The 92,259-nt window shown below is 39.6% G+C and carries 83 protein-coding genes, 17 tRNA genes and 1 rRNA gene; 65 read left to right on the top strand and 36 right to left on the bottom strand.

The window, feature by feature from the left end:
* Window positions 1-101: 101 nt before the first annotated feature.
* The 18 genes from rrf to H0184_RS24110 all read left to right on the top strand — a co-directional run bounded on the left by rrf (window position 102) and on the right by H0184_RS24110 (window position 2,118).
* Window positions 102-217 (top strand): 5S ribosomal RNA (gene rrf / locus H0184_RS24195).
* Between the two features lie 41 nt (window positions 218-258).
* A tRNA-Glu gene (locus tag H0184_RS24190) sits at window positions 259-333 on the top strand.
* A 67-nt stretch (window positions 334-400) separates the two neighbouring features.
* Window positions 401-476, top strand: a tRNA-Val gene (locus tag H0184_RS24185).
* 66 nt (window positions 477-542) lie between these two features.
* A tRNA-Thr gene (locus H0184_RS24180) sits at window positions 543-618 on the top strand.
* 38 nt (window positions 619-656) lie between these two features.
* Window positions 657-732: transfer RNA gene (locus H0184_RS24175), tRNA-Lys, on the top strand.
* A gap of 58 nt (window positions 733-790) precedes the next feature.
* Window positions 791-872 (top strand) — tRNA-Leu (locus tag H0184_RS24170).
* Between the two features lie 47 nt (window positions 873-919).
* A tRNA-Gly gene (locus tag H0184_RS24165) sits at window positions 920-994 on the top strand.
* 7 nt (window positions 995-1,001) lie between these two features.
* Window positions 1,002-1,078, top strand: a tRNA-Arg gene (locus H0184_RS24160).
* 8 nt (window positions 1,079-1,086) lie between these two features.
* Window positions 1,087-1,163: transfer RNA gene (locus tag H0184_RS24155), tRNA-Pro, on the top strand.
* 18 nt (window positions 1,164-1,181) lie between these two features.
* Window positions 1,182-1,254: transfer RNA gene (locus tag H0184_RS24150), tRNA-Ala, on the top strand.
* A 7-nt stretch (window positions 1,255-1,261) separates the two neighbouring features.
* A tRNA-Ser gene (locus H0184_RS24145) sits at window positions 1,262-1,354 on the top strand.
* A 39-nt stretch (window positions 1,355-1,393) separates the two neighbouring features.
* A tRNA-Asp gene (locus H0184_RS24140) sits at window positions 1,394-1,470 on the top strand.
* A gap of 52 nt (window positions 1,471-1,522) precedes the next feature.
* A tRNA-Phe gene (locus H0184_RS24135) sits at window positions 1,523-1,595 on the top strand.
* Between the two features lie 25 nt (window positions 1,596-1,620).
* A tRNA-Tyr gene (locus tag H0184_RS24130) sits at window positions 1,621-1,705 on the top strand.
* 58 nt (window positions 1,706-1,763) lie between these two features.
* Window positions 1,764-1,839 (top strand) — tRNA-His (locus H0184_RS24125).
* A 39-nt stretch (window positions 1,840-1,878) separates the two neighbouring features.
* Window positions 1,879-1,952, top strand: a tRNA-Cys gene (locus tag H0184_RS24120).
* Window positions 1,953-1,962: 10 nt separating this feature from the next.
* Window positions 1,963-2,036, top strand: a tRNA-Gly gene (locus tag H0184_RS24115).
* 7 nt (window positions 2,037-2,043) lie between these two features.
* Window positions 2,044-2,118 (top strand) — tRNA-Asn (locus H0184_RS24110).
* Window positions 2,119-2,247: 129 nt separating this feature from the next.
* On the opposite strand, the gene H0184_RS24105 is transcribed toward H0184_RS24110, so the two are convergent.
* The 5 genes from H0184_RS24105 to H0184_RS24085 all read right to left on the bottom strand — a co-directional run bounded on the left by H0184_RS24105 (window position 2,248) and on the right by H0184_RS24085 (window position 8,012).
* Window positions 2,248-3,774, bottom strand: coding sequence for a glycine betaine uptake BCCT transporter (locus H0184_RS24105; RefSeq protein ID WP_221829283.1), 1,527 nt, complete (start codon window positions 3,772-3,774; stop codon window positions 2,248-2,250).
* A 62-nt stretch (window positions 3,775-3,836) separates the two neighbouring features.
* Complete coding sequence (locus H0184_RS24100; RefSeq protein WP_221829281.1) at window positions 3,837-4,502, bottom strand: hypothetical protein; 666 nt, start codon at window positions 4,500-4,502, stop codon at window positions 3,837-3,839.
* Window positions 4,503-4,812: 310 nt separating this feature from the next.
* Window positions 4,813-6,342 (bottom strand): alkyl hydroperoxide reductase subunit F, encoded by a 1,530-nt coding sequence (gene ahpF, locus H0184_RS24095; protein WP_221829280.1) that lies wholly within the window; start codon window positions 6,340-6,342, stop codon window positions 4,813-4,815.
* 14 nt (window positions 6,343-6,356) lie between these two features.
* Window positions 6,357-6,920: an alkyl hydroperoxide reductase subunit C gene (gene ahpC, locus H0184_RS24090; protein ID WP_221829278.1), complete on the bottom strand. Its 564-nt coding sequence runs from the start codon at window positions 6,918-6,920 to the stop codon at window positions 6,357-6,359.
* Window positions 6,921-7,181: 261 nt separating this feature from the next.
* Window positions 7,182-8,012 (bottom strand): 3D domain-containing protein, encoded by an 831-nt coding sequence (locus H0184_RS24085; protein ID WP_221829276.1) that lies wholly within the window; start codon window positions 8,010-8,012, stop codon window positions 7,182-7,184.
* A 172-nt stretch (window positions 8,013-8,184) separates the two neighbouring features.
* Here H0184_RS24085 and H0184_RS24080 point away from each other — a divergent pair, with 172 nt between their 5' ends.
* Together H0184_RS24080 and H0184_RS24075 are read left to right on the top strand one after the other, a co-directional pair.
* Complete coding sequence (locus tag H0184_RS24080; RefSeq protein WP_221829274.1) at window positions 8,185-8,538, top strand: hypothetical protein; 354 nt, start codon at window positions 8,185-8,187, stop codon at window positions 8,536-8,538.
* Window positions 8,539-8,587: 49 nt separating this feature from the next.
* Window positions 8,588-9,190 (top strand): GNAT family N-acetyltransferase, encoded by a 603-nt coding sequence (locus H0184_RS24075; RefSeq protein ID WP_221829272.1) that lies wholly within the window; start codon window positions 8,588-8,590, stop codon window positions 9,188-9,190.
* A 67-nt stretch (window positions 9,191-9,257) separates the two neighbouring features.
* Here H0184_RS24075 and H0184_RS24070 read toward each other — a convergent pair whose 3' ends face one another.
* Together H0184_RS24070 and H0184_RS24065 are read right to left on the bottom strand one after the other, a co-directional pair.
* Window positions 9,258-10,694: a PH domain-containing protein gene (locus H0184_RS24070; protein ID WP_221829271.1), complete on the bottom strand. Its 1,437-nt coding sequence runs from the start codon at window positions 10,692-10,694 to the stop codon at window positions 9,258-9,260.
* Window positions 10,695-10,696: 2 nt separating this feature from the next.
* Window positions 10,697-11,209, bottom strand: a complete 513-nt coding sequence (locus tag H0184_RS24065) for a PH domain-containing protein (RefSeq protein ID WP_221829268.1) — start codon at window positions 11,207-11,209, stop codon at window positions 10,697-10,699.
* A gap of 549 nt (window positions 11,210-11,758) precedes the next feature.
* Between H0184_RS24065 and H0184_RS24060 the strand changes: the two genes are divergently transcribed.
* Window positions 11,759-12,553, top strand: coding sequence for a hypothetical protein (locus H0184_RS24060; RefSeq protein ID WP_221829266.1), 795 nt, complete (start codon window positions 11,759-11,761; stop codon window positions 12,551-12,553).
* Window positions 12,554-12,614: 61 nt separating this feature from the next.
* Here the strand turns inward: H0184_RS24060 and H0184_RS24055 are convergent, their stop codons facing one another.
* From H0184_RS24055 to H0184_RS24045, 3 genes are all read right to left on the bottom strand, one after another.
* Complete coding sequence (locus tag H0184_RS24055) at window positions 12,615-12,887, bottom strand: DUF2535 family protein (RefSeq protein WP_313771823.1); 273 nt, start codon at window positions 12,885-12,887, stop codon at window positions 12,615-12,617.
* A 109-nt stretch (window positions 12,888-12,996) separates the two neighbouring features.
* Window positions 12,997-14,124 (bottom strand): carboxynorspermidine decarboxylase, encoded by a 1,128-nt coding sequence (gene nspC / locus H0184_RS24050; RefSeq protein ID WP_221829293.1) that lies wholly within the window; start codon window positions 14,122-14,124, stop codon window positions 12,997-12,999.
* Between the two features lies 1 nt (window position 14,125).
* Window positions 14,126-15,364: a saccharopine dehydrogenase family protein gene (locus H0184_RS24045; protein WP_221829265.1), complete on the bottom strand. Its 1,239-nt coding sequence runs from the start codon at window positions 15,362-15,364 to the stop codon at window positions 14,126-14,128.
* Between the two features lie 561 nt (window positions 15,365-15,925).
* Between H0184_RS24045 and H0184_RS24040 the strand changes: the two genes are divergently transcribed.
* Entirely contained in the window at window positions 15,926-17,113 is a 1,188-nt protein-coding gene (locus H0184_RS24040) for an amidohydrolase (RefSeq protein ID WP_221829291.1), read from the top strand.
* 69 nt (window positions 17,114-17,182) lie between these two features.
* Here the strand turns inward: H0184_RS24040 and H0184_RS24035 are convergent, their stop codons facing one another.
* The 3 genes from H0184_RS24035 to H0184_RS24025 form a co-directional block, all read right to left on the bottom strand.
* Window positions 17,183-18,127, bottom strand: coding sequence for an aldo/keto reductase family protein (locus tag H0184_RS24035; protein WP_221829263.1), 945 nt, complete (start codon window positions 18,125-18,127; stop codon window positions 17,183-17,185).
* Between the two features lie 366 nt (window positions 18,128-18,493).
* Window positions 18,494-19,651 (bottom strand): pyridoxal-phosphate-dependent aminotransferase family protein, encoded by a 1,158-nt coding sequence (locus H0184_RS24030; protein WP_221829260.1) that lies wholly within the window; start codon window positions 19,649-19,651, stop codon window positions 18,494-18,496.
* A gap of 185 nt (window positions 19,652-19,836) precedes the next feature.
* Window positions 19,837-21,531: a DUF2207 domain-containing protein gene (locus H0184_RS24025; RefSeq protein ID WP_221829258.1), complete on the bottom strand. Its 1,695-nt coding sequence runs from the start codon at window positions 21,529-21,531 to the stop codon at window positions 19,837-19,839.
* 251 nt (window positions 21,532-21,782) lie between these two features.
* On the opposite strand from H0184_RS24025, the gene H0184_RS24020 reads away from it, so the two are divergent.
* Window positions 21,783-22,172, top strand: coding sequence for a hypothetical protein (locus tag H0184_RS24020; RefSeq protein ID WP_221829256.1), 390 nt, complete (start codon window positions 21,783-21,785; stop codon window positions 22,170-22,172).
* A gap of 156 nt (window positions 22,173-22,328) precedes the next feature.
* Window positions 22,329-22,895: an LOG family protein gene (locus H0184_RS24015; protein WP_221829255.1), complete on the top strand. Its 567-nt coding sequence runs from the start codon at window positions 22,329-22,331 to the stop codon at window positions 22,893-22,895.
* Between the two features lie 48 nt (window positions 22,896-22,943).
* On the opposite strand, the gene H0184_RS24010 is transcribed toward H0184_RS24015, so the two are convergent.
* Window positions 22,944-23,210: a hypothetical protein gene (locus tag H0184_RS24010; protein ID WP_221829253.1), complete on the bottom strand. Its 267-nt coding sequence runs from the start codon at window positions 23,208-23,210 to the stop codon at window positions 22,944-22,946.
* A 208-nt stretch (window positions 23,211-23,418) separates the two neighbouring features.
* Between H0184_RS24010 and H0184_RS24005 the strand changes: the two genes are divergently transcribed.
* Complete coding sequence (locus H0184_RS24005) at window positions 23,419-23,703, top strand: DMP19 family protein (protein WP_221829251.1); 285 nt, start codon at window positions 23,419-23,421, stop codon at window positions 23,701-23,703.
* A 252-nt stretch (window positions 23,704-23,955) separates the two neighbouring features.
* On the opposite strand, the gene hxlB is transcribed toward H0184_RS24005, so the two are convergent.
* The 6 genes from hxlB to H0184_RS23975 form a co-directional block, all read right to left on the bottom strand.
* Window positions 23,956-24,504, bottom strand: coding sequence for a 6-phospho-3-hexuloisomerase (hxlB, locus tag H0184_RS24000; RefSeq protein WP_221829249.1), 549 nt, complete (start codon window positions 24,502-24,504; stop codon window positions 23,956-23,958).
* 3 nt (window positions 24,505-24,507) lie between these two features.
* Window positions 24,508-25,134 (bottom strand): 3-hexulose-6-phosphate synthase, encoded by a 627-nt coding sequence (gene hxlA, locus H0184_RS23995; RefSeq protein ID WP_221829247.1) that lies wholly within the window; start codon window positions 25,132-25,134, stop codon window positions 24,508-24,510.
* Window positions 25,135-25,305: 171 nt separating this feature from the next.
* Window positions 25,306-26,283 carry a LacI family DNA-binding transcriptional regulator gene (locus H0184_RS23990; RefSeq protein WP_221829245.1) on the bottom strand — a complete coding sequence of 326 codons (978 nt, stop codon included), beginning with the start codon at window positions 26,281-26,283 and terminating at the stop codon, window positions 25,306-25,308.
* A gap of 147 nt (window positions 26,284-26,430) precedes the next feature.
* Window positions 26,431-27,714: an MFS transporter gene (locus H0184_RS23985; RefSeq protein ID WP_221829243.1), complete on the bottom strand. Its 1,284-nt coding sequence runs from the start codon at window positions 27,712-27,714 to the stop codon at window positions 26,431-26,433.
* Window position 27,715: 1 nt separating this feature from the next.
* Window positions 27,716-28,675, bottom strand: coding sequence for a sugar kinase (locus tag H0184_RS23980; protein ID WP_221829240.1), 960 nt, complete (start codon window positions 28,673-28,675; stop codon window positions 27,716-27,718).
* The gene (locus H0184_RS23975; RefSeq protein ID WP_221829238.1) at window positions 28,672-29,430 is read right to left on the bottom strand and encodes a sugar phosphate isomerase/epimerase family protein; all 759 of its coding nucleotides are present in this window, start codon (window positions 29,428-29,430) and stop codon (window positions 28,672-28,674) included. Before H0184_RS23975 ends, H0184_RS23980 begins: the two co-directional genes overlap by 4 nt.
* Window positions 29,431-29,658: 228 nt before the next feature.
* Here H0184_RS23975 and H0184_RS23970 point away from each other — a divergent pair, with 228 nt between their 5' ends.
* Complete coding sequence (locus H0184_RS23970) at window positions 29,659-30,294, top strand: ThuA domain-containing protein (protein WP_221829236.1); 636 nt, start codon at window positions 29,659-29,661, stop codon at window positions 30,292-30,294.
* A gap of 576 nt (window positions 30,295-30,870) precedes the next feature.
* Here the strand turns inward: H0184_RS23970 and H0184_RS23965 are convergent.
* The 3 genes from H0184_RS23965 to H0184_RS23955 all read right to left on the bottom strand — a co-directional run bounded on the left by H0184_RS23965 (window position 30,871) and on the right by H0184_RS23955 (window position 31,543).
* Complete coding sequence (locus H0184_RS23965) at window positions 30,871-31,008, bottom strand: YvrJ family protein (RefSeq protein WP_221829235.1); 138 nt, start codon at window positions 31,006-31,008, stop codon at window positions 30,871-30,873.
* A 64-nt stretch (window positions 31,009-31,072) separates the two neighbouring features.
* Entirely contained in the window at window positions 31,073-31,291 is a 219-nt protein-coding gene (locus H0184_RS23960; protein ID WP_221829233.1) for a DUF2922 domain-containing protein, read from the bottom strand.
* A 33-nt stretch (window positions 31,292-31,324) separates the two neighbouring features.
* Window positions 31,325-31,543: a DUF1659 domain-containing protein gene (locus H0184_RS23955; protein ID WP_221829231.1), complete on the bottom strand. Its 219-nt coding sequence runs from the start codon at window positions 31,541-31,543 to the stop codon at window positions 31,325-31,327.
* A gap of 318 nt (window positions 31,544-31,861) precedes the next feature.
* Between H0184_RS23955 and H0184_RS23950 the strand changes: the two genes are divergently transcribed.
* Together H0184_RS23950 and H0184_RS23945 are read left to right on the top strand one after the other, a co-directional pair.
* Window positions 31,862-33,829 carry an NAD(P)/FAD-dependent oxidoreductase gene (locus H0184_RS23950; RefSeq protein ID WP_221829229.1) on the top strand — a complete coding sequence of 656 codons (1,968 nt, stop codon included), beginning with the start codon at window positions 31,862-31,864 and terminating at the stop codon, window positions 33,827-33,829.
* 237 nt (window positions 33,830-34,066) lie between these two features.
* The gene (locus tag H0184_RS23945; RefSeq protein ID WP_221829227.1) at window positions 34,067-34,582 is read left to right on the top strand and encodes a DoxX family protein; all 516 of its coding nucleotides are present in this window, start codon (window positions 34,067-34,069) and stop codon (window positions 34,580-34,582) included.
* 89 nt (window positions 34,583-34,671) lie between these two features.
* Here the strand turns inward: H0184_RS23945 and H0184_RS23940 are convergent, their stop codons facing one another.
* Window positions 34,672-35,229, bottom strand: coding sequence for a hypothetical protein (locus tag H0184_RS23940; RefSeq protein WP_221829225.1), 558 nt, complete (start codon window positions 35,227-35,229; stop codon window positions 34,672-34,674).
* Between the two features lie 371 nt (window positions 35,230-35,600).
* Here H0184_RS23940 and H0184_RS23935 point away from each other — a divergent pair, with 371 nt between their 5' ends.
* From H0184_RS23935 to H0184_RS23925, 3 genes are all read left to right on the top strand, one after another.
* Entirely contained in the window at window positions 35,601-36,257 is a 657-nt protein-coding gene (locus H0184_RS23935) for a GGDEF domain-containing protein (protein WP_221829223.1), read from the top strand.
* 199 nt (window positions 36,258-36,456) lie between these two features.
* On the top strand, window positions 36,457-36,960 hold the full coding sequence (locus tag H0184_RS23930) for a DoxX family protein (RefSeq protein ID WP_221829221.1): 504 nt from the start codon (window positions 36,457-36,459) through the stop codon (window positions 36,958-36,960).
* Window positions 36,961-37,444: 484 nt separating this feature from the next.
* On the top strand, window positions 37,445-37,948 hold the full coding sequence (locus H0184_RS23925) for a DoxX family membrane protein (RefSeq protein WP_221829219.1): 504 nt from the start codon (window positions 37,445-37,447) through the stop codon (window positions 37,946-37,948).
* A 52-nt stretch (window positions 37,949-38,000) separates the two neighbouring features.
* Here the strand turns inward: H0184_RS23925 and H0184_RS23920 are convergent, their stop codons facing one another.
* The gene (locus tag H0184_RS23920) at window positions 38,001-39,212 is read right to left on the bottom strand and encodes a CynX/NimT family MFS transporter (RefSeq protein ID WP_396953621.1); all 1,212 of its coding nucleotides are present in this window, start codon (window positions 39,210-39,212) and stop codon (window positions 38,001-38,003) included.
* 248 nt (window positions 39,213-39,460) lie between these two features.
* Here H0184_RS23920 and H0184_RS23915 point away from each other — a divergent pair, with 248 nt between their 5' ends.
* Window positions 39,461-39,958 carry a DoxX family protein gene (locus tag H0184_RS23915; protein WP_221829215.1) on the top strand — a complete coding sequence of 166 codons (498 nt, stop codon included), beginning with the start codon at window positions 39,461-39,463 and terminating at the stop codon, window positions 39,956-39,958.
* 55 nt (window positions 39,959-40,013) lie between these two features.
* Here the strand turns inward: H0184_RS23915 and H0184_RS23910 are convergent, their stop codons facing one another.
* The 3 genes from H0184_RS23910 to H0184_RS23900 all read right to left on the bottom strand — a co-directional run bounded on the left by H0184_RS23910 (window position 40,014) and on the right by H0184_RS23900 (window position 43,964).
* A complete protein-coding gene (locus H0184_RS23910) occupies window positions 40,014-41,336 on the bottom strand; it encodes a (Fe-S)-binding protein (RefSeq protein WP_221829212.1) in 1,323 nt (440 codons plus the stop codon).
* On the bottom strand, window positions 41,333-42,745 hold the full coding sequence (glcD, locus tag H0184_RS23905; protein WP_221829210.1) for a glycolate oxidase subunit GlcD: 1,413 nt from the start codon (window positions 42,743-42,745) through the stop codon (window positions 41,333-41,335). Before glcD ends, H0184_RS23910 begins: the two co-directional genes overlap by 4 nt.
* 115 nt (window positions 42,746-42,860) lie before the next feature.
* The gene (locus tag H0184_RS23900; RefSeq protein WP_221829208.1) at window positions 42,861-43,964 is read right to left on the bottom strand and encodes a CdaR family transcriptional regulator; all 1,104 of its coding nucleotides are present in this window, start codon (window positions 43,962-43,964) and stop codon (window positions 42,861-42,863) included.
* Window positions 43,965-44,084: 120 nt separating this feature from the next.
* Here H0184_RS23900 and H0184_RS23895 point away from each other — a divergent pair, with 120 nt between their 5' ends.
* The 5 genes from H0184_RS23895 (at window position 44,085) to H0184_RS23875 (ending at window position 49,311) form a co-directional block, all read left to right on the top strand.
* On the top strand, window positions 44,085-44,948 hold the full coding sequence (locus H0184_RS23895; protein ID WP_221829207.1) for a Cof-type HAD-IIB family hydrolase: 864 nt from the start codon (window positions 44,085-44,087) through the stop codon (window positions 44,946-44,948).
* A gap of 117 nt (window positions 44,949-45,065) precedes the next feature.
* Complete coding sequence (murQ, locus tag H0184_RS23890) at window positions 45,066-45,968, top strand: N-acetylmuramic acid 6-phosphate etherase (RefSeq protein ID WP_221829205.1); 903 nt, start codon at window positions 45,066-45,068, stop codon at window positions 45,966-45,968.
* Between the two features lie 23 nt (window positions 45,969-45,991).
* Window positions 45,992-46,846 (top strand): MurR/RpiR family transcriptional regulator, encoded by an 855-nt coding sequence (locus tag H0184_RS23885; RefSeq protein WP_221829203.1) that lies wholly within the window; start codon window positions 45,992-45,994, stop codon window positions 46,844-46,846.
* 99 nt (window positions 46,847-46,945) lie between these two features.
* Complete coding sequence (locus tag H0184_RS23880; protein WP_221829201.1) at window positions 46,946-48,307, top strand: PTS transporter subunit EIIC; 1,362 nt, start codon at window positions 46,946-46,948, stop codon at window positions 48,305-48,307.
* Entirely contained in the window at window positions 48,304-49,311 is a 1,008-nt protein-coding gene (locus tag H0184_RS23875) for a MupG family TIM beta-alpha barrel fold protein (protein WP_221829199.1), read from the top strand. Before H0184_RS23880 ends, H0184_RS23875 begins: the two co-directional genes overlap by 4 nt.
* Before the next feature lie 288 nt (window positions 49,312-49,599).
* Here the strand turns inward: H0184_RS23875 and H0184_RS23870 are convergent, their stop codons facing one another.
* Window positions 49,600-50,478: a winged helix-turn-helix domain-containing protein gene (locus H0184_RS23870; RefSeq protein WP_221829197.1), complete on the bottom strand. Its 879-nt coding sequence runs from the start codon at window positions 50,476-50,478 to the stop codon at window positions 49,600-49,602.
* A gap of 98 nt (window positions 50,479-50,576) precedes the next feature.
* On the opposite strand from H0184_RS23870, the gene H0184_RS23865 reads away from it, so the two are divergent.
* From H0184_RS23865 to H0184_RS23850, 4 genes are all read left to right on the top strand, one after another.
* Window positions 50,577-51,455 (top strand): alpha/beta hydrolase, encoded by an 879-nt coding sequence (locus H0184_RS23865; protein WP_221829195.1) that lies wholly within the window; start codon window positions 50,577-50,579, stop codon window positions 51,453-51,455.
* 351 nt (window positions 51,456-51,806) lie between these two features.
* Window positions 51,807-52,436, top strand: a complete 630-nt coding sequence (locus tag H0184_RS23860) for an AmiS/UreI family transporter (protein WP_221829193.1) — start codon at window positions 51,807-51,809, stop codon at window positions 52,434-52,436.
* Between the two features lie 72 nt (window positions 52,437-52,508).
* Window positions 52,509-53,000: a hypothetical protein gene (locus H0184_RS23855; protein WP_221829192.1), complete on the top strand. Its 492-nt coding sequence runs from the start codon at window positions 52,509-52,511 to the stop codon at window positions 52,998-53,000.
* Window positions 53,001-53,138: 138 nt separating this feature from the next.
* The gene (locus tag H0184_RS23850) at window positions 53,139-53,294 is read left to right on the top strand and encodes a hypothetical protein (protein ID WP_221829297.1); all 156 of its coding nucleotides are present in this window, start codon (window positions 53,139-53,141) and stop codon (window positions 53,292-53,294) included.
* A 69-nt stretch (window positions 53,295-53,363) separates the two neighbouring features.
* On the opposite strand, the gene H0184_RS23845 is transcribed toward H0184_RS23850, so the two are convergent.
* Window positions 53,364-54,281, bottom strand: a complete 918-nt coding sequence (locus tag H0184_RS23845) for an aldo/keto reductase (RefSeq protein ID WP_221829190.1) — start codon at window positions 54,279-54,281, stop codon at window positions 53,364-53,366.
* Between the two features lie 200 nt (window positions 54,282-54,481).
* On the opposite strand from H0184_RS23845, the gene H0184_RS23840 reads away from it, so the two are divergent.
* Genes H0184_RS23840 through H0184_RS23830 form a run of 3 tightly spaced genes read left to right on the top strand, consistent with a single transcriptional unit; the run spans window position 54,482 to window position 59,166 of the window.
* A complete protein-coding gene (locus H0184_RS23840) occupies window positions 54,482-56,278 on the top strand; it encodes a cache domain-containing sensor histidine kinase (RefSeq protein ID WP_221829188.1) in 1,797 nt (598 codons plus the stop codon).
* Window positions 56,256-57,836: a response regulator transcription factor gene (locus H0184_RS23835; RefSeq protein ID WP_221829187.1), complete on the top strand. Its 1,581-nt coding sequence runs from the start codon at window positions 56,256-56,258 to the stop codon at window positions 57,834-57,836. The genes H0184_RS23840 and H0184_RS23835 overlap by 23 nt, the downstream gene beginning before the upstream one ends.
* 28 nt (window positions 57,837-57,864) lie before the next feature.
* On the top strand, window positions 57,865-59,166 hold the full coding sequence (locus H0184_RS23830; protein WP_221829185.1) for an ABC transporter substrate-binding protein: 1,302 nt from the start codon (window positions 57,865-57,867) through the stop codon (window positions 59,164-59,166).
* Between the two features lie 509 nt (window positions 59,167-59,675).
* On the opposite strand, the gene H0184_RS23825 is transcribed toward H0184_RS23830, so the two are convergent.
* The gene (locus H0184_RS23825) at window positions 59,676-60,581 is read right to left on the bottom strand and encodes a nuclease-related domain-containing protein (RefSeq protein ID WP_221829183.1); all 906 of its coding nucleotides are present in this window, start codon (window positions 60,579-60,581) and stop codon (window positions 59,676-59,678) included.
* A 211-nt stretch (window positions 60,582-60,792) separates the two neighbouring features.
* Between H0184_RS23825 and H0184_RS23820 the strand changes: the two genes are divergently transcribed.
* From H0184_RS23820 to H0184_RS23780, 9 genes are all read left to right on the top strand, one after another.
* A complete protein-coding gene (locus H0184_RS23820; protein ID WP_221829289.1) occupies window positions 60,793-61,731 on the top strand; it encodes an ABC transporter permease in 939 nt (312 codons plus the stop codon).
* 16 nt (window positions 61,732-61,747) lie between these two features.
* The gene (locus H0184_RS23815; RefSeq protein WP_221829181.1) at window positions 61,748-62,635 is read left to right on the top strand and encodes a carbohydrate ABC transporter permease; all 888 of its coding nucleotides are present in this window, start codon (window positions 61,748-61,750) and stop codon (window positions 62,633-62,635) included.
* Window positions 62,636-62,657: 22 nt separating this feature from the next.
* Entirely contained in the window at window positions 62,658-64,277 is a 1,620-nt protein-coding gene (locus H0184_RS23810) for an ABC transporter substrate-binding protein (RefSeq protein WP_221829179.1), read from the top strand.
* Window positions 64,278-64,355: 78 nt separating this feature from the next.
* A complete protein-coding gene (locus tag H0184_RS23805) occupies window positions 64,356-65,825 on the top strand; it encodes a glycoside hydrolase family 32 protein (protein WP_221829172.1) in 1,470 nt (489 codons plus the stop codon).
* Between the two features lie 55 nt (window positions 65,826-65,880).
* Window positions 65,881-66,843: a carbohydrate kinase family protein gene (locus tag H0184_RS23800; protein ID WP_221829287.1), complete on the top strand. Its 963-nt coding sequence runs from the start codon at window positions 65,881-65,883 to the stop codon at window positions 66,841-66,843.
* 302 nt (window positions 66,844-67,145) lie between these two features.
* Entirely contained in the window at window positions 67,146-69,305 is a 2,160-nt protein-coding gene (locus tag H0184_RS23795) for a bifunctional diguanylate cyclase/phosphodiesterase (RefSeq protein WP_221829166.1), read from the top strand.
* A 192-nt stretch (window positions 69,306-69,497) separates the two neighbouring features.
* On the top strand, window positions 69,498-70,001 hold the full coding sequence (locus tag H0184_RS23790; RefSeq protein ID WP_221829165.1) for a DoxX family protein: 504 nt from the start codon (window positions 69,498-69,500) through the stop codon (window positions 69,999-70,001).
* Window positions 70,002-70,128: 127 nt separating this feature from the next.
* Window positions 70,129-71,022 carry an aminoglycoside phosphotransferase family protein gene (locus H0184_RS23785; RefSeq protein WP_221829164.1) on the top strand — a complete coding sequence of 298 codons (894 nt, stop codon included), beginning with the start codon at window positions 70,129-70,131 and terminating at the stop codon, window positions 71,020-71,022.
* A 123-nt stretch (window positions 71,023-71,145) separates the two neighbouring features.
* Entirely contained in the window at window positions 71,146-72,933 is a 1,788-nt protein-coding gene (locus H0184_RS23780) for a S9 family peptidase (protein ID WP_221829163.1), read from the top strand.
* A 95-nt stretch (window positions 72,934-73,028) separates the two neighbouring features.
* Here H0184_RS23780 and alr read toward each other — a convergent pair whose 3' ends face one another.
* From alr to H0184_RS23765, 3 genes are all read right to left on the bottom strand, one after another.
* Window positions 73,029-74,207, bottom strand: a complete 1,179-nt coding sequence (gene alr, locus H0184_RS23775; RefSeq protein WP_221829162.1) for an alanine racemase — start codon at window positions 74,205-74,207, stop codon at window positions 73,029-73,031.
* 63 nt (window positions 74,208-74,270) lie between these two features.
* On the bottom strand, window positions 74,271-75,404 hold the full coding sequence (gene ald, locus H0184_RS23770) for an alanine dehydrogenase (protein WP_221829161.1): 1,134 nt from the start codon (window positions 75,402-75,404) through the stop codon (window positions 74,271-74,273).
* A 303-nt stretch (window positions 75,405-75,707) separates the two neighbouring features.
* The gene (locus H0184_RS23765; protein WP_221829158.1) at window positions 75,708-76,931 is read right to left on the bottom strand and encodes a PucR family transcriptional regulator; all 1,224 of its coding nucleotides are present in this window, start codon (window positions 76,929-76,931) and stop codon (window positions 75,708-75,710) included.
* Window positions 76,932-77,226: 295 nt separating this feature from the next.
* Here H0184_RS23765 and H0184_RS23760 point away from each other — a divergent pair, with 295 nt between their 5' ends.
* The 9 genes from H0184_RS23760 (at window position 77,227) to H0184_RS23720 (ending at window position 87,793) form a co-directional block, all read left to right on the top strand.
* Window positions 77,227-78,621, top strand: a complete 1,395-nt coding sequence (locus H0184_RS23760; protein ID WP_221829156.1) for an amino acid permease — start codon at window positions 77,227-77,229, stop codon at window positions 78,619-78,621.
* A 252-nt stretch (window positions 78,622-78,873) separates the two neighbouring features.
* Window positions 78,874-80,157, top strand: a complete 1,284-nt coding sequence (locus H0184_RS23755; protein ID WP_221829154.1) for an extracellular solute-binding protein — start codon at window positions 78,874-78,876, stop codon at window positions 80,155-80,157.
* Between the two features lie 60 nt (window positions 80,158-80,217).
* Window positions 80,218-81,093 carry a carbohydrate ABC transporter permease gene (locus H0184_RS23750; protein WP_221829152.1) on the top strand — a complete coding sequence of 292 codons (876 nt, stop codon included), beginning with the start codon at window positions 80,218-80,220 and terminating at the stop codon, window positions 81,091-81,093.
* A gap of 78 nt (window positions 81,094-81,171) precedes the next feature.
* Complete coding sequence (locus H0184_RS23745; RefSeq protein ID WP_373459933.1) at window positions 81,172-81,990, top strand: carbohydrate ABC transporter permease; 819 nt, start codon at window positions 81,172-81,174, stop codon at window positions 81,988-81,990.
* 33 nt (window positions 81,991-82,023) lie between these two features.
* The gene (locus H0184_RS23740) at window positions 82,024-83,787 is read left to right on the top strand and encodes a sensor histidine kinase (RefSeq protein ID WP_221829149.1); all 1,764 of its coding nucleotides are present in this window, start codon (window positions 82,024-82,026) and stop codon (window positions 83,785-83,787) included.
* Window position 83,788: 1 nt separating this feature from the next.
* On the top strand, window positions 83,789-85,003 hold the full coding sequence (locus H0184_RS23735) for a response regulator transcription factor (protein WP_221829147.1): 1,215 nt from the start codon (window positions 83,789-83,791) through the stop codon (window positions 85,001-85,003).
* A 30-nt stretch (window positions 85,004-85,033) separates the two neighbouring features.
* On the top strand, window positions 85,034-86,470 hold the full coding sequence (locus H0184_RS23730; RefSeq protein ID WP_221829145.1) for a glycoside hydrolase family 1 protein: 1,437 nt from the start codon (window positions 85,034-85,036) through the stop codon (window positions 86,468-86,470).
* 28 nt (window positions 86,471-86,498) lie between these two features.
* Window positions 86,499-87,386 (top strand): ROK family protein, encoded by an 888-nt coding sequence (locus H0184_RS23725; RefSeq protein WP_221829142.1) that lies wholly within the window; start codon window positions 86,499-86,501, stop codon window positions 87,384-87,386.
* A gap of 146 nt (window positions 87,387-87,532) precedes the next feature.
* Complete coding sequence (locus tag H0184_RS23720; RefSeq protein ID WP_221829140.1) at window positions 87,533-87,793, top strand: hypothetical protein; 261 nt, start codon at window positions 87,533-87,535, stop codon at window positions 87,791-87,793.
* Window positions 87,794-87,824: 31 nt separating this feature from the next.
* Here H0184_RS23720 and H0184_RS23715 read toward each other — a convergent pair whose 3' ends face one another.
* Window positions 87,825-88,946 (bottom strand): ABC transporter permease, encoded by a 1,122-nt coding sequence (locus tag H0184_RS23715; protein WP_260631765.1) that lies wholly within the window; start codon window positions 88,944-88,946, stop codon window positions 87,825-87,827.
* 1 nt (window position 88,947) lies between these two features.
* Window positions 88,948-89,877 carry an ABC transporter ATP-binding protein gene (locus H0184_RS23710; protein ID WP_221829138.1) on the bottom strand — a complete coding sequence of 310 codons (930 nt, stop codon included), beginning with the start codon at window positions 89,875-89,877 and terminating at the stop codon, window positions 88,948-88,950.
* Between the two features lie 235 nt (window positions 89,878-90,112).
* Here H0184_RS23710 and H0184_RS23705 point away from each other — a divergent pair, with 235 nt between their 5' ends.
* From H0184_RS23705 to H0184_RS23695, 3 genes are all read left to right on the top strand, one after another.
* Window positions 90,113-90,616: a DoxX family protein gene (locus tag H0184_RS23705; RefSeq protein WP_221829136.1), complete on the top strand. Its 504-nt coding sequence runs from the start codon at window positions 90,113-90,115 to the stop codon at window positions 90,614-90,616.
* Window positions 90,617-90,829: 213 nt separating this feature from the next.
* The gene (locus H0184_RS23700; protein ID WP_221829134.1) at window positions 90,830-91,123 is read left to right on the top strand and encodes a transposase; all 294 of its coding nucleotides are present in this window, start codon (window positions 90,830-90,832) and stop codon (window positions 91,121-91,123) included.
* Window positions 91,124-91,134: 11 nt separating this feature from the next.
* Window positions 91,135-92,010 carry an IS3 family transposase gene (locus tag H0184_RS23695; RefSeq protein ID WP_313771824.1) on the top strand — a complete coding sequence of 292 codons (876 nt, stop codon included), beginning with the start codon at window positions 91,135-91,137 and terminating at the stop codon, window positions 92,008-92,010.
* Window positions 92,011-92,259 lie beyond the last annotated feature (249 nt).

Raw genomic sequence — 92,259 nt, 5'->3', positions numbered from 1 at the left:
TACTAATCGTTCGAGGACTTAACCAATTTTTATGCGAACTCGTTTTACACACTTCTTCTGAAATTATCTAGTTTTGAGGGAACGAAACCTCAACAAAATAGTCTGGCAATAATGGCGAGAAGGTCACACCCGTTCCCATACCGAACACGGAAGTTAAGCTTCTCAGCGCCGATGGTAGTTGGGACTTTGTCCCTGTGAGAGTAGGACGTTGCCAGGCATAACCCCTTTGGGGTTTTTATTTTCCGGATTTTTAGTAATGGCCCCTTGGTCAAGTGGTTAAGACACCTCCCTTTCACGGAGGTAACACGGGTTCGAATCCCGTAGGGGTCACCAAAGTTTTTTCGGCCCTAGCGAAAATAACTTTCCATCGCGATAGTGAACAATGAAATTCAATTACTATGGAGGATTAGCTCAGCTGGGAGAGCATCTGCCTTACAAGCAGAGGGTCGGCGGTTCGATCCCGTCATCCTCCACCAAATTTTATTCACGATAGTGAAAATAACAATTAATATTATATGAATTGAAGTTAATCTTCGATATATGCCGGGGTAGCTCAATTGGTAGAGCAACTGACTTGTAATCAGTAGGTTGGGGGTTCAAGTCCTCTCGCCGGCACCAAATTTTTTTCGCGATAGCGAAAATAAATTTCCTTGTATGAGCCATTAGCTCAGTTGGTAGAGCATCTGACTTTTAATCAGAGGGTCGAAGGTTCGAGTCCTTCATGGCTCACCAAAGTTTTTTCGCGTTAGCGAAAGTAACTTTCATTTTGCTCAAGCAAAATAATCCATATGCGGGTGTGGCGGAATTGGCAGACGCACCAGACTTAGGATCTGGCGCCGCAAGGCGTGGGGGTTCGACTCCCTTCACCCGCACTTAATTTATTTTCTATAATATAATTTTTTTACAAAAGAGTAGCAATGCGGAAGTAGTTCAGTGGTAGAACACCACCTTGCCAAGGTGGGGGTCGCGGGTTCGAATCCCGTCTTCCGCTCCATTTTAATGCGCCCGTAGCTCAATTGGATAGAGTGTCTGACTACGGATCAGAAGGTTATGGGTTCGACTCCTTTCGGGCGCGCCATATTTATACGGGAAGTAGCTCAGCTTGGTAGAGCACTTGGTTTGGGACCAAGGGGTCGCAGGTTCGAATCCTGTCTTCCCGACCATTTTCATTAAACGCATTTGGGGCCTTAGCTCAGCTGGGAGAGCGCCTGCTTTGCACGCAGGAGGTCAGCGGTTCGATCCCGCTAGGCTCCACTTATTCGGAGGAATACCCAAGTTTGGCTGAAGGGATCGGTCTTGAAAACCGACAGGCGGGTCATACCGCGCGGGGGTTCGAATCCCTCTTCCTCCTCCATTAATATAAATTAGTTTTAGAAGAACACTTAAATAAGTTGGTCCGGTAGTTCAGTTGGTTAGAATGCCTGCCTGTCACGCAGGAGGTCGCGGGTTCGAGTCCCGTCCGGACCGCCATTTTTATATCAGTAGGTTAACTCTACTGTTGATATAGATATAGGTTATGTATGGCTCAGTAGCTCAGTCGGTAGAGCAAAGGACTGAAAATCCTTGTGTCGGCGGTTCGATTCCGTCCTGAGCCATCATTTTTTTTGAATTTTTATATACGGAGGGGTAGCGAAGTGGCTAAACGCGGCGGACTGTAAATCCGCTCCCTCAGGGTTCGGCGGTTCGAATCCGTCCCCCTCCACCAAGTTATTTCACATTAGTGAAATAACCAAAGTTCTTTGCAAAGCAAAATAAACATCATGGCGGTTGTGGCGAAGTGGTTAACGCACCTGATTGTGGTTCAGGCATTCGTGGGTTCGATTCCCATCAGCCGCCCCATTTATTTTTATTAACTTGAGTTAGTTCTTTTAACAGTTGGGCAGCATAGCCAAGTGGTAAGGCAGAGGTCTGCAAAACCTTTATCCCCGGTTCAAATCCGGGTGTTGCCTCCAATATTAATATGCGGGTGTAGTTTAGTGGTAAAACCTCAGCCTTCCAAGCTGATGTTGTGAGTTCGATTCTCATCACCCGCTCCATTATTATTCCGCAGTAGCTCAGTGGTAGAGCTATCGGCTGTTAACCGATCGGTCGTAGGTTCGAGTCCTACCTGCGGAGCCATTCCTTTGAAATTAAGGGCAGTAAGTCTGTTCCTTTTTATAATCGATATATTTAGAAAAACCACCTTTAAGAAAATAATTATTTTCTTAAAGGTGGTTTTTCTTTTTCTAAATTAGTTTCAATATGGTTTTAGGAATGGTACGCACTTCTTTTATTCCCTTTCTGGACTTCGATTTCACTTCGTAACCCTTTCACTAATGAGAAGCACATGATAATCATGATAATCGCAAACGGCAGGGCTGCTGCAATTGAGGCCGTTTGCAAAACATTCAACCCGCCAGCTAACAGCAATACTGCAGCCAAAGCGGATTGAATGACACCCCAGGTCATTTTTATTTTATTAGAAGGATTTAATGTACCGCCTTCGCTTAGCATTCCTAGTACAAAGGTGGCAGTATCGGCAACGGTTATATAATAAATGGCTACCACTGCAAATCCTAAAATACTTAACACAGAACTTAATGGTAGATAATCAAAGAAGGTAAAAATAGCTAAAGAAACGTTTTCGGTTATATTTTTCGCCAGATCATGGCTGCCTGTATTCTGAACAATCTCAAGTGCAGAGCCGCCAAATATGGACATCCAAAGACATGTTCCTAAGGTAGGAACAATTAGGACACCAATAACAAACTCCCTGACCGTTCTTCCTTTCGAAACCCTTGCAATAAACATACCCACAAATGGTGCCCAAGCAATCCACCATGCCCAGTAAAAAAGCGTCCAGGAGGCAATCCATTCTCCTTCCCCAAAGGGCCTCAGCCTTAAACTCATATGTATAAAGTCACTAATATAGAGTCCTGTTGTATTAAAGAAAACTTTAATAATCGTCATAGTGGGTCCGACGATTAAAATCATCACCATAATCGCAAAGGATAGAATCATGGCCGCATTCGATAAGTATTGAATACCTTTTTCCAAGCCTGTATTAATGGAAATGATAAAAAGGACTGTAGCGACTGCAATGACAATCAGCTGTACGAATAATTCATTGGGAACTCCGAATATTTCATGCATTCCGGCTGTTACCTGCATGGCACCTAGACCTAATGAGGTTGCGATACCAAAAACAGTTGCAAAGATAGACAGGATATCAATGGTTTTTCCAATCGGTCCGTAAATTCGATCACCCAAGAGCGGGTGGAAGGCCGAACTTATGGCTGCCGGAAGCCTTTTGTTATATTGAAAAAAGGCAAGAGCTAGACCAATTATCGTGTAAATGGCCCATGGATCTAGACCCCAGTGGAAAAAAGTATATTTCATGGCTGTATTGGCTGCGTCAACAGTGTATCCTTCCCCATATGGAGGAGTTGTATAGTGCGTTACTGGTTCAGCAACACTCCAGTACACGATTCCGATTCCCATACCAGCACCGAATAGCATAGCAAGCCAAGATGCTGTGTTAAAATCAGGTCGATCTGTTTTCTTTCCCAAACGGATATCACCATATTTAGAAAACAATAAATAGATGGAAAAGATAACAAAGAATAGGGTAGCACCAAGATATACCCATCCGAGGTAATCGATTGAACCATTATAGATAATATCGGTAACTTTGGTGAGATTATCAGTAAAAAAAACTCCCCAAACAATAAAAATGAGCGTAAGTAATAAGGAAATGATGAAAACACTGTTTCCCGCATTCTTTTTGCTGTCCATAGAAACCTCCTAGTAGTGCTTGGTGTCGGGTAAATGATTGTTAGAATTTGATAGGTAGTACATCACCTATCAAGGAGATTATAGAGAAATTCCCACGTTTTACTGTTCATCAACTCATCTTGGGGAACTTCTAATCCGCCCCCAAGGTAAACGGTTTGGTCTTTGATTGCGACCACCATTGCTTCGACGATTGAGTCATTGCCTGTCCTTTTATAAATGTCTCCTAACGATGGTAATGGCCCGCTGGTGGTCTGCCCTAGGGTTCCGGAGTCGTTTACGCTCTCGTCATCATCATTTGCCATGTCTTTTCTATCGATGGAATTACTGTCAGGAGCTCGGCCAGGTACCATTAATAAATATTCATTATGTTTGACTCCGTGTGAATTACTTGTGATAACACCTTTGTTATCTGCACTTTCAACCAAGTCAATCTCATTTAATGAATAGGTATCTAAGGAATCTTGCATGGGGTTGTTTATTAATATATAATCTCCTGCTTCTGCTTTTCGATCCTTTCTGAGCGTGTATGCTTTATGATTAAAAATAAAGCTGTCATATTCCTTCGGCTTGTATTTTTCGACACTTGCAGCATTGGTGATATGCTGTGTTAAATCCCTCATTTTAATAAGATGGACAGACAATTTATACATGGGTTTTACCCCATATACCTTATGCAGCTCATTGTTGTAATAAACAAATTGCCCTTTTCTAACTTGATACAGTTTCACGGATCAATCTCCCTTCCACAACCATTTATAGTAAGTTGGATAATCACACGAAGAAAATTTGATTCTATTATTGTTAGGTTGTCTTATAAAGGAAAATACTATTCTGTTTAGAATAGGAAGACAAGGGAAGAAGAAAAGGGATAAACCTGTCTCATTGGAGTTATTATTCGGACAAGAGATGGTGTAAGAGACGAGAGCCTGTCTATTTATAAATAGAAAAAAGCCGCTGTACTATCAGCATAGATAGTACGGCGACTTTTTTAGTTAGGGTTGAGTTACCACGGTAAAACTGCTTAAAAACGTAATTTCATTAATTCCGAATAAGATAATCGAACGCACCTAAGGCTGCAGTAGCACCAGATCCCATAGAGATAATAATCTGCTTATAAGCGCTATCTGTACAGTCACCTGCAGCAAATACGCCAGGGATGCTTGTTGCACCATGCTTATCGACAACGATTTCGCCCATGCGAGTACGTTCAATACCTTCGCCTAACCAGTCTGTGTTTGGGACAAGACCGATTTGAACGAAAATACCTTCTAATTCGATATGCTTAACTTCTTCCGTTTCACGGTCCAGATAAGTAATACCATTTACTTTGTCAGTACCCATAATTTCTTTTGTTTGAGCATTCTTGATAACTGTTACATTTGGCAGGCTGTTAAGACGCTCCTGCAGAACGGCATCAGCTTTCAGTTCAGCTGCAAACTCTAGAACAGTTACGTGCTTAACGATTCCAGCAAGGTCGATGGCTGCCTCGATACCAGAATTACCGCCGCCAATAACAGCAACACGCTTTCCAGCAAACAATGGACCATCACAGTGTGGACAATACGCTACACCTTTGTTCTTGAACTCTGCTTCACCTGGGACACCAACATTGCGCCAGCGGGCACCAGTTGAAAGGATGACGGTTTTACTTTTTAGAACCGCACCGTTTTCAAGCTCAATTTCCACAAATTCATTTTTCTCCAAAGATTTAGCACGCTGAAGATTCATTACATCAATGTCGTATTCCTTGACGTGCTCTTCAAGACTTGCTGCCACTTTAGGACCTTCTGTATATTTCGTACCGATAAAGTTCTCGATACCCATTGTATCCATAACCTGACCGCCAAAGCGTTCAGCGACGATTCCTGTACGAATCCCTTTACGAGCGGCATAGATTGCTGCACTCGCACCAGCAGGACCGCCGCCAACAACAAGCACATCAAATGGTTCTTTATCAGAAAGCTCGGAAGCATCTGTACCAGAACCCATTTTCGCAAGGATTTCCTCAATACTCATACGGCCGCCGCCAAAGTTTTCTCCGTTTAGGAAAACCGTTGGAACTGCCATGATGTTCTTGCTCTCAACTTCAGCTTTATAGGCTGCACCATCAATCATAGTATGTGAAATACCAGGGTTGAGGATGCTCATGATGTTCAGGGCTTGTACCACATCAGGACAGTTGTGGCAAGTTAAGCTGATGTATGATTCAAAGCGATATTCGCCTTTGATTGCTTTAATTTGGTCAATCACTTTCTGATCAACCTTTGGTGCTCTACCGCTAACCTGCAAGAGAGCCAATACTAAGGAAGTGAATTCATGTCCTAGAGGAATACCAGCAAATGTTACACCAGTGTCTTCACCGATGCGGTTTACACTAAAGCTTGGTGTTCTCTCTAGTTCTGTTCTTTCAACCTTAATGTGGGATGACATGGTTGCTAATTCATCAATTAACAGCAGCATGTCGCGGGATACGTCATCGGTTCCTGCGCTGACTTTAAGAAGGATATCGCCTTCCATCAGCTGAAGATACTGGGATAACTGTGCTTTTATATCTGCATCTAGTAACATTTTTAATCTACTCCTTAAATTTTACCTACTAGGTCAAGGCTTGGCTTAAGTGTTTCAGAACCTTCTTGCCATTTAGCCGGGCAAACTTCACCTGGATTGTTGCGAACATATTGTGCTGCTTTAATTTTGTTAACAAGAGTGCTTGCATCACGGCCGATACCGTCTGCGTTGATTTCCATAGCTTGTACAACACCATCTGGATCGATGATGAACGTTCCGCGTTGTGCAAGACCTTCTTCTTCGTCAAGTACATCAAATGCACGAGTAAGCTTTTGAGATGGGTCACCAATCATAATGTACTCAATTTTGCTGATAGCAGGTGAGTGGTCGTGCCATGCTTTATGTGTAAAATGAGTATCTGTTGATACAGAGTATACTTCAACACCAAGATCTTTTAATGTTGCGTATTCATTTTGTAAGTCTTCTAATTCAGTAGGACATACGAATGTGAAATCAGCAGGATAGAAGCATACAACGCTCCATTTACCTTTAAAGTTTGCTTCTGAAACAGTGATAAAATCTCCGTTTTGGTATGCGTTTGCTGTAAATGCTTGGATTTCTTTACCGATTAATGACATTATCTATTTCCTCCTAAAATTTGTTTGGAAAAATCGAACTGCATTTTTCCTTTGTTGTGAGAATAGTTCACAACAAATAGTAATAACTAAATTAGAATAATTCTAATACAATGCTTATTATCATATATAACCCACACTCTTGTCAACCTGAAAGATTACTTTTTTTAGAACATTTTGTGTCAACCCCTTATAAAAACCATTATTAATTAAAAAAACACTGCATTCCTAATTGAGAAAGAGGATGCAGTGTTTTTGTTAATATTAATTTAGTATGGTCACTTTTAATTGTTTTCTTCCAAAATTGATGGCATCCTGTTTATTAGGAATAAAGACATCAATTTTATTTCCTTTAATCGCTCCGCCTGTATCTCCGGCGATGGCTTCACCATAGCCTTCAACATGAACTTTGCTTCCGAGCGGAATTACCGATGGGTCAACGGAGATGACCTTTTGATTTGGATTTTCTATAAGGTTAATTCCAGTTGCTGTGATTCCAGAGCAGCCTTCACAGGAAGCTGTATAGGCTGTTGCTTCAACAATAATTTCCTTAGAACTAGGTGCAGCGGCTTCTGGTGCAGGAGCACTTTCAACTGGTGCTGGTGCCGCGGCTTCTACAGCAGCAGGAGCACTTTCAGTTTGTGCAGGAGCTGATGCTGGTGCTTCAACTGCAGGTGTGCTTTCAGCTGGTGCAGCAGGTTGTTCTGGTTTATCTGTTAAAGAAATAGTAGTATTTTTTACACCTTCAAAGATTACTAGATTTAATCCTGGATGGATGAGATCACTATGTAGTTGGTTCCAATCTTTGATTTGTGAAACAGTAACCTGATGATTCATGGCTATGTCCCACAATGTGTCGCCTTTTACAACGGTATATCTTTTTTCAGGGGCTACGGTTAGTATATCCCCAGGATGTATGAGATCTGAGGTGAGATTATTTAATTTTTGGATATTTTCTACAGACGTATTATTTGCACGTGATAGAGCCCAAAGCGTGTCTCCTTTTTGTACAGTGATTGATGCCGCTTGTACATTAGCACTTACAGTTACTGAGAGTACAGCAACGGCTAAAATCGAAATCATTTTCTTAAGCATTCTTTTACCCTCCATGTTCTTTGGTTGCTAATTTTTAATAATCGTAACATAGAATATTCTGAGAAAAAGAACAGGGAGGTGTTAATTCGTTTACATCCATGGCATTTATATTGCGATAACATTTCTGCAATATTCTAGTAATCTTAAAGTAATATCTGAAGAGGAGACCGCTATGAACATTATTACTATAGAAGAAATCGAAAACATGCTTGAAAGGTTACATCCCAAATTAGATGTTTCTACTCTTATTCAAATTGAGGATAAAGACTTATCAAAGATATTAAAGCATTATTGGTTCTTGCAGCAGTGTGAACGGGATATCCAAGCTCATTTTTCTTTTACATACAAAGAGATCCTATATAGTCAATACTATTGGTTTGTTCAATTTAAACATCATTACTTTTTAAAAATTGGATATGATGGAGGCCTGGATGAACAGTTGGGGCTCCTGATTGAAAAAATATGTAACGAAGTAGGAGAAGCCGTAGATTGGCAATTCCTTGAAGATATAGACAACCATCTTTAGGAGATATGGTAAAATAATAAAAACCGATTGGCTAGGAGTTTGGTCTGCGATGATTGTTAATGATATTGAAATAATAGAAGGCTCCATTGATGATTTAAAGAGTGTTTATCAGCGTTTTACTACATACTTTGCAAGCGATGAATTAAAAAGGTATCAGCATTTTAAGCTGCTTATGTCAAAAAAGAACTACAAGTTACTGTTGGCAAAAGATCCTATCATTGACGAGATAGTAGGATATGCCTTTATCTACGAGTTCAATCAGTTGCAGGCAATTTGGCTTGATTATATGGCAATCGATAACCGATTTCGGAGTTCAGGGTATGGGGCTCAATTATTTAAGGAACTTACTAAATGGGCTGGGGGAATTTTTATCGAAGTGGAAATCCCGGAAGAAAACGAAGGGGGCACCAGAGAAAATCAACTAAGAAGAATAACCTTTTATGAAAGGTTAGGGGCTAAAGTGTTACCTATCCCATATCAATTGCCGACAAATGAGGGAGGGCTTCCCATGTACCTTTATTTTTGGCAAAGTCATGATATTGAAAGACCTTCTAAAGAACAAATTCAAGAAGCCATTACTGAAGTATTTACCGCCATCCACTCAGATATTAAACATAAAGACGACATATTAATCAAGATTTTTTCTGAATAGAAAAATTGGTGAGTCCGACGGATTCACCAATTTCTTAAACAACTAGATTGCTTCCCCGGTTAACGTGTTAAAGTACTTTTTGATACCAATTAAAGAAAGTACCTGCTTCTTCTTTAGAAACCCCATATAATTCACTTTCATGCAGCGGCTTTGCTTTATTTGTAAACGTAAGGGTTGCAACACCGAATTTCCTCTGTAGCCAGGAATGCTTAACGGTAATTTGCTGAATCCGTTCACGATGGGTGACGAAGGTTTCATTTGTAAATCCACCTTTTCTAATTTGGACAGTCTTTCCATGACGGATATAGCTGGTGAACCAGTAGTCTAGGATGCGCGAGAGAATGGAAAGTCCGAAAACAATTATAGCAGCCCAAAGCCATTCTCTTTTAAAAATGACCAATCCGATAATCGCCAAAATCGTTACATAATAGGGTTGAAGGAGCTTCAGCCACAGAACTTTAAGTGGAAAACGATTCATATTTTCCTCGATATGATAGTGGGGCAGCATGGTATGCAATATCTGGTACGCTTCATGCTTGGGCATAAAAGGATATAATGAACTCGTTTCTTGACTGTCCTCATCCCCAGATGTACTTGCGCTGAGAAGCTTGATGGAGGCTAATCCAAGTATTCGTTTAAGAATGGTCTGCTCCACAATAACAGCTTGCACCTTGTGTTTTTGAATGGAAAAACTGGTGAAATTACCGATCCCTTTTTCAATATAAATTCGTTCAGTGTCATTGCTAATGACATAATTACCATACTTCATCGAGGTCTTGATAAACCCAATCCCGACAGATAAGACAAGTGCTAGAACAAAAAGAACGATCAACATCCACCAATGGATTAATAAATAGTCAAGAGCATTTTCAGCCGATTCCTCGATTTGAAAGAATTCTGCTAGATTGAAATAAATGGCTGTTAAGATTGGAAAAATGGCTAAAAAGCTAAATGACGTAAAGGATGCCTTTACTATATCCTTTTTTGTTGAGCGGAAATGTACTGTTCGCTTTGAGCGATTCTCGATTTCTCCATCATTTACTGCCGCAATCGGCTCTTTTCCACTTTCCAGCGAGAGAAGGATTCGCTGCTTCTCGCCTTCAGTAATGACTGGAAAGGTAAAAGTGGCATTATCCCCAATTGTCCCGGTTTCAAGACTTAGGGAGGTTAGTCCGAACCAGCGGTGAACGAAAGTAGTGTTTGAAACTTGGTTATGGATACGGTCTATAGCCACGGTACGCTGCCTTTTGACGAATATCCCCTCATAAACCACAATGGAATCACCTGCGATTTCATATCGGTGGTAAAACCATTTTAATAAAATCGAAAGTATGGTAATGACACAGGCAATTACAAATATGTAACGTCCCCATAAAACCCATGTTGCGGTAGATGCTGCTTTTAAAACAAATAAAAAGAGAAAAAAACCAATGGAGCCTTTGAAGAAGGATAACAGCTCTACGACTATGAAAGCGGGGTGGTATCGTTTTATACCTTCGTTCATGTTTATTTTTCTCCTTTCGCTGATTCTTGATCTTGAATTTTTGCAAATACAGCGATTTGAGCTTTTAGTCTTTTTGCTTCATCACGTGGAATGGCTGGAATAATATGATTGGAAGCGGTGGTTCCAATTTCAATATTGTACAGTCCGTAGCGCCGCATAATCGGACCCTGTTCCGTTCGGACATATTCTACTTTTTCCATCGGTATTAAAGTGTGCTGTTCTGACCATTTTCCTCGCTTCATTTGAACAAATTGGTTATCAATACTATATCTCCAAGTTTTTTGTAAGTAAGTTGGTTCAATGAAAATGGAATAAATGGACGAGACAAACGTTAATCCTAAAAGAATATAAAGGACAAGGCCGATCCAAACATACCACCCAAAGTTTTCCTCACATACAACCAAAATAGCCAGGATCAATATGGCTATACTATGTCCAATCGTATTTGATATTCTCCACACTTTCACCGCATCATTCGAAATTGTTTCCGTTGGTTCCTCAATAGCTAAGTACATTCCTTTCACCTCAATAGATTTTACGAGAAAAGGAAGATAATGGTTTCATTTTTCGCTATATTTTTACAAAATATAGAATCTAAGAATAGGTGAGCCATGTCAATGTGAAAAGGAAGGGATTTATTTTTCTATTAAACTTGATATTAGTTATTAATTCCTATTTAACATAGTTTAATCATTTGGTAATATATGAGAATATTAGGGGTGAACTTCCAAATGCGTCTATCATAGAAACGCAAGCTGTTTAATAGGCTCTGTTTTTATTCATTGTTGATTTTCTTGGAGGGTTGAGAATTCATAGGCGGAGAATTTCCGGCTATTGTTTATAGAGGAACCTTAAGAGCAGATATATGCGGAGATATTCCGCTTAACTGCTTTAAATAAGACAAATTACAAGGATTTAGAAACAATAAGCGGAAAAACTCCGACTATTTTTAAGGAAATATGGGTATTTCACGATTTAAACGGAAATTCTCCGCTTATTTTCAAAACACAGTGAAATCAACATTCAGTTTTAACAGAGTCAATTTATAAAAAGGAATTGCCAAGATGAAAATCATGATGAGACTTCATATTATCTACTATCTATGCTTATTACTTTTTATTCTAAACATCCCCCAGCTTTCAACTGATGCAAATATTTTAAAAATCATTTTGTTCCTGCTTACGATTGGGGTATTCATCTTTTTATGTACCTATTATATTGTCCTCTCCTTTAACAGAAAGATCAGCGGTGTTAGGAAATTCTCTAATCTTAATGTGGGGATTATGTGTGGTGCTATTATTTTATACCTGACATTCGGGCATAACATCTATATGAAAATGAACAGCCTGGCGGGGCTTCTAACGCTCTTTATTCTTCTATTTATTGTTTCAAATATACTAACCTATAAAGTCAAAAAAATAATGGAAGAACATGAGATTGATTTTATGGAAGAGGTTAAGTTGTTTTATAAAATGGGGCAAGCCCTTGATGAAACACCCATCAATCATGCAATTACTAGACTTGACTATCTATTTTATGGATTTAGTATCGCTGTCTTTATAGCTGAAGATATCTATATATTTGCTGGTGTTGTAGGAGTCATTTTGATTTTATCGATTAAATATCTAGGGGCAATCAAATCAGAGTTTTTGAAAAGTGGGTTACTAACGGTAATGGAAACCCGTTTATCTATTGGGTGCTATTATTTCTTTTATTTAATTTCAATAGTGTGGATGATGTTTATTTCAAACCTGTCCACTTTGTTAGTGGGGGCTGCTAGTTTATTAGCAATAAAAATATATATTCGAAGAATTGCTGAAAAGGTTTATGAGGAAAAAAATAATTTATACAAAATGTAATGACGATCACTTCACTGAAAAAAGTCGACTCACTTAAATTGAGAATCGACTTTTTTTCTTTCTACGCGTTATTCTTAAATTCTTTTATACTATATAGTTCTTTATATTCTGTCCAGCTTATTTTTCGTTTCAAATACTCACTAAAAGAATGATTGCTTTTTTCTTGAGATTTATAATAGAGCGAGGAAATATAGCTTTGTAATCGAACTTCTATCATGAAATAATATCGATGGCTTTTTTCTAATACAGGAATGTCCATCACCTTTATTTTCTGTCCAAAGCTATTTTTGAATTCTAGGCTTTTACATACCAAAATATCATCTTCTTTTTCCATTTTCTTTCTATTATACCTCATTAGCAGGATAAAGCGTCAAAATATTGTTACTATTTAATGAATATATAAAAACCCCAGACTCTTTAAGAATCTAGGGTTTAACTGCGATTTATGCTAATCTCATTTTGAAATCCTGATAGCCGAATTCACGTACAACAGTGCAGTCACCATTTTTATCTTGGACCGCTATGGCTGGTAAAGGCATGCCGTTAAACGTAGTCGTTTTTACCATAGAGTAAATAGCCATATCGCCGAAAACTAGACGATCTCCGCTTTTTAATGGCTGATCAAAAGAATAATCGCCGATAACATCGCCAGTTAGACAGGTTTGTCCGCCAAGACGATAGGTGTATGGCTTTTCGCCCACTTCACCTGAACCAAACAATGGAGGTCGATAAGGCATTTCTAATACATCAGGCATATGGCAGGTTGCAGATGTGTCAAGAATCGCAATCTCAACGCCGTTTCGATGTAAATCAAGAACGGACGTGATTAAATAGCCTGCATTCAGGGCGATCGCTTCACCGGGCTCAAGATATACTTCTAAACCATACTTCTCCTGCATTCTTCTGATACAGTTTTCCAGTCTCGGAATATCGTAATCTTCTCTGGTAATATGGTGGCCGCCGCCAAAGTTGATCCATTCCATTTGTGGAAGATACTGTCCAAATCTTTCTTCCACTGCATTTAGAGTGGTCTCTAAATCATCAGAGTTTTGCTGACATAGGGTATGGAAATGCAGCCCTGACACACCATTAAGTAATTCCGGACGGAAATCCTCTTGTTTTACACCGAATCTAGAACCCGGTGAACATGGATCATAGATTTCATGTCCATCCTGCGTGGAACATTCAGGATTAATGCGTAAGCCGACTTTGCTGCCAGCTGCAAGGGCTTTATCTTTAAACTTCTCCAACTGTGAGAAGGAGTTAAAGATGATATGATCACAAATGGATATAATTTCGTCGATTTCATCTTCACGATAGGCAGGGGCAAAGACATGATTTTCTTTGCCCATTTCTTCGTAACCAAGACGTGCCTCGAATATACCACTTGCTGTTGTACCGCTTAAATATTTTCCAATGAGGGGATACATTGTTGTCATAGAAAAGGCCTTTTGTGCTAAAACTATTTTTGCTCCTGTACGTTCCATGACGCCGTTCAGGATTTTGAGGTTCTTCTCAAGAAGACCCTCATCCACTACATAACAGGGTGTTGGTAATTCTTCGAACCGCATTTTACCTGACAAGCTCCAACTCTTTTTCTTTTGCTGGCTCATCAACAAGCACAGGATTGAAATCTTCTACCCATGGAAGTCCCCATTTGTTTAACTCTTCCATGAATGGATCTGGATTAAATTCTTCAATATTGAATACGCCTGGTTTATTCCACTTTCCGGTCATCACCATTGCAGCACCGATCATCGCAGGAACACCTGTTGTATAAGAGATAGCTTGAGAACCAACTTCACGGTAGCATTCTTGGTGGTCACAAACGTTGTAAACATAATACGTTACCGGTTTTCCGTCTTTTTTACCTTGGAAGATACAGCCGATGTTTGTTTTACCAACTGTGCGTGGTCCAAGTGATGCTGGATCTGGTAAAACTGCCTTTAGGAATTGAAGCGGAATGATTTGCTTTCCTTCGAATTCGATTGGTTCAATGGAAGTCATTCTTACATTTTCTAGCGCCTTAAGGTGAGTAATATAGCTTTGTCCGAATGTCATAAAGAAACGGATACGCTTAAGACCTGGCATGTTTTTCGCAAGAGATTCAAGTTCTTCGTGGTAAAGCAAGTACATATCCTTTTGGCCAACTTCAGCGAAGTTATATTCGCGTTTGATTTCCATTGGCTCAGTTTCAACCCACTCACCGTTTTCCCAGTAACGGCCGTTAGCAGATACTTCACGGATATTGATTTCAGGATTGAAGTTTGTTGCAAATGGATAGCCATGGTCGCCGCCATTGCAGTCAAGAATGTCGATATATTCAATTTCATCAAAGTAATGTTTTAGCGCATAAGCAGAGAATACTCCCGTTACACCTGGATCAAAGCCGCTGCCTAGAAGAGCTGTAATGCCAGCTTTTTCAAAGCGCTCTTTGTAATCCCACTGCCATTTGTATTCAAATTTAGCTGTATCTTCTGGCTCGTAGTTTGCTGTATCCATATAGTGAGTCTTAGTTGCAAGACAAGCATCCATAATCGTTAAGTCCTGGTATGGCAGTGCTAAGTTCATCACGATATCTGGTTTGACTTCATTGATTAAAGCAATCAATTCTTCTACATTATCTGCATCTACTTGTGCTGTAGTAATCTTTGTTTTTGTTGTGCCATCTAATTTTGCTTTTAAATCATCGCATTTTGACTTTGTACGGCTAGCGATACAAATCTCTTCAAATACGTCACTGTTTTGAACACATTTATGAACTGCTACTGATGCCACGCCGCCGGCGCCAATAATAAGTGCTTTTCCCATTCTTCTATCTCCCTACTAAATAAATTTTTTTCCAACAAAAAAAACAAGTGAACAAACGCTTTACAGCGCACAACACTTGTTTTTCGATATCTAATCAATATTAATAAGCACAGTATACCGTAGAAGTATACCCATGGCATAAAAGTCCTAGGACATTATGAAAAAAGGCTCGTTAATATTCAAAAATATATCTTAATAGGATCAGAGTCTATATAGCAAATAATTACTTTTACTACTCTTATTGACCGTTTCACAAGTTGTGTGCATCTGCACTGGTTGTAAAGTAACCAACTTATAAAATTTGAGCTTTTAACTCAATCAATAAGGCAACTAAAGTTGCCAATCGGCATTTGACCCGGCTGTCCGTATGGCCTTAACTTCTTAAGGGAAGTGGTCAAAAAATTATCTGCAGGAAAGACTCGAGGATATATTGAATATCAACTTTCCAATAAAACAACGCTTTATTATATTATCAGAATATAAAATTACTAGCAATAGAAAATTTAATAAATTTTGATGGATGTTACAAAATAAGAGAAAAGCATAGGGGAGTCGGAAATGATGAAAAGCGATTTAATGGGGATGTTAGAATCTCGTAAAGAAGAAATGATTGAAATCCGCCGCCATTTACATGAAAATCCTGAGCTTTCTTTTAAAGAAGAGAAGACAGCTCAGTATATTGCGGATTTTTATAAAGGGAAAGAAGTGGACATTCAAACGAATGTTGGGAATGGTTATGGCATTATCGTTACGATTAAAGGTGGAAAACCAGGGAAAACCATCGGTCTTCGTGCTGATTTTGATGCCCTTCCGATTGTAGAAGAAGCAGATGTTCACTTTAAGTCAAAGAATGAAGGAGTCATGCATGCGTGCGGCCATGACGGACATACGGCTTACTTGTTAGTTTTGGCTGATTGTTTAATCAAGTTAAAGGATTCCATCCCCGGTACCATTAAAATCATTCACCAACATGCAGAAGAAGTCCCGCCTGGCGGGGCAAAAAGTATTGTTGAATCTGGTTTGATTGATGACTTAGATGCGGTTTATGGCATTCATTTGCTGCCAATGGGACCAGCTGGTACTGTAGGTTATCATGCCGGGTATTCCTTCAATGGAAGAGCATACATGAAATTGAAGGTGCAAGGAAGAGGCGGACATGGTTCCTCGCCTCATCTCGCAAACGACGCCATTGTCGCTGCCGCACATTTTGTTACGGCAGCGCAAACCATCGTCAGCCGAAGATTAAGTCCTTTCGATGTAGGTGTCATCACCATTGGATCGTTTGATGGAAAAGGTACATTCAACGTAATCAAGGACAGCGTTGAACTTGAAGGCGATATTCGCTATATGACGGTAGAAACAAAGGAAACGATTGAAAAAGAAGTGAAGCGGATTGTAAGAGGAATTGAAGAAGAATTTGGCGTAACCTGTGAGCTTACCTATACACCAGATTATCCGCCTTTATACAACGACCCTAAGCTTACGGCAATGGTTGCGGAAAGTTTAAGAAGCATGAATGATTCAGATATAAAAGAGGTGAGGGAATTTCCGGCGATGGCTCCATCCGAAGATTTTGCTTATTATGCTGAAAAATTCCCTGCCTGCTTCTTTTACATTGCCTGTACTCCAAAGGGGGCAGAACAGCCTTACTTCAATCACCATCCGAAATTTGATATTGATGAAGAGGCACTTTTAGTAGCTGCGAAATCAGTTGGTCAGGTTGTTTGCAGTTATTATGAATTAAATTAAAAGTCCAAATGAAGGTGCCTGTCACCACAAGGAAAGGATACCCTGTCAAATGACGGTATCCTTTCTCAATTAGTCAGCTAAAATTTCGTTGATTTTTTCAAGCGTTTCACTCGATAGTTTGATGCCTGATGCTTTTATGGTTTCTTCAAGCTGCTCTGGACGACTTGCTCCAACCAGGGCACTAGCTACATTTTGCTGGCGCAGGATCCATGCGATTGCAAGCTGAGCTAATGTTAGATCTTCCTCATAGGCTACCAGCCTTAATTGTTCCACTTTGTCTAAGTTTTGTGGTGTAAGGATATGGGACATGTTTGTGTTCGCTTGCGCAGCACGGCTTCCTTCTGGGACGTTTTCGCCTTTTTTGTACTTTCCTGTTAGTACACCTTGTGCAAGTGGAGAGAAGACTACTTGTCCGATACCGTGCTTTTCGCTGACAGGAATTATTTCTTTCTCAATATAGCGCTGCAGCATGCTGTAGTTTGGTTGATTCACGACAATCCGGTCAAGAAGTTTCTTATCCGCAAGGTGCACGGCTTCAGTAATTTGCTCTGCAGTCCACTCACTAACACCGACATAGAGAACCTTTCCTTGACGCACCAAGTCATCCAAAGCTCTAAGCGTTTCGTGTAATGGTGTTTCAGGGTGGTAACGGTGGCAATAGTAAATATCGATATAATCCATACCAAGACGCTTTAGACTCGCATCGCATTGCTCCATGATGTGTTTACGTGATAATCCCTGATCGTTTGGACCATCACCCATTTGTCCAAATACCTTTGTTGCTAGGACATAAGAGCTCCTTGGATATTTGTTTAATGCCTTACCTACCACTTTTTCAGCTTCTCCACGTATGTAAACATTCGCAGTGTCAAAGAAGTTAATTCCTGATTCATAGGCGAGGTCAATAGATGAAACTGCATTCTGTTCTTCGACATATCCCCCATATGTAAGCCAGCTGCCTAGGCTAATTTCACTAACCTTCAAGCCGGTGTTGCCAAGACGACGATATTGCATAAACAAATTCCTCCCGTCAATTTAATTTTTCTAAACTACTCGTACTATACCATAATATGGGTTTGATTGGGTAAGACAGGAACTGTGTAAGTTTAGAAGGTAGGATGGAGTTACCGTAATGCCGATTTAAATGGTATTCGGGTTAATGCAGGAAGTCTGGAGTGCCCGAAGAGGGTGGAGGAAAGGAATTTGGGTCAATGCAGAGGGGCTGGAGTGACCGAAGAGGGTGGAGGAAAAGCGTTTGGGTCAATGCAGGAGGACTGGAGTGACCGATGTGAATATGGAAAAAACGATTAGGTCAGTGCAGAGAAGCTAGAGTCTATAATAATAAAGAGACATGACCACGAAGACCATGCCTCATTAGAACTACTTCCGTTGAGCAGCCAAAAATACCTTTTGTGCCGCAGCCACTCCTGCTCCTGATTCGAAGGAATAAGAGAAGTCTTGTAAACCAGCTTCGATCAGGGAAACAGCTTGAAGGACATCACTCGGGAAGCAATAGCCCATATGGCCAAAACGGAAAATCTTCCCTTGCAGGTGACCAAGTCCGCCGGCAAAATCAAGGTGGTATTTCTCCTTTAAATGGCTAAGAAACGAAGGCAGATCTATACCTTCCGGTGCACGTATCGCAGTAATGGTCGGTGATGCAAACTCATCGGATGTTAACAATCCAATAGAAAGTGCCCCCATGGCCTCGCGGACCATATTTTTCATTAATTCGTGCCTGGCAACCGTCTGGGCAAATCCACCTTCCTCCTCAATCAAGTCACATACGGCAGAAAGTCCCATAATCAGTGAGATAGCAGGGGTGTTAGGCGTCATTCCTTTGACTGCCCACTCGCGATAGCTTAGTAAATCTAAGTAATAAGCAGGTTTTGAGGTTTCCTCTATTACTTTCCAGGCCCTGTCGCTCACGCTAATCAGGGAAAGTCCTGGAGGGAGCATCATCGCTTTTTGAGAACCGGTTACTAAAATATCAATCCCCCATTGATCCATTTCAGCAGGAGCTCCGCCAAGGCAGCTGACTCCATCGACGATAAATAGAGCGTCTGTATGATCACGAACTACCTTCGCTAGTTTTTCAATGGGGTTTAAGATTCCTGTTGAAGTTTCATTATAGGTAGCAAAAACGGCTTTAATATTCGTTAAAGGTTTTAGAAATTGAATAAGGTCTTCTTCCGTACATGCCTCGCCCCAGCTTTTTTCAAGCTTATGTACCTTGAAACTATTTTTCTCACATATAGAGACGAAATAATCACCAAAGGCGCCGACGGTAATGACTACCACCTCTTCTCCAGGAGAGACCGTATTTACTGCGGCTGCTTCTAGAGCTGCTGTACCGCCTGATGGCAGAAGTAAAATATCTTGTTTTGTTCCGAAAATGGGTTTCACACGTTGGGTGGTTTCTTGATATAACGTGACAAACTCCGGAGTGCGGTGACTAATCATATCCTGGTTCATGACGTGCTGAACCTTTTTAGGAATGGGTGTCGGACCTGGGTGCCTTAAAATATTTGGATACATAAATTCCCCTCCATTTAATAAATAGTAGGCTTCCACTTTTAAGATTCGAGGACTGTATTTGTGTGTATTCCATTTTTGAAAATATGGACATCTCTTACTCTATAATAGTACATATTGGCAGAAAGTCACAGTGTTGGCGGATAATAGGTAAAGGAAAAAGCTTGAGGTTCATCCTCAAGCTTTCTTTAGAACGCACCGGAGCCGCCGCCCCCGCCGCCAGTTCCGCCACCACCACTAGAGCTAGAACTGCCGCCGTCGCCGCTGCTTGTTGATTGATTGGCAGAACGGAAATTTGTAGAGGTCATTGGTCCGATATAGGCAATAGAGTAAAAGAGTGCGTCATCATAAGAATTACGTTCAGGCGGAGTAAAAGCTGTGATGAGTTCATCATTTTTCCTATTAACGTCGTTACTGCTGATTCCAAGACCGTAAATATAAGCACGCATGCGATCTTCTTCGGACCATTTCTCCCAATCTGATCGGGATGTTTCTTTAAAGGTCGTTTTAAACTGCTTCCAGTCTAAGAGTATTCGGGCACCCTCCCAGGTCTTGGGACGATAGGCAATAGCATAGATGATAACTGTAAGAAACAATAGGAGTGCTGCAAAAAATGGGCCCAGAAGATCATAAATCGGAAAAAAGAATAAAAATGGCAGCATTAAGATGCTCGAAAAACCAATGAGAAAACGATAGGTCTTTTTATTTTCGTAAAGAGAATAACTTACCACTTCTTCTTTAATGGCACCGAGCCATTGTGTTTGAAATAAGTGGTATTGAGAGTGGTTTTTCTTGTTTTTTGTATACGCGCTTAAGTCATCAAAGGTAAAGGAAGATTTACTGCCGATTTTCTCAAAAAGCCATTCCATCAATATATTCTCATGCTTATGTTTGCCTTTTGAGCTAAGTTTCTGAAACTGGTCATCATCGGTTTTAGACACATACCCCTGGCGTACCAAATCTAGTAAAGCTGCGGCCATCGCTTGCGGTGGAAGATAGCTGCTGTTTGTAAAATAGATGGTAGCCGGTAAACTCATGATTTGCTTAGGAACTGAATGGAATTGGGTTCCTTCACGCATGAGGCTGTGGCTTTTGGAACGCGCTGCCATCCAATCGCGCAAGATAAGCAGGAACAATAAAATGGCAAAAGTCGGGAGTCCTATTTTACTAATGGTAGATAGTGTGTCCGTTGTTTTAGCATCTGCTTCAGCCTCTTTAATGAGCCCTTGTTCTGCATTAAGGATGTCCTCTTTCATCGGTTTATCAGCGGTGAGAGGCGCATTTGGAAAAAGACTGGCAGGATAGGCCGCACGGATATCAGCATTCGTATTACTAGGAACATAGCCTAATTTAAAAAGGACGGACCCATCTTCCTGAATGGTTTCAGTCTTAAACGCCTCGTCGTACCCAAAGGCAATCACATCTTCCGTCTGTGCAGGAGGGTGAATACTGATCGAGATATCCTCATAGTCAGATTCATTTCGGTCATCAAAAAACGGCCAATAAAATTGCACCACATCCTGATAGACCTCTAATCCATTTTCAATAGTATAGTGAAGCTTCACTGTAATGGTCTCGTCCTCACCTTTTCGGTGGACCTTATATAAGTTATCTTCTTTTTCAATTCGTAAATTTTTACCATTCTCGGTTGCCGTAAATTGGCTGATAGCAGCTCCCTCTTTCGGAACCACTTCACGGGTAATCCCGCCAAATTCGCCTTCAAACGCATACGTATGCGTTTCTTCTACTTCCACATTCCCGTTATCGCGCAGAAAAGCATCAATTTTTACATTGGTAATCGAAAACTCCACAGCCAAACTTTGGTGGGGGAAGAGAAATAAGAGTGCAGCCAATAGAAAGCTTGTTAACCATGTTTTCTGCATATTTGTGTCACCTTCTTTCCAAGTACTAGTTATACGAATGAATGCGAAGAGAAGTTTCATAATAATTTCCAAGGGTTCCTGAAAAAGGAGGGATGTTCATTCGAAAAGAAACGAGTATACGATAGTAAGAAAATAATTATTTATAAAAATAGGAATAACCTTAGATAATGATAATAATATCCTAATAGGATATTTGGAGATTATGGACTATTATCCTACTAATTGAAATTACTTGAGAGGAGATGGTGGGAATGAAGTTTTTACAAACAAAAGCTTGGATCCTTTTACTTCTCATACAAGTTTTGATGCTAATTATCAGTATTTCGGGGGAAAACGGACCTGTGGCTGAAGGTTCCGTTTTACACGCTTATTTATCAAATGATCAAACCGCTGCTGGAATTGAATTAAAGCTGCGTGGATCGTTGGTCATTGGCATGACTTTATTTGGTATTGCCATTCTAACAAATGCCTATCGTAAAGGTCTTCGTTGGTCTTGGTATGTATGCTGGGTGTACCCGTTATTCTTTATCCTTCATATCATCGGTTTTGGTACCTTCATGCCAGACGTTATATTTTTATTGCTATCTATAGCGGCACTGCTTTTATCTTATAAGAATTTTTTCAAAGCTGAAAACAACTAAATAGTACAGAAAAATATATAAGGAATACTCAAGATTCTGTTGGAACGAGGGCGCATTTTTAAAAAACAGGAAAGTGACTTCCTGTTTTTTTATTTGTTTTCCTTGCTATCTATCTCTATAATTTTAGATAAATGGTAGACTCTGGGAGGAAGCAGCATGAAACGAGTAGCGGTATATTGCGGTTCAAGTTTGGGTGCTTCGGAAAGTTATAAAACAGGAGCCATCCAATTAGGGAAAGAGCTTGCGAAACGAAATATTACATTAGTTTACGGCGGTTCAAGTATTGGTTTGATGGGAGCTGTCGCGGATACGGTGCTGAGTGGAGGCGGCCATGCGATTGGTGTAATTCCTAAAATTCTTGAAGAGCGCGAAATCTCCCACAAAGGGTTAACGGAACTGATAACAGTTGAAACGATGCATGAGCGAAAAGCAAAAATGGCAGATTTGGTGGATGGATTTGTGGTATTGCCTGGCGGGACGGGGACACTCGAAGAGTTTTTCGAAGTATTTACCTGGGGGCAGATTGGGCTTCATCAAAAGCCGTGCGGTCTTCTCAATATCAATCATTATTATGACCCGCTGATTCGTTTGTTTGAGCATATGATTGACCAAAGATTTCTACAGGAAAAATTTCGGACAATGGCAATCATTGAGGAAGAACCTGCGGTGTTATTAGATAAATTTCTAAATTATGAAGCTCCCTCGGTAAAGGCATTTGAATAAGAAAACATAGGAAAAAAGCAGTGATTTCACTGCTTTTTTTCGTTTCAATTAGGATAGTGACTGAATGGATAAATAAATACAGATAGCTGCCGCGGTAAATAAGAGGATAGATAGGAAACGGTTCATTTTCAACTTTATTCCAATAGCCGTAAAAAAGAGGGCTGCTGCCAACTTGGAAAGACTCTCATAAAAAGAAGTATCAGAAAAATAAGAGCTGCTAAAAATGACTGAGAAAAGAAACGATATGGAGATTAATAATCTAAACCATAGTGGTTCTTTTAGGAATAGTTGAACCATAAATTTTATCCGCTGCATGTCGGTAAACTCCCTTCGAGAAAGCATATGATAGTTTTTTAAAAAGTAACCCTTTATTTTTCTTGAATTTTCAATTACACGGGAACCTATGCAGGTAAAGACGGTTTGATTATATCATTCTAGTTTACGGGCCATATCTGAATGAAAGGAGGGAGACGAAAGTGAAACCTAAAATGAAAAAAAGAGATTTAATAGATCGCGACTCGATATGGATATTGAAGAGGTTGGAATATCAAATTACCTGAAAGAGCTAATTGCCATACTTGAAAAGATTGGTGCAGATAATTTTGCGCGTATCGTGGATAGATATGGCGAGGAAATGTGGAGAATATATGTGGCACTAGGAAAAGGTGAACTAGAAGAGGAACCTTTCTATAACATTATCGAAAAGGCAGACAATGAATATTGGACAATCAATCCTAACATTGGAGAATTATTAGAAGCCTACTTTGTTAAAATTCATACTGAAATTATTGATGTTCAAGAAGATTAATAATGCTGCAAACCCTTGCCAATAAGGTTGGCAAGGGTTCTTTTTTTTACATACTAAAATAAATCTTTAATTGTAACTTACTAGGAAAAAATGACGTTTCTTGCTTGGAAATGAATGACGTTCTCGACAAAAAATTTCCCGGAAAACTATTTAAAAGATATTAATAATAAGGAATAATGGCAGTTTTAACCAAACGATTGATGAATATGAAATCCAGTGGTTATTGTCGAATGGCATGCTTTCAAGAATGACCTATTCTAAATTACTATGACGTCCAAAAGCTGCGCTGTGGTCTACTTCATTCAGTGCACTATACTGCAGGCAAAGGGTATCGAATACCACATGAGCACATTGGTCAAATAGTGAACCAAGCGGCTGGATTGTTTTCAATTCATTCTCACGGCGATATTTCGTTGCTGCAGGAACATGCAGGATTGTTGTTGCGGTTGCTGCGAGTGGTGATTCAGGATTGGTAGTAATCGCCACCACTGAACAACCAAGTGAACTCGTTTTTTCAGCGGTCCAAACAACACTTTTAGTGGTTCCCGAGCCGGAAATGGCTACTAAAAGATCGCCATTTTCAATCGAAGGGGTAATGGTTTCTCCCACAACATAAACGGTTGATCCTAAATGCATGAGGCGCATCGCAAACGATTTTGCCATTAGTCCTGAGCGACCTTCACCAATGACAAAAATACGCTTTGCTGTTTGCAATTTTACCGCAATATCTTTAAGTTGATTTTCATCAACTTGGCTTAAGACTGTTTTTATCTCATTTAATATAGTAGGAATCAATAACATGTTCTACTTTACCTCCACTAGTTTGAATTTTGCCGCAGCCTCTGCTGGATTTTCTGCTTTTGTGATGGCTGAGCCTATTATGACGATTTCAGGATTTAGCGTTTTACGTAATAGATCCAATGAATCTAAGGTTATTCCGCCTGCTGCCGCTATCTTCATGCCGGGAGTATAAAGACTATTGTCCGTGGATCCGTGATTGGCGGCTCCGAGCTCTTCTTGTTGGTCTTTGCTGACATGCTCACAAAAAACAGCTTCCTTATATTTCATTAACTCGCTCTTTTGTTGCTCTGTTGTATTTAATAGATCAATCATAACTGTTTTGTTATACCTCTTGGCCACTTCCATGCAGGTATCAATGGTTACTAGGGGTGATACACCCATGACCGTTGCTACATCGGCTCCAGCCTCAAAACACATTTCAAATTCATAGCGGGCGTTATCAATGGTTTTTATATCGGCTACAATTGTCTTAGTTGGGAAGTTTTGTTTCATCTCTCTGACACTCGTCATCCCGAACTCCTTGATTAAAGAAGTACCAACCTCAATCCAATCGATTGAATCCTCGACTTTTTTCGTTAAATCGACTGCCTCTTTAATTTCCATACGATCCAAAGCAAGTTGTATTTTCATGGTTAAACTCCTTTACTGCCAAATAGATAAATCGATTTAGTAAACCGGTTTATGAATAGATTATACTTCAATTGTAAGCGTTCATCAATAGAAAGAAAAAGAACGTGGACTGTCCGCCTGAGGTGGACAGTGTCCACGAGCGGTGACAGGCACCAACCTAGGCACTGCACCCTATATGATTTTACTTGGAAACACGAATACTTCGGGGTCGCTGTTTTCTTTGTTAATCTGTTTGTATAGCAGTTCTGCCGCTTTTCGGCCCATTTCGGAGGCGGGCTGTATGATAAAGGTAATGGGTGTTTCGAGCAGCTGAGAAAAGGGGATGTTGTCAAATACGACTATCTCTAGGTCTTCTCCAAACTTCATTCCTTTTTCTTTTAGAAATTCTCCAAGGGCAATAAAAACCCGGTCATTGGCGGCAAATATTGCTGTTGGTTTTTCTTCTGAGGAAAATAGGCTTTCTAATTTTTCCTTCATCTCGGGGATATTGGCTTCAATAATGAAATTTGGATTCAGCTCTATACCCGCTTCCTTCACTGCCTTTTTGTAGCCATGCAGTCTCTCCATCCGCGTACTTACTGTTAGCGGCTGCACGACAAAGGCAATATTCCGATGCCCTTTTTTAATAAAGTGTTGGATGGCTTGGTATGTGGACTCACTATTATCGGTGATCACGGAATAGACGTCGAGATTCTCCACCTTTCTATCCACAAATACAACAGGATAGCCTTGCTTTACCATGCTTTCATATAAATCATTGTTTTTTCCTGTTGGAAAAATGATTAATCCGTCTACTTGTTTGGCGCGCAGCATTTCAATATATTTCTTTTCTTTTTCAGGGTCATCATCCGCGTTACAGACAATGGCCTGCAGGTCATATTGATGGAAGAAATCCTCAATCGCCCTGCTTACTTCTGTTGAAAAATAGTGCGTGATATTCGCAACAATGATTCCGATTAACGAGGTACGCTTTTGCTTGAGACTTCTCGCCAGAAAATTGGGCTGGTAGCCAAGGGCTTCAATAGCTTCTTCAATCTTCTGTTTTGTTTTTTCACCCATATATTCATATCGTTTATTTAAGTATTGAGAAACGGTACTCTTTGATACTCCAGCTTCACGGGCAACATCTGCCATCGTTACTCTTTCCATTCTTATCTTCCTCTTTCCTTTGGCTCACTGCTTTCATTTTACCGGCAACCCTCCTAATTATCCAGTGTATCGACAATGCAACTTCTCTCCTTATAGAAAAAGAGGACGACATTGTCATCCTCAATCTCTTTCTATCACAACTTAATCTTAGGCACTCATTTTCATTTCTGCGGGCTTGCTGCTATCCTTTTTTGCGACATTTACCGCCCAGACGGTCAAGATTGCAGAAAGGAATAATGAGCCTGCCATGAAGATATAGGAAGCACCAAATCCACCTGTTGCTCCATTTAAATAACCTACAATATAGGCACCAACAAATGATCCTAAAGCACCCATTGAGTTGATTAATGCCATCGCTCCACCTGCAACATTACGAGGCAGGATTTCAGGAATAATCGCAAAGAATGGGCCATATGGAGCGTACATTGCACCACCAGCAATCACCAATAGGACAAAGGAAATCCAGAAGTGCTGCGTCCCAATTGCATAAGAAGCATAAAATGCGACCGCGCCAATTAATAGGAATGGCCAAACAAAAGCACTGCGGTTCATCATTTTATCAGAGAAATAAGAAGCCGTTAACATTAAAATAATAGCTAAGATATATGGTACGGAAGACAACCAGCCTGTTGTAACAATATCCATATTTGGTGCTGCTTTAATAATAGAAGGGAGCCACATCACAAATCCATAGACACCAATGCTCCATAAGAAGTATTGAATGCTAAGCAAAATAACGGGTTTTGATTTAAAAGCTTCAGCATAATTTTTAACTGGCTTGATTCCTTCTTGTTCCTTTGCTAATTGTAGTTCAAGGTCAGCCTTTTCTTTATCCGTTAACCATTTTGCGTCTTTTGGTTTATCATTAACTAACTTCCACCAAATAAACGCCCAAACGACAGCGGGTAAACCTTCGATAATAAACATCCATCTCCAGCCGACCGATTCAACTAGGTAACCTGAAACAATCGACATCCATAAAACTGTAGCCGGGTTACCAAGAATTAAAAACGTATTGGCACGAGAACGTTCCTTTTTCGTAAACCAGTTACTTAAAAGTACAAGCATGGACGGCATAACAGCGCTTTCTACAACTCCAAGAGCAAATCGTATCACGAACAGTAATTTAACATTTGTAACCATTCCTGTAGCAGTAGCAAGTAAGCCCCAAGCAATCAATGACCAAAAAATCAGTACCTTGGCACTCTTTTTCTCCGCATAGGCTGCGCCAGGAACTTGGAAAAAGAAATAACCTAAGAAGAATAGTGCACCGAGCAGGGAGGATGTTGCTGCTGTGATATCGAGATCCTTCGCTAAACCGGAAGCAGCACCAAATCCATAGTTGGCACGGTCAAGATAGGCAAGACTATAAGTAATAAAGGCAATTGGAATCAGATAGAACCATCTTTTTTTAGCAATGGTTTGGTTCATATTATTTCACTCCCTGTATATGATTTTCTATATATTTTTCTAATTGAACTTTTGTAGGATAGCCGTCATTGTCACCAGGTGACTGAACAGCCAGTGAACCAATTGCATTTCCTCGAACAACAGCGTCATAAATAGGAAGCCCCTCTAAAAGCCCGCTTATTACACCTACAGCAAAGCCGTCACCAGCACCAACCGTATCAACGACCTTTTCAACAGGAAAACCAAGTACCGTTCCTTCTTCTGATGCTGTTTTATAAAAGGCTCCCGCCGGTCCCAGCTTAATGACCACAAGCTGTACACCCTTATCTAAGTAAAAGGAGGCGATATCACGTGGATTTTTGAAACCGGTTAAGATTTCACCCTCGGCCAGTCCTGGTAACACGTAATCAACCTGAAAGGCAGCTTCATTGATTTCTCTTACCATTTCTTCTTGTGATGCCCAAAGAGTCGGCCGTAGATTCGGATCCAGGGAAACCTTCCGATTATTTTTTTTCATAAAGGCTAATGCATGTTTAGCAAATCCCCGTGTTTTTTCCGAGAGAGCTAATGGAATCCCTGTCATATGAAGGTGTTTCGCTTCTAGAAAATATTCTTCATTGAAATCCTCTATAGAGAGGTGGCTGGCAGCCGATCCTTTACGGAAGTATTGAACCTCTGGGTCTCCCTCTAAGACCATTGATTTTAATTGGAACCCAGTTGGGTACCTATTGTCCAGTAAAACATGATTGATGTTGACGTTTTCATTCTTAAGCCGGTTAATTATAAATCTTCCAAACGCGTCGCTGCCTACTTTACTCGCCCAGCCAGAACCGAATCCTAGGCGGGCCAGGCCAATAGCAACATTTGTTTCTGCTCCTGCAAGCTCACGTGTAAATTGGCTGACTTCATCCAAGGAACCAGGATGATTGGCCATAAACATGGCCATTGCTTCGCCAAATGTAACAACATCTAATGCTTTCATGCTAACGCCTCACTTTCTGACATCATTTGAACATACTCTTTTGTTCTTTCTTTTGGCTGTATCGGAAACTCAAGTGCTTTTATTACGTGTGATGGAAGGGTGTTTATCACCTTTTCCCAGCTGTGGCCGATGCCTTTTTGAAGCGGCACAGTAACGAGCTCATCATTTTCCTGAACTACTTGCTTTAAATGTAAATAGTGGACATATTGGGAAAGCTTAGTTAGAGCTTCATCTACATCCTGTTTGGAATAGTACCAGTTTCCGGCATCGAACGTCATTTTAACTGGAACATTCTGTGCGTAGGCGCTTTCAAAAAACGACTTTAAGTTGGAGATATTACCTCCATGCATGGTCTGGTCATTTTCCACAAGCAATTGAATTTCTGGATGATTTTTTAAAAATAAATCAATTAGACTTACATTGGAAAGCTCTTGATCAAAATGTCCCAGTGATACTTTTATCCACTTTGCACCAAGTCTCTTTCCTTCTTGAAAAATCGTTGTTAATTCCTGCTCATTTAACTGAAAATCCTCTTTCCATAATTCAATAGGAGCTGAATACACCGTAAAGAGTTGATACTTTTCAATTTCATTCTTCAAGCTATCTAAAGATGGATCTTGATCTGAAAATAACTCCCGTCGAATCTCAATCCCATAAGCACCTGATTCTGCAATGAGCTTAATAAAGGAAGTTTGCCCATTCTCTAACACTTCATTTCTATCAAAGGTATTTAAAGGAACAATTATATTTTGCATGGTTATGACACCTTCTTTGAAGTAATCTAAAACGTTTTAGTAAACCGGTTTAGTAAATCGATTTAGGGATATTATATACCCAATGAAAGCGCTCTTGCAACAAAAAGTTTTTTATTTTTGCAAAAAAGGAATTCATGTTGTACTTCTCGAATCCATAACATGGACTTACTATATAAGCTAAAACGGATCTATAATGAGGATAATAGGAACGTTAAAGGAGGATGAAGGATGATAAAAATAGCAGCGTTAGTTGGGGATTATTGGCATAATGGTGATGACGCAAAGGCAGGTTTGGAGGCGGCCATTAATAGATTACCATACAAAGGAGAAACGGAGGTGCAGTACGTTACATATGCTGAAGTTTCACAAGCGCTTGATGAACAACCAGACCTCTTTATCAATGCAAAAATGAATGTCCTCAATCCTAGAGAGAAGCAGCTTGTCTCATGGTTAACAGAAGAATTAGATGAGAAAATTGTCTCCTATGTAAATGCAGGTGGAAGTCTCTTAGCTTGGCATGCGGGTATGGCTGGATATCCAAAGGAAACCCAGTACACCCAGATGCTGTGCGGGGCTTTTGACTTTCATCCGCCAGGCCTTCAAGAGGTTACATACATAAATGATGAAGTAACATTTACTCTCCAAGATGAGCATTATTTTGTACACTGTGATGTCGAGAATACCGAAGTAAACCTTCGAAGTACCGGGGTGGATGGTGATTCTATCGCTTGCTGGAAGCATTCCTTTGGAAAAGGAAAGGTATGCTGTTTTACACCCGCACATACAAAAGAAGGGATGTTAAATGAAAACATTTCTAGCTTATTGGCTGAGAAAATAAATTGGCTGTTAAGATCGATAAGCTAAACTGGATACAAGTACGAAAAAAGGCAATCCCGCGGACGAGATTGCCTTCTTGCTTTTTATCTCAATTTACCTGGATGAAGAATATGGAGGGAGATAATTTCACCGCAAGCTGTACATACGGTAAAATTCATTTCACACCCTCTGGTAAAGCTTTTTTCTACTGAGCGAAGGAGTTTAAGGTCACTTGCTTGAATAAATGAAGTTCCACCGCATTCTATGCATTTTTTAATAGATAACTCCATATAACACCTTCCCTTGAGGAAAACTTCCAATTAAGTGACGAAGAAAAAGACTCAAAGTTACAATCTATATTGATCATATTCAGTTTTATCTATTAAAATGCGTACTATTTTTAATTATTTTTTGAGTTTACTAGCGCAAAAATAGCAGGGGATTTCTTTTTTACACAAAAAAAGGAATCCGGCCAGTTGCCGGATTCAAAAGAAATCATATATAAAAGGGGGTTATGGAAGAGAGAGAGAAAAAAGTTTGTCCTCTTCATGTATTTATCTTACCCCTTAAGTATGAACAAATTATGAACAAAGGTGTAAGGTTCTATTAATATATTGGTTCCTGTTACGCCTTCATGCGTTCGGGCAGATTTTGAATCGATTGGACCACCATATCTAGCTTCGACTCAATTCGATATAGCAAGTAGAGGGTGACGATGATTGGAAACCCAACCTCACTTATGAGAGGGATCATTTGCTCCACGAGATTTCACTCCTTTCCTTTAGTAAAGGCCGGTCTCCAACCGGAAACCGACCTTTTTACTCTATTAAATAATTTCATATTCCGTAACATTGCGATCTATCACTCGGGCTCCTTTCACAGAAGTAAAATTACCATTTGCAGAAGTAAAAACGCCAGATGCGATAATTTCCTCCATTGCCTGTTTCACTACTGCTTCCTCAATCGGTTCCTTTGGATTTTCCACCGATAAACGAGCGGCTTTACCCAATTCAGTAACAAACTCCAACTCTAATGTTTTAGCCATTTTATTCACCTCCTATCACTATTTCTATTTTCCTTAAGCTAGTAAATCAGAATTGTCGACTTTCTCAATATTGCTGAGAGTATCACCTGATAAACCTATAATTGCCTGTGCTGCTTGGAAAAGTTGATCTGCTGTTGCAGACTTTTGAATATTACTAAAAGTCTTTGCCTTAAGAAGCGGCTTACCATCATCATCCATGCCTGTCTGAAACACCAAGCGTAATCTAGACGTTGCAATAACGGCTGTTGCCATCGTGATCACCTCCTTTCACCCTTTATATATAGAAAAATAGGTGAAAAGGACATGGTCCGAATAAATAAAATTGGTGGAGCACCCTAATTGCCCTAAGGCAGAGGTGAAAAGGGGGGAGGTCAATGCAAGGGAGCCAAATGGCAAAAAAGTTCGGCTGCGTCAAATTTCATGAACTCTCATATTAAAGAGATTTTGTGAACAATGAACATTATTTGAAACTGTGTTTTCTTGTGAGGATTCTCACTCTCATTACGCTTACAGCACTGATACTATAAAAGTAGTTCATCTAGTTAACTATTCTAAAGGAGGCACATTTTCATGCAAAAAAACTATACAAACCTATTCTCAAAAGGCAGGATTGGCAGCCTTGAGTTGAAAAATAGAGTGGTAATGACAGCTATGGGTACGGGTTTCGCGAATCAGGACGGTACCCCGTCAGAAAGAATTGTTAAGTATTATGAAGAGCGTGCAAAAGGCGGAGTGGGTTTGATTGTAACAGAGGTTACAAGGGTAAATGATGACCATGGTGTTGCAGGCACCGGCCAGCTTGCTGTAACGAAGGATGAACATATTGAACCTTTAAGGAAATTCGTTGACATCATTCACCAATATGGAACAAAACTATTTTTACAGCTTCACCATCCCGGCAGACAAAATGCGACTGCACTGATTGGTGGTCAGCCTGTCGTAGCACCAAGTGCTATCCCATGTGGAGTAATGCAGCAGGAAACAAGGGAGTTACGGACAGAGGAAGTGGAAGGTTTAGTTAAAGACTTTGTCAATGGAGCTAGAATTGCAAAAGCAGCTGGAGTGGATGGCATCGAGCTTCACGGGGCACATGGCTATTTAATCAATCAATTTTTAAGCCCTTATACAAATAAGAGAAGTGATAAATATGGCGGCAGCTTTGAAAACCGTTTACGATTCCTTGAAGAAATCATTTTAGGAATAAGAGAAGAATGTGGTGATTATCCATTAATGGTCAGGCTTACCGTTGATGAGTTTTTACCAAATGGAGAAGGAATTCAATTAGCTGAAGGCGTTAGAATGGTACAGCACCTTGAAAAACTAGGAATTGATGCGATTGATGTATCTTCAGGTATTTATGAGACTATGAACACCATCGTCGAGCCAACTTCCTATCCACAAGGATGGAGAACACATTTATCTCAGGCTGTAAAATCAGCGGTATCGATCCCGGTTGTTGCAGCGAATGTAATTCGAAAACCGGAATTTGCTGAGGAACTATTAGCTTCAGGAACCATTGACTTTATTGGTATCGGCCGCGGCCTTCTAGCAGACCCTGAGTGGGTAAAAAAGATAGAGGAAGGCAGAGAATGTGATATCCGAAATTGTATTTCCTGTTTACATTGCTTTGAATCTATTTTTGCTGGCGAGCTCGAATGTGCAGTAAACCCTAGAATGGGCCGGGAATTAAAATTTGATAACTTGCAAAAAGATGGCGGAGGCAGGACGGTGGCGATCATTGGTGCTGGACCAGCCGGTATGGAAAGTGCCCGCGTGTTAGCCATGAGAGGATTCAAGCCTGTTATTTTTGAAAAAGAAGCTCAAGTGGGCGGACAATTACTATTAGCCAACAAACCTCCTCAAAAGGAAAAAATTGATTGGTTAATAGAATATCTCGATTACCAAATGAAGGAACTTGGCGTTGAAGTTAGATTAAACACAGAAGCAACACTTGAATTTCTAAAGGAATTAGACCCATATGCTGTATTTATTGCAACAGGAGCAGATGCTTTTATCCCAGGAATTAAAGGTGCTGAGAGTGAGAACGTATATACAACCACAGATATACTAAATGGAAAAGCAGCATTGAAAGATAAAAGGGTTGCTGTGATCGGTTCAGGCATGACGGGACTGGAAACCGCAGAGCTTTTAGCCGAGCAAGGTAACAAAGTAACAGTGTTTGAAATGGCGAGTAAAATTGGACCAGGTGCCTATTTCCAAAACTTAATCGATGTTACCACTAAGTTAGCAAAGCTTTCTGTAGATATGCATGCAGGTCATAAACTTCAAGAGATAACAGCTGAAAAAATAATCATCGAAAAGGTTACAGCGCAGGAAGTAATCGAGTGTGCTGTTGACGCGGTTGTTCTTTCTTTAGGAGTAAAGCCGAATAATGCAATCGTTGGCACCATTAAAGAAAACTTTACGAATGTGAAAGTAATTGGAGATGTGAATGCACCTAGAAAAATTGCTCAAGCGATAAGAGAAGGATATACAGAAGCTTATCTTCTAGAGGTAAAAGAGTTAGTCACAAATTAAAATAGGCAGTGTTAATAGAGACCAGCAAATAGTTGCTGGTCTCTTCCTTTTGGCTATTATGTAGAAGGAAGTGACCATTAAAGGATACTAAAATAACGGCGATCATTAGCTGTTCAACAATCCGTCAAAACATTTCAAACAAACTGTGAACTTACCACTATACCTATGTTATTAACCGTCGATATCCCATATAGTGGAAATATAAAGAACAAACAAAATTGAAGGGCGGAATGACTTATGTTTAATCATTTTTTAAGAGAAAATAAAATCTCAGCAGCTATTTTAACGATCATTCGGTTATATCTTGGCTACGCTTGGTTCACAGCAGGATGGCATAAAGTGGTGGATGGATTTGATGCCTCAGGTTACCTGGCAAATGCAGTAGCAAATCCGGTGAAAGGTCCAGATGGCAGCATGGTTTACGGATGGTACGTTAACTTCTTAGAAAGCTTTGCACTGCCAAACATTGAATTATTCAACTTCATTGTTCCTTGGGGAGAAACATTAATCGGTTTAGGACTTATGCTAGGATGTTTAACAACAGCAGCTATGTTCTTTGGTCTCGTGATGAACTTCAGCTTTTTCTTAGCAGGAACAGTATCACATAACCCAACAGACATCTTCTTAGGGTTCATCATCTTAACAGCAGGCTTCAACGCAGGCAAATATGGGTTAGACCGCTGGGTGGTTCCATTCATCCGCAAAACAGCTAAGACATACATCGGAAAAGACAAAGCAAAAGCTGAAGCATAAATGGTTTAAAAAAAAACCGATTCGGAATCCGGATCGTTTTTTTTTGATTCCCACTTTTTTTTCGCAAACACGGAGGTTCTTTTTTTGATTTAGATTTTAGCTTTATTTCTTAGTGTTTTTATCGCTTTTATAAGCAGTATTATATAGCTAATCATTAGCCCATATCCTACAACCAATATAAGAATGGGTACATAATCAGGAGTGTGGGGTGAATCGGTTGACATCCCGGCTAAGAAGATTGGCATGATTGGCAGCATGAGGGCTGCTGGTCCTGAACCAATCCCGAGTACCGCACCGGCTCCAATGACAACCCATGGCCAAACGGGCTTTTTAGTTTTAGTCGGTAAATCCAGTTTGGCAGGTTTTTGCGCTGGCACTTCTTCAATCAGTGCTGGAGTCTGGCTGTTTTTAACCTGTTGATAACCCTTTATGGCTGAAAAGGCCTTCGTTAATCCCCAAATGGTCAGGCCGAGAATCCCGAGGATGATTGGAATATAAATGAAGGTAAAAAAACTAACTTCATCAGGCTTCCAAAAAGGGATTAAAAGAGTTAGAAGCATGCCTGGCAAGGCCCTTAGTAAAAATAGTCCACCGCCGATAAGGACAAACCAAGCCCATATAGGGTTTTCCTTTTTTTGTTTGTTCATGTAATAGTCTCCTAGAACTTTTTTACTATTATTATATGATTTTTAATAGAAAAAGGGAAATATTAGGATAATAGTGCTAAACTATATATCGACAGGAATTTTTCTAAGTAACAATAAAGGTTCGTTATTTCAAAGGGTTTGTTGTAGTTCTAATCAAACGATTAGTTAGGAAGAAATCAGTCAGAGTTTGCCGAATCTGTGACTATTAAAATGTTTTTAACTTATTCAGACTATATCTACTGTAGAATAGTATTAAGAACCAATTTAATATATTGAAAAATGAAAACGTTAAAATAGCTATCATGATCGTGTTGAGCTTAACACACTTTCCGCAAGGGTAGATTTTATAAAATTAAAAGGATGATGATAGAATGAGATACAAAGGCAGGATTATTACATTACTATTAGTTTTCCTAGTAAATTTAATCTACACTGCTTTTTATTTTTTAAGAGATGGTAAAATAGGCTGGATTGAGTATACGGGGTATCCAATATTGCTTCCTCTTGCTTGGTGGTTTGGTAAACAATACGATAAAGCCAGGTATTACTCGGAAAAGGACCCTTTAACTGGAATATATAATAGAAGATATGTTGAATCGGCTTTCACTGCTATTAAATCAAAGTTAGATCAAAATGGCCAAAGCGGTTCAGTTCTCCTTCTCGACGTAAATGACTTTAAATTGGTCAATGATCATTTGGGACATAAAATGGGAGATGAATATTTACTTCTGCTAGCGAATCAATTGAAGAAAAGTGTAAGGAAAACGGACATAGTAGCCCGTTGGGGGGGAGATGAATTCTTAATTCTTTCACCTGATGTTCAAAGTAAAGAAGAGTTGGACAAAATGATTGAGCGAATTCATCAAAACTTGAAGCAGCTTTCATTCAATAATATAAAAATAAGTGTTTCCATTGGTGCAGCCCTCTACCCAAAGCATGGCAATGACCTTGATGACCTTTTAAAAGTAGCTGATAACAATATGTATCAATTAAAATCACAAAAAAGGCTAAGAGATACATTGGGCTAGTCCCTGTCTCTTAGCTTTTTTGATAGGCAAAAAATACTTGTGGATAGCGGAGAATACTTGCTTTTAGATGCTGTTCAACATTCCGTCATAACATTTCAAACAAACTGTGAACTTACTACTATACCCATGTTAATAACTGTTGATATCCAATATAGTGTAAGTATAAAGAACAACCAAATATTGAAGGGCGGAATGAATTATGTTTAATCATTTTTTAAGAGAAAATAAGGTCTCAGCAGCTATTTTAACTATCATTCGTTTATACCTTGGCTACGCGTGGTTCACAGCAGGTTTTCATAAAATTACAGATGGTTTCGACGCTTCGGGGTATCTAGCAAATGCAGTAGCAAATCCCGTTAAAGGTCCAGATGGCAGCATGGTTTACGGGTGGTACGTGAACTTCTTAGAAAGCTTTGCACTTCCTAACATTGATGTCTTCAATTTCATCGTTCCTTGGGGCGAAACATTAATCGGTTTAGGACTTATGCTTGGATGTTTAACAACAGCAGCAATGTTCTTTGGTCTCGTGATGAACTTCAGCTTTTTCCTAGCAGGAACAGTATCTCACAACCCAACAGACATCTTCCTAGGCTTCATCATCTTAACTGCAGGTTTCAACGCTGGTAAATATGGTTTAGATTATTGGGTAGTACCGTTCATCAACAAAACTGTTAGAAAAAATAAAGCAAAAGCAACAGCCTAATAGGTTAGCAAAAAGATGGTTCGAATCCCCCTCGAATCGTCTTTTTATTGTTTTGACGGTCGGTCTTGAGGAAAAATCAGAGGAGTCACCCTTAAAGATTAGTCCTCAACCGGAGGTCTTGAGGACAAAACGCACGAGCTGCCGAGAGGATTAATCCTCAATCGGGGGTCTTGAGGACAAAACGCACGAGGCCCAAGAAGGATTAGTCCTCAATCGGGGGTCTTGAGAACAAATCGCACAAGCCATCAGAAAGATTAGTCCTTAATCCGAGGTCTTGAGGACAAATCAGAGCTGTCACCCCAAGAATGATTAGTCATAATCAAAGCATCTGAGATCAAATTCCCCACGCGCTAGCCAGTTCAATATTCCGTCATATCTTTTCAAACAAACTGTGAACTTAACACTATCCCCATGTTAATATCTGTTGAAATCCAATATAGTGTAAGTATAAAGAACAACCAAATATTGAAAGGCGGAATGACTTATGTTTAACAACTTTTTAAGAGAAAATAAAATCTCTGCAGCACTTTTAACTATTATTCGTTTATACCTTGGCTACTCTTGGTTCACAGCAGGTTTTCATAAAATTACAGGCGGCTTCGACGCTTCTGGATTCTTAAAAGGAGCAATCGCAAAACCGGTAACAGGTCCAGACGGAAATATGGTTTACGGCTGGTATGTAAACTTCTTAGAAAGCTTTGCTTTACCAAACATTGATGTCTTCAACTTCATCGTTCCTTGGGGCGAAACATTAATCGGATTAGGACTTATGTTAGGATGTTTAACAACAGCAGCAATGTTCTTTGGATTAGTGATGAACTTCAGCTTTTTCTTAGCAGGAACAGTTTCTCATAATCCAACTGATATCTTCTTAGGCTTCATCATCTTAACTGCTGGTTACAACGCAGGAAAATTCGGTTTAGACTACTGGGTAGTTCCATTTATCAATAAAACTGTTGGAAAAAACAAGGCAAAATCAGCTGCATAAGCAAAGAAAAAGACGATTCGCTCCCCCTTGCGAATCGTCTTTTTCCTATTTCTTAGACATATCTATTCCGACCGGACAACATTCCAAATATGATTACAACTACAGAAACTATAATGAGGGCAATGATGGGCATGGTCCACGAATGTGCTAAGTCAAATAAATAACCAATAAACAACGGACCTACTGCAGCTAGGAGATAACCAGTTGATTGGGTCATTCCGGATAACGATGCCGCTTGATTTGCATTCCGTGCGCGTAGTCCTATAAAGGTAAGAGCTAAGGGGAAACTTCCCCCCAAAGCTACCCCAATCAAGATGATACTAAGGATTAAAATTGGATAGGACGTGCCTAACAGTAACCCACTATAACCAACAACGGAGCACAGCCCTAACGTGAAAGCAATCCATACTTGTGATTTGGAACGTCCTGCAAGGACAGGAATAAAGAAACTCGCAGGTAATCCTACCAGCTGGGTAAAGGAAAGCATCCATCCCGCTGTGCCCATACTTATTCCATGACTATGTAAGATTTCAGGTAACCAAGAAATCGTTACATAAAATAAAAAGGACTGGAACCCCATAAATATGGCGATTTGCCAAGCAAGAGGAGTACTCCAGAGACGATTTGAGCTAGAACCCATTGATTGCTGTATGGCTTTGGAATCCCTGCCGTTACTTTTGCGAAGAAAGATCCACAATAAGATTGCGACAACTACCGGTATGGTCCAAACAATTTGGGCTCCCTGCCAGCCAAGGTTTAAATCCATAGCTAAAGGAATGCTGATTCCTGAAGCTAGGGAAGCGATTAATCCCATTGATGTGGAATAAACACTGGTCATTAACCCGAATTTCTCTGGGAACTTCTCCTTTACAACTGCGGGCAAAAGAACATTTCCAATCGCAATACCCAATCCAGCAAGAAGCGTTCCAGCAAAAAGAAAAAAGGTCATTGGGATCGACCGTATCGCGATACCGATTAGCAGAGATGTTAAACCAATAATTAACGTTAATTCATTACTTAGCTTATTCGCAATCTTTGGAACAAGTGGTGACATGATGGCGAAAACCACTAAAGGTAAGCTCATCAATAATCCTGCGCTCCAATGTGCAAGGCCAACATCTTCCTGAATCATTCCAACCAAAGGTCCAAGGGAGGTGATGGCGGGTCGCAGATTAAAGGCAATAAGTACAATCCCAGCAATGAAAAAATATATATAAGATGATTTCGTATTCGCTTTTGACTCTAATAATTCCAAGTATAGCAACCTCTCTCTCCTAAACAAACTTTCTAAAGTATAGCATAATCAGTCGGAATGAGGCTAAAAGAGAAATTCCAATCCTCCAGTAATTCAACAAAGAGTCGAGAAAGAACGAACAAATCTAGGTGTTCAACATTCCGTCATATCATTTTGAATGAATTGTGAAATTGTTCACATACCCATGTTATAAAGGTTAGAAACCGAGTATAGTGTAAGTATAAAGAACAAATAAATTTTGAAAGGCGGAATGACTTATGTTTAACCATTTTTTAAGAGAAAATAAAATCTCTGCAGCTATTTTAACTATCATTCGTTTATACCTTGGCTACGCTTGGTTCACAGCAGGTTTTCATAAGATTACAGGTGGATTCGATGCTTCAGGCTATTTGAAAAATGCAGTAGCAAATCCAGTTAAAGGGCCAGATGGCAGCATGGTTTACGGCTGGTATGTAAACTTTTTAGAAAGCTTTGCACTGCCTAACATTGATGTCTTCAACTTCATCGTTCCTTGGGGCGAGACATTAATCGGTTTAGGACTTATGCTTGGATGCTTAACAACAGCAGCTATGTTCTTCGGTTTAGTGATGAACTTCTCTTTCTTCCTAGCCGGAACTGTATCTCATAATCCAACTGACATCTTCTTAGGCTTCATTATCTTAACAGCAGGCTACAACGCAGGTAAATACGGTTTAGACTACTGGGTGGTAGCTTTCATCCGCAAGACAGTTGGAAAAGCAAAAGCAACCGCATAGCGATCAGCACCAAAAAGACGATTCGCTCCCCCTTGCGAATCGTCTTTTTGCGCTGCTATTTCACTGCTTCTGCTAGCAAATCTACGATATGAACACCGCGCATTTTCCCAGACAAGCCCTCGCGCTCGATCCCGAGCTGCATTTGCAGCAAGCATCCAGGATTTGCGGTTACGATGGTGGTTGCGTGCGTCGCTTTCGCCTGAACCATTTTATAGTCGAGCATGACCATTGACATTTCGGACTCAACAATATTATAAATGCCAGCAGAGCCGCAGCAGCGGTCGGCTTCTTTCATTTCCTTGAATTGTACCCCTTCTATGGCCTCCAACAGTGTTCGTGGTGCAGATGCGGTTTTCATTACATTCCGCAAATGGCAGGAATCTTGATAGGTAATCACTTGAGGCGGGAGCTCTAGTTTCACTTTTTTATGAAAAGAGACCGCTACTAGAATTTCAGAAATATCCTTTATTTTCGCTTTAAACGCCACTGCCCGTTCGCTCCAAGCAGGGTCATCTTTCAACAGATGGTCATAGTCAACAAGGAAGGCGCCGCAGCCGCCGGCATTGGTAATAATAAAGTCAGCACCTAAATCTTCAAATGCCGCAATATTTCTCTTAGCAAGCTCTTTGGCGCCATCCTTTTCACCGCTGTGTCCATGCAAGGCCCCGCAGCAGGTTTGCTGCTTCGGAATGACAATTTCACAGCCGGCCAATTGCAATAATTTCATGGTCGAATCGTTTGTCTTCATGAACATGGTATCCATTAAACAGCCGCTGAAAAACGCCACTTTGTGTACCTTTTCAGAAAGAGCCGGCAGGTGCTCAGGGCGGTTTTTCATTTCTTTCATGGTCGGTACTTTCGGAAGTACTTTTTCCATAGTCGCTAAATTATCAGGTAACAATCCTAAATAACCAGTTTTCCGTGCAAGAGTTTGAATTCCAGAGCGCTGATAGAAACCTAGCAATCCTACCATCGTGCGCATCCTGTTTTGGTGAGGGAATAACCCCTCAAAAACCGTTTTTCTAACAGCCCTGACAGGCAGAGAATGTTTTTTATTTTGATTGATGATATCTCTTGCTTCTTCCAGTAAGTGGCCGTAATTGACACCGGAAGGGCAGACCGGCTCACAGGCACGGCAGCCGAGGCAAAGCTCGAGTGAACGTTCAAAATCCTCATCTGGTTCTACGATTCCATCAACGACGGCCTTCATCATCGCAATCCGGCCGCGCGGCGAATGAGATTCCTTGTAGCCAGATTCAATATAGGTTGGACAAGTTGGCAGACAAAAGCCGCAGCGCATACAGTTTAACAGCTCATCCTCGTTCATCCGCTCTTTGAATTGCTGCTGGATTTTTTCTTGTTCGAGTAAGGTTGTCATCTTGTGATCACCACGCGTTTCTTGCTGTCTTTCGCAAACACTTTGCCGGGATTCATGATGTTATTCGGATCAAAAGCCTGTTTAATCCCCATCATTGCAGCGATTCCTTCTTTTTTCAGCTTCCACTCTAAGTATGGTGCCTTCATCGCGCCAACTCCGTGCTCCCCGGTAATGGTTCCGCCTAGTTCAATTGCTTTTTCAAAAATCTCTGCAAATGCCTTTTCAACGCGTTCCATTTCTTCATGATTTCTCGCGTCTGTTGCACAGGTAGGGTGGAGATTACCGTCGCCAGCGTGTCCAAACGTACAAATCGTTAACTGATATTTTTCCGTTATTTCATTAATCGCTTTAACCATATTGGCAATTTCAGAGCGCGGGACGGTTGCGTCCTCTAGAATGGTTGTTGGTGCTAAACGAGCAACTGCTGATAGTGCTGCCCGTCTTGCTGTTCTAAGTGCCATCGCTTCTTCTTCTGTTGCGGCAATTTGAATCGATACCGCATTTTCCAGCTTACATACCTCTGCGATTTTTTCGATATCACGTTCGACTACTTCAGGAGGACCATCTTGTTCAATTAAAAGCACAGCTTGAACATCTGTTGGCAGTCCAATTTGAGCATAATCCTCGACTACCTTTAATGTAGCTTGATCCAAAAACTCAAGCGTGGTTGGAATGATTTTATTGGCAATTATTTTCGAAACAGAACGAGCCGCAGCGGATAGGTCCTGATAAAGAGCGAGCATCGTTTTCCGTGTTTCCGGCATTGGAATCAGCTTCAAGGTTGCTTCGGTAATCACGACAAGTGTGCCTTCAGAACCGACAAATAGGCGGGTTAGATCATATCCAGCGACATCCTTTGCCAGCTTTCCGCCTGTTCGAATGATATCGCCATTTGGTAATACAGCTTCAAGGCCAATCACATAATCCCGCGTTACGCCGTATTTAAGCCCGCGCAAGCCGCCAGAATTTTCATTGATATTACCGCCAATCGTAGAGATTTTCATCGAACTTGGATCAGGCGGATAGAAAAGCCCTTTTTCTTCAATGGCATTGATCAAATCGAGGGTAATCACACCTGGCTGAACAGTAATCGTCAAATTTTCTTCATCAATTTCAAGGATTTGGTTCATATGTTTAAAAAGAAGGACAACTCCGCCCTCGGTTGGGCAGGTTCCTGCACAAAGATTGGTACCTGAACCGCGTGGAACAATCGGAACTCCATATTGATTACATATCTTCAAAATCTCTGAAACTTCCTCTGTATTTCGCGGACTGACTACTGCATCCGGCATCGATTGAAAGTTGGGTGTTGCATCATAGGAATATACTAAACGTTCCATTTTGGAATCGTCGAAGTTATCTTTGGTTACAATGGAAATCAATTTATCTTTTACTTCATTCGAGAGCATGCTATTTCCCCCATTTACCCACTATTTTCATACTACTTAAAGTATAAAAAAAACAGGCATATGCCTGCTATAGATAATCATCTAAAATAGGAGTCGAAAGAAGTTTATTTTTTGGTTATTCATCTAAAAAGAGAACAGCGAGATACAAACAAAACAAATCATGGATGGTATTTGGATTTAACCCAGTCAGCTCATCGACTTTCTTTAATCGATAATGAAGGGTGTTGATATGGATGTGTAAGGACTGCGCCGTATTTTTTAACGAGTGGTTTTGTTTAAATAATTCAGCTAATGTATCCAGCAGGTCTCTTTCATTTAAAATCGGTCCAATGGTCCGTTGAATGTATTCAGCTTTCACTTCTGGAGCAAGCTCCCCTGTAATCATTTCAAGGGTTAGTTCTTCATCAAAAACAATTTTCCTTGTCTTTCTAGCCATCTTCAATGCTCGTTCTGCCTGGGCATAAGAAAGGTGCAGATTTGGCGGAGGCGCACACTGGCCAACCCCAGCATAAGCAGCTATTCCAAAGCTATTTTGGATAAATTGTAGAAATTGTTCCAGGCGGGATTTTAGGTTGGTGAGTTGAACAGAATCAGAACTATGTATTAAAACAATGATCCGTTCATTTCCTGATCTTGTCACGACATCGTTTTTATTTTGGGAAAAGGAGTTCAGAATAGAGGACCACACATTCCTTGTTAAAGGAAACTTTCTTTCCCCCAATTCAATGACGACAGCAGTACGTTTAAGGTCAAGATTAATGGTCAGCGCTCGTGCTCTTTCCAGCAAATCCGAGCTAGGTTCTTTTGCCTGCAGCCACTCGAGGACAAAGGTTTCCATCGCCCGGGAGTGATATTCAAACTGCTCACCAAAGTAATTTTCACTAATTAACAGCTCTGTCATTTTGCGAATGATTTCTCCAAATGGGGTGACACTTTCAGGATCACCTGTAATCCCTATTACACCAATAACCTCATGTTGAAAAAAAATCGGGAGATTGATTCCAGCCTTTACGCCCTTTAATTGCGGGGTTTCTTTTTCGGTAATAATCAGCTTTTTCTTCTGCTTTGAGGTAATAAAAGCTCCTTCATGGAAGGAACCCACTCTCTCTTGGCGGGTGCTTGCCATAATGGTCCCGTCTGTGTTCACAACAATAATTTCTTCTGATATTAATCTCTGAACTTCCCGCACTATTTTTTCAGCGAGTTCTGGTTGAAGCATGGGGTATCACCATCCCTGTATATTCAGTATTTCCATGAATATGGTAAAAACTATTTTTGAAATAATATTTTAATTAATACTATAATTATAATGAAATAAAAGTGCGAAGGGGAGAATATCTTGAAATATAAAATGCTAGCGACGGATTTGGACGGAACACTATTAAATGACCAGCGAGAGATTGATAAGGAAAATATCAAGGCGATTCATGAGTACCGCGAAAGAGGAGGAAGGGTTGTCATTTGCAGCGGCCGTTCTCCACTCTCAACCAGGTGGATTGCCAATACGATAGGTTTAAAAGGAGAGCCGATTATCGCTTATAACGGCGCAGTTATCCTTGATGAAGACGGAGAAATAAGTGAGCAGTCCGTTTTCGAGCATGACCACCTCATGAGTTTTTGGGAATTGTGTGAAGCAGAAGGTATCTATGCTCATTTTTATGAAGGAGATACTTTACTCGTCCCAGCTGAAACGAAATGGAACAAGAATTGGATCGAGAATAATATCCTTGCGCTTGAAAAAACAGGGGCAAACTTTGAAGAACGAGAGAGTTTTCGGTGCCAATGTCAGGTGAAAATGGTTGATGACTTTTATCGCTACGTGAGGAGTAATCAACCTGTGATTACGAAAATTGCTGTTTTTAATGATGAGGGGAAACTGCCTGATTTTTCAAAAACAATTGATAAACAGGTAGGCGGAATGGAAATCAGCAGCAGCTTCAACTTTTTAAATTTGGAGATTTCACCGGCTGGTGTGAGCAAGGCTTCCTCTCTATTAAAGCTTAGTGAGAAGCACGATATTCAACTCTCACAAATTGCTGCGATTGGCGATAATTACAATGATTCCCTTATGCTAACTGCTGCCGGACTAGGGATTGCGATGGGAAATGCACCGGATGAAGTGAAGGAATTAGCCGATCAAGTGACGGGCAGTAATCATGAAAATGGCGTTGCACAGGCCATTCGACGGTTCTTACTAACATAATATTGAAATGGTATTTCAATATTTTATAAAAAAAGTTGAATTATCATTTCAACCGCGTTATAATGTGTGCATAGGTAATCGCTTACAGCTAGAAAAACGAACCAGGAGGAGAAGGAAATGATTGAAGAGAATCTTGAATTATTAACGACCGAATCCCGAAATAACGAGACTATGCAGATCGATACGGCAAGTCCAATTGATATATTACGAATCATGAACGAACAAGATCAATTAGTAGCCCGTGCTGTTAAGGAAGTGTTACCAGATATAGAGGCAGCTGTTCAGTTTGTATTCGAATCCTTTAAAAAAGGAGGACGCCTGATTTATATGGGTGCTGGAACAAGCGGCAGATTAGGGGTATTAGATGCAGTGGAATGTCCGCCTACCTTTAGTACAGAGCCAGAAATGGTAGTAGGGTTAATGGCAGGAGGAGAAGGTGCCTTTCTGAAAGCGGTTGAGGGCGCTGAGGATGATATGGACCTTGGTGTACGTGACCTGAAGGATTTGAATCTGACAGAGAACGACACGGTGATTGGAATAGCAGCCAGCGGCCGGACACCATATGTAATTGGAGCGCTTCGCTACGCAAGAAGTATTGGAGCAAAAACGGTAGCGTTATCGTGTAATAAGAATGCAGCGATTAGTAAAGAAGCTGATCAAGCCATCGAAGTCATTGTCGGCCCAGAGGTTCTAACTGGTTCAACTCGTTTGAAATCAGGTACAGCTCATAAAATGATTTTAAATATGATTTCGACTTCATCGATGATTCTTTTGGGTAAGGCTTATGAGAATTTAATGGTTGATGTTAAGGTGAGTAACCTTAAATTAAAGGAACGCGCGATTGGGATTATCCGTAAAATTACAGGTGTTTCTTACGAAGCTGCTTTAGATACGTTAGAAAAGTCAGGGCTTCAGGTGAAAACAGCCATCGTGATGATCAAACGCGAGACAACAAAAGAGGAAGCAGAAAAGCTTTTATCAGAAGCGAATGGCTATGTAAAAATCGCGATTCAACAATAGTTGTGTGAAAAGGTGGGAATGGTGTGGCTGCAGGCGGATTAAAAATGCTTCAAAACATGCTGGAACAGCTTCCGGCTTCTGAACGGAAAATTGCTCAATACATTCTTGAGAATCCAAGGAGTATTTTAGACAGTACAGTCAATGATATCGGAGCTCAAGCAAAAACGAGTGGAGCAGCTGTCATAAGGTTGTGTAAGTCACTTGGTTTGAATGGATTTCAGGATTTAAAGGTAAGAATAGCGGGCGATTTGGTAAAGCCTGCTGAACAAGGTTATCGTGACATCGAGCCTGGTGAATCATATTTTTCAATTGTCCAGAAGACTACCAGCAACAGTATTCAAAGTATCCGTGATTCTGCAGAGATTATCAATTACGAGGAATTGGAACGGGCTGTTCAGACATTACTGTCTGCTCAGAATGTCCATTTCTTCGGAATTGGCGCCTCAAATATTATTGCGAAGGACGCTCAGCAGAAGTTTCTTCGGATTCAAAAAAATGCAACCGCTTTTACCGATACCCATTTGGTTGCCACATTAATCGCTAATGCCAAAGAGGACGATGTGGTGTTTGCTATTTCACACTCTGGTGAAACAGCTGAGGTTGTGAAAGTGATGTCACTTGCGAAAGAGCGCGGTGTGAAGACCATTAGTTTAACGAAATACGGTCAATCGTCCGTTGCTTCGCTGGCGGATATTAAATTGTTTACCTCATATTCTGGGGAAGCAGCTTTCCGTAGTGCAGCAACATCATCAAGACTTGCTCAGTTATACATGATGGATATTATGTTTTTATCAATGGCAACCATCCAATATGAGCAAACAGTTAAAGCGATTGATCAAACAAGAGAAGCCATCCAGTTTATCAAAAAAGAAAATTAAACGTTTAGGTGGTGATGTGAACACACTATTACATTGTGTTTACTAGGGGAAAAGCTTCATGAAAAAACATTAAAATACAACAGAGAGTAGGGGAATGAAATGGCTGGGGAAAACAAGATTTTAGCTGAAGAGATCCTTGCACTATTAGGCGGCGCTAGTAACATTGGCAATTACACACATTGTATGACAAGGCTGCGTGTTACACCGAAAGATGAGAGTGTTGTCAATAAGGGTGCTCTTAAGAAAATAGACGGAGTTCTTGGAGTGGTGGAGGAGGAAACTCTTCAAATCATTCTTGGACCTGGAAAAGTAAATAAAGTAACAGAAGAGTTTGGTAAATTGATTGATGCAGCAGGCGGAATCAATTTAAAAGAGAAAGCTGCAAGCACAAAAGCAGAAATCAATAAGAAGAATGCAACACCGTTCAAAATGTTCTTACGTAAAATCGCAGGAATTTTCATTCCATTAATCCCAGCTTTAGTAGCATCAGGATTAATTACCGGTATTACAAAAGCGGTTATTCAAGCTGGTTGGTTAGCAGGTGACTCACAGCTTGCAACGATCCTGTCGGTTATTGGCGGCGGATTATTCGGTTACCTAGGAATTTTAGTCGGTACGAATGCAGCGAAGGAATTTGGCGGTTCACCAGCACTTGGTGCGATTGCGGGTATCTTAATTATTAACCCGGCTGTTGCAGGTATTCATTTGTTTGGCGCAGATTTACTTCCTGGACGCGGCGGTTTAATCGGAGTTCTGTTTGCAGCCATCTTTATCGCTTTAGTTGAAAAACAAGTCCGTAAGTATGTTCCAACTAGTTTAGATCTTTTCATTACACCAACTGTGGCTTTATTGGTTACTGGTATTGTTACTTATCTTGTTTTTATGCCGCTTGGTGGTTTCTTCTCAGACATTATCACAAAAGGGTTAACTTCATTGCTTGATATGGGCGGGGTTGTTGCTGGATTTGTTCTTGGTGCAACATTCCTTCCGTTAGTTGTAACAGGTTTACACCAAGGTTTAACACCGATTCACTTAGAGTTAATTAATACAATTGGTGATGACCCACTTCTTCCAATCCTTGCAATGGGTGGAGCAGGTCAAGTAGGTGCAGCGTTTGCTATCTATCTTAAAACAAAGAAAACTCGTTTGAAAAGAGCGATTGGCGGCGGTCTGCCAGCAGGTATTCTTGGAATTGGTGAGCCGTTAATCTTCGGTGTTACCCTTCCATTAGGTCGTCCGTTCTTAACAGCATGTTTAGGTGCCGGTGTCGGCGGTGCGTTCCAGGCAGCATTTGGAATTGCAACAGTAGCAATCGGGGTATCTGGGTTGCCGCTTGCATTCCTAGTTGTAACAGGTCAAGTTCTCCTTTATTTAGTAGGGGTATTAATCGCCTATGCAGCTGGATTCTTGTTCACGTACCTATTCGGTTTCAATGATGAGATGGCTGGTGAATTTGATTGATCGGTATTTCCTTCTATCTAAATGATCCTTTAGCAGAAGAACGGATTGCTTTAGCTGGAAGTATGGGTGTGAAGCGAGCATTTACCTCGCTTCACATTCCTGAAGAATCCGGTGATTTAGCGAACCGTGCGAAGCTGCTGCTTCAGTGTGCGAAGGATGCCGGGATAGAAGTTTATGCAGATGTTTCATTAAAAACACCTGGTCACTTGGGATTAGATAGTTTGTTTGAGCTAAAATCACTTGGCGTCAGCGGCCTCAGACTCGATGACTTTTTTGAAAATGAATTGATCTTGAAGCTGGCGGGAGAATTTAAGCTTGCGCTAAATGCCAGCATTTTGTTCGAGGATGATATTCATGCTCTATTAGATGGCGGCTTAAAACCGGGTCAGCTGTTAGCCTGGCATAATTTCTATCCAAGAATTGAGACAGGATTGTCTGACTGGTTTTTTCAGCGGCAAAATGAACTTTTTGAGAAATATGGAATCCCTGTGAGTGCCTATATTCCAGGTGATGGCGAAAAGCGTGGTCCGTTGTTTGAAGGACTGCCAACACTGGAAGAGCACCGTGAAATGGACCCATTTTTAGCGGCGTTGGAGCTGTTCCATAATGGTGTTGAGGATGTCTATATCGGTGATCCGGGGGTAAGTGAGACTCTTCTAAGAAAATTAATCGATTTTGATAGGGATCATAGTATTGAGATTCGAATCGAAGGCTTTCAAGAAGGTGAGTTCAAGCTTCGCCCTGATTTTTCCCGAGATGTTCTACGGTTTATGGATACTAGAAGTGTTGAGTCAATACTTCCTGAGAATACGAGCGAACGTTGGCTTGGCAGTATCACTAGAGACAATGACGAATATGGCCGCTATCGCGGTGAGGTTCAAATCACTCTATGTGACTTGCCTGCCGATGAAAGGGTCAATGTGGTGGGAAAAGTTGTCGAAGAAGATATCGTGTTTCTTTCATATCTCAAACCTGGTCAAAAGGTGAAATTCATACATGTGTAAAGAGAACTGCTTCCTTTGGTTCTGATTTCTGTCACAATGATAAATGTAAATGAAATAGACCATCAAATTGTAGTTGATTCTGATGGTCTATTTCTGTTGGTATGTAGGAATTCGGGTAATATCCGTGATTGTTTTTGTAGTTCAATTTGTTTATGAAAAAACAGACTTACAGAGTTTCTGTTAGTCCACAAAATGGACCTACATTTTTATAAACAATTGCCTATCTGAAATTCTTAATTTAAACCGCCCCTCGATGGTGACATAGTCCAGCGATAATGGGGCGGTATTTTAATAAACTAATAATAAATTTGAAAGATCCTGTACTCTGTTGTGTCTAAATTTATAATGGAAGTAATCTTGTCTTGTAGGTTTAATTTTCAAAAGCCCTGCGGAACGAAGTAGTAATAAGTGATGATGTATATTCCCTTTTGACATCCCCATCAGATGAACTAGGTCAGTAAATGTTTTACTTTCATCTTTCATACTACTAAGAATTTGTAATCGTTTTTCTTCAGCAAGTGCTTTAGTGATTAACAATGTTTCATCTTTAGTAGTCATTAAACAAGGAAAGGTAAGGACCACTTTATTATTGAAGATATCAATTAAAGATAAAGGGCGAAAGTGCCAAGTAGGGGCAAGAACAACTTCTGTAACCTGTAAATTTTCTATATCGAACCCTTTTGTTATTTTTTCAATTTCGTGAAAAGGATGAGCATTTAAGGCTGTTCTATCTATATTCTTTATGTGATCAGCCAAAATCGTCGTTACCATTTCCTCAATATCGAGAAAATATTCCTCATACCACATTGATAACAATGAAAGATGTTTTTTCCTCCTGTCCTCTAAATCATTGGACATTCCTTTTTTTTCGCTGACATATGGTGACAATAATTCGTACATTTCCCCTAGTGGTAGTTGCGAAAGCCATAAATGATACCCTCTAAAATCGTTATGAGGACAGTGTTCAATTAAGTGGACCGATAAATCTTCAAATTGTAAATCCTCTAGTTCCAAGATCTCCTCATCTAATTGCTTTGATATTTTATTTTTAGTTGTATTATACCAATCCTTTGAAATTGCCAAGTACTTAAGATGCGTTTGTCTTTTGTATAACGAAAAGCTAAGAAGTACTTCATATACAATTGAATCCAGGACTTTTATATTCATAAAAAGATCTCCTTTTATTTGGTATTTTTAGTTTAACATATATTGACTTATTTTTGTAGTTCAATTATCATTGAACCATAACGAAGAGGAGGGTATATATGGAAATCTATCAAACTGAGGAATTAATAGATGTTGTATATGGTCAAACGGCTGAGCGTGAGCTAAAACTTGATATCATAAAACCGATAGCTTCAGAGGAAACCTTTCCGGCTATTATTTATGTTCACGGTGGTGGATGGATGTCGGGTGATAAAAGAAAAGTAGGCGGGGAATGGAATGCCTCCTTCGCTAAATATGGGTTTGTTTGTATTAATATTAATTTTCGGTTGAGTGGAGAGGCCATTTTTCCTGCCCCATTATTAGATGTGAAAGAAGCTATACAGTGGGTTAAATCAAATGCAAGAGACTATAATATTGATGAAAATAAAGTTGGAATTTGGGGACATTCCTCAGGAGGGCATTTAGCTACTTTAGCAGCATTAAGTGCAGATCACTCCGAATTTACTTCTAAGGAACAACTTGTGTCGGAAAAGGTTAATGCGGTTGTTACGTTGGCTGGTCCAGTAAATTTATTAGAAATGGGAGGGTGGCACAATAACCCTAATTCCCCAGAATCAAAATTTCTTGGTGGAAGTGTTCAAGAACAAAGCATTAAAGCAAAATTAGCAAACCCTGTTTATTATATAAATGAGGAAACACCGCCTGTTTTAATTATCCAAGGAGATAATGATGAAATCTGTCCTGTTCAACAAAGCCAGCTACTCCATAAAGAACTGTCAAATTCATCCTATTTAGAGATTAAAGGTGCGGACCACGACTTTGTTGGCGGTGTATTAACCTTAGATGAAATTTTATGTTTAGTAAGGTCGTTTTTCACAAGAAATCTTAAAACAGGACTAATGAGTAAGAATGAACTTGCAATCCATCGTAAAGAGGTTAAAAAGGTAATGAATTGGTTCAAAGAAAATAGTAAATGAAATTAAATTCTTGCACATCAGAAAAAATGACGTGTCCCCAATTACACGTTATTTTTATGACACCGTAAAGTTTTTACCTTATTCAAGAGCAAATATAGATTAACTGACAGGTATCGGAACCCGTTATCCTTTGGGTGCAGTTTTTGCATTGGGCACTTATGGTGAATTTGGTAAAAACTTAATTTACACTTTGTTCAAACCTTCCTTAACTTTTGTTCACGTAATATGCTATATTTGTACAGGTATAAAATTACGCTATTTTTAATAAGGCAATTTCCTTTCAGGGGAAAGTGCTTTTTCTATTTTAAAGGAGGGGAAAGTTGTGAAAAGTCAGTTTTCACAGCGATTACTATGAGTTTTGTTGGTCTATTTTTATCAGGTGCAGTTCTTTTTCTAAATGGTCTTATGATTTTAGGAAAAGCGGATGGCAAGGCAGTCGGGTATTTTAATCTTTTTGTAGGAGTCATTCAAATCATTAATCCATTCTATTTAATTATAACTTCGGAACAAGGTAACTGGGATATGTATAATAATGCGGCTATCTTTTTATTTGGTTTAACGTATTTATATGTTGGGGTTAACAATGTGAAAGGACTTGAGGGTAACGGTCTAGGCTGGTTTAGTTTGTGGGTATCCATTATTTCCGTAGTGTATACGATTGTGTCTCTAGTTCAATTCCATGATGTGGTGAATGCCTTAACATGGGGACTCTGGGCATTTTTATGGTTCTTATTCTTCTTAACAGGCTCACTGAAGTGGAAGATTGATGGATATGTCGGGATTGCAGCGATTGTCTTGTCGTGGGTAACCTTAACCATTCCGGCGATGTTTTACTTTTTAGGTATATGGACAACACCAGCACTCCAACAAATCTGGACTTGGGTGCTTAGTCTAACCATTGTCTTTTTTGTAGTCAGCCTATTTAGTCCAAAACTCTCATTCAGGAAAGAAAAAAGCGGCAGTGAAGTTCAAGCTATATAAGATATTAAAAAAGTTCACGCCTAAGCGCGTGTGCTTTTTTTGTTTGGGCAATTATAATAAGGGAGGGATTTTGTGGAAGAGTTAAAATATTTAAATCCGACCGAGCTGCTGGAGAAAATTTATGATACGCTTTGTTCCGAGTATGAGGATGAAGCTCACTATGACGATGAAAAGGATAAACAAGATATAGAAGTCACCAAAAGACGTTTAACGAAAAAAGTGTTTAACGAATTCGTCGTCGATGATGAATATTTCTTAACGATGGATTCAAAAACCTTTAAAGAACGCTATCATTTATATGAAAAAGACTTACTCAAAATGATTACTGGCTGCAGCAAAAATGGCGTTCCCTATGAAAAGTTCATCATCATCATAGATGACCTGCTGGCAAGTGCCAACCATAGACTTAACGCTTTCGAACAACTAGAAGAAGAAATCACAAGAATAAAAGCAGAAAAAGAACAGGAAGAAGGTACAGAAGAAGTGGAAGAAGTGGAAGAAGTGGAAGAAGAAAAAGGCGAAGAGGGAGCTGCAGCAGTAGAAGAAGAGAATGAAGGAGAATAGAATACGATTATACAGTGATGTATAAATGGTGCCTGTCACCGCCCGTGGACATTGTCCACGGACGGTGACAGGCACCAATTTTTGGTCATATTACTGGGTATTAAGGAAAAGCTAATGGATAAAAGGAGGTTGATTGTAATGAAGATGAAGAAGTTATTATTGATGTTACTATTAAGTGGTTCTCTATTTTCTTTAACAGGTTGTGGCAATGACGAGAGGCCTGAGGAAGATGAAAAGATTGAAGATGTGGAAGAAGAGGATGAAATTGGAGATGGCGAGGTAGATGATGAATAGGGCTAAACCCGATCATCGTTTTCACCGCAAAATAGAAGGAGTGCCACAAATGGCACTCCTTGCTTTATACTATGGAAGGATATTTCCAGCTGCTCGATAGATTTCGTACCACTCTTCGCGCGATAGATCAATCTCACTTGCTTTACAACATTCCTTTAACCTGTCCACATTCATCGTACCAATTACTGGCTGCATTTTAGCTGGATGTCGCAGCAGCCAAGCAATCGCAATCGTGGTATTACTAACTTCATATCTAGCGGCAATCTCATCAATCTTTTGATTCAATTCTGGGAACTTCTCATTACCTAGAAACACGCCTTCAAAGAATCCATATTGGAAAGGTGACCAAGGTTGAATCGTGATATCGTTTAATCTGCAAAAATCAAGCACGCTGCCATCACGATCAATAGCAGAATCATTCTCCATATTTACATTCACACCATTTGAAATCATATTGGCATTGGTGATACTCAATTGCAGCTGGTTAGCCACAAGAGGCTGCTTCACGTATTTTTGCAGCAATTGAATTTGCATCGGCTTCTGGTTGGACACGCCAAAATGACGAACTTTTCCTGAGTTTTCAAGGATATCAAAGGCCTCTGCAACTTCTTCTGGCTCCACAAGAGCATCCGGACGGTGAAGGAGCAGTGTATCTAGATATTCGGTATTTAGGCGTTTCAAAATTCCATCCACCGAATGTAAAATATGCTCTTTTGAAAAATCAAACATCCCCTTGCGAATACCGCATTTGGATTGGAGGATGATTTTTTCACGAACCTCCGAATTCATATGAATCGCGTCTGCAAAAATTTCCTCACAGGTTCCGCCGCCATAAATATCTGCATGGTCAAAGAAGTTCGCCCCTTGCTCTAACGCAGTTTGGACAAAGCGTTCCGCATCGTTCTTTTCAAGAGTATTGATCCGCATGCAACCAACTGCAACCACGGGCACTTCTAAAGTGCTGCTTCCTAGTTTCATTGTTCTCATCGTCATGACCTCCATTTTGGGGAATATTCCATTATCGTAACAGCTATGTATCTCTACCTATTTTGACACATTAGCAGGATAGTATCAAAATTTACGAATGCTGCATTTGCCCATGTCTAGAGTCTAGTAATAGTAAAGTGCTATAATAGATTATTCCAATATACAAAAAAATGTAAGGGATTTCTCGGAAAGGGGGTAACATGCTTTTCTCATTACGCAATCGTTTATTACTTATTTTTACGTGTTTGCTAACGATTCCATTTATTATTTTATCATTGATTATCCCTAGCTTTTTTACGTCTGTTATTCGAGAACAGACACAAGAGTTGACCATAGAAATGATGGATCAATTTTCACTCTATGTTGATTCCATCTCGACACAGGCAGAGGATTTGGGTAAGCAAGTGCTTGTTGACCAGACTACACAGGAATGGATTCGTTTAAATAGACAGGATGGTGACAAGGAAGAAATCGATGCATTGATGAATCAACTTAAACAGGGACTATCCTCGATCATGATTAACAATTCTAATGCGATGTCGATTTCAGTGCTGCTTGATGATGGGACCGGTACTTGGGGGGTTCATTCCACACTTCATGAAAGTGACTGGTATCAGGACTTTATCCAACATAATCAGGACTATGTTAAGTCACATCTGGATCCATTTCAGCAAAGTTATGAAATGCAGCAGAAGAAGATCAATAGCTATATTTTACCCCTCATTGATACCAATACGATGATATCAGCAGGGATCATTAAGGTGAATTTTCCTTCTGCTTTATTGGAAACCGCCCTAAATAAAATCACAATTGGTCAAAATGAGCATACCTATTTGTTAACTCAGCAGGGTGAAAACATTTTGTCAGGCAAGATAAAGACACCAAATTCGATCTTGGAACAAAGTTTAAGTCAAATTACCGCCAGCGATGACCAAGAAGGGGTAATTGAAGCCTCTTATCAGAAGGAGAAGTATTTAGTTTTCTTTCAAAAGCTTCCAGTAGGGGATTGGATCCTAGTCAGCGAAGTGAGAGAGTCTGATTTATTCGCAAGGGCCAATCATTTACAGCAAAACCTTCTGCTAACAAGTGCAGTCCTTTTTATCATAACGATAATGGCTTCGGTGATTCTTTCTAACAATATTACTAGTCCTTTAGGAAAACTTGCAAAAGCGATGGGGTTTATCGAACGGGGAGATTTTTCGGGTGCAAAACGCTTGATGCCGAACATTAAATCTCAAAATAATGAAGTGGATTACCTTATTAATGTTACGGAACATACGATTGATCAATTACAGAATTTAATAGAAACAGAATATGAAGCTAATTTGCGCAGGAAAGATGCGGAATATAAAGCGTTATTATTACAAATCAACCCTCACTTTCTGAATAATACACTTGAAATTATTGGAAGTTTAGCACTCCAAGAAAAAAATAAAGAGGTCATGAATGTCAGCATTTATTTAGGGAAAATGCTGAGATATTCTTTAAATACAAAAAGCAATATTGTCCCGTTAGGTGAAGAAGTTAACTATATAAAAAGTTACACGAACATATTAAAGTTAAGATATGAGGATACAATCACGATTCAAATGGATGTAGATCCTGAGACCATAACGATTCCTGTAATAAAATTCATTTTACAGCCACTTGTGGAAAACGCTGTGAAATATAGTTTCACTGAAAAGACGTTTGCAGATATTTTTATAAAAACGGAAATGGCGGGCAGTCAGCTTACCCTATCGGTAGCTGATAAAGGAATGGGGATGTCTGAGGAAATCATCTCAGATTTATCATCCAAGGGTGATAAAACCATACACGTATTGGAAAGCAAGGGGAACAGCATTGGGCTAAGAAATGTCCTTGGACGATTACAGCTTACCTATGGAGATGACTTTTCCTATCGGATTGAATCTACGAAAAATGAAGGCACGAAGATTACTTTACTGATTGATTTGAAAAGGGGGGAAAGACAGGATGAACGTGTTAATTACGGATGATGAGATTCAAATTCGAAAGGGCTTACGCTTAAAAGTAGACTGGGAGGAAGAGGGATTTCAACTAGTCGAAGAGGCTTCAAATGGAAAAGAAGCTCTTGAAATCCTCCAAACCCAAGATATCGATATCGTGATTACCGATATGAGAATGCCTATTATGGATGGAGTAGAGTTAGCCAAACGTTGTCATCGAGATTTTCCCCATGTAAAAGTCATCGTTTTATCAGGTTATTCTGATTTTGAATATGTGAGGAATTCACTGCAGCAAGGGGTTAAGGACTACTTATTAAAACCTGTTGCCCCTGATGAATTAGTAGAAGCACTGAGGAAAATTCGGAAAGAAATAGAAGAAGAAAAAAGAAAACAGGTTGAAATCGCACAAATGAGCCGACTTGTTCATTCTCATATACAAGAATTACAGGAACAATTTATCCTTCATTTAGCAAAAGAAGAAGTATTACATCTTCCGATTGTGATTGAAAGACTTCAGCAGCTTCAATTAGAAGAACTGGCAAATGAGAATACGAAGGTACAATTTATAACAGTGGAAATTAGAGAAAGCCACGATCCCAAGCGCCTGGAGGAGCTAAGGATGCCATTTCAGTTGTTGTGCAAGGAAATGGCTCAACAACAAAGAGCAACCTATGTATTTGAGGATCCAAGCTATCCAAATATGGTTCAATTTTTAAAGGTAATGGAAGGCAATTCACCAGAGACAAATCAATTCGTTTTGCAAATCCAGCAAAACGTTAACAAGCTATTAAAATTAGAAAGTGTCATTGGAATTGGTACGATTGTAAATGGACTTTCAGAATATCGAAGTGGATATATATCCAGTTTACTTGCTTGGAGCCAAAGTCAACTTGGGTCAAGGTCACAGATTATGGACCAAACTGCTGCAAGCGAAGAAGTGTTTGACTTTTCTCCGGATTTTGAAAGACGTATAACGAATTCCATTGAAAATGTTGATTTTGCTGCTTTTAAAGAGAATTTAGAGGTCGTTCTGGAAGGGTCTGAAGGACGTTCGGTTATGTCGTTTTCCTTTGCGGCTAACCAAGTGTTATTTATGTTGGGGTCATTAGCCAAAAAGTACGATGTCGAGACGAAGGACATCCAAAATACGATTTGGAATTGCCAGCAAAATATATGGAAGCTTTATTCGCAGCATAAAGTGAAAGAGGACCTGATTCAATTAGCCTCATTAATCATTGGAAAAATTCGCCTTGCTCGTTTTTCCAATAAGAAATTAATCGATAGTATCCGCCATTATTTGGACCAGCATTATGCAAGTGAAATATCCCTTACTACCTTGTCCGCTCTATTTCACATTAATAGTGCCCATTTATCGGAAACCTTCAAACATCATGTCGGCCAGAACTTTAGTGATTATCTGGTGAATTTGAGAATGAAGAAGGCAAAACAATTACTTAAAGATAAACAGCTGAAAATCATTGATGTCAGTAACTTAGTTGGTTTTTCAAACTCAGGGTATTTTAGTACGGTCTTTAAAAAACATTTTGGACAAACACCTTTAGAATTTCGTAACTCGATTGGAGAATAAGTCGGTTGCAGGGAGGAGGAGATTTTAGGTGAAGAAATGGGTAACACTCATCATTGTTTTGGGTATAGCGGGATTCGCCTTTTTTTCTTTATCAGGTAAAAGTCCAGATAAGGAGAAACCGATAAAGCAAGTCGAGCTGACCTTTTTACGGAATTTAACGAATCCGGCGTTTAATCAGGCATATGAAGAGATGGTTGCAGCCTTTGAAGCAGCGCACCCCACTATTAAAATTAATATGCAATCGATGCACTGGGGAAGTGAATACGAATTAAGACTGCGTACGGAACTGGCTGCAGGAAACCATCCCGATATAATGGCAATTGATAGTCCGAACCTGGCTCTTTATGCAAATTCTGGTTCGCTTTTATCGATTGATTCTTATATGAAAGAGGAAGGGAATATTGACGATATACCTGAAGGTGTATTAAAGGGGTTAATCTATAAAGATGAAATTTACCTTGCTCCCATAGTGGAATCGAGCATTGCCTTATTTTATAATATGAATCTATTCAGGGAGGCTGGAATCCCCTTTCCTTCAGGAAATCCAGACCATCCTATGACGTGGGATGAAGTGCTGGAAATTGCAAAAAAAATCAACGATCCTTCAAAAGGTGTGATAGGAATAGACCCGGCCCAAGGCTTTAATGTTGGAGAAGCACCTGCCTATTTTAAAATGCCGATCCTTTGGCAGTTTGGAGCAGACGTGATTAGTCCAGATGGGTCAACCGCAGAAGGATATCTCAATTCTCCGGAAGCATTAGAAGCCCTGCAATTTTATCAAGATTTATATCGTAAGCATGAGGTAGCGGCGGTTGAAATGCCTCCGACTCCTTTTGAAAATGATAAGCTTGGGATGACAATACTGGGTTCTTGGGCGATATGGGAATTGCAGCAAACTCCTGGTTTTGTATTAGGAGAAGATTATGGGGTCGCCCCCCTGCCAAAGGGTAAATATCAAGTGGCCCCGAATGGCGGTTGGGCGCTGGGAATTTCCTCCAAAACCAAGCATCCAGAGGAGGCATGGGAATTTGTGAAGTTCGCTACAGGGTATGAAGGGGCGAAAATGTTCGTTGAGATTTCCGGTGATTTACCTGCGAGATATTCAGTTGCAAAAGACTTCCCGGAACTCAATGAATATCCCAAAAATATCTTTGTCCAACAAGACCAAAACTACTCAAAAAGTCGACCAGTAACTCCAGCTTATCCAGTTATCAGCGAAGCGATTAAAGAGTTATTTGAAGACGTCGGGCTGGAAGGGGAAAATGTTGAAGAAGCCGCAAACAGAGCAGTAGAGAAAATTAATAATGGTTTAAAAGATATCAAAAAGTAATAGAGTCCTCTAGTTTACTAACTAGGGGATTTTTCTATTTAGGAACGAATGAATACCTGGTTACACCTGATTGAGGACTTAAATTTACAAGGTCCTGCTAGATTAGTCCTCAATCAGGGGTATTGAGGACAAAACAAGGAAGGGCCCAAAGAGGATTAGTCCTCAATCAAGGGGATTGAGGACAAAACAAGGAAGAGGCCAAAGAGGATTAGTCCTCAATCAGGGGTATTGAGGACAAAACAAGCAAGAGCACAAAGAGGATTAGTCCTCAATCAAGGGTATTGAGGACAAAACAAGGAAGAGCCCAAAGAGGATTAGTCCTCAATCAGGGGTATTGAGGACAAAACAAAGAAGAGCCCAAAGAGGATTAGTCCTCAATCAGGGGGATAGAGGACATAACTCACAGGAGAATCAAAAGATATGTCTTCAATCTTCAAATTATCGAGATAAAAAAATGTCCTTAAGACATCTCTTAAGGACAAAATTCTATAATAGGATCATTCTACATTTCACTCATAGAAGGCCCATTGGCCAAGACCAGTAATTTTAAGATTCTTTCTCAATACTCTGCTTATTCTTTTCCTAGAATCGACTACGCCACACCATTCATGAATAACGTTTGTCGTGATTTTTTGCTCGGGAAACAAAAGCTTGAATTCCTCTACATTGCGCATTACGGAAACTGTTACCAGTTCTTCACATCCACATTCACCACAAATCAATTTCTTCCCAACTATCGTCACTGAAAATGAGTCACATTTACAGCAGGTTAGCCCTTTCTTCATCGCCTCATAGCTATAGTTAGGAACCTGAATTTTGGGTGGTACTGTTTGGTGCAATGAAATGAGCTTGTCCGCTAGATTTTTATGCGACTGATTGAGCCTTGATGGTTTCTGGTCTAATTTTCTTATAAAGGCGTCAAGCTGGGTGGGAAGTATTATAGGCAGGTCAGGTGGAGTTTGATACAACGTAAACTGGGGGTTGATGAAAATGACATATGCTTCAATCGTAAGTTTGCTTCCTAGTGATTGAAGAAGATTGTTCAGCAGTAACTTACTTCGTTTTAATTGGTCTAGCGGGTTCTGTATATCTCGTCCGCCAATAGTTTTAAAATATTCTGCGTCATAAATGTACTCGCCTTCGTAATTTTTTACATCAAAGAGGGAACAGGTCTCTTGAAAAATAAGGGTTGAATCAAGTTGAAAACTAGACGTGCTGCTCTCAAGCTGCAAATCATTCAAAATATAACAGTCGCGTTTAAGTTTCTCCGTCAATATATCAAACTGTATTTCCCCTCTAAACCCTTTTTCTTGGTTTAAATAATACCAATGCTCATCTTCAGACAATTTCATTCGTTTGTTTAAAACTCGTAAAATCATTAATATTACTGATACATCACGTGCTTTGTATGGCATATCCCACATCCTTTCTCCTACCCATCATATCGGAAAAACAGAGTGAAAGCGATGTCAAACTTCCGAAAATTTTAAACTGCTATAACCAAAAATATTAAACTCTTAATTCTCCCCCTTTTGTTATATTTAACCCATGTTGAAAGTGCTTTCAGCAGAACTAAGTTGATAGGAGGGTAAGAGAGTGGAAGAACTAGTAAAAGCAGAGCAAACCATGCCGGTTAGTAAACCAGCAGCAACTTCAAAACTAAGCAGAAACCTTACTTATATTAAAAAGAACTACATTCTATATTTGCTTATTGCCCCTGCCGTTATTCTTACCATTATATTTAAGTACATCCCCATATACGGAGCGACGATTGCCTTTAAAGATTTTAGTCCGATCCGTGGGATTACAGGGAGTGAATGGGTAGGTTTTAAGCATTTTACAAGTTTCCTAACGTCACCTAATTTTATCGAAATATTAATGAACACGATTAAATTAAGTTCATTTGAACTACTCATCGGTTTCCCGATTCCGATTATTTTGGCCTTGATGCTAAACCAACTGAGAAAATCGAGTGTGAAAAAGAATGTTCAGTTAGCCCTATATGCACCGCATTTTATATCTGTGGTTGTCGTGTCGGGGATGGTCTTTCTTTTCCTATCACCGGTTGGACCTGTTAATGCCATATTATCCACCTTTTTAGACAAGCCGATTTCATTCATGTCTGACCCGGATTATTTTAGAAGTATCTACATCTGGTCTGGAGTATGGCAGGGTGCGGGGTGGGCTTCGATCGTTTACGTTGCCGCACTAGCGAACGTTGACCCGCAGCTTCATGAAGCTGCGACACTTGACGGAGCATCACTCCTGCAGCGAATCTGGCATATCGATCTTCCGACGCTTAAGCCTGTGATGGCTGTATTGTTTATCTTAGCGGCTGGAGGAATCATGGGGATTGGCTTTGAAAAAGCGTATTTATTGCAGACACCAATGAATTCGCCATCATCAGAAATTATTGCTACTTATGTTTATAAACGGGGGCTGCTGGCAGGTGATTACTCGTTTGCGACTGCCGTTGGATTATTTAATGCCGTTGTAAATGTCATTTTACTTGGAGTGGTCAATCAGGTGGTTAAAAAATTAAACGAAGGCGAAGGACTCGTTTAAGGAAGGAGGAAAAAGTATGAACAGTCAAATCAAACATGCAAAAGGCGACCGAATTCTTCTTTTGACCAATAATATTCTACTGACAATTATTGTCCTTGTCATAGTAGGACCACTATTATATGTCTTTCTATCATCTTTCCTAGAGCCAAATGCAATCATTCGAAAAGGACTATCGTTAAATTCCTCTGATTGGTCATTAGAAGGTTACAAGCGGCTCTTTACAGATGACACCATTGTGAGAGGGTTTTTCAACTCACTCCTGTATTCAACTGGATTTACCATTGTGACCGTACTCGTTTGTCTTTTTGCCGGATATGCGTTATCGGTAGATGGTTTAGTTGGTAAAAAGGTATTTATGATTTTCTTCTTATTCACCATGTTTTTTGGAGGAGGCTTAATCCCGACTTATTTTGTGATTCGTGATTTAGGAATGCTGAATACGATTTGGGCGATTATTCTGCCTGGTGCCGTTAATGTCTGGTTTATCATTCTCGCCAGAACATATTTTAAGGCAGTTCCAAATGAACTGAAAGAAGCTGCACGAATCGATGGAGCCTCCGATTTGAAAATTTTCTTCCGGATCATTTTACCTTTATCGAAACCGATTATCTTTGTTCTTGCTTTGTATGCCTTCATTGGACAATGGAATGCCTACTTCGATGCAATGATTTACCTGGATGATCGAGAATTACATCCATTGCAATTGGTATTGCGTTCGATTCTGATTCAAAATGAAGTACAGCCTGGAATGGTTGCGGATGTAGAGGCAAGAAACGAGCTCATGAGGATTTCTGAGATGATCCGCTATTCATCAATTGTCATTGCAAGTTTACCGTTATTGATTATGTACCCATTCTTCCAAAAGTATTTTGAAAAGGGAGTAATGGTAGGTTCTCTAAAATAAAACCAAAAAGTGAGGGTTTATGATGAAAAAAAGAATGTTTACAACGGCTTCAGCTCTTCTGCTTTCAGGTTCGTTACTTTTAACTGGCTGCAGCAGTAAAAGCGGCGGCAGCGAAAGTTTCTCAGCTAAGGATTATGGGCTAAAGGATGTAACCTTCCCATTGAAAGAGGAAAAAACCTTAAAGATAATGACATCTAGTTCACCCTTAGCTCCTGAAAATCCAAATGACAAGTTGATTTTTCAGCGCTTAGAAGATCAAACGGGTGTGAAGATTGATTGGAGAAACTATACCACCGATATTTTTAATGAAAAAAGAAATTTAGCCATCGCCAGCGGTGAGCTTCCGGACGCTATCTTTAATGCCGGCTTTAGCGATTATGAATTATTAAAGCATGCGAAGGATGGAGTGATTGTACCGGTTGAGGATTTAATTCAGTATATGCCGAACCTACAAGCTGTCCTTGAAAAAGCACCACAATACAAAGCAATGATGACGGCACCTGACGGCCATATCTATGCTTTCCCATGGATTGAGGAGTTAGGTGAAGGAAAAGAAAGTATTCACTCTCTAGATGCATTCCCTTGGATTAATATGGAATGGTTAAACAAATTAGGATTAGAGGTTCCGAAAACAACAGAAGAGTTAAAACAAGTATTAATCGCTTTTAAAACCCAGGATCCAAATGGCAACGGCGAGGCGGATGAGATTCCTATGTCATTCATTATTAATGATGGCGGACAGGATCCACATTCATTATTCGGTGCGTTTGGTCTAGGAGATAACTGGGATTTCACGGTGGTAACGAATGATGGAGAAGTTAAACTTACTGCAGCTGATGAAAGCTATAAAAAGGCGATTAGCTGGTTCAACAATTTATACAATGAAGGATTAATTGATATCGAGGCATTTGAGCATGATTGGAACACGTATCTTGCAAAAGGCCGAGACAAAAAATATGGTTTGTACTTTACATGGGATAAAGGAAATATCACTGGAATGGGCAATGACTACGATTTGTTAGCTCCATTAAAAGGTCCTGAAGGGCACCAAAATGTTGCGAGAACAAATGGAATGGGCTTTGACCGCTCACGTTTAGTGGTTACATCTGCAAATAAAAACCTTGAATTAACAGCAAAGTGGATTGACCAGCTTTATGATCCTTCTCAATCGGTACAGAATAACTGGGGAACGTACGGTGACGAAAAGCAACAAAACATTTTTGGAATGGATGAGGCTACAAAAATGTTAAAACACCTTCCATTAGAAGGTACTGCACCAGTTGAATTGAGAGAAAAGACTTCTGTTGGCGGACCATTAGCAATCTTAGACAGCTACTACGGTAATGTGACAACCAAACCTGATGATGCTGCTTGGAGACTGAACTTAATGAAAGAAGTAATGGTTCCTTACATGGAAGCCGAAAATATTTACCCGCGTGTATTTTTCTCACTTGAGGACTTAGATCGACTTTCTGTGATCGAAACAGACTTGTTTGCTTATATTAAGCGAAAACGTGCGGAATGGATTGCCAATGGCGGTGTTGAAAAAGAATGGAATGAATATCTAGCAGAATTAGATCGTCTTGGACTGCAAGAGTGGCTGGATATTAAGCAAAAAGGTTACGATCGAAATCAGGAATAGTAAATAGCCTGAGGCTGTACATGCTTTGGCAATCGTACAGCCCTTTTTACTAATTTAATAGAATAAGGAGCGAAAAATATGACACAAATCTATAAAGAGCAGTATCGCCCGCAATTTCACTTTTCACCGGAAGAAAAGTGGATGAATGATCCGAACGGAATGGTCTTTTTTAATGATGAATATCATTTGTTCTATCAATATCATCCATTTGGTACGACCTGGGGACCCATGCATTGGGGACATGCAGTTAGTAAGGACTTAATTCATTGGGAGCACCTTCCGATTGCCTTATATCCGGATGAACTAGGAGCGATTTTTTCAGGGAGCGCAGTCGTTGATTGGAACAATACCACAGGCTTTTTTGAAAAAGATCAACCTGGATTGGTGGCGATTTATACGAGTGCCGGCACTTACCCTGACTCTGATCGACCACTTCAGCAGCAAAGCCTAGCTTACAGTAAGGACAATGGAAGAACGTGGGTAAAATATGAAGGCAATCCTGTCCTTTCCGATGTGAACATTACCGATTACCGAGACCCTAAAGTTTTTTGGCATGAAGAAACTGAAAAATGGGTGATGGTTCTGGCTACGGGTCAAACCATTACGATCTATACTTCCCTGAACTTAAAGGAATGGGAGTTTGCCAGCGAATTTGGACATACTGCCGGTTCACATGATGGCGTTTGGGAATGTCCTGACTTATTCAAGCTGCCAGCAGATAACGGACAAGAAAAGTGGGTAATGATTGTAAGTATTGGTGATAACGGTCAATCAGCAGAGGGCTCGAGAACGCAATATTTTATCGGACAGTTTGATGGAACTACTTTTGTTAATGACCATGACGATTCGACGATTCTTTGGTTAGATTACGGCCGTGATAATTATGCGGGTGTGAGCTGGTCCGATATCCAAGATGGAAGACGTATTTATCTTGGCTGGATGAGTAACTGGCGCTATGCCAACCAAGTGCCAACGGAAGACTGGCGAAGCGCAATGACATTACCAAGAGAATTAACACTAGCTGCGACGGAGGCTGGCATCCGTTTATTCCAAACACCAGTTGCTGAGGTTAGCAGAATTAGAAAAGAAACAGAATCTTATTCGGCCACTAAGATTGACGCTGGAAGTACTGTAAGTGTTCCATTAAAAAATTCCTTGCTAGAACTAAACATCGAATTCGGTAAAGAAAGTTCAAGCCAATTTGGATTGATCATACAGCATTCTGAACAAGAAAAAACCGTCATTGGCTATAATACAGTAGAAGAAAAGTTATTTGTCGACCGAACACTTTCTGGAGAACATAGCTTTTCGACGTCCTTCCCAGCGGTACAAGAAGCACCATTAAAGTTGGAGGATCAAAGGCTGAAACTGCAGTTATTTTTAGATGCTTCTTCAATTGAGGTATTTGCGAACAATGGAGAGGCATCTATTACAAGCTTACTGTTTCCATCCCAATTAGGGCAGGAGCTCATTTTATTTTCAAATGAAGGAACTACAAATGTGTTGGAACTAAATGTAACGGAACTTGATTCCATATGGAACAAGTAAGTGAAGGTTGGAAGCTCTAATCGGTCAATTGGTTAGAGCTTTACTTTTTAAAAGGATGGTGCTTGGTTTGAGTTCATCAATTATATGCATGGGTGAATTATTAATTGATTTCTTCTGTACGGATGTAGACATTAACTTAATAGAGGGGCAAAATTTTCAAAAACAGGCTGGGGGAGCGCCGGCAAATGTCTGCGCGACGATTGCAAAATTAGGAGGTACTGCTCTTTTCAGCGGAAAAGTTGGGAATGACCCTTTTGGACAATTTCTAAAAAAGACACTTGATGACGTCCAAGTAGATACCTCAATGGTCGTGTTCGATGATCTCCATCCAACCACATTGGCTTTTGTATCCTTACAGGCAAATGGCGAAAGAGATTTTGTATTTAATCGCGGGGCAGATGCCTTTTTAGTCGAGGAGGAAATCGATAGGAATAAGCTGAATGAGGCTTTTATTCATCATTTTGGCTCTGCTACTGCTTTATTAAGCGACCCTTTTCAATCCACTTATTTTCATGTCATGCGTAATGCAAAGGAACAAGGGAAATTTATTTCCTTTGATCCTAATTATCGAAAAGATTTATGGAAAAACAGAATTCCAGAATTTATCGACTTGGCAAAGAAGGGAATCGCTTTAGCTGATTTTGTAAAAGTGAGTGATGAGGAGTTAAAACTTATTACAGAAATCGATAACCTGGAAGAGGGAACAAATTATCTTCATGAATTAGGAGCGAAAGTAGTTGCAGTAACATTAGGAAGTGAGGGAACCTTTCTTTCGAATGGGCAAAATAGTGAAATGGTTCCAAGTGTAAAAGTAAAATCCATCGACTCTACTGGTGCTGGTGATGCTTTTGTCGGTGCCACGCTTTACCAGTTTGCAAAAAGTGATTCTGCGGTTGAAGATTTTGAAACGCTGAAAGAAATTATTTCCTTTAGTAATAAAGTGGGGGCGTTTGTTTGTACCAAGGTTGGTGCCATCTCTGCTCTCCCAACTATTGAAGATATTGTAACTGAAGCATAGTTAAACCGGGTGTCCTAATGAAATTAGGATATCCTTTTTTTAGTGCGGATTCATCCACTAATAGGAAATCGTTACCTGCAATTTTATGGTTAGGACCTATAAATACCATTGTATAGGAAGTCCTTCCCTATTTTACTAGGAAGTGAAAAAGGGAATCATTGGGGATACCAATGCTTCTCCAATTTTTTCATAATGAATGAAGGAACAGTATTCTGTATGATAGATGGTAGAAAACTTCCAAATGAAACGGAACTTGAGTTGAGAAACGATAACCCCTACACAACTGCTGAGGAGGCTCCCGGGTGATAGATTATCTGAAAAACCAATTAATAAAGCTAGATCAAAGGGAAGCGGAATTAGTAAAAATAACAAACAGCTTAAATTTAGCCCAACAGGTAGCAAGGATCGGAAGCTGGGACTGTGATGTCGAAAGCAATTATATTTATTGCTCGGATCCATTATTTGCGATTCTAGGAATAGATAAAATAGATGGTGCCGCCGCCAAATATGAAAACCTTCTTGCCATGATTTGCCCAGAAGATCAGGAAAGGTTTGACGAACAATATCAACGAACCATACTGTCTGGTGCAAAAATGGATATCGAATATCGGGTACAAAGACACGACGAATCCATTATTACAGTGCACACTGCAGCAGTGGCGAAAAGAGATTATAACGGTAAAGTCGTTCGTATCATCGGTATTTTACAAGATATTTCGGAGCAAGTTATTACGGAAAATAAGTTAAAAGAAAGTGAAGAGAAATTCGAAACCATAGCCAAGAATATAGATGTAGGAATATGGTCTATGGATACTCTTACAAACCAATTGATCTATGGTTCACCTGCGATAGAGAAGATAACGGGCTACAGTACTGAAGATTTTCTATCTGGACGAATGATTTGGACAGATCTTATCCATCCCGATGATACTGAAAACTACTGGAAACGACAAGGTTATCTTTGCTGTGGTCAAATGATTGTTCATCAGTATCGAATTATAAATTTGAACGGAGATGTAAAATGGGTTGAGGATAAGACCTTTCCTACTTTAAATTCAGAGGGACAGGTAATACGACTTGATGGAATCATTCAGGATATTGGTGAGAGAAAGCGTAATGAGGAAGAAATTAATTTCTTCGCTTATCATGATTACCTGACAGAATTACCAAATCGTCGTATGTTTGATCAAAACTTAGAGCAGTTGATTACAGATTATCAAGGTAGAAAGAATCATTTCAGCTTGTTTTACTTAGATATGGATCGCTTCAAATTTGTTAATGACACGTTAGGTCATGAAATTGGTGACGCACTTCTGCGTGAAATATCGGTAAGACTGTCTGCTGTCGCTGGAAAAGGGTCAGTGTATCGTGTTGGCGGTGACGAATTTACGATCATTCAGGATAATATCCATAAAAAGGATCCTATTGAGTTAGGACATGAGATTATTCGTGAAATTGAAAAGCCGTTTCAGATAGAGGGGTATGATATCCATATTACTACGAGTGTAGGAATTGGCATTTTTCCAGACGATGGTGACACGTTAAAAAAGTTGAAAATGAATACGGATGCTGCTTTATATCGTGCTAAAGAATTAGGGAAAAACAATGTACAGCTATTTAACAAATCATTGAATATGGAATCCTATAAACGGTTCATTTTGGAAAATGATTTAAGAAAAGCAATCAAGAGAAATGAATTTATTCTCCATTTCCAACCCAGAGTGGATACAGTCACAGGAAAAATGGTTGGGGCGGAAGCACTGATTCGCTGGAATCATCCAAGATGGGGACTGGTTTTACCTGGAGAATTTATCCCTTTGGCAGAAGAGACTGGTTTTATTAATGAAATGAGTGATTGGGTCATCCAACAAGCTTGCAAACAGTTGAAAGAATGGAAGGAAAAAGGATTTCGGCTCGTTCCGATTTCGATTAATTTGTCAGCAAAAACATTAATGAAAGCGGACTTGGTTGAAAAAATCAAAGAGAGTTTAGCATCCTGCTCCATTTCACCCTGTCTTATGGAGATTGAAATTACCGAAGACTCTTTGATTAAAAATGAAGGATTAGTGTTACGTACCATTCAGCTGCTAAGGGATTTCGGCATTGCCATATCCATTGATGATTTCGGAACAGGTTATTCCTCCATCGGTTATTTAAAAAAGTTTAAGGTCGATTATATTAAAATTGATCGTACTTTCATAAAAGATATACATGAAAACATTGAGGATTCTACCATTGTTCAATCGATTATACTATTGGCAAAAGGTTTTAGCTTGAAGATTGTAGCAGAGGGTGTGGAAACGCAGCAACAATTAGAAATCTTAAAAAAATTAAAATGCCATACAATACAAGGATATTTGTTTAGTAAACCGCTGCCGGCACATCAATTCGCCAAATTGCTAACAAGGCACATCCTGATTACTAACGATAGAGAAAGATTGATTGCAGGAATCACACACTAAGAGCGAAAGACAGGAAGCCACTTGGTTTTCTGTCTTTCGCTTTTAGGGAGTCATTTTCTATGACTGTTCAAACTTCCGCCATAACATTTCAAACAAACTGTGAACTTAACACTGTACCCATGTTATTAACTATCAAAATCCAATATAGTGTAAGTATAAAGAGCAAACAAATTTTGAAAGGCGGAATGACTTATGTTTAACAACTTTTTAAGAGAAAATAAAATCTCTGCAGCACTTTTAACTATTATTCGTTTATACCTTGGCTACTCTTGGTTTACAGCTGGTTTTCATAAAATCACAGGCGGCTTCGACGCTTCTGGATTCTTAAAAGGAGCAATTGCAAAACCGGTAACAGGTCCAGACGGAAATATGGTTTACAGCTGGTATGTGAACTTCTTAGAAAGCTTTGCACTGCCAAACATCGATGTCTTTAACTTCATCGTTCCTTGGGGTGAAACATTAATCGGTTTAGGACTTATGCTTGGATGCTTAACAACAGCAGCAATGTTCTTTGGATTAGTAATGAACTTCTCTTTCTTCTTAGCAGGAACAGTATCTCATAACCCAACAGACATCTTCTTAGGCTTCATCATCTTAACAGCAGGATACAACGCAGGCCGAATTGGCTTAGACCGCTGGGTAGTACCATTCATCAACAAAACAGTTAGAAAAAACAAAGCAAAAGCAACAGCTTAAATAGGTTAGCAAAAAGATGATTCGTCCCCCCTCGAATCGTCTTTTTTTTGCCGAAAAAAGGGATTTCGAAGCAGGGCGTTGAATTAGTAACTTTTGAAATCGTAATAATTAAGGGGTAATCAATCTTATGCAAATATCTACTGAATTTCAGGGAAAAATCACCAACGCCTTCGGTGAGAGTGGAAAGGCTTGGTTAGAATCTTTAGCATCAACGGTCCAAACATATTTAGAAAAGTGGGAGCTTACGAGTGAAGGACCTGTTAGTAATCTTTCCTACAATTATGTTATCAAGGTAACAGATTCTGTGGGAACACCCCTGATCTTGAAGCTTGGTGTTCCTAACTTTGATACAAGTAATGAGATGGCTACGCTGCAATTATACAATGGTGATGGTTGTGCCAAGCTTTTGAAATCTGATTCGAAGAATGGTGTGATGCTGCTTGAACGGCTTGTTCCAGGAAAGATGCTTTCAGCTGAAACCGATGAAAGGGTCGTTCTAGAGAATTACATAAAGGTTTGGAAGGCGATTCGCAAGCCTTTGCCAGATGGAGCGTCAACGCCCTCACTTGTACACTGGTTTCGCGGGCTTACAAACTATCGTCATTCTGGCGATAGTCAGATTAAAATGGAACATGTTCAGTTGGCAGAAGAATATTTCAAAATGGTGATGGATACATCAAAAGGTCCAGAACTCCTCCACGGTGATTTACACCATGAAAATATACTGTACGCTGAGCAGCATGGCTGGATGGCGATTGATCCAAAAGGAGTGGCAGGAGATCCTTATTTTGATGTAGTGTCCTTTTTAGTGAATCAATTAGATTCAAAGCCTAATCCAAAAAACATCCTGAAACTCCGTGTGGATACGATTAGTGATCAGTTGGGACTTGACCGTAAGCGATTATTAAAAGCGGCAATTGCCTTAGGTACTCTTTATGCTTGCTGGGGTATCGAAGACAGTGATCCGGACTGGGAAAAAACGTATCAATGTGTGAAATGGTTTATCGATTTTTTAGAATAAAAAATGGCGATTCAAATTTGAATCGTCTTTTTTCTGCCTAATAATCCCGAATGAACATAAACCAAACTAAATAGAATGAAAGGGGGATATTTTTAAAAAGTTAACGTGAATGGTGGTAATGGAATGAAGGAAATAACCATTGACCCTTATATACATGTACGCATGGTGAAGAGTTTTGAATATGATCCAAAGGGAAAGAAAATTAGCTTTATTACTGATTTTACAGGGGAACCACAGGTATGGGAGCTTGACCGGGAGGACAGGTGGCCAGCTCAAACCTCTTTTACCATGAAGGGAATCACCTTTATTAAATACATTGCAGGTTCGTCTGATCTTATTATCGGGATGGATGCGGATGGTGATGAAAAGGAGCAATTGTACTTATTAAAGGAAGATGGTGAAAAAATCGCTCTGACGAATTCTCCTGAACATCTTCATATGTTCGGGGACAGCTCTCCCGATGGGAAATGGATTGCGTGGTCGAGTAACCGGCGAAATCAGGACTTTTTAGATATTTATATTCAAAATTTGGAGACCTTGGAAATTCAGCGTGTTTTTACCGGAGATGGAATGTTTCTAGTGGAAAAATGGTTTCCTGATGGAAATTCTCTTTTGGTGAAAAAAAACAACACGCCCCTCGATCATGATTTAGGGGTATTTTCACTTTTAACAGGAAAAATGGACTGGATTACGAAGCATAAGGGTGAAGCGGGATATAAAAATATTCACTTTAACAAAGATGCAGATCATATCTATTTATTAACCAATCAAGACAGAGAATTCTATGGACTGGCATTGATCCAAATAACAAGTAAGCAGTTTACTTGGCTGGAGCGCGGTGAGTGGGACTTTGAAGACCTGGTCATGAATCAGGAGAAGAACAAATTAGCTTTTTCAATGAATGAAGGAGGAGTTTCAAAGGGATTTCTAGTGGACTTAGAAACAACGAACTTGTATAACTGGGAAACTCCCATGGGGGCTATTTATAATCTCAGATTTTCCCCTGACCATCAAAAGCTGGGGTTTGTGCTAAATGGACCCGCACATCCACCTGATATATGGGAAGTTGACCTGAAGACCATTCAAGCAAAGCGGCTTACGTACATCTCGCGTACGCCCATTCTCGAGGAAAAATTAATAGAGCCTGAGCCCATTTTGTACCCATCCTTTGACAAGCTGAACATACCTGCTTTTTACTATAAGCCTAAACAGACAGCAGAGAAATCCCCAGTAGTTATCTATATTCATGGTGGACCTGAGAGTCAAAGCCGTGCTGTCTACAGCCCCTTTTTACAATATTTCTTAAACCAGGGATATGCAGTGGTCGCCCCAAATATCCGAGGAAGTACAGGTTATGGAAAAACCTTCACACATCTAGATGACGGACGAAAACGGATGGAAGCAGTGAAAGATGTTATTTTTTTATTGGAATGGCTAAAACAAACAGGGGATATTGATGGTGAAAGGTGCGCAGTTGTTGGCGGGAGCTATGGTGGATTTATTGTATTAGCCGCGATTAGCCACTATCCGAATCTATGGGCAGCTGCCATCGATATCGTTGGAATGTCAAGTATTCGAACATTCCTGGAAACAACAAGTTCTTGGCGGAAAAAGCTAAGAGAAGCAGAATATGGAACCGTCGAAAGTGATGGCAATTTTTTTGACGAGATTGACCCTATACATCACGCTGACAAGATTAAAGCTCCTCTAATGGTCATTCATGGTGTAAATGATCCGCGTGTTCCCATCCAAGAATCCGACCAGATGGTGAAGAAGCTAAAGGCGCGAAATCATCCAGTCCGGTACATTCGCATCGAAGAGGAAGGACATACGATGACGAAGCTTAAAAATAAATTGAATTCTTACTCGGAAATGGCAGAGTTTCTTGAAAAATATTTAGGGAAGTTATGATGACTAGCGTGGTTATTTCTTGATAGGAAAATAGTAAGATTCGTATTCTTTTAAAAGGTCACATGGAAGAGAATGTGACCTTTTTCAATGAATGATTAATATACCGAAGTTTGAAGGACTTGATTGTAAACTTCATTTCCGCCGACAGTATAAATGCGCGGAACGCGTTTCCCTATTAAACAGACAACCTCATAGTTAATCGTCCCCATGAGGAGCGCAATCTCATCAATGGATTGAAACGCTTCAGCATTTCTCCCAAAAATAATCACTTCGTCTCCTTGCTTACAGGAGGGGATGTTTGTTACATCAATCATCGTTTGGTCCATGCAGACGCGGCCAGCTACTAGAGCCCTCTGTCCATGAACCAGAAATTGACCGCAGTTGGAAAGGTGTCTAGATAGTCCATCTGCATACCCGATAGGAAGTGTAGCAATTATTCTATCATTTGATGGGGTATAGGTACATCCATAGCTAATACACTGATACTTCGCGACCTTTTTAAGTCCAGTAATTTTTGTTTTAAGCGTCATGGCCTGCTGAAGTGAAATGGGATGCTCCTTTAACGACACATCCGGATATAGACCATACAAACCAATTCCTACACGGACCATATCAAGGTGCATTTCTGGAAAATTCATTGTCCCTGCTGTATTACAGCAGTGCTTTAATGGGATAGAAATTCCGTTGTTAGTTAAAAAAGAAGTAATAGAACGAAATCGTTCGAATTGCTCTAATGTATAGGATGGATCCTCACTATCAGCTTTAGCGAAGTGGGTGAAAATCCCTTTAAGGAAAACAAGTTTAGATTCAACCGCTTTGGCTGATAAAATAAGTGCTTCTTCTCTAGTTTGGACACCAATTCTCGTCATCCCGGTATCCACTTTTAAATGGATAGCTGTCGTTTTTTGAAGTTCCTCGGATTGAAAAATAATTTCCTCAAGTACATCCTCACTAAAAACGGTAATATCAACTCCGGCTATAATTGCCTGTCGAATGGAGCGAGTGGGAGTATATCCTAATACCAAGATTGGCTGAGTGATCCCTGCCTCACGCAGTTCAATGGCTTCATCCAAAATGGCGACTGCTAAGTAATTTGCGCCAGCTTCCACAGCTGCTCTAGCAACTTGGACGGCCCCGTGCCCGTAACCATCTGCCTTTACCACAGCCATTAAGCCGACACAATCCCCAATGTAACGTTTAAATTCCGCAGTATTATGTTTAATCGCATCCAATGAAACTTCAGCCCATGTATCTCGATAACTCTGGTGATTCACGAAATATCCCCCCTAAAAATCCTATGAAAAAACCCTCAAGATAACTTGAGGGTACCAGAATGGTTAGTTCAATACGATTTCTTTTTCCAATGCTGTTTCCACTGGTACATATACATAGTTAAGGTCCCTTGCTACCGCTTCATAAGTGATTTCACCGTTTGCCACGTTCACACCAAGCTTTAATGCTGGATTTTCAGAGATGGCACGCGCAACACCCTTATTGGCAATTTGCAATGCATATGGAACAGTTGCATTTGTAAGAGCCATTGTAGATGTTCTTGGAACTGCCCCAGGCATGTTCGCAACAGAGTAGTGAACGACACCATGTTTTTCAAATGTTGGGTTATCGTGTGTTGTTACATGATCAATCGTTTCAACGCTTCCGCCTTGGTCAATCGCAACGTCAACGATTACAGAACCCGGTTTCATCGTTTTAACCATTTCTTCTGTTACTAATTTAGGCGCTTTAGCCCCTGGAATTAAAACCGCTCCGATGACTAAGTCCGCTTCCTTCACAGCTTCAGCAATGTTGAATGGATTTGAGATTAATGTTTTAATTTGGTTTCCGAAAACGTCATCTAAGTAACGAAGACGATCTGCGCTTAAGTCAATAATGGTTACGTCCGCTCCTAAACCAATTGCCATTTTAGCTGCGTTTGTTCCGACAATACCTCCGCCAATGATGGTAACCTTACCACGGCTTACCCCTGGAACACCTGCGAGCAGGATCCCTTTACCGCCATTGAATTTTTGTAAAAATTGTGCCCCGATTTGTGCAGACATACGGCCAGCTACTTCGCTCATAGGTGTAAGAAGCGGCAGCGTACGATTAACAGATACGGTTTCGTAGGCAATGGCAATTACACCGCTTTCTTTTAATGCTTGAGTTAAAGCTGGTTCAGCAGCTAAATGCAGATATGTAAATAATACTAAACCTGGACGGAAGTATTTGTATTCACTTTCAAGCGGTTCTTTCACTTTCATAATCATTTCAGACTGATTCCAAACATCAGTTGCTAACTCAATGATTTCTGCGCCTGCTTGAGTATAGTCTGCATCGGCGAAACCGCTTCCAATTCCAGCCGCTTTTTCAACTACTACTTTATGTCCAGCTTGTACGAATGATACTACCCCTGCTGGAGTTAATGCCACACGGTTTTCATTGTTTTTAATTTCTTTCACTACGCCAATAATCATTCTCGTTATCCCCCTTAGAAGTCTTACATGATTTTTTCTGACTTTAGAATAATCCTTTCGAAAACATTTTTCTTTGTTTAGAAAGCAAAAATAACAAGATTCTATTTGTGGATTTACACAAAACGTTCACAAATCCCTTGATATAAAAGGAAAAGTAACAGAGCCAACCTATAAAAAAATTGTATTTTGCCTTGTTGGAATTTTCAAATAGACGGTGAACACCTTTTAGGTGTCACCCTGGTGCCTGTCACCCTCCGTGGACACTGTCCACGGAGGGTGACAGGCACCACATTTGCACCAAGTTTATTTGAACTTTTCGAGTTTAAGGTCTAGGTAGAGGGTTATTTTTTGGTTTGGGTCTTTTAGATTGATTTCGCCGATTTCGGATATCCGTTTGAGCCGATAGTTTAGGGTGTTGGTGTGTACATTTAGAGCGCATGCGGCCTCATGAACATTGCTGTCTTTGTTTAAAAAAACTTCTAGTGTTTCGACGAGATCGGTGTTATTTTTTTTATCATATTCTTGAAGTCTTTTCAGAGAATAGTTTTCGTTCTGGTCTGTACCTGCCTTTTCTATCAATACATCAATATACTTATAGATTCCTAAGCTTTGATAGCCGTGGATATCTTTTGCTTCAATAGGGAATTTTCTCTTTATTGATAGTACAGTTCCTGCTTCTTTGTACGCCTTTTCCACTTTTACTAAATCGCAATAAACACTGCTATAGCCCTGAACGATTGATTCAATTCCAAATCGTTCCTTCATTTTTGCAACAAACAACTCACAGAATGCATTTAGTTTATTTACTGGCTGCTGGGTTCCATCAAGAGAAATAAACAAGATTAATTGTTGATGGTCAATGGTGTGCAGTAAAATCTTTGGCAGTTGAATCGTTTTTAACAGATAGGCTATATGCTTTTCATCGTCACGGCCTAATTCCTTAGTAAATTGAAAAACGGCAATACCAAATAGTGTCGGAGGCGAAATTTGCAACGCATGAAACTTATTAATAATTTCTTCATTGGAAGAAAGATGACTCGTTAACAACTGCCAGAAAAACTCTTGAAATTGCTCTTCTTTTTTATTTTTACGGTTCTGTAATTGGATTAGTTTATTTTTGGTCGCATCCGCAGCTCGCTTTAAACAGTCCATTTCTTCTTCGCCTAATGTTTTTTCAATCTCTAATGCCCAAATGAAGCCGAGCACTTCATCGTTTTTCCAAATGGAAACAGCGACTCTATTTCCGAGACCAATTTCATCCACCGTCTTAACCCGTATGGGATCACGGCTGTTTAACAAGGAAGGAATGACCCCTTCTTTCCATAAGGAATTGATGACTTTTTCCGGCACACGGCGGCCAATGATTGTGGCAATCCGTGCTGGATCGGTTCGGTCATCATGGGTACTGTAGGCTAGGAGGCGATGGTTCGCATCTTCAATGGTTATCGGACAATGTAAAACTTCACTTACCATATCAGCAAATTCTTCTAAACTTTCAAAGCTTGCGCGGAACGGATCATTTTTCATAAACTGCCACCTTTTTAATGAGATTGTGCACTATGTAACGTATTTGTTAATTAAAACAATATTTTTTTAATAGATTTGTATTTATTCTACAATATTAAACGTTCACAAATATGTTATATTAATTTCACAAAGTTTTAACTTTTAGATAATTAATAATCATTGTAAACGCTATCATTCACAAAATGAATAGGAGGATATTATTTAAATATAAACAGTAGTTTTATTTCGAATAATATTGTATCTTTTTTACTGAAAAAGGGAAATAGGAGATTTCAACTAAAATAGGGGGCAGACTATGCAAAAAAATGCAAATCAATTACAAAGAGGATTAGAGGAAAGACATATTACGCTGATGTCACTAGGAGCAGCGATTGGGGTAGGGTTGTTTCTAGGGTCAGCAACTGCTATAAAGCTTGCAGGACCTGGTATTATCCTGGGTTATGCATTTGCTGGTATGATTATGTTCTTTATTATGAGGGCACTTGGTGAGATGGCGATTCAAAAACCAGTAGCAGGTTCTTTTAGTCAATATGCCCGGGACTATTTAGGCGCATTGCCTGGCTTCTTAACAGGATGGAATTATTGGTTCTTATGGGTTGTAACGTGTATGGCTGAGATTACGGCTGCAGGAATCTACATGGAGTATTGGTTCCCTGAAGTACCTCGCTGGATTTGGGCTTTGGCAGCACTAGTCATCATGGCTTCGGTCAATTTCCTAAATGTAAAAGCTTATGGTGAGCTTGAATTTTGGTTTGCGTTAATTAAGATTGTTACGATTATATTCATGATAGTAAGTGGTCTTGGAATGATTGTGTTAGGGATTGGTAATGGCGGCATTGCAACTGGTATCAGCAATCTTTGGGAGAATGGAGGCATCCTTCCAAATGGGATTACGGGCGTGTTAATGTCGTTACAAATGGTCATGTTTGCTTTCTTGGGTATTGAGATGATTGGGATTACTGCCGGCGAAGTAAAGAATCCGGAAAAAACATTATCTAGAGCGATTGATACTGTTTTCTGGCGAATTCTTATTTTCTATGTGGGTGCATTGTTTGTCATCATGTCAATTTATCCATGGACGGAAATCGGTGCGCAAGGCAGTCCGTTCGTTTTGACCTTTGATAAGCTTGGCATTCCCGCGGCTGCAGGAATTATTAACTTTGTTGTTTTGACTGCTGCGCTATCTTCATGTAACGGCGGTATCTTTAGTACAGCACGTATGTTATTCAACTTAGCTGAAAATGATGAGGCACCAAAGGGATTAGGTAAATTAAACAAGAATGGTGTTCCTAGTAAAGCTGTGTTAGTAACAGCGGGAGCCCTGTTAGTGGGTGTTGTTCTTAACTATTTAGTGCCGGCAAAAGTATTTACATGGGTAACCGCAATCTCCACCTTTGGGGCGATATGGACTTGGTCGATGATCTTATTATCACAAATCAAGTATCGGAAAGGACTAACAGATACTCAATTGAGAGGCTTAAAATATAAGATGCCGTTATATCCCTTCACATCGTACTTCTCATTAGCATTCTTACTTCTAGTAGTAGGGCTAATGGCGTTCTTCCCAGATACTAGAATTGCTTTAATCGTTGGACCGCTTTGGCTCGGGATATTAACAGCTTTCTATTATGGAAAGGGCTATCATAAACGGGGTAAACAAGAACAGAATCAAGTTCAAAAAGTGGTATAACTGGTGCCTGTCACCACATTATATTTATTCTTATATATTAAAAAGCGTAAGTGGGCTTAAGGGTCCATTTACGCTTTTTTATTTATTGTTCGGCAATATTAGTTCAAACTGTTGATAGAGGCCAAAAAATGAAACCGTTTTAAAAGACTGTAAATTATCGGATATTTTTTTAATTTTTTCGGATAGTGGAAAAATTGAAAACCTTTACAATAAATATTGTAATCGTTTGATTTTATTAAAGGGGGAACCACTATGAAGAAGCTAGGCATATTAGTCTTAGGCTTGTTATTACTGTTTAGTTTAACCGCTTGCAGCGGGGGGAAAGAGAAAGCTTCGGGAGACGGCAAAATCACAGAACTTACTGTTTGGAATGACTGGACTGAAAATCGTCCGGAATACAAGGTTTATAAAGATATCATTGCTAAATTCAATGAAGAAAACAAAGATAGTATCCACGTTAAAATTGAAAGCATTCCACATGATCAATATGAAACAAAGCTGAGAACTCAAGCAGCAGGAAAGCAATTACCGGATATGTTCCGCGTATGGCCTGGTGCACGTATTGCGCCTCTAGTTGAAGGAAATGCGTTACTTCCTTTAAATGAAATCCTTGATACTTGGGAAGGGAAAATTCCAGAAGGTATCATGAAAGATTATGCAGTCGACGGCAAGCAGTACGCGATTCCAGCAAATATTAGTGAAACTAGCTTGATTTACTACCATAAAGATGCAGTGAAAAAAGCAGGATTTGAAGAATTTCCAAAAACATATGACGAGTTAAAAGATTTAATCAAGGCATTAAATGACGAAAAAGTAACCCCAATTGCATTAGGGAATAAAGCCATTTGGCCGCTGCAATCTGTTTATATTTCAACGATTGGCGATCGTTTTACAGGCAGTGAGTTCTTACCAAACACTTTAAGCGGAAAAAGCTCTTTTACAGATGAGAACTTTGTAAAAGCGTTATCAGTAGTTGAAGAACTAGCAAAGCTTAAGGCATTTAACGAAGACTTTAATACAATTGACGAAGCACAATCTAGAACATTATTTAATAGTGGAGAAGCTGCTATGCACTTCGCAGGTTCTTGGGCAATCGGACCAATCTTAGAAGGTGTAGATAATATCGATAATATCGGGGTTGCTCCATTCCCGAGCTTTAGCGGCGAAGGAGATACAGAAAAAATCTCGGGTGCAGCGGGCGGCGGTATCGCTCTTAATGCTGAATTATCTGGTAAGAAAAAGGAAGCAGCATTTAAATTCTTAGAGTACTTCTATGGTGATGAACTGTACCAAGGGTTAGCTAAGTCTAATATCGTTGTTCCAGTACAAGTAGAAATGGATGACAGCATTCCTGAAATTTACCAAACAGCTAACGGATTTGCACAAGGCGGTTTAGCACCCGTTTATGATGCGACGTTAACGCCGGAGTTAACAGATATGATTAACAATGGCTTACAATCTATCACGATTGGTGAAAAGACACCTAAGGAATTAGCTGAAGAAATGCAAAAGGAAAACGAACAAGGAAAGAAATAATCTTTTAAAATACAGGTTGCCTCTATTAAGGCAGCCTGTCATTTCATAGGGGAGATAAGTATGCAACTAACTGGGAAAAGTAAAGCCGCTCTTATTATCGGTTTACTGCCGGCATTTTTAATTTATACCGTTTTTGCGATCTATCCGATTATCCAATCGTTTTATTATTCCTTTATGGAATGGGATGGTTTTTCGGAAATGGAATTTATCGGTCTGCAAAACTTTGGGAATCTGTTTCAGGATGAATTATTTTGGAATTCAGTTGGTAATAACATTTTTGTTGTCATTGCCTCTGTATTTGGACAGATTCCGATCGCTTTATTTATAGCCCTTTTATTAAATCGAAAAATCAAGGGCTTAAAGATTTTTAGAACCATTGGTTTTCTTCCTGTTGTCTTATCAACGGTCGTGATCTCACTTACATGGAGCCTCATTTATAATACGAAGGATGGCATGATTAACGAAATTTTAAGGGCTGTTGGCTTAGACTTTTTGGCACAAAACTGGTTAGGTGATACAAAATGGTCGATGGTGGCTGTATGTATTACTGTAATCTGGCAGTTCGTTGGGCTCTATTTAATTATTTTTCTTGCAGCCTTGCAAAACATACCGGAAGAAGTAATGGAAGCAGCAAAGATGGATGGAGCCTCTGAATGGGTGACTACATGGAAAATAACCATCCCTATGATTTGGGATACGATTATCGTTGCGATTATATTGTGTATTTCCGGTAGTTTAAGAACCTTTGATTTAATTTATGTTATGACACATGGCGGACCGTCTCATTCTACCGACGTTATGGCGTTGTATATGTTCAATGAGACATTTTCGAACCTGAAATATGGTTACGGCAGTGCGATATCCGTATTTATTTTCTTCTTCAGTCTCATCTTGATTGGAATTGTAAAAAAAGTTCTTGGTCAAAAATTTATTTGATGGGGAGGTGCAGTAATGGAAACAACGATTAAGAAAACAACGCGTTCTGCATTGCCGCTGCATCGAAGCACAAGGAATATGAGTGTAAAAAACACCCTTATATATGCAGTCTTAATCATTTTTTCGGTGATTAATGTTTATCCTATTATTTGGATGATTATCAATTCCTTTAAGTCAGAAAAAGAATTTGCGGTGAATCAATTTGGTTTACCAAAGACTTTGGTTATTGATAATTATATAGAAGCGTGGGGTACCGCTAATTTAGGCGTTCTCTTTAAAAATAGTATTTTTATATGTTTACTAGCAACTATTCTCACTGTGTTAATCGGAGCGTTAGCTTCCTATTTTCTAGCAAGAATAGAGTTTAAGTTTAAGAATGCCTTGTATACCTTCTTTATTTTTGGGATGTTAATTCCGATTCATGCTACTCTTGTTCCAATGTTCATTTTATTGAAAAATTTAGGGTTGCTGAATAATCCTATTACCTTGTTATTTCCCTATATTGCCTTCCATCTGCCGATTACGATTTTTATCCTAACCAGTTTTATGAAGGCTTTTCCAAAGGATATTGAAGAATCAGCGATTATCGATGGTTGTGGAATCTTCCGGATATTCTGGTCCATTATTTTGCCGATGTCCCGTCCAGCGCTGGCTACCGTTATTATTTTGAACTTTATTTATAACTGGAATGAGTTCTCGTTTGCTCTCGTATTACTTAATGATCCTGCCCTTCAAACATTGCCGTTGGGTCTTGCAAGTTTTGCTGGTCAGTTTACCGTTAATTATGGGGCACAAATGGCAGGTTTAACGATGTCTATGATTCCTATTATCATTTTCTATTTATTCTTAGAAAAAGAAATTGTAAATGGTATGACAGCAGGAGCAGTAAAAGGATAAACTTAATGGTAATAAATTAAAAGGCTGATGTGCATGATCCAAAATTGGGGATTAAAAAACAAATTTGTAATCGTATTCTTACTCTTGATTACCTTACCAACCGTGATAATTGGCTGTATTATTTACTATCAAACTACTACTGTATTTAAGCAGCAGGCTGAAAAAAATGCGGTTGGTAAACTAGAAAAAAATGAAGATAATCTAACATCCATCATTCGCGGGATTGAGAATATGTCTTCTTATATGATTTATGAAAAAAACTTCCGAACATTTTTTACCGCTCCGGAGGAAGATCTTAATCAACCTGCCTATAAAGAGGCAGTTGCAGGAATTAATGGATATTTTACCTTTCAGCTTATGAGTCATAGCTATATTGACTCTATTTCTTTAGTCGCCAATGATGGACATGTGTTAGAAATAGGAAGCAGCATAATCGGGAATGAAGTCAGGCTGAACCAAGAATCTAGGAATCTTGAAGGCGCTCCTTTTTGGAGCAATACCTATCAAGTGATGGAGAATGGATCTGCAAAAAAGAATGTGGTTAGTTTAACAAGGGTGATTAATGATTTTAACCATATCAACACACCTATCGGAATGGTAAGAATTCGATTAGACGAATCTAAGCTATATAAGACGATTGAAAATAATACAATTGACCAAACTGGTGATTATTTTGTATTGAACAAAAAAGGAGAAGTTGTCCTGCACCAGGATCCTTCATTAGCCGGGAAGACATTTCCTGACAAGAATGTAACGCATTGGATTGTAAACAGTAAAAATAGCACATTGAAAATCAACGATGAACAAAGTGACTATTTACTTGTGAAGAAAGCAATTGCAGGAACAGATTGGGTTTCGATTGCGATGGTAAATGAGGGAGAAGTGGTTAAAAGTTTATATAATGTCCGCGGTTTGTTTGTTTTTATGATTCTCCTTTTATTAGCGTTTGGGGCGTTAGCATTTGTTGGATTTTATCAGTCTTTTATCAAACGGATTGTGGAATTGACGAAACAAACGAAGCAACTGGGAAAAGGCGATTTCAGTGCTAAGGTTCGGATCTCATCACAGGACGAGATTGGAAAATTAGGACTCCGGTTTAACCAAATGGTCACTACGATTCAAAAATATATTAATCGAGAATATAAGTTAAAGATTAAGCAGCGTGAATCGGAATTGAAGGCTCTGCAAAGCCAAATTGATCCACACTTTTTATACAATACGCTGGACATGATTCGCTGGACAGCACGTTTAGAAAAAGCGATGGAAACGGGTCAGCTAATTGAACGTTTATCTAAAATATTTCGTATGAACTTAAACATGGGAAAGATGTGGGTAAAGGTAGAGGAAGAAATCCATTATATTCAAAACTATCTAGAGTTACAAAAGAACCGAATGGGAAATCGATTGAATTACAGTATTTTTTATGACGATCAAATAAAAGATATCTATATCATTAAGCAGATTTTACAGCCATTAGTAGAGAATAGTATCCTCCATGGTTTTAAAAATTTGCCTAGACAGGGCGTTATCCAAATTCGGTGCTATAACGTTGATGAAGAAATTTGGATGGATGTAATCGACAATGGCTGGGGATTTAAGAAAGAGAAACAAGCTGAAGATGATGATCGGAAGGGCGGCTATGCCATTTTTAATCTCATCGATCGATTAGAGCTTGCCTTTGGAGAAGAGGCAAAATTGGAGTTGTTAGATTCCGAAATGGGAACATGGATCCGCTTAAAGCTTCCTATATCAAAAAAAGATAATAGTAGTTTACTATCAAATGAAACAGGTGAGTAGTATGCCCTTTAAAATGCTAATCGTTGATGATGAACCCATTATTTGTCGTGGTTTGCAACAGACAATTCCGTGGGATGAATATATGGTGGAAGTTGTGGACGTAGCGTACGACGGAGCAGAGGCTATTCAGAAGATTCAGGAACATGGTGATATAGATTTAGTAGTAACCGATGTCAGAATGCCGAATGTCGATGGATTGCAATTGGCGGCATTCCTTGCAGAGAAGTATCCTGATATTCGGACGATTATCATAAGTGGGTATGACGATTTTAAGTATGCACAACAGGCGCTTCAATTAGGTGTAAAGAATTACTTATTGAAGCCGGTGGAAATCGATGAGCTTTTACGTGTCATCACAAAAATTATGAGTGACTTAGAAGAGGAACGAGTAGCTGCTCAGCAAATTTATCAGATGAATATAAAAAATGCTATTTTCCATCAAGTTTTAGATTCACCCGATACGATACCAAATAACTCGAGTTTATTTGCTAATGTGCGTATTTATCCCTTTGTGACGATGTTAAAAGAATATAAAAATAAGATAAAAGATTTATCAGAGGAAGAACTCCAAAGCTTGACGATAGATTGGGAAAACCTTGTGAGGAATTCTTTGAAGTGCAAGGGCTTTACAAGTGTATCGGTGTTTACGAGTAAAAATGTCATGTTAACTTGTGTAACAACTAATCTGGATGATTTTTCTTCTGAAAACATGGTTTTTGAAGAGTTAATTGGTGTCTTTAATGATACTGCCATCACCATAGGTCAGTTGAAGGAGGTTTATAAGAGATTATCTGAAGACACACGCTATCTTCCTTATAGTAAACAAGGGGTTGTTGTCAGTCCTGTAAATGAATCATCCATTTATCATCCTAAGGGCAGCGACTGGTTAATTGAAAGGGCTGAACAATACATTCAATCCTATTATACGTCATCTATTAAGGCACAAGAGGTAGCGGACGTCATTAATATTTCCCCTAATTATTTCAGCTCATTATTTAAACAAAAAACGGGCAGGAGCTTTAATGAATATATTAATACTTTGCGTGTTGATGCAGCAAAACAGCTTCTAGAAGAAACTCCTTTTAACGTGAGTGAAATTGCTGAAAAAGTAGGTTATCGAGAGTATAAGTACTTTGTTGATGTGTTTAAAAAGTTTACAGGCTATACACCAACAAAGTACAGAAATATAACATCAAATAATATCAATCAATCATAAGAGATTCTTATAGAACCGGAGGTAAAGAGGATGCAAAAGACAATGAATGTACCGAAGGACTTTTTCCTTGGAGCAGCTGTGTCTGCTTGGCAGACGGAAGGATGGTCAGGAAAAAAAGAGACACAGGATTCCTTTCTCGACATGTGGTATAAGGAAAATAAAAATGTTTGGCATAATGGATATGGTCCTGCTGTCGCGACTGATTTTAAGAATAGATATAAAGAAGACATTGGCTATATGAAACAAATCGGGCTGCAAAACTTTAGGACTTCGATTAACTGGTCTCGTTTTTTACTAGATTATGAAAATGCCGTGGTAGATGAAGACTATGCTAGTTATATAGATGATATGCTCAATGAGTTAATTAAGAATGGTGTAGAACCAATGATTTGTCTTGAACATTACGAGCTTCCTGCTTCATTATTTAAGAAATATGGCGGCTGGGGATCCAAGCATGTCGTTGACCTATTTGTTAAATATGCGGAAAAAGTGTTTGAACGTTATGGTGACCGTGTTAAGCATTGGTTTACTTTTAATGAGCCCATTGTTATTCAAACGCGTGTCTATTTAGATGCGATTCGTTATCCATTCGAACAAAATACTCAGAAGTGGATGCAATGGAATTATAATAAAAGCTTAGCCACTGCCAAGGTTATTCGTTTATTCAAAGAAATGGATTTAAAAAATAAATATGGTGCAAAGATTGGTAACATCATCAATCCTGAAGTAGCATATGCTCGTTCCTCTGCTGATCATGATCAAAAAGCGGCGCGAATCTTTGATCTATTTTACAACAGAATTTTCCTGGATCCTTCGATTAAAGGGGAATTCCCTGAAGAATTGATAGAATTAATGAACAAACATCATATTGCTTTTGAAGCAACAGCAGAAGAACTACAAATCATTAAAGAGAACACTGTCGATTATGTGGGGTTGAATATCTATTTCCCCTACCGTGTAAAGGCACGTTCAACGGCCTGGAATGAAGAGACGCCTTTCCATCCTGCTTATTATTATGAAAGCTTTGATTTACCAGGCAGAAAAATGAATCCACATCGCGGCTGGGAAATCTATCCTCAGGTGATGTATGATATCGCGATGCGAATGAAAGAAGAGTACGGAAATATCGAATGGTTTATAGCAGAAAATGGGATGGGTGTTGAAAATGAACACCGATTTAAAAATGAAGAAGGCATGATTCAAGATGATTACCGGATTGAATTCATTAGTGAGCATTTAAAGTGGTTATTAAAGGGTGTTGAAGATGGCTCCAATTGTACAGGTTATATGCTTTGGGCTTTTAGTGATAATGTTTCTCCAATGAATGCCTTTAAGAATCGATATGGATTGGTTGAGATTAATCTTGAGGAAAATCGAAACCGTGCGCTAAAGAAATCTGCTTATTGGCTAAAACAAGTCATCGAAACCAAACAATTCGATGCACAGGATGACAATATTTATAAATAAAACTTATGCGACCTAGGGGCGTTTCAAGATGAGTAAGTATTTAGCTTTCGATATTGGAGGTACATTTATTAAGTACGGATTAGTTACTGATAGTGCTGAAATTCTAGAGAACAATAAAGTAAAAACACCTAAAACCTTAGACGAACTGCTATCGATTATTACGAATTTTACAGAAAAGTATTCCGATGTTAACGGGATTGCAATCAGTGCACCTGGAGCTGTTTCGGATGAAGGTGTGATTTATGGTTCCAGTGCCATCCGTTATTTACATGGCCCTAATATCAAAAATTTAGTTAAAGAGCATACTTCACTGCCGGTTTACTTAGAAAATGACGCGAATTGTGCGGGATATGCTGAGATTTGGAATGGCGCAGCTAAGGGCAAAAAGGATGTGCTTGTAATGGTGATTGGAACCGGAATTGGCGGATCGGTATTTAAAGATGGCCAGTTGCATAAAGGGAACCATCTCCATGGCGGCGAATTCGGTTATATGCTGCTAACTAGTGATGTCCAAGATAGTAATGATGTATGGAGCAGGGTGGCGTCATCCGCTGCACTAGTAAGGGAAGTGGCGAAAAGAAAACAAATCGATGTGGAATCTATTTCAGGTGAACAGATTTTTCAGCTGGCAGATTCAGGAGATATGGTTTGTATCCAAGCTATTGATCGATTCTATCATTTATTAGCCGTAGGGATATATAATTTGCAGTATATTTATGATCCTGAAGTAATCGTTATCGGTGGTGGAATCAGTGCAAGGGACGACCTGATTGGTGGGATCAATGAGAAGCTGGATAACATTTTAGCAAGGGTGGATCTAGCTAAAATTAAACCGGAAATCGTACCATGTAACTATCGCCAAAATGCCAACTTATTGGGAGCAGTGTACGGTGCTATGCTCAATGAATCAAGGTAGATTCTAAGATAAAAACCGCTTGGATTTTAGACTTCCAAGCGGTTTTTTTATTGTTTTTTTACGGGTAATATGTAATAGGATACAGAATTTTCTGGTATAATTTTGTTTTAAGAGTATACTTTTGCACACAGTAAGGAGAGGGAACTTTGGAAGGTTTTTTTGGATTGGCTTTAAATATCATCCTTACCATTTATTTAGTCATTGATTCTAAAAAACATGGTAAGAACCCCGTTTTATGGGGAATTCTAGGCTTCGTTTTTGGTGCGATTGCATTAGGAATTTATTTAATTAGGACAGATAGAAAGCTAATTGGCTGGATTGTTACCATACTTAGTATTATAGGATATGTAGCGCTAATCCTGCTCGTTGGATTGGCAATATTATTTACAGTCGCAGGATTTTCATAAGAAAAAGGAAGGGAATTTCCCTTCCTTTTTTCTATCTGGCGGCGACAATCGATTTTCGTTTATACAACCATGATCCCAGCACAAAGGACAGCACACCCCATATGACCAGTACTCCAATCCCAAACCATAGTGTACTTGAGAACAGACCTGTTTCATACACCATACTATCTCGCAAGCCTTCAGCAAAATAGGTGAGAGGCAGGAGATTAGAGATTGGCTGGAGCCAATCCGGCATGGTTTCAATTGGAAAGAAGACGCCGCTTAAAAACATCATAACGAAGCTGACGATATTGGCAACTCCCATATAGGCATTTTGTGTCGTGCTGAAGGAAGAGAAGAGGTAACCTAAAGCATTAAAGGAAAGCGCTCCAATGAAAAAAACAATGATTAGGCTTGGAAAACTGATAAAGAGATTAGCCCCAAAGATAAAAACCCCAATCAATGATAATAGCAGAATTTGAATAACACTGAATAACAGCCTCATGACCATATCACTTAGGCCGAAGATGCCCATTTTTGCAGGTGTCATCCTCAGTCTTTTAATTAAACCTTTACGGCGCATTTCTACCAAATCCACCATCCCAAACATCCCGCCCTGGGCAATTGACAAAGCGATCATCCCAGTTAAAAGGAAGTCTGTGTAATTTAATTCATTATTTCCAGATGTAAGTGATTCAAATTGGATATCAAAGGTAGGTGCTGCCCCAACAGCTGAAAGGTTTGCCTGCTGAACCATTTTATCAAGAATGGCAGATAACGCTTGAGTGGTGACCCCTCGTTCATCCTCCTTGTTTACTACAAGCACAAACGAGGTATCTTCTGCTGATTCAGGCAGGACAATCGCCGCATCTACTTCCTGGTCCTTCACCCATCGCTCAGCGGTGTCTCGACTAACCGGCTCACCTGTTTTTACATCGAGGATAGGAAGTTGAGTGATTTGTGTTAACAGCATTTCAGAGGTTGGATTTGGGTTATCCGCTACAATCGCTATTTCTGATTCAAATTCGTTATCGGAACTTCCGCTGAAAATCACCATAAAGATAACCATTAAAATTACCGGAAAAAAGATGCCCCAAAACCATGCTTGTTTTTCACGAAGGGTCAATTTTAATTGAGCCGAGAACATTTTTTTGAACTGGTTAAAATTGTTCAAGTTAATCCCTCCATTCCTTGCCTGTAAAAGCAATAAAGACATCTTCTAGACTCATTTCACGGATAGAGACCTGTTCCACCTGGAATTCCTTTTCCTTTGTGAATTTAAACAGTTCTAAAAGTGTATCCTCAGGCTTAATCGTCCAAAGCTTTAACACCGCACCTTCACGTTCTGTACGAGCGACAGAGTTAAGATTGTCCGCGAAAATAGCACCCTCTTCAGCCGCCTTTTCTCCATCTAAGAAGGATAAGCGGACTTCTCTTTCTTTCGTCAGTTTTTCAATGAGGGCTGAAGGTGTATCGATGGTTACGATATTACCTTGGTCCACAATACATACTCGATCGCTCAGTTTTTCTGCTTCTTCCATATAATGTGTGGTCAGAATCGTTGTTTTACCTAACTTCTTTAGCTCGAGGATAATATCCCATATATGTCGGCGTGCCTGTGGATCAAGGCCGGTTGTTGGTTCGTCAAGGAAGATGATGTCCGGATCACTAATCATCGCCAGTCCAATCGCAAGCCGCTGCCGCTGACCGCCTGATAGTTTTTTTACTTGGTTTTTACGGTGTTCAGTCAGGTTAATCAGTTCAAGAATCTCTGCAGTTGGCCTGGCCTTTTCGTAAAAAGTAGCAAAAAGATCTAAGTTTTCTTCTGGGGTTAATAAATCAAACATGGCACTAGATTGGGGCTGAACACCAATCTTCATCTTAATGGCAACGGCATGATGGCCCCAGTTCATCTCTCCAAAATGGATTTCGCCGTGGTCAGGAGTTACCAAACCCTCAATCATTTCAAGTGTGGTCGTTTTTCCTGCACCATTTGGCCCAATGATGGTAAACACTTCTCCTGCCTCTACTGAGAAGCTAATGTCCTGAACAGCCCGAATGGATCCGAATGACTTTTGTAGGTTCTTCACTTCTAAAACGTTCATTTCCTCTCCTGCCTTTCCTTGCACCTTAGGACGAATGCCCTGTTCTTCTATATGTTCTTTTTAAGGAAATCATTCGAACTTTATGCAAAGTCCCTGCAGTTCCTAGCCGTTCAAACTTCCGTCATATCTTTTCAAACAAACTGTGAACTTAACACTATACCCATGTTAATAACTGTTGAAATCCAATATAGTATGAGTATAAAGAACAACCAAATATTGAAAGGCGGAATGACTTATGTTTAACAACTTTTTAAGAGAAAATAAAATTTCAGCAGCTATTTTAACTATCATTCGTTTATACCTTGGCTACGCTTGGTTTACAGCTGGTTTTCATAAAATTACAGGCGGCTTCGACGCTTCTGGATTCTTAAAAGGAGCGATTGCAAAACCGGTAACAGGTCCAGACGGAAATATGGTATACAGCTGGTATGTAAACTTCCTAGAAAGCTTTGCACTGCCAAACATCGACGTGTTCAACTTCATCGTTCCTTGGGGCGAAACATTAATTGGTTTAGGACTTATGCTTGGATGTTTAACAACAGCAGCAATGTTCTTTGGATTAGTAATGAACTTCTCATTCTTCTTAGCAGGAACAGTATCTCATAACCCAACAGATATTTTCTTAGGCTTCATCATCTTAACAGCAGGCTTCAACGCTGGTAAATATGGTTTAGACTACTGGGTAGTACCATTCATCAACAAAACAGTTAGAAAAAACAAAGCAAAAGCTACAGCATAAAGTAAGCAGCAAAAAGTAGATTCGGTTCAGCGAATCGTCTTTTTGTTCTACCAGTCTTGAGGACAAAACACACGGAGCCGCCTATGAGATTAGTCCTCAATCCAGGGTCTTGAGGACAAATCGTACGAACATGGAGGTTAGTCTAAAAAGTGGACACGTAAAAATGAGATTTAGTTTATAATACAATCATCATTTAAAAGGACGTGTTCCATTATGGGAAATCGTTTTGATCAGGAGTACAAAGAGTATGTTTCAAAATTGGTTGTTGAGGAAGGCCGAAAAGCATCGGAAGTTGCCCGAGAATTAGAAATTTCACCTAAGACGATAAGTCGATGGGTTTCAGCTTATAGGACGAAGAATAATGCTGGAAAGACTAATGAGAGTTATATTACACCTTCTGAGCTTGAGAAATTAAAAAAACAACATGAAAAAGAATTGGCAGATGCAAGAGAGGAAATTGAAATCCTAAAAAAGGCCATGCACATCTTCACCAAAAACCAAGCGTAGTTTTTACCTTTATTAGAGCCCATTCAGATGAACACGCTATCGTGAAGATGTGCCAGGTATTGAAGGTTTCACCGAGTGGCTATTATAAATGGCTTAAGCTGCAGTCTAGTCCACCATCCGAAAAGGCAATATATCGGGCAGAAATTCAACAGAAAATTAGCAAGTCATTTCATGAGAGTTATGGAACTTACGGAAGCCCCAGAGTACATGACGACTTAATTGATTGGGGCTATACGATTTCACTAAAAACAGTAGCTCGAATGATGAAAGAAATGGGTTTAAAAGCTACATTACCAGAAAAGTTTGTGGTCACAACTGATTCAAATCATGATTTTAACATTTATCCTAATAGACTCAATCGTCAATTTAGTGTGGAAGAACCTAATCAAGTTTGGGTTGCAGATATTACCTATATTTGGACGCTTGAGGGATGGGTTTATTTGGCATCGGTAATGGATCTATTTTCAAGAAAGATTGTCGGCTATAGTTTAGGCGACCATATGAAGAAAGAGTTAGCTATACAAGCATTGAATATGGCTATTATTCAAAGACAGCCTGGCAAGGAATTACTTCACCATTCAGACCGTGGGTCTCAGTATAGTTCTCATGAATATATTGATATTTTGAAAAAGAAAGAAATGGACATCAGTATGAGTAAAAAAGGTGATCCTTATGATAATGCTTGTATTGAATCGTTTCATGCCACCCTTAAAAAGGATTTGATTTATAGAAGGCGATTTAAAACAAGGGTAGAGGCGATTAAGGCAGTAAGTTATTATATTAGCAGTATTTATAATGAAAGACGAAAACATTCAACATTAGGAAATATCTCGCCTAATCAATATGAGAGAAATAATGCATTAAATACAGTTGAAATAGTCTCATAAGTTAGACTTTTGGTATTAGAAATGGTCAGTCAAGTTTTCGACTGCCCATTTCTAATACCGTACCAAACGAAGTGCGGTAGTGATTTTGGGTTTATAAGGTCTCAAATTTTATTGTCCACTTTCTTGACAGAAGACCAAACATCCAATAAGATTAGTCCTCAATCCAGGGTCTTGAGGACAAATCGTACGAGCATCCAATAAGATTAGTCCTCAATCCAGGGTCTTGAGGACAAATCGTACGAGCATCCA

Source organism: Neobacillus niacini (genome assembly GCF_019749295.1).
GTDB classification, from domain to species: Bacteria; Bacillota; Bacilli; order Bacillales; family Cytobacillaceae; genus Neobacillus; species Neobacillus niacini_D.
The sequence above is the reverse complement of the archived record's forward strand: the minus strand, read 5'-3'. Positions and strand labels throughout refer to the sequence as shown.

Excerpts from the sequence above, each read along its gene's own strand:
- H0184_RS23990 (WP_221829245.1), bottom strand. The coding sequence starts at position 26,283 with ATGGAAAGAGTAACGATGGCAGATGTTGCCCGTGAAGCTGGAGTATCA.
- H0184_RS23780 (WP_221829163.1), top strand. The coding sequence starts at position 71,146 with ATGAAGGAAATAACCATTGACCCTTATATACATGTACGCATGGTGAAG.
- H0184_RS23820 (WP_221829289.1), top strand. The coding sequence starts at position 60,793 with ATGCCGGTTAGTAAACCAGCAGCAACTTCAAAACTAAGCAGAAACCTT.
- murQ (WP_221829205.1), top strand. The coding sequence starts at position 45,066 with ATGATTGAAGAGAATCTTGAATTATTAACGACCGAATCCCGAAATAAC.
- H0184_RS24035 (WP_221829263.1), bottom strand. The coding sequence starts at position 18,127 with ATGCAATATCGTCGTCTTGGCAACACCGGCTTGAAGGTTAGTGAAATT.
- H0184_RS23800 (WP_221829287.1), top strand. The coding sequence starts at position 65,881 with ATGGTGCTTGGTTTGAGTTCATCAATTATATGCATGGGTGAATTATTA.
- H0184_RS23845 (WP_221829190.1), bottom strand. The coding sequence starts at position 54,281 with ATGAGAACAATGAAACTAGGAAGCAGCACTTTAGAAGTGCCCGTGGTT.
- H0184_RS24065 (WP_221829268.1), bottom strand. The coding sequence starts at position 11,209 with ATGTACTTAGCTATTGAGGAACCAACGGAAACAATTTCGAATGATGCG.
- H0184_RS23835 (WP_221829187.1), top strand. The coding sequence starts at position 56,256 with ATGAACGTGTTAATTACGGATGATGAGATTCAAATTCGAAAGGGCTTA.
- H0184_RS23735 (WP_221829147.1), top strand. The coding sequence starts at position 83,789 with ATGCCCTTTAAAATGCTAATCGTTGATGATGAACCCATTATTTGTCGT.
- H0184_RS23790 (WP_221829165.1), top strand. The coding sequence starts at position 69,498 with ATGTTTAACAACTTTTTAAGAGAAAATAAAATCTCTGCAGCACTTTTA.
- H0184_RS23810 (WP_221829179.1), top strand. The coding sequence starts at position 62,658 with ATGAAAAAAAGAATGTTTACAACGGCTTCAGCTCTTCTGCTTTCAGGT.
- H0184_RS24060 (WP_221829266.1), top strand. The coding sequence starts at position 11,759 with ATGAAAATCATGATGAGACTTCATATTATCTACTATCTATGCTTATTA.
- hxlB (WP_221829249.1), bottom strand. The coding sequence starts at position 24,504 with ATGTTATTGATTCCTACTATATTAAATGAGATAAAAACAGTCTTAAGC.
- H0184_RS23910 (WP_221829212.1), bottom strand. The coding sequence starts at position 41,336 with ATGACAACCTTACTCGAACAAGAAAAAATCCAGCAGCAATTCAAAGAG.
- glcD (WP_221829210.1), bottom strand. The coding sequence starts at position 42,745 with ATGCTCTCGAATGAAGTAAAAGATAAATTGATTTCCATTGTAACCAAA.
- ahpC (WP_221829278.1), bottom strand. The coding sequence starts at position 6,920 with ATGTCATTAATCGGTAAAGAAATCCAAGCATTTACAGCAAACGCATAC.
- H0184_RS23740 (WP_221829149.1), top strand. The coding sequence starts at position 82,024 with ATGATCCAAAATTGGGGATTAAAAAACAAATTTGTAATCGTATTCTTA.
- H0184_RS24070 (WP_221829271.1), bottom strand. The coding sequence starts at position 10,694 with ATGAACGAAGGTATAAAACGATACCACCCCGCTTTCATAGTCGTAGAG.
- H0184_RS23960 (WP_221829233.1), bottom strand. The coding sequence starts at position 31,291 with ATGGCTAAAACATTAGAGTTGGAGTTTGTTACTGAATTGGGTAAAGCC.
- ald (WP_221829161.1), bottom strand. The coding sequence starts at position 75,404 with ATGATTATTGGCGTAGTGAAAGAAATTAAAAACAATGAAAACCGTGTG.
- H0184_RS24030 (WP_221829260.1), bottom strand. The coding sequence starts at position 19,651 with ATGTATCCAAATATTTTAAGGCACCCAGGTCCGACACCCATTCCTAAA.
- H0184_RS23730 (WP_221829145.1), top strand. The coding sequence starts at position 85,034 with ATGCAAAAGACAATGAATGTACCGAAGGACTTTTTCCTTGGAGCAGCT.
- H0184_RS23865 (WP_221829195.1), top strand. The coding sequence starts at position 50,577 with ATGGAAATCTATCAAACTGAGGAATTAATAGATGTTGTATATGGTCAA.
- H0184_RS24010 (WP_221829253.1), bottom strand. The coding sequence starts at position 23,210 with ATGCAGCGGATAAAATTTATGGTTCAACTATTCCTAAAAGAACCACTA.
- H0184_RS24025 (WP_221829258.1), bottom strand. The coding sequence starts at position 21,531 with ATGCAGAAAACATGGTTAACAAGCTTTCTATTGGCTGCACTCTTATTT.
- H0184_RS23900 (WP_221829208.1), bottom strand. The coding sequence starts at position 43,964 with ATGCTTCAACCAGAACTCGCTGAAAAAATAGTGCGGGAAGTTCAGAGA.
- H0184_RS23710 (WP_221829138.1), bottom strand. The coding sequence starts at position 89,877 with ATGAACGTTTTAGAAGTGAAGAACCTACAAAAGTCATTCGGATCCATT.
- H0184_RS23880 (WP_221829201.1), top strand. The coding sequence starts at position 46,946 with ATGGCTGGGGAAAACAAGATTTTAGCTGAAGAGATCCTTGCACTATTA.
- H0184_RS23755 (WP_221829154.1), top strand. The coding sequence starts at position 78,874 with ATGAAGAAGCTAGGCATATTAGTCTTAGGCTTGTTATTACTGTTTAGT.
- H0184_RS24080 (WP_221829274.1), top strand. The coding sequence starts at position 8,185 with ATGAACATTATTACTATAGAAGAAATCGAAAACATGCTTGAAAGGTTA.
- H0184_RS24055 (WP_313771823.1), bottom strand. The coding sequence starts at position 12,887 with ATGGAAAAAGAAGATGATATTTTGGTATGTAAAAGCCTAGAATTCAAA.
- H0184_RS23785 (WP_221829164.1), top strand. The coding sequence starts at position 70,129 with ATGCAAATATCTACTGAATTTCAGGGAAAAATCACCAACGCCTTCGGT.
- H0184_RS23760 (WP_221829156.1), top strand. The coding sequence starts at position 77,227 with ATGCAAAAAAATGCAAATCAATTACAAAGAGGATTAGAGGAAAGACAT.
- H0184_RS23840 (WP_221829188.1), top strand. The coding sequence starts at position 54,482 with ATGCTTTTCTCATTACGCAATCGTTTATTACTTATTTTTACGTGTTTG.
- H0184_RS24105 (WP_221829283.1), bottom strand. The coding sequence starts at position 3,774 with ATGGACAGCAAAAAGAATGCGGGAAACAGTGTTTTCATCATTTCCTTA.
- H0184_RS23945 (WP_221829227.1), top strand. The coding sequence starts at position 34,067 with ATGTTTAATCATTTTTTAAGAGAAAATAAAATCTCAGCAGCTATTTTA.
- H0184_RS24075 (WP_221829272.1), top strand. The coding sequence starts at position 8,588 with ATGATTGTTAATGATATTGAAATAATAGAAGGCTCCATTGATGATTTA.
- H0184_RS23955 (WP_221829231.1), bottom strand. The coding sequence starts at position 31,543 with ATGGCAACAGCCGTTATTGCAACGTCTAGATTACGCTTGGTGTTTCAG.
- H0184_RS24015 (WP_221829255.1), top strand. The coding sequence starts at position 22,329 with ATGAAACGAGTAGCGGTATATTGCGGTTCAAGTTTGGGTGCTTCGGAA.
- H0184_RS23805 (WP_221829172.1), top strand. The coding sequence starts at position 64,356 with ATGACACAAATCTATAAAGAGCAGTATCGCCCGCAATTTCACTTTTCA.
- H0184_RS23980 (WP_221829240.1), bottom strand. The coding sequence starts at position 28,675 with ATGAAAGCATTAGATGTTGTTACATTTGGCGAAGCAATGGCCATGTTT.
- H0184_RS23915 (WP_221829215.1), top strand. The coding sequence starts at position 39,461 with ATGTTTAACCATTTTTTAAGAGAAAATAAAATCTCTGCAGCTATTTTA.
- H0184_RS23970 (WP_221829236.1), top strand. The coding sequence starts at position 29,659 with ATGATAAAAATAGCAGCGTTAGTTGGGGATTATTGGCATAATGGTGAT.
- H0184_RS23825 (WP_221829183.1), bottom strand. The coding sequence starts at position 60,581 with ATGCCATACAAAGCACGTGATGTATCAGTAATATTAATGATTTTACGA.
- H0184_RS23935 (WP_221829223.1), top strand. The coding sequence starts at position 35,601 with ATGAGATACAAAGGCAGGATTATTACATTACTATTAGTTTTCCTAGTA.
- H0184_RS23870 (WP_221829197.1), bottom strand. The coding sequence starts at position 50,478 with ATGAATATAAAAGTCCTGGATTCAATTGTATATGAAGTACTTCTTAGC.
- H0184_RS23700 (WP_221829134.1), top strand. The coding sequence starts at position 90,830 with ATGGGAAATCGTTTTGATCAGGAGTACAAAGAGTATGTTTCAAAATTG.
- H0184_RS23745 (WP_373459933.1), top strand. The coding sequence starts at position 81,172 with ATGAGTGTAAAAAACACCCTTATATATGCAGTCTTAATCATTTTTTCG.
- H0184_RS24005 (WP_221829251.1), top strand. The coding sequence starts at position 23,419 with ATGGATATTGAAGAGGTTGGAATATCAAATTACCTGAAAGAGCTAATT.
- H0184_RS24085 (WP_221829276.1), bottom strand. The coding sequence starts at position 8,012 with ATGCTTAAGAAAATGATTTCGATTTTAGCCGTTGCTGTACTCTCAGTA.
- nspC (WP_221829293.1), bottom strand. The coding sequence starts at position 14,124 with ATGCGGTTCGAAGAATTACCAACACCCTGTTATGTAGTGGATGAGGGT.
- hxlA (WP_221829247.1), bottom strand. The coding sequence starts at position 25,134 with ATGAAAATACAACTTGCTTTGGATCGTATGGAAATTAAAGAGGCAGTC.
- H0184_RS24020 (WP_221829256.1), top strand. The coding sequence starts at position 21,783 with ATGAAGTTTTTACAAACAAAAGCTTGGATCCTTTTACTTCTCATACAA.
- H0184_RS23850 (WP_221829297.1), top strand. The coding sequence starts at position 53,139 with ATGAAGATGAAGAAGTTATTATTGATGTTACTATTAAGTGGTTCTCTA.
- H0184_RS23725 (WP_221829142.1), top strand. The coding sequence starts at position 86,499 with ATGAGTAAGTATTTAGCTTTCGATATTGGAGGTACATTTATTAAGTAC.
- H0184_RS23975 (WP_221829238.1), bottom strand. The coding sequence starts at position 29,430 with ATGCAAAATATAATTGTTCCTTTAAATACCTTTGATAGAAATGAAGTG.
- H0184_RS24040 (WP_221829291.1), top strand. The coding sequence starts at position 15,926 with ATGAAAAGCGATTTAATGGGGATGTTAGAATCTCGTAAAGAAGAAATG.
- H0184_RS24045 (WP_221829265.1), bottom strand. The coding sequence starts at position 15,364 with ATGGGAAAAGCACTTATTATTGGCGCCGGCGGCGTGGCATCAGTAGCA.
- H0184_RS23950 (WP_221829229.1), top strand. The coding sequence starts at position 31,862 with ATGCAAAAAAACTATACAAACCTATTCTCAAAAGGCAGGATTGGCAGC.
- H0184_RS23765 (WP_221829158.1), bottom strand. The coding sequence starts at position 76,931 with ATGAAAAATGATCCGTTCCGCGCAAGCTTTGAAAGTTTAGAAGAATTT.
- H0184_RS23815 (WP_221829181.1), top strand. The coding sequence starts at position 61,748 with ATGAACAGTCAAATCAAACATGCAAAAGGCGACCGAATTCTTCTTTTG.
- H0184_RS23925 (WP_221829219.1), top strand. The coding sequence starts at position 37,445 with ATGTTTAACAACTTTTTAAGAGAAAATAAAATCTCTGCAGCACTTTTA.
- H0184_RS23750 (WP_221829152.1), top strand. The coding sequence starts at position 80,218 with ATGCAACTAACTGGGAAAAGTAAAGCCGCTCTTATTATCGGTTTACTG.
- ahpF (WP_221829280.1), bottom strand. The coding sequence starts at position 6,342 with ATGTTACTAGATGCAGATATAAAAGCACAGTTATCCCAGTATCTTCAG.
- H0184_RS23985 (WP_221829243.1), bottom strand. The coding sequence starts at position 27,714 with ATGAACCAAACCATTGCTAAAAAAAGATGGTTCTATCTGATTCCAATT.
- H0184_RS23860 (WP_221829193.1), top strand. The coding sequence starts at position 51,807 with ATGAGTTTTGTTGGTCTATTTTTATCAGGTGCAGTTCTTTTTCTAAAT.
- H0184_RS23705 (WP_221829136.1), top strand. The coding sequence starts at position 90,113 with ATGTTTAACAACTTTTTAAGAGAAAATAAAATTTCAGCAGCTATTTTA.
- H0184_RS23940 (WP_221829225.1), bottom strand. The coding sequence starts at position 35,229 with ATGAACAAACAAAAAAAGGAAAACCCTATATGGGCTTGGTTTGTCCTT.
- H0184_RS23930 (WP_221829221.1), top strand. The coding sequence starts at position 36,457 with ATGTTTAATCATTTTTTAAGAGAAAATAAGGTCTCAGCAGCTATTTTA.